Raw genomic sequence first — 112405 nt, 5'->3', positions numbered from 1 at the left:
CTGCTGCGTCTTTGTGGGTACGTCCGTCACCGGCCACCGGTGTTCGTCGGCGAGGGCAGCTCGTTCGCCGATCGGCTCGTCGTGGACCGGTGTGGTGGACGCCGCGGGTCAGCCGCCGCCGAGTCCATCACCCTGCGAAAAATGGGTCTCCGGCATTTGATTGTCGTGTTTCAACGGTTCCTTCGTCCCCAGACGCGCCCAGACCAAGAACACCCCCAGGCCCACAGCCAGCAGACCGACCGGAACGAGTATCGCGAGAGCCCACTCGGGCATGCCGCCTCCCCCTCAGCGTTTTCTGACCTGCCAAGCGCCGTACCACCACGGTAGGGCCCACCACTGACAACGAAGCCCGGAAGAGGCGAACGGCCCCTCACCTGAGGGGCCGTTCGGGGCCAACCGGTCTCAGCTCTGCCGCGGTGCGCCGAGCGGGTGCTCCTCGGCCCGGCCGGCCCGGCCGGCCCGGCCGGTACGGCCGGGCTCCGGATCGGTGCGCTGGTTCCGCCACCACGGCACGAGCTGGGCGACGCCGAACCCCACCTCGACGGCAAAGAACAGCCACAGCAACCGCATCGCACCGTGGGTCAGCGCGTACGCCTGCCAACTCGCGAACAGCGTGCGCGCGAAGCCGTCGAGCAGTCCGTGCACCGCCATCGGCCGGACGATCCGCAGGACGGCCCAGACGACCACGACCGAACCCATCAGATTCGCGTACAAGGTCTGTATCGGGTCGAGTTCGGGCAGGACGCCGAGCCCGAGGGCGTCGCCCAACGACGACAGCGCGTGGTGCACCAGTGCGTACGTCCACGGCGTCGCGAAACCCGCCGTCACGACGAGGTCGTACCAGGCGCTCGCGCGCACGACGCGGAGGTAGACGGGGCGTGCGGGGGCGATGAGGCGGATCAATGAGGCTCCTGCTGGTCTCGTGACAGCGACGCCTCACCGTAAGGAGTGGAGTACGGTCCAAGGTCAAGCCCATTGTTCGACGGAGAGCCATGCGTATCGGAGAGTTGGCCGCGCAGGCGGGCATGACCAGAGACACCATCCGGTTCTACGAGAAGGTCGGCCTCGTCGCGGGTCGGCGACTGCCCAACGGATATCGCGACTTCCCGCCCGAGACCGTGGCCTGGCTGCACTACGTCCGCACCGCGCAGACGCTCGGGTTCTCACTGGCCGAGATCGCACGGCACGGCGAGGAGTTGCGCGAGGCGCCGGACACCGCGGAGGCGCTGTCCGCGCTGTTCGTGGAGAAGATCCAGGTCATCGAGGTACGCATGGCCGAACTCGCCGCCCTGCGGGCCGAACTCACCGCGCGCGTCGGCACCGGATGCCCGTTGCGCGCAGCCGACCGATCCGGCTGAGCGCGAAGTGGGGAACGCCGAGGGGCGTTTGCGTCAGCGTGCGGGCCAGGGGCGGATGTCTGCGATGCGGAGTCCGGCGAGGCGGGGGTCGTGGCGGGCGCTCGGCATCCGGCTGGAAGGGGCGGGAAGGCCGCAGCCGCTCCGGCCTGGGGATCGTTCGAGGGGAGAGTCCTCAGCGTCGGAATCGACGCGCCGCACCGATCGCCACCCCCAGCGCGACACCCACGCCGATGCCGATGCCGATGTTGTCGAAGACCAGCACGCCGAGTGCGACTCCGCCCAGCAGGCCGAAGGAGATGCCGAGAGCGAGAACCGTGTCAGGAGACGGGGTGCTCTGTTCCTCGTTGTTCGTCATCCGACCATTGTGCTGCACGCGGGCAGACGATGATCACCCGACGGTCGGCCCCAACCGGTGAGGCGGCCGCCCTGCCGTGGAGTGGGTTGATCGAACCTCCGCCGGGGGCGATGGTTCGATGTCCGGTGCGGCACGTCCGGTGGGCGCCGCCCCGCCCGGGCACCGTGCTGCGGCGACGGACGGGGCCTGCCCTCAGCCTTGCCCCACCTCCCGTACGCACCGCCACTCCCCGCCGAACGGCCGGTAGCCGAAGGCCCGGTTGATGGCGAGCATCGGGGCGTTGGTGGCGTCGTTGCCGGTGAACGCCTCGGTGCAGCCGGCGTCGCGGGCGCGGTGCAGGGAGTGGTTCTTGGCGAGGCGGGCCAGGCCGCGGCCGCGGAAGGCGCGGCGGGTGCCGGTCATGGCCGAGGAGTAGCGGCCCAGGCCGTCGGTGAGGGCCAGGCTGAAGGCGGCGACCCGGCCGTCGACGGTGACGACGGAGGTGAGGTCCAGATCGATGCAGGGATGTTCCCAGGTGGTGCGCAACCAGTCGTCGTAGTCGAGGGCGTCGGCGGCGACATCGCCCGGTTCGTCCGCGGCGGCCTCGGCGTCGGCCGCGAAGAGCGGGCGTGGGTCGGCGCCGAAGTCCGCCCCGGTGCACACCCTGACGCCGGGCGGCAGCTCCCCGGGGAGCGGGGGCAGTGCGGCGGCCGTGAGATCGAGCCGTAGGCAGTGGGCCGGGCGGGAGGGGCGGTAGCCGCGGAGCCGGGCGAAGGCCAGCGGGCCGGGTTCGTCGACGGCCCAGGCGAACAGGCGGGTGGCGCCGGCCGCGGACAGATGCTGCTCGGCCGCGGTCAGCAGGGCGCCGCCGACGCCCCGGCGCCGGTGGTCCGGATGCACCTGCGGGGAGGCCGCGCCCTGACCCGGCACGCTGCTCTCGTGCAGCAGTCCGCTGTGGACCGAGCCGACGACCCGGCCGTCCGACTCGGCGACGAACAGCCGCAGTCGCTGCGCCGGGGGAGCACCGGCCACCTGCCAGGCGACACCCTGCGGCGTGGAGACGAGGCAGGGAAGCGAGGCCCTTCGCAGGTCTGCCACGGCCTTGGCGTCGGAGCGGCGGAAGTCGCGCACGGTGAGTGTCATGGCCGCGGACGGTACGCCGCCACGGAGGGCTTTGCCTCTCCTTTTCCGGCGGATGGCTGCCGATTTGCCATCCCTTTTCCGGAAAGCGGTGAACGGGTGGCTCATTCCGGATTGCCGCACCGACTATCGGTGGCCCTTGCAACTACCTGGGCGTACGGTGACCGCCGCGAGCTGCCGACGGGACCGGGCGGGCCGGCGCCCCCAAGGGAGAAGGAGCCGCGAGCATGTGCGGAATCACCGGATGGATCTCCTACGACCACGACCTGACCACCCGGCGCCCCACGCTCGAGGCGATGACCGGGACGATGGCCTGCCGCGGCCCGGACGCCGCCGGCATCCTGCTCGACACCCACGCCGCGTTGGGCCACCGCCGCCTGGCCGTCATCGACGTCGACGGCGGCAGACAGCCCATGACCGTCGAGCGCGACGGCCGCACCGTGCTCGCCACCACCTACAGCGGCGAGGTCTACAACCACCGCGAGCTGCGCGCCGAGCTGACCCGACTGGGCCATGCCTTCCGCACCCGCAGCGACACCGAGGTCGTCCTGCACGCCTACCTTCAGTGGGGCGAGTCCTTCGCCGAACGCCTCAACGGCATGTACGCCTTCGCGCTCTGGGACCCGCGCACCGAACAACTCCTCCTGGTCCGCGACCGGATGGGCATCAAACCGCTCTACTACCACCCCACTCCCGACGGCGTCCTCTTCGGCTCCGAACCCAAGGCGATCCTCGCCCACCCCTCCGTACGGCCCACCGTCGACGCCGAGGGCCTCGCCGAGCTCATCACCTTCACCAAGACCCCCGGCCACGCCGTCTACAAGGGCATGCACGAGGTCCGCCCCGGCCATCTCGTCCGGGTGGGCCGCGGCGGCATCACCGTGAAGCGCTACTGGGCCCTCGAAGCCCGCGAGCACACCGACGACCTCGCCGCCACCGTCACGCACATCCGCGAGCTGCTCGACGACATCGTCGCCCGCCAGCTGATCGCCGACGTACCGCTGTGCACGCTGCTCTCCGGCGGCCTGGACTCGTCCGCGATCACCGCGCTCGCCGCCAAGGAGCTGGCGGCCCAGGGCGGCGGTCCGGTCCGCTCCTTCGCCGTCGACTTCACCGGCCACACGGAGAACTTCACACCGGACGACCTGCGCGGCACCCCCGACGGGCCGTACGCCCACGCCCTGGCCGAGCACGTCAGCGCCGACCACCACGACATCGTCCTGGACACCACCGACCTGATGGACCCCGGCCACCGCGCCGCAGTCCTGGCCGCCCGCGACCTGCCCAGCGGATTCGGCGACGGCGACACCTCCCTCTACCTCCTCTTCAAGGCCGTCCGCGAACAGTCCACGGTCGCCCTCTCCGGCGAGTCGGCGGACGAGGTCTTCGGCGGCTACCGCTGGTTCCACGACCCCGAGTCCGTGCACGCCGACACCTTCCCCTGGATCGCGGCCGGCCTCCCGGGGCGGTTCGCCGGCGGCAACGCCACCCGCGAGGGGCTGCTCGACCGCGCGCTGCTCGCCAAACTCGACCTGCGCGGATACCAGGACCACCGCTACCGCGAGGCGCTCACCGAAGTGCCCCATCTGGACGGCGACACCGGACTCCAGCGCCGGATGCGCGAGATCAGCCATCTCCACCTGACCCGCTTGGTACAGGTGCTCCTCGACCGCAAGGACCGGGCCGGCATGGCCGTCGGCCTGGAGGTCCGCGTCCCCTTCTGCGACCACCGCCTCGTCGACTACGTCTTCAACACCCCCTGGTCCATGAAGACCTTCGACGGCCGCGAGAAGTCGTTGCTGCGCGCCGCCACCCGCGACGTGCTGCCCGACCTGGTCGCCGACCGGATCAAGAGCCCCTACCCCAGCACCCAGGACCCGCGGTACAACGAGGCGCTGCGCGTCGGACTCAAGGACCTGGTCGCCGACCGCAACGCCCCCGTGCGGCCGTTGCTGGCCGCCGGCGTCATCGCGGAGGTCACCGCCGACGGCGCCGCCCACGACATCCGCCCGGGCGCCGAACTGGTCCTCGGCATGGACGCCTGGCTGCGGACGACGGGCACCACCCTGGAGCTGTAACCACTCCAAAGGGCTACCGTCCCGATTCCGGTCCCGTGGCCGCTCCTGGCGCACAATGGTGGCCCCGCCCGCCCTACCACCCGCACCAGGAGCGCCACCGTGTCCCCGCAGAACCTCACGATCACCATCGATCCGGACGCGGCCGACGCGCCATTCGAGCAGGTACGCACCCAGATCGCCGACCGCGCCCGGGACGGCGGTCTGCCCGTCGGCTACAAACTCCCCACCGTCCGCGGCCTCGCCGAAGATCTCGGCCTCGCCGCCAACACCGTCGCCAAGGCCTACCGCGCCCTGGAGTCCGACGGTGTGATCGAGACCCGGGGCCGCAACGGCAGCTTCATCGCCGCGGCCGGCGAAGCGGCCGACAAGGAGGCCGCCGCGGCCGCCGAGACCTACGCGCGGCGCGCCAAGCGCCTCGGCCTGGACCGCACCGCGGCCCTCGCCGCGGTCGACACCGCACTGCGCGCTGCCTACGGAGTGGACGCCTGAGCCGGACCGCCCCCTCACCCCGCACCCCGAAGGAACGACGCATGCCCAGCAAGCAGGCCCTCGTCCGCCGCCCCGGCCCCCGTGTGTCCGAGGGACTGGTCACCCATATCGACCGGCGCCCGGTGGACGCCGCGCTCGCCCTGCGGCAGTGGGAGCGGTACGTCCGAAGGCTGCACGACCACGGCTGGTCCACCACCGAGGTGGCGCCCGCCGACGACTGCCCGGACGCGGTGTTCATCGAGGACACCATGGTCGTCTTCCGCAACGTCGCGCTGATCGCCCGCCCCGGCGCCGACTCCCGTCGGCCCGAGATCCGCGCCGCCCGCGCCGCGGCCGAGGCGCTCGGCTGCTCGGTCAACGAGGTCCGGGCGCCCGGCACCCTCGACGGCGGCGACATCCTCAAGACCGGCGACACCGTCCACGTCGGCCGCGGCGGCCGGACCAACGCCGAAGGGGTACGCCAACTCCGTGCCGCCTTCGAGCCCTTGGGCGCCCGCGTCGTCGCCGTACCGATCAGCCGCGTACTGCATCTGAAGTCCGCGGTCACCGCCCTCCCGGACGGCACCGTCATCGGCTACCCGCCACTGGTCGACGACCCCGCCGTGTTCCCCGCCTTCCGCACCGTCCCCGAGGAGTCCGGCGCACATGTCGTCCTCCTGGGCGGCGACAGCCTCCTGATGGCCGCCTCCGCACCCCGGACCGCCGAACTCCTCGCCGGCCTCGGATACCGGCCGGTCCTGGTGGACATCGGCGAATTCGAGAAGCTGGAAGGCTGTGTGACCTGCCTGTCGGTACGCCTGCGCGAGCTCGCCGGCTGACGCGACCGAGGCCCGCCCACCCGCCCGCACACCGCGCCGGGCCGTGTTGTGCGCCTGCCCGGGCCGCCCACCCGCCCCCGCATATCGTGACGCCATGAGCAATCTCGACCTCAAGCCCGCGCCCAGCCTGTGCGGGGCCACCGGCCGTACGGGTCCGGTCCGCGACGTCCAGCCGGGCAAGCAGGTACCCCTCGGCGAGAGCACCCTCGTGCGGCGGCTGCTCCCCAACCTCGGTCGGCGGATGGTCGGCGCCTGGTGCTTCGTCGACCACTACGGCCCCGACGACATCGCCGACCAGTCGGGCATGCAGGTGCCGCCGCACCCGCACATGGGCCTGCAGACCGTCAGTTGGCTGCACGAGGGCGAGGTACTGCACCGCGACAGCCTGGGCAGCCTGCAGACCGTACGGCCGCGGGAGCTGGGCCTGATGACATCCGGACGCGCCGTCGCGCACTCCGAGGAGTCACCGCGCGGCCATGCGCCGATACTCCACGGCGCCCAACTGTGGGTGGCGCTCCCCGACGAACACCGCGACACGGCCGCGGCGTTCGAGCACCACACCGACCTCCCGGTCCTCACCGGCGGCGGTGGCGGCCTCTCCGTCACCGTCCTCCTCGGCGAGCTGGCCGGCGCCGCCTCCCCGGGCACCGTCTACTCCCCGCTGGTCGGCGCCGACCTCACCCTCGCCGCCGGCACGGACGCCCGCCTCCCGGTCGACCCGGACTTCGAGTACGCGGCCCTGACCATCTCCGGCGAGAGCGTGATCGACGGCGTCCCGCTGACCCCCGGCTCGCTGCTCTACCTCGGCTGCGGACGCGCCGAACTCCCGCTGCGCACCGACTCCGACAGCAGCCTGATGCTGCTGGGCGGCGTGCCGTTCGAGGAACAGATCGTGATGTGGTGGAACTTCGTCGGCCGCTCCCAGGCGGACATCGAAGAGGCCCGCGCGGACTGGATGTCGGGCTCCCGCTTCGGCACCGTCCACGGCTACGACGGCGCCCGGCTGCGGGCACCCGAGCTTCCGCCGGTGGCGCTGAAGCCGCGGGGGCGGGCGCGGTGAGGTGGCTCAGCCATTCCCCCCGAACCGCGCTCCGGCGGCTCGCGCCAGGGCCCGCGCCTCGGGGCTGACGCCCCGCTTGCCGAGGCTCACGGACTTCTCCGGCCGCCGGCACCTGATCGTCGAAGTCACCGCTTGGGCACGGCCGGTGGGAGCGGCCGTCCGGTGAGCGGAACGAGCGCCGGGGGAACCGTCCCTCGCCCGGCGGCCGGAAGGGGGCGGCCGTCACCGGCCGGGGCCCGGCCCGTCACAGATACAGCCCGGCATCCGTCCCCGTGTCCTGGGCCGGGACCGACGCGGGGCGGGTGCCCCGGCGGAGCGCGTACAGCTCGGCGAGGGAGGCGCCGTCGCGGCCCACGCCTTCGTCGGTGCCGAGCCAGTTGACCGCTTCCGGGCGGGTCAGCGGGCCGATCTCGATACGCGCCAGACAGCGGCCCGGGCGGACCACCGCGGGGTGCATCCGCTCCAGGTCCTCGTTGGTGGTGACGCCGACCAGGACGTTGCGCCCCTGGCCGAGGAGGCCGTCGGTGAGGTTGAGCAGCCGGGACAGCGCCTGGCCGGCGGTGTGCTTGGCCTCGCCGCGGATCAGTTCGTCGCAGTCCTCCAGGAGCAGCAGGCGCCAGCGGCTCTTGCCGGCGCCGTCGTCCTCGCCGATGGCGATGTCCATGAGGTAGCCGACGTCGTTGAAGAGCCGCTCGGGATCGAGAACGCAGTCCACCTGGCACCAGTCGCGCCAGGAGCGGGCCAGCGTGCGCAGCGCGGAGGTCTTGCCGGTGCCGGGCGGGCCGTGCAGCAGCAGCAGTCGGCCGGCGATCTCCTCGGGCGCCACCTTCATCAGGGAATCCATCGCGCCGGCCACCGGCGCGGTGTAGTTCGGGCGGATCTCCTCCCACGTGCCGGCCGAGATCTGCCGGGTCGTGCGGTAGGGCCCGCGGCGTGGTGAGAAGTACCAGAAGCCCATCGCGACGTTGTCCGGCTGCGGCTCCGGCGCGTCCTGTGCCTCGTCCGTCGACTGCCCCAGCACCTTCTCGGCCAGTTCGTCGCTGACGGCGGTGACCGTCACGTCGGCGCCGCGACTCCAGCGGGAGACCAGCAGGGTGTAGCCGTCGCCCTCGGCGAGGGTCGCACTGCGGTCGTCCTCCCGTGCGGAACGCAGCACCCGCGACCCGGGCGGCAGCAGCGTCTGCCCGCTCTTGACCCGTTCCATCGAGCGGCTGCGGGCGAACGGCTGCTCGCCCTTGGCGAAGCGCCCCAGGAAGAGCGCGTCGACGACATCGGACGGGGAGTCGGAGTCGTCCATGTGCAGACGGATCGGAAGGCACTCCTCGGCGGCGGACGGCTGGACGTGATCGGCACACATGCCGCCATGATCCGCCAGACCGGGCCGCGGCGTACACCGAATACCGCGGTCGGCCCCGTCCGTGGTGCGCGGCCCCGGCCCGGGCGCCGGCGTGCACCCGTCGGGCCGCCCACAGACGGCGCAATGACGGCCCGGCGGGCGGCCCGTCCGCAGACTTGTGACGGCCTGATGCCCGAGGTGGAAGGGGGCCGCTCCGTGGAGCCGCCGAGCGGAACCGCCCTGACGGCGGTGATGGTGTGCCTGACCGTGGCCACCGGCGTTCTCGATGCCGTCAGCTTCCTGGCCCTCGGCCATGTCTTCACCGCCACCCAGACCGGCAACCTGCTCTTCCTGGGCTTCGGCATCGCGCGGCAGGGCGGGCTTCCCATCGTCGCCACCGTGGTCTCCCTCGGCTCCTTCGCGCTCGGGGCGGCGCTCGGCGGGCGGGTGGAGTCGGCGCTGTCCGTCCGGCGGCAGCAGTGGTTCCCGATCGCGCTCATGACCGAGGCGGCGCTGTTGGCCGCCGCGGCGTTCACCGCCTGGCAGTCCGGTCCGGCGCGGGAGTCGACGGACGTCCAGCGGTATGCCGTCATCGGCCTGATGGCGGTCGCGATGGGCATGCGCAACGTCACCGCCATGCGGGTGGGCGCCCCGGACCTCACCACCACCGTGACGACCCGGGCGATGACGGCCCTGATCAGCGGGTCCCCGATCGGCCACGACACAAGACTGGGATACGGGAAGCACGCCGGCCCCCGGCGGCTGTCGTCCGTCGGGGCGATGTTCCTGGGCGGCCTGCTCGGGGCCTGGCTGCTGGGCCTGGGGACCCGTCCGCACCTGGTGCTGCTGCTCGTGGCGGTGTCGGTGGCGGCCACCGCACTGATGGTGCCGGGGCTCACGCACCGTCAGAACGGCGAGGAGTGACCGGTCCCGGGGCGCCCCCGGACCGGTCGGACCAGCCGGATCACGGCACGAGCCTGAGCAGCTTGTTGGGCGAGCCGGTACCGGGGTCGGTCACGACCCCCGCGGTGGCGCCGTTCGTCAGGGCCGCGGCGACCTGCGCCGGGGTGGCCGTCGGGTGCCCGGCCAGGTGGACGGCGGCCGCACCGGTCACGTGCGGGGTGGCCATGGACGTGCCCGAGAGGGTGTTGGTGGCGCTGTCACCGGTGTTCCAGGCGCTGGTGATGCTGCTGCCGGGCGCGAAGATGTCCACCCGGGAGCCGTAGTTGGAGTAGGAGGCACGGGCGTCGGTGGAGGTGGTCGCACCGACCGCGATGGCCTCCGGAACCCGCGCGGGGGAGTAGTTCTGGGCGTCGGCCCCGGAATTGCCCGCGGCGATGGCGTACGTGACGCCGCTCGCGACGGAGTTCTGTACGGCCTTGTCCAGGGCCGCGTCCGCGCCGCCGCCCAGCGACACGTTCGCCACCGACGGCCCCTTGTGGTTCTTGGTGACCCAGTCGATGCCCGCGACGACCTGGGCCGTGGTACCGGAGCCGGAGTTGTTCAGCACCCGCACCGCGACGACCTTCGCCTTCTTGGCGACGCCGTACGACGTGCCGGCCGCATTCGCCGCGACATGGGTGCCGTGGCCGTTGCCGTCCTGCGCGACGTTGTCGTTGTCGACGGCGTCGTAGCCGTTCGCCGCGCGCCCGCCGAAGTCCTGGTGGGAGATGCGGACGCCGGTGTCGATGACGTAGACGGTGGCGCCGGAGCCCGCTCTGTCGGGATAGCCGTACTTCTTGTCGAGCGGCAGCTCGGCCTGGTCGATCCGGTCCAGGCCCCAGGACGGCGGGTCGGTCTGCGTGCCCAGGGCGTGCAGGGTGCGGTCCTGGAAGACCTGGTCGACGGCCGGGTCGGCGGCCAGCCGTCTCGCCTGGTCCGCGGTGAGGTGTGCCGCATAGCCGTTGAGCGCGGCGGTGTAGGTCCGGCGCACGGTGCCGCCGTACCCGGATATCAGGCTTCTGCCGTCCGCCGAGGCCGCCTTGAGCCCCGAGGCGTGCTTGAGGGTGACGAGGTAGCTGCCCGCTACCGCGTCCGTGGCGCCGGCTCCCACGACGGGGCCCTGGACGGGCGCCGCGTGGGCGGGGAAGGAGAGGGCGCCGAGGGCCGCGGCCGCCGCCGTCGCGGTGAGCGCCGCGGCGAGCCGCGACGCGGCCGAACGCCTCGGGCCGGTAGGGGGTGTGGTGGCACGCATCACTGCCATCGCGAGGGAGCCTCCTCATCGGTGGCGCGCCGTGGTGCGCGCGCGGGGGTGTGGCGCACGGGGAGTACGCCTTGGGTGGTCCGAGGGAATTCCTTGACCCGTTATTGACCACCCGTCAAAGAGGTTCGCGTGTACGGCAGGTGCACCTCAAGGCTTCCGTCGGGATGTCATGGGCGCGACATGACGATGCAACGACATCGCAGTGAAGATGGGGACACTTCATCCGATTAGCCATGAACTCTGTAACGAATATTGACATGGACACTTCCTGTTACCGGCGAGTCCTGCTACCACGAACAAGGCAGAGATCCTGCTAAGGGAGGTTCTATGAGACTGTCCCGACTGGCGGCCCTCGGGTCCGCCTTTCTTGTCAGCACGGCGCTCGCGCTCACCGGCGCGAGCGCCGCAGCATCCGCCCAACTCCCCCTCGCCACCGGCTATGTGGCCCTCGGCGACTCCTACTCCGCAGGCGTCGGAGCCGGCAGCTACGACAGTGGCAGCGGCTCCTGCAAGCGCAGCACCAAGGCCTACCCGGCCCTCTGGGCCGCCGCACACGCCCCCTCGTCCTTCTCGTTTGCCGCCTGTTCCGGCGCCCGAACGGGTGATGTTCTCAACGGTCAGCTGGGCACCCTCAGCAGCTCCACCGGCCTGGTGAGCATCACCATCGGCGGCAACGACGCCGGCTTCGCCGACACCATGACGACCTGTGCGCTCCAGGGTGAGAGTGCCTGCCTGGCCCGGGTCGCCACGGCCAGGTCGTACATCGACAACACCCTGCCCGGCCAGCTCGACTCGGTGTACAACGCCATCGACCAGAGGGCCCCCGCCGCGCGGGTGGTGGTCCTGGGCTACCCGCACTTCTACAAGCTGAACGGCGGCTGCTTCGCCGGGCTCTCGGAGAAGTCCCGGGCCGCCATAAACGGCGCCGCCGACGACATCAACGGCGTCACCGCCAAGCGCGCCGCCGACCACGGCTTCGCCTTCTCCGACGTCAACTCCACCTTCACCGGCCATGAACTGTGCTCCGGCAGCCCCTGGCTGCACAGCGTGACCTACCCCGTCGACGAGTCCTACCACCCCACAGCCGCCGGCCAGTCCAGCGGCTACCTCCCGGTGTTCGCCTCCGCTGTGTAACCGTCCGTACACGGCGACGTCGAGGGGGAACCGCTCGTCCGGGTCCCTCTCGATCGTCCCGTCGGCCCGTCAGATGGCCTCAGTCGGGCCGACGGGCAGTCAACTTGCCCTGATGGGCGCGGTGTAGGCGCCATTACGTATGGTGTTCGTCAACGTCAAGGCGAGGCAGGTGAATCCGTTGACCGGTCTGCACGCGTGTCCTCCAAGGGAGATAGGGTTACCCTGCCCGTGCCGGGTGCCCTCGTCAGGGTGGGGAGAGTTATGGAACAGATAACAGTGCGGAGCAGGGCGCGTGTCCCTGCCATCAGTTGCGGTAGCGGCGCGTCCAGTGCGCGTCTGGACCGCCATCTCGCGGTGCTCGGTGGTCCTGCCATACCGCAGCGCGAGACGGAGGGTGCTACGTCACTGATGCGGGAGCTCACCGCCCGTGATCGCTCCCACACGAGGAAGAGCCGCGGTGCCAGGGTGTCGTTGTTCGCGCCGCTGCGAAGGCTGCGGCGTTCGCTGTTCGGCGGCCACGGCTGATGCGTTCCTGAAGCGGGACCTCGGGCGACCACACCGTCCCGGCACTGCGCTGCGACTCACCGCCCCGCGGTAACCGGTCCGCCGGTTTCCGGGCGCCGCAGCGTGTCGGTGTGCTCGCCGAGGCACGCACCACCCGGCTCTTCCTTCACCACCCGTTCTTGTGACGGGTGGTTTTTTCGTGTTCCCCGGCCCGGGGGCGCCCCGGGCCGGGCGGGCACCCCCGGGCCCGGCCTGTCTCACAACAGCGCGAACTGACCCTCCGGGCCCTCCTCGTGATGGTCGAGGACGGAGGCCGGGCGGCGGGCGGAGACGGGCGCCGGGAGGATGCCCGCGTCCCGCAGTGCGTCGGCCGTGATCCGTGGCCCGGCGGCGGTGCGGTCGACCAACTCCGCCTGCTGCGGCTGCAGTTCGTCCAGTAGCGCCAGTACGGTGATCAGCTCCAGGAGCTCCGAGGTCCACTCCTGCGGCCAGGCCGTGGCGCCCAGCGCCGCCAGCGAGCCCGCCTCGGCCGGATCCGCGGGGTCCGTCCGCTGGGCGAACCACGCCTCCAGCACCCGTACCCCGCCGGCACGGAAGTCCCAGGCGCCCTGCGGTACCGGCGAGATCCGGCCGTCGCCGAGCAGCAGGGCCTCCTGCCCGGCGTCGTAGCCGATGCTCTCCGGCAGCCCGCGGGCCGGCAGCGCGGAGCGCACATACGGGCGGCGCCCGCCCGGCAGCCGGGGCCGTTCACCGATGTGCGCGCCGTGGCGGCCGCGGGTGTGCAGCCACAGCAGCCGCGCGCCGAGCTCGACGCCGATGTCCCAGACGGCCGGGTCGGCGGTCAGCGGCACGACGGTGCCGTCGGGGGAGTGCCGGGCGCTCGCGGTGAGCCAGGCGAGCAGATCGGTGGGGCCGGCAGGCCGGTCCAGGCGGCGGGTGAGCAGCTCGGGCAGGCCCGGTGCGAGATTGGGTTCGGTGCCGCCGGGACGCCGGTAGAGGGGATGGATCCGGCCCGGCCGGCCCGCCGAGGCGCGTCCGTCCGGCAGCACCGCCGAGCACACCACCGCGGGCCCCGGCACCTGCGGAACCTCCTCCAGGCCGACCGCGAACAGCTGTCGCGCGTCCGCCACCCGCCACAGCTCCGGACGTGCCACGTCGATCAGCCGGTGGTCGGGCAGCAGCCACTGCAGGTCGAAGGGGCCGTGCAGGATCCGCACCGGCTCGGGGCACGGGCCGTCCGCCCGGGCCAGCCGCCCGGTGGGTGTGGTCTGGCCCGGCAGCTGGCCGACGGCGGAGTGCAGGGTGCGCGAGCGCGACGGCCGGAACAGTCGCTCCCGGACGGCCGCGTCCTCGGCGGCCACCAGGGCGTGCCACCGGGCGCGCAGCACCGCCGGGTCCGGCCCCCGCACCCAGGACCGGCCCAGCCGCAGCGGCGGTACGGACCACGGCATCAGGTCGGACAGCCGTGGCGCGTCCTGCTTCGCCGTCACGCGGAGCCCCTCCCGGACCGTTCGGTTGACCCCGGCATGGTATCCACGGCCGCGGCCGCCCCGGGGCGCCCGCCCGGGTCCGCGCGCGGTCTTCCGCTTACTGATCTTGGAGGGGTACGGTCCCGCCGTACGCCCGACGGCACGGTGCGGACCTGGCTCCGTCCTGCGCGCCGGGACCTGCTCAGGGGAGGACCGTATGACGGACATCGCGTCCCCCACGCCTGAACGGCGTGGGGGGACCCCGATCGGTCACCGGGCCGCGGCACGGCTGGACCGGCTGCCGCCGTCCCGGTGGCACCGCCGGATCACCCTCGTCGTCGGCATCGGCGCCTTCTTCGACCTCTACGAAATCTTCCTCGGCGGGGTGCTGGCCGCGGTCCTCGCCGAGCAGTGGCACCTCGGTACGACCGCCAGATCCTGGGTGATCGCCGCGGGCTTCCTCGGCATGTTCGTCGGCGCGAACGTGCTGTCCGTGCTGGCCGACCGGCTCGGCCGGCGCCGGATGTTCATGGTCAACCTGGCCGCGTACTCCGCCTTCTCCCTGCTGTCCGCCTTCGCCCCGAACATCCAGTGGCTGCTCGTGCTGCGCTTTCTGTCGGGGCTGGGGCTGGGGGCCGAACTCGTCCTCGTGGACACCTATCTCGCGGAGTTCCTGCCCCGGGCGGTGCGCGGCCGCTATATCGCCCACGCGTACACCTTCGGGTTCGTCGGGGTGCCGGTCGCGGCCCTGCTGGGGGCCCGGCTGGTGGCCGGGCACCAGGTGCTGGGCGTCGAGGGCTGGCGCTGGCTGTTGGTCGCGGGGGCGCTCGGCGCCGGGTTCCTCCAGCTCATGCGGCGCCAACTGCCGGAATCGCCGCGGTGGCTGACCGTGCACGGACGGGAGGAGGAGGCCGACAGGATCGTGCGGGGTATCGAGGAACGGGTGGCGCGCGAGAGCGGTACGACGCTGCCGTCCGTCCCCGAGGCGGAGACCGTCCCGGAGCGGAAGGTGCCGCTGGGGGAGATGTTCCGGGGGGACTTCCGGCGGCGCACGTTGATGTGGTGGACGTTCCAGGTGCTGCAGACCGTCGGCTACTACGGCTTCGGCTCGCTGGCTCCCGTGGTGCTGACGGCGAAGGGCCACACGGTCACCGCCTCGCTGCTGTACGCGGCGCTGAGCTTCTGCGGCTATCCGATCGGCTCGGCGCTGTCCGTCCCGCTCATCGACCGCATCGAGCGCCGGACGCTGATCGTCGCCTCCGCACTCGGCATGGCCGCCTGCGGTCTCGCCTTCGGCTTCGCCGTCGCCACCTGGGCGATCGTCACCTTCGGCTTTCTGCTGACGGTGTGCAGCAACGTCTTCTCCAACGCCTTCCACGTCTACCAGACCGAGATCTTCCCCACCGGACTGCGCAGCAGCGCCATCGGGATCGCCTACTCACTGTCCCGGCTGACCTCCGTGGTGCTGCCGTTCGTCGCGCTGAGCGTGCTGGCGGATCTCGGGGCGGCCGCGGTCTTCAGCGGTTCGGCGGTGCTGATGGTGCTGCTGTGCCTGGATGTGGCGTTGCTGGGGCCGCGGAGCACGGGGCGGAGCCTGGAGCGGATCTGAGGCCGGGCGGGGGAGGCCGTACGGTCAGTGCGCGTCCAGCGTGACGGTGAAGGAGAACCGGTCCCCGCGGTAGTGGATCCGGGCGACGTCGACCACCCGTCCGGCCTCGTCGTAGGTGATCCCGGTGTAGTGCAGGATCGGGCTGAGCAGTGGTACGTGCAGCAGGCGGGCGGTCTCCGGGTCCGCCAGGCGGGCCTCGACGGTGTCGGTGATGCGGCTGATGCGCACGCCCACGGTGTCCCGCAGCACCTTGGTCATCGGGCGGCGTTCCAGGTCCGCCGGGTCGATCAGGGCGGCGACGTCGGGGCGGACGTAGTTGCGCGCGTGGTTGGTCGGCTCGTCCGCCTCCTCGTCGCTGCGCAGCCGCCGGAATCCGGCCACCTCCGTCAGACCGGGGAAGTACTCGGAGAGTTCGGCGGGGACGGGCACCGGTCCGTGCTCCAGCAGTTCGGTGCGCATCCCGGACTGCTGGGCCACGATCGCGTCCACGGAGCCGAGCAGCCGCACCGGCGCACCCCGCTGCGCGCTCGGCTCGATGAAGGTGCCGCGGCGGCGGTGCCGGCTGATCAGGCCCTCCGCCTCCAGTTCCTTGAGGGCCTGGCGCATGGTCAGCACGCTGACGCCGTAGTGCTCGGCGAGCGCGTCCTCGGTGGGCAGCCGCAGCGGGGCCTCGGGGGAGCGGCCGAGTATGGAGGCGCGCAGCGACTGCGAGACCTGGTACCACAACGGCAGCTTGCGGTTCAGGGCGAGCGAGTCGGGAGCGAAGGTGGTCACAGAGCGTTCCCCGGTCTCACGAGCGGAAGTGGCGCTGGAGACCCTGCCACACGTCGTCATAGCCACGCTGGAGATGTCCGGCGTCCCGCGCCTGCGCGGTGAGGGTCAGCGGCCAGCGGGTCTCGAACATGAAGGCCAGACCGTCGTCGATCTTCTGCGGCCGCAGCTCGGCGGCGCTGGCGCGGTCGAAGGTCTCCCGGTCCGGGCCGTGCGCGGACATCATGTTGTGCAGCGAGCCGCCGCCCGGCACGAACCCCTCCGCTTTGGCGTCGTAGGCGCCCTCGATCAGCCCCATGTACTCGGTCATCACGTTGCGGTGGAAGTACGGCGGCCGGAAGGTGTCCTCGCCCACCAGCCAGCGCGGCGCGAAGACCACGAAGTCCACGCCCGCCAGGCCCGCGGTGTCGGAGGGGGAGGTGAGGACGGTGAAGATCGACGGGTCGGGGTGGTCGTAGCTGACGGACCCGATGACATTGAAGCGGTGCAGGTCGTAGACGTAGGGGACGTGGGTGCCGTGCCAGGCGACGACGTCCAGCGGGGAGTGGTCGTAGGTCGCCGTCCAGAGGTTGCCGCAGAACTTGTTGACGACCTCGCAGGGGCCCTCGACGTCCTCGTACGCGGCGACCGGGGCGAGGAAGTCCCGTGGGTTGGCCAGGCCGTTGGCGCCGATCGGGCCCAGGTCGGGGAGCTCGAAGGGCTGCCCGTAGTTCTCGCAGACATAGCCGCGGGCGGTCGCGTCCAGGAGCTCGACGCGGAAGCGCACACCGCGGGGGACCAGGGCCACCTGGCCCGGTTCGGCGCGCAGCAGGCCGAGTTCGGTGCGCAGCAGCAGTCCGCCGCGCTCCGGCACGATCAGCAGCTCGCCGTCCGCGTCGCTGAACACCCTGTTCGTCATGGAGGAGTTGGCGTAGTACAGATGCACGGCCATGCCGCTGCGCCGGCCGGCGTCGCCGTTGCCGCCCAGCGTCCACAGCCCGGAGAGGAAGTCGACGGGGCCGGCGGGCTCGGGGAGCGGGTTCCAGCGCAGCCGGTTGGGGTCGGGCGCGCAGTCGGTGAACGGCGCGGAGCGGATCGTGCCCTGCTCGGCGCGGACGAACGGCGGATGGGCGGCCGAGGGGCGGATGCGGTAGAGCCAGGAGCGGCGGTTGTGATGGCGCGGCTCGGTGAACGCCGAGCCGCTGAGCTGTTCGGCATACAGGCCGAGCGGGGCGAGCTGCGGGGAATTGCGGCCCACCGGCAGCGCGCCGGTGACGGCCTCCGAGCTGTGCTCGTTGCCGAAGCCGGAGAGGTACGCCAGCCCCTCGGCCGTCTTCCTCGCCCGCTCGTTGCCCGTACCCGTCATCGCACGCTCCCGCCGGTCGAGGAATCCACTGCAGGACCGGATCCGGTGCCGGATCGAATCCTATGCAAGACATTAGGATTGCTGGTGGGGAGGCATCCGTCAACGGAAACTCCCGGCCGAGTTGGCCGGATCCCGGTCCTCCCGCTCCCGCTGCGCGCGGGGCGGGCAGGATGTTCGGGTGCAGCAGCCGACCCCGCTCCGACGCGTCCCCGTCCAGCGGCGCAGCGCCCAGCGCCTCGCCCGCATCCTCGACGCCTGCGCCGAACTCCTGGAGGAGACCGGCTACGAGGACCTCAGCACCCGCGCCGTGGCCGGCCGCGCCGATGTCCCGATCGGCTCGGTCTACCGCTTCTTCCCCAACAAGCGCGCCATGGCCGAGGCACTGGCCCGGCGCAATCTCGATGCCTACGCGGACCGCATCACCGCCCGGCTGGCGGCCCCCGCCGACGGGCGGCTGGAGTGGCGCCACGCGATGGACGTGGTCGTCGACGAGTACCTCGCCATGAAGTGCACGGTGCCGGGCTTCGCCCTGGTGGAGTTCACCGTCCCCGCCCCGCAGGCGGCCCGCCGCGCCAACTACGACGTCGCCGACCGGCTGCTCGCCCTGCTCGCCGGCCCGCTCGGCCTGGACCCCGCCGAGGGACGCCTGCGCACCGCCTTCCTCGTCGGGGTCGAGGCGGCCGACGCACTGCTCCAGCTCGCCTTCCGAACCGACCCGGCCGGCGATCCGGAGATCGTGGCGGAGACCAAGCGGCTGCTGCGGGCGTACCTGGCCCACCATCTGGACACGGACGCGACGTGAACTCGGCCCCGGTGCGACCGGAGCGTCGGTTTTGCTCCGGCCCGTCGGCGGTGTCCCGGGTTGACCTGGAGTTTTGCTCGTATTGCTCGCGCGTCAAGACCTTGTTAACAAAAGTTTGCGGGACCTAACGTCGCCTGAACCGCCACCCGGCAGATGTTCAAGGGCGAACGTGAGGTACCCCGAATGATGACAATCCTCGGATTTGTCATGATCGCCACCTTCTTGGTGCTGATCATGATGAAGAAGATGTCGCCGATGGCGGCGCTCGTGCTCATCCCCGCGCTGTTCTGTGTCCTGGTGGGCCAGGGCGCGAACCTGGGCGACTACGTCCTCAAGGGCATCGGCGACCTGGCCCCCACGGCCGCGATGCTGATGTTCGCCATCATCTACTTCGGGGTGATGATCGACGTCGGGCTCTTCGACCCGATCGTCCGCGGCATCCTCCGGTTCTGCAAAGCGGACCCGCTGCGGGTGGTCGTCGGAACGGCGCTGCTCGCCGCGATCGTCTCGCTCGACGGCGACGGCTCCACCACCTTCATGATCACGGTCTCGGCGCTCTACCCGCTCTACAAGCGGCTGAAGATGAGCCTCGTGGTCATGACCGGCGTCGCCGCCACCGCCAACGGCGTGATGAACACCCTGCCCTGGGGCGGCCCGACCGCCCGCGCCGCCACCGCGCTCAAGCTGGACGCCGGCGACATCTTCGTCCCGATGATCCCCGCGCTGGCCGTCGGCCTGGTCGCGGTCTTCGTCCTCGCCTACGTCCTCGGTCGGCGCGAGCGCAAGCGGCTGGGCGTGCTGACTCTCGGCGACACCCACGTGGTGACCGAGCAGGCCGAGGCGCACGAGACCGAGCAGGTGCTGGTCGGCGCGGGCGGCGGCGGTGCGGCCGGAACCCGGCGCCCCCTCCCGACCGGCGGTACGGGCACCGGCGCGGACGCCCCCGCGGCCGGCGACTCCGCGGCGGACGACGGCCTCCAGGGCCTCGACCCCCGGCGCGCCACCCTCCGCCCCAAGCTCTACTGGTTCAACGCCGCGCTCACCATCGCGCTGCTCACCCTGCTGATCCTCCAGACGCTGCCGATCCCGGTGCTCTTCCTGCTCGGCGCCGCCATCGCCCTCACCGTCAACTTCCCGCACATGAAGGACCAGAAGGCCCGCATCGCCGCGCACGCCGAGAACGTCCTGAACGTCTCCGGCATGGTCTTCGCCGCTGCCGTCTTCACCGGCGTGCTCACCGGCACCGGCATGGTCGAGCACATGGCCCGCTGGCTGGTCTCCGCCATCCCCGACGCGCTCGGCCCGCACATGGGCATCGTCACGGGCGTCCTCAGCATCCCGCTGACCTACTTCATGTCCAACGACGGCTTCTACTTCGGCATCGTCCCGATCCTCGCCGAGGCCGGCGCCGCCCACGGCGTGACCCCGGTCGAGATCGCCCGCGCCTCGCTCGTCGGCCAGGCCCTGCACATGTCCAGCCCGCTGGTCCCGGCCGTCTACGTCCTCGTCGGCATGGCCAAGGTCGAATTCGGTGACCACACCAAGTTCACCGTGAAATGGGCGGTGTTGACCTCGCTGGTGGTCCTGTGCGCCGGGCTGCTCTTCGGCATCATCTAGATGTCACGGACCTTCGGGGCGGGGCCCGGCAGGAGCTGGCTGCTGCGGCTGGTCATCACCTTCTCCTTCGCCCAGGGAGCGGTGAGCATGGCCAGGCCGGCCGTCTCCTACCGGGCCCTCGCCCTGGGCGCCGACGAACGCGCCGTCGGCGTCATCACCGCCGTCTACGCACTGCTCCCGCTGCTGGTCGCCGTCCCGCTGGGCCGCCGCACCGACCACGGCCGCTGCGCACCGCTGCTGGTCGTCGGCGTCGCCCTGATCGGCGGCGGCTGCGCGCTCAGCGGCCTGACCGGCACGTTGCCCGCGATGGCCGCCTGGAGCGGGGTGATGGGGCTGGGCCACCTCTGCTTCGTCATCGGCGCCCAGTCGATCGTTGCCCGCCGCAGTTCCCCGCAGGACCGCGACCGCAACTTCGGCCACTTCACCATCGGCGCCTCCCTCGGGCAGCTCGTCGGCCCGGTCGCCGCCGGATTCGTCGTCTCCGGGCAGGGCGGCGCGATGGCCCGCACCAGCGCCACCGCCCTGATCGTCTCGGGCGGCGTGGCCGCCGTCTCCTACTGCTCCCTGTGGCGCCTGGAACAGCGCGCCCCGGCCGCCCCGGACGCACCCGTCCATGCGGCCACGCCGCGCGTTCCGGTGCGCGGCATCCTGCGCACCCGCGGCGTCCCGGCCGGGATCTTCATGAGCCTGGCCGTGCTCTCCGCGACCGACATCCTCACCGCCTACCTGCCGGTCGTCGGCGAGGACCGCGGCATCGCCGCCACCACCATCGGCCTGCTGCTGAGCCTGCGGGCCGCGGCCACCATCGCCTGCCGGGTGGTGATGACCCCGATGCTCGTCCTCCTGGGCCGCAGGGTCCTGCTGGCCACCACCTGCGGCGTGGCCGCCGTGCTCTGCGCCGCGATCGCGGCCCCGCTGCCGGTCTGGGCGCTCGCCCTGGTGCTCGGCGCGCTGGGCTTCTGCCTCGGCGTCGGCCAGCCGCTCTCCATGACCACCGTCGTCCAGGCCGCCCCGGGCAACGCCCGCAGCACCGCCCTCGCCCTCCGCCTCACCGGCAACCGTCTCGGCCAGGTCGCCGCCCCGGCCGGTGCGGGGCTGGCCGCCGGCCTGGCCGGTGCCGCCGCGCCGTTCGTCCTGCTCGGCGCCCTGTTGCTGGTCTCCGCGGCGATCGCCGTACGGTCGCCGCGCGCCGCGGTCCGCCCGCCCCGGGACCCGCTCCCCGCACCGGATCCGCCGTCCACGGACGGACCGGACCGGGCCGGCCGGGCGAGCGGTCCGGGCCCGTCGGCCCGCTGAGCCCCGCGCCGGGGCCCCGCGGACCGGCCCCGCCCGGGTCAGCCGGGGGCCGCCAACGCCGCCCGTGCGGCGCGTACTTCGTCGATGGCCTGGAGATGCCCGCCCGCCTCCGCGCAGCGGCCCGCCCGGTCCAGGAGGCGGGCGCTGCCGGCCGGGTCGGGGGCGTGCCGGACGCGTGCCAGGGCGACCAGGGCGAAGGCGAGCGCCGTGCCGCCGAAGGGTTCCGCCAGTTCGACGGCGGCGCTCGCCAGGCGCTCGGCGTCGTCCCGCTCGCCGAGCAGGAGGTGCAGTTCGGCGAGGTTGGCGCGCTCGAAGGCGGTGGCCGTGGGGCGGCCGGCCTGTTCGGCCAGCGCCAGGGCGCGGCGGCCGTACGCCAGCGCCTGCCGGTGCCGCCCCGCCCGCCGCGCGCTCTCGCGCAGCACGGACAGCACGGTGGCCAGCAGCGCCGGGTCCCCGGACTCCTCGGCCGGCGTCAGCGCGCGCTCGGCCGGGTCCGCCGCCTCGTCGGAGCGCCCGGACAGGCCGAGGCAGACGGTCTGCTGGGCGAGCGAGCGGGCCAGCAGCACCAGCCGGTCGGGCCCCCGCGCGGCCTGCGCCGCGCGCTCCGCCGCACGCGCGCAGGCGAGCGCCTCCTCGTACCGTCCGGTGTACGACAGCACCGCGGAGTGCGCCATGCGGTGTGCCGCCCGCACCTCCTCCGGGGTGTCCGGCCCCGGTGGGTGGGAGCCCAGCACGGCGAGCGCCTCCTCGCCCGTACCGCTGCGGCAGAGCACCTCCGCCAGCCGGGCGGCGGCCAGCGCACAGGCGTCGCCCCGGCCCTGGCGCCGGTACGAGGCCAGCGCCTCGCGCAGTACGCCGAGCGCCTCCTCGGAGCGCCCCGAACGGTCCAGGGCCAGCGCCCAGTCCAGCCGCACCCGCGCCGCGTCCGCCTCCGGCCGGGCCGCTCCCGCTGCCCCGCCCGGGGCCGCCTGCGTCGCGGACCACGCCCGCCGCACCCGGGTGTGCAGCAGCGCCAGCCGCTCGCGGGGCGCGGCGGCCCAGACCGCGTACCGGTCCTCGGGGAGCAGTTCGCCGTCCAGTGCCTCCAGGGCTGCCGTCAGGTGGTGCGTGCCGCCGTCGGCCAGCGCCCGCCGGGCCAGCGTCTCGGCGTGTTCGGTGTCGATCCACACCGCGTCGGGGGCCAGCCGCAGCAGTGCCCCGTCGCCGGTCAGGTACGAGGAGCGGGCGCGGGGCGGCAGTTCGGGTTCCAGGGCGTGCCGGGCGGCGTGCAGGGCGACCCGCAGACTGCTCAGTGCGGCCGGGAGTTCGGCGTGCGGCCAGCACACCGCCATCAGCTGCTCGCGGTGCAGCTGACGGCCCGGCGCGAGGGCGAGGAGCTTGACCAGGGTCCGGGCGCCGGGCCGGGACCAGCGCTCGGCGAGCGGCGCGTCGCCGTCGCGTTCCAGCCGGAACCCGCCGAGCAGGCGGATGCGCAGCAGTGGGGGATTCATCAGGCCGGACACTCTAACCGCCCGCGCTCCAGGGGCTGTTACGGGTGTATTACTGGCCGGATCCGCTCGCTCGTCGGGGCACGTCACGGGCGGTCCGCTCCGGCGATCGCGTCAATGTCGCCGGGGCGCGGCGGAAGGGCGGGGCGGGCGTTGACGGTGGCCGGAGCGCTGCCCAGGATGTGCCCGTGCGCACCGGTTCGCCCAGCGGAACCACCTGGCCCGGTCACCTTTCGGGCCGTCTGCCGACCACCCCCCAGGAGGAAGCGTGAAGCGCTCCCACGTCCTTGCCGTGTCCGTTCTCGTTCTCGTCTCCGGTTCGACCGTGGCGGCCCGTGCGGCCGACGGTGGCGCAACCGCCGGACGGCATCCGTCCGCGGCCGCGCAGTGGTGCCAGGAGAAGGGCGGGGTGGCCCAGACCCGTGTCCCGTACTTCACCGGCTCCGGCAACGTCATCACCCGGCTGGGCGGCGAGCGGGAGATGTGTGTCTTCACCGCCCGGGACGGCAGCCGGATCATGATCGCGGCGGACACCCTGGCCGCCGCCGAACCGACGCTGGCCGCGCTCGCCTACGTCCGCAAGCCCGGCGGTCCCAGCAGCCCCGGCAACCCCTCCATCGCCTACTGCCAGGGCATCAACGGCACCGCCATGTTCGGCAACCGGCCCACGGACGGCGGGGGCTGGGGGTCGAAGGGCGAGACGAAACCGGATCAGGTGACGTCGGCCTGCATGTTCGGCGACGGTTCGGTGATCGACGCCTGGGGGCTGAAGTACCACCAGGGCGGCGTGATCCGCGGTGCCGATCTGACACACAAGTTCCGGGCCACGATCCCCGGCGCCTGACCGCCCGGGGCCGGCCGGGCGCCGGTCACCGGACGGGCCGCCGGGCCGGATGGCGCCCGGGTGACGCGCTCCACTCCCGTGCGGAGTGGCGCCTCTCAAACTAGCGCCGTTAGTTTGAGGGGCGCGGCACACCGCCGCACGCTGGACCGCTCGGGAGGACGGCTAGATGAAGGCACATGACGGCATGTACATCGGCGGTGCGTGGCGGCCCGCGGCCGGGGGCGACACCATCGAGGTGCGCAACCCCGCCGACGAGCAGGTGATCGCGACCGTCCCGGCCGGCACCGCCGAGGACGTGGACGCCGCCGTGCGCGCGGCCCGCGCCGCACTGCCCGCCTGGCGGGCCACCGCCCCCGCCGAACGCGCCGCCCGCCTGACCGCGCTGCGCGACCGACTGGCCGCCCGCGCCGAGGAGATCGCGGAGACCATCACCGCCGAGCTCGGCTCGCCGCGCTCCTTCAGCGCCCGGGTGCAGGCCGCTCTGCCGATCGCGGTGGTGGGCTCGTACGCCGAACTGGCCGCGGCCCACCCGTTCGAGGAGAAGCTCGGCAACTCCACCGTGCTGCACGAGCCGGTCGGCGTGGTCGGCGCGATCACCCCCTGGAACTACCCGCTGCACCAGATCACCAACAAGGTCGCCCCGGCGCTCGCCGCGGGCTGCACCGTCGTGCTCAAGCCCGCCGAGGACACTCCGCTCACCGCCCAACTCTTCGCCGAGTGCGTCGATGCGGCGGGCATCCCGGCGGGCGTCTTCAACCTCGTCACCGGCCTCGGCACGGTCGCGGGCCGGGCGGTGGCCGAGCACGAGGACGTGGACCTGGTCTCCTTCACCGGATCGACGGCCGTCGGCAGGCAGATCGGTGCGATCGCGGGCGGCGCGGTCAAGCGGGTGGCGCTGGAGCTCGGCGGCAAGTCCGCCAACGTCATCCTGCCGGGCGCGGACCTGGCCAAGGCGGTCAAGGTGAACGTCGCCGACGTCATCCGCAACTCCGGCCAGTCCTGCAACGCGCTGACCCGGATGCTCGTACCCGCCGACCGGTACGACGAGGCGGTGGCGCTCACCGCCGAGGCCGTGGCGCGGTACGTACCCGGTGACCCGCAGGACGAGGCCAGCGGGCTCGGCCCGGTCGTCAACGCCAAGCAGCGCGACCGCGTCCGCGCCTTCATCGACAAGGGGGTGGCGGAGGGCGCGCGTCTGGTGACGGGCGGCGCGGAGGCCCCCGAAGGCCTGGCGAGCGGCTACTACGTCCGCCCGACGGTGTTCGCCGACGTGACGCCGGACATGACCATCGCGCAGGAGGAGATCTTCGGCCCCGTCCTCTCCCTCCTCCGCTACGAGGACGAGGAGGAGGCCCTGCGCATCGCCAACGGCACGGTCTACGGACTCGCCGGAGCCGTGTGGGCCGCCGACGAGGAGACCGCGGTCGCCTTCGCCCGCCGGCTGGACACCGGGCAGGTCGACATCAACGGCGGCCGCTTCAACCTGCTGGCCCCGTTCGGCGGTTACAAGCAGTCCGGTGTCGGCCGCGAGCTGGGCCCGCACGGCCTGAGCGAGTACCTCCAGACCAAGTCGCTGCAGCTGTGACGGCGTTGCCGCGCTGAGCCGTCCGCGTCGCGGCCCGGGCCCCGCGGCCCGGGCCCCGCCCGGAACCCCGTCACCCGTCACCCGTCCCGCAGTCCCGCCGCCCCCGCCCCCGCCCCGCCCCGAGGAGAACGCACCGTGGTCCGCGCCGCCGTACTGTCAGCCGTCAACGCCCCTCTGAAGGTCACCGGGATCGACCTGCCCGCCCCCGGTCCGGGCCAGGTCCGGGTCCGGCTCGCCGCCGCCGGGGTCTGCCACTCCGACCTGTCGCTGTCGAACGGGACGCTCAAGCAGCCCGTCCCCGCCGTCCTGGGGCACGAGGGCGCGGGCACCGTCACCGTCGTCGGGGAAGGCGTCACCGGTGTCGCGGCCGGCGACCGCGTCGTCCTGAACTGGGCGCCGTCCTGCGGCACCTGCCACTTCTGCGGCCTGGCGGAGCCCTGGCTGTGCGCCGACGCGGGTGCCGCCGCCGCGAAGCCGTACGCGCGGCGGGCGGACGGCACCGAGCTCTATCCGGGCCTGGGCACCGCCGCGTTCGCCGAGGAGACGGTGGTGCCCGCCCACGCCGCGCTGCCGCTGCCGGACGGCGTGCCGCTGGCCGACGCGGCGCTGCTCGGCTGTGCGGTACTCACCGGCTGGGGCGCCGTGCACCACAGCGCACAGGTGCGGGCGGGGGAGTCGGTGGCGGTCTTCGGCGTCGGCGGGGTGGGCCTGGCCACCCTCCAGGCGGCGCGGATCGCGGGCGCGGACGCGATCGTGGCCGTGGATGTCTCCCCGGAGAAGGAGGAGCTGGCGCGGGCGGCCGGGGCCACCGAGTTCGTGGTGGCCGGCGAGGACACCGCCAAGCGGATCCGCAAGCTCACCGGCGGTGTGGGCACCGACGTCGCCGTGGAGTGCGTGGGCCGCGCCGACACCATCCGCACGGCCTGGTCGGCCACCCGCCGCGGCGGCCGCACCACCGTCGTCGGCATCGGCGGCCAGGACCAGCAGGTCACCTTCTCCGCCCTGGAGATCTTCTACTTCGGCCGCACCCTCTCCGGCTGTGTCTACGGCAACAGCGACCCGGCCCGCGACCTCCCGGTCATCGCCGGGCACGTCCGCTCCGGCGCGCTCGACCTCTCCGCGATGGTCAGCGACCGGATCGGCCTGGACGACATCCCGGCCGCGTTCGACGCGATGCTGGCGGGCAAGGGCGGCCGGGCGCTGGTGGTCTTCTAGGGCGGTCCGCGAAGTCCCGTCGTCCGCCCGCGGGGGCGGGCGGAAGGCGGTGGGCGGCGGAGCGGGGCCGGGAGCGCGGGAGGCGTCTCCGGCCCGGCGGCGGAGGCGTCGAAAAGTCGTGGTGTGCGGTCCGTTGACGCCGTACCGGCCGGTCGGTACGGTCGCCCGACATCTACGGCGCCGCCCCCCATCCCGCCCCGCACCCCCGGAGTGTGCACGCATGGACACGGCCCCCTCCGCGCCCCACGACAGCACCGGGAGAACTCCCTCCGCCGGCAGCCGCCGCAAGGTGGCCACCGCCGCGGCTCTCGCCTCCGCCGTCGAGTGGTACGACTACTTCGTCTTCGGCATCGCCGCCGCTCTCGTCCTCGGCGACGCCTTCTTTCCCTCCGGCAGCAGGGCGGCGGGCGTCCTCGCCGCCTTCGCCACCTTCGCCGTCGGCTTTCTGGCCCGCCCCATCGGCGGCGTGATCGCCGGACACCTCGGCGACCGGCGCGGCCGCAAGCCGATGCTGGTGCTCGCGCTGACCGTGATGGGGCTGGCCACCACCGGAATCGGCCTGCTGCCCTCCTACGACACGATCGGGATCGCCGCCCCGGTCCTGCTGGTCGTGCTGCGCGTCCTGCAGGGCGCCGCGGTCGGCGCCCAGTGGGGCGGCGCCATGCTGATGGCCACCGAATACGCCCCCGAGGGCAAGCGCGGGCTCTACGGCTCGCTCGTCCAACTGGGCGTCCCCCTCGGGGTGATGACCGCCAACGCCGTCTTTCTGGTGGCCGGTGCGGTCGGCGGCGAGCGGTCCTTCGCCGCCTGGGGCTGGCGGGTCCCGTTCCTGGTCGGGGTGCTGGTCCTCGTCCTGGCCCGCTACATCCACACCCGCGTCGAGGAGACGCCCGAGTTCCGGCGGGCGGAGGCGGAGCTGGCGGCGCAGGAGAAGGCGACCGCCGCCCGCAGATCGCCGCTGCGGACCATCCTCCGGCACCACCTGGGCACGGTCCTGCTGGCCGGCGGGTCCTTCGCCGTCAACACCGCCACGTTCTATGTGCTGATCACCGGCGTCCTGGACTACTCCACCCGCTCGCTGCACATGGAGCGCACCGCGGTCCTCACCCTCACCCTCCTGGTCAGCCTCACCCAACTCGCCCTGATACCCGCCGCCGCGGCGCTCTCCGACCGCGTCGGACGGCTGCGCGTCTACGCCGCGGGCGCCGTCGGGCTGCTCCTGTGGGCGGTGCCGATGTTCCTCCTGATCGACACCGCCTCGCTGGCGTGGATGGCGGTCGGCACGTTCGTCGGCAGCTGCTTCCTGAGCATCATGTACGGGCCGCAGGCCGCGCTGTTCGCCGAGCTGTTCACGCCCGAGATGCGCTATACGGGGGCCTCGCTCGGATATCAGATCAGCGCGATCCTGGGCGGCGGGCTGGCCCCGTTCCTCATGGTCCTGCTGCTGGAGGCGACGGGCACCTCGATGTCGGTGTCCGCGTACCTCATGGTGCTGTCCGCCGTCGCCCTGGTCTCCATCCGGCTGCTGGCCCGCCGCACCGCCCGCCGCGGGCCGGTCAGCCGGTGACCCGGCGCAGCCGGGGGAAGGCCGGCGCCGCGGCCAGGAAGACCAGGGAGACCAGGACGAACGGCCAGGTGAAGGTGTGGCCGCCGGACGGCGCGAAGACGGCGGCCAGGGCCGGGCTCAGCGCCGTCGCGGCCGCCGCGCCGACGATCGCGTACCCCAGGCTCCAGGCGTCCGCGACGAGGAAGACCCCGCACAGCGCCATGGCGACCAGCGCCGCGTTGTAGCTCATCGTGCCCTCGGCCACCTGCTCGGCGGGTGCGCCGAGGGCCCACGCGGTGAGGATCCCGACGGCGCTGCCGACGCAGGCCAGGGCGCCCGCCCGGCGGCTGGCGAGGGAGATGCCGGCCAGGAAGATCAGCCCGACGTACCACTGCGGCATGAAGAAGATCTGGCCGATGCCGGCGAAGAAGGCGTGCCAGAGGTCGGTGACGGTGAGCGCCGTGGCGCCGGTGGCCGGCTGGGCGAGCGCGGCCGGCCCGGCGTCCTGGTGCCAGACCCGCTGGAAGCCGGGCGCGGCGATGGTCATGGCGCTGGCCGTGACACAGAACGGCAGGGTGGAGGTGGGCAGTTCCCAGGTGGCCAGGATCCGGGCGGCGGCACCGGTGAGGACGGTGACCACCGTGCTGCCGGCCAGCGCGAGCAGCGCCGTGGACAGCTGGGCGGCGCCCAGGAAGACGGCGCAGCCGACCGCCACCAGACAGGCGTTGAACCCTTCGAGGCCGGCGGTGATCCGGCTCCGGTCCGCGCCGAGGAGGCGGGCGGTGGCGGTGCCGACGGCCGTGCCTATCAGCCCGTAGAGCCCGAACTGCCAGCCCGCCGCGAAGAGCGCGACCGAGAACACCGCTCCGGTCAGCGCGTTCGGCAGGAAGTCGACCTGCGCCTGGCCGCGCAGCACCTCGATGACGAACCGTCCGTAACGCGTCTGGAAAGGGCCGTTGATGGCCGTGCCCGACTCGTGCACGCCGCCTCCCGGGTCAACACAATCGGCCTCTGCCCGCCAGAGGCCGACGCACTGTACAGCGATTGTCCGGGGTGCGGCGGAAGTGTCCGTGACGGGAGATCCGGGCGGGTTCGTCAGGCGTCGCCGGGCGGTGAGAGTTCCGGGTGGTGCAGCGCCAGGCCGTCCACCAGGGCCCGCAGGCCGGTCTCGAAGGCGCCCTCGTCCACCTGGCGTTGGTGCTCGGCCAGCAGGTGGGCCTGGCCCAGGTGCGGGTAGTCGGCGGGGTCGTAGGCGCTCGGGTCGTCCACGAAGCCGCGGGCGAACGAGCCCAGGGCGGAGCCGGCCACGAAGTAGCGGACCATGGCGCAGATCCGGGTGGCCTGGGCCGGCGGCCAGCCCGCCTCGACCATGCCGCCGAACGCCGCGTCGGCCATCTTCAGCCCGGCCGGGCGCCGACCGGGGCCCTGGGCGAGGAACGGAACGATGTGCGGATGCGCGGCGAGGGCGGCACGGTAGGAGCGGGCCCAGGCCAGCAGCCCGGCCCGCCAGTCGCCGGTCGCCCGGAACCCCGACACGTCGACCTCGGCGACGACCGTGTCGGCGACCGCGTCGAGGATCTCGGCCTTGGTCGTGAAGTGGTTGTAGAGGGACGGCCCGCTCACGCCCAGCTCCGTCGCGAGACGCCGGGTGGAGAGCGCCGGCAGCCCTTCCGCGTCGATGAGCGCGAGCGCCGTGGTGACGATGCGCTCGCGGCTCAGGAGGGGCTTGCGGGGTCGGGCCATGACGCACATAGTAGGGGCAGCCCCAAGAAAACTAGCACTGCTAATTAACTGTTCTCGTCGACAGGAGCCCCCGATGAACCTGGAGCTCAGCGCGGAGCAGACCGCGGTACGGCAGCTCGCCAAGGACTTCGCCGACCGCGAGATCGCCCCGCACGCCACCGCCTGGGACCGCGCCGAGCAGGTCGACCGCGGCATCGTGAAGAAGCTCGGCGAGGTGGGATTCCTCGGACTCACCGTTCCAGAGGAGTACGGCGGCTCCGGCGGCGACCACCTCTCCTACGCCCTGGTCACCGAGGAGCTGGGACGCGGCGACTCCTCCGTGCGCGGCATCGTCTCGGTCTCCCTCGGCCTGGTGGGCAAGACCGTCGCCGCCTGGGGCGACGAGCGGCAGAAGCGCGAGTGGCTGCCGCGGCTGACGTCCGGCGAGGCGATCGGCTGCTTCGGGCTGACCGAGCCGGGCACCGGCTCGGACGCCGGCAACCTCACCACCCGGGCGGTCCGCGACGGCGCCGACTACGTCATCGACGGCACCAAGATGTTCATCACCAACGGCACCTGGGCCGACGTCGTGCTGCTCTTCGCCCGCACCGGCGGCGCCCCCGGCCACAAGGGCATCAGCGCCTTCCTCGTACCGACGGACACCCCCGGGCTGGAGCGCCGCGAGATCCACGGCAAGCTGGGACTGCGCGGTCAGGCGACCGCCGAGCTGGTCCTGGACGGCGTGCGGGTCCCCGGCACGGCCATGCTCGGACCGGAGGGCAAGGGCTTCTCGGTGGCGATGTCCGCGCTGGCCAAGGGCCGGATGTCGGTGGCCGCCGGCTGTGTGGGCATCGCCCGGGCCGCCCTGGAGGCCGCCCTGGGCCACGCGGGCGAGCGCGAGCAGTTCGGCAAGCCCATCGCCCGGCACCAGCTGGTGCAGGAGCTGATCAGCGACATCGCCGTGGACGTGGACGCGGCGCGCCTGCTGACCTGGCGGGTGGCCGACCTGATCGACCGCGGCGAACCGTTCGTCACCGAGGCGTCCAAGGCCAAGCTCTTCGCCTCCGAGGCCGCGGTGCGCGCCGCCAACAACGCCCTTCAGGTCTTCGGGGGGTACGGCTACATCGACGAGTACCCGGTCGGCAAGCTGCTGCGCGACGCCCGGGTGATGACCCTCTACGAGGGCACCAGCCAGATACAGAAGCTGGTCATCGGACGGGCGCTGACGGGGGTCTCCGCCTTCTGACGTGCCCGGCCGCACGATCCGGCCCGCGCCGCACCGGGTTGCTAAGCGCTTGCTCAGTATCGCGGTATGGTGTTCGATCCGTCAGGGGAACGTCCCTGGCGGATCGAGGAGCGGGGTACGCGATGGGTGCGGCGGCGGAGCGCGCGAAAGAGGAGAACGAGGAGTGGGCCGGGGTGACCCCGGACGCCGCGCGACGGCTGGTCAGCGCCGCCGTCGAGGCGTTCGCCGAGCGCGGCTACCACGCCACCACCACTCGGGACATCGCCGGCCGGGCCGGGATGAGCCCCGCCGCGCTCTACATCCACTACAAGACCAAGGAAGAGCTGCTCTACCGCATCAGCGGCATCGGCCACGAAAAGGCGCTGCGCATCATGAACGCCGCCGCCGAGGCCGGGGGCGGCGCCGCCGAGCGGCTCTCCGACGCGGTGCGCACCTTCGCCCGCTGGCATGCCGAGCACCACACCACCGCCCGCGTCATCCAGTACGAGCTCCAGGCGCTGAGCGCGGAGCACTACGCCGAGATCACCGATCTGCGCCGCCGCACCGACCGGCTGCTGCGGGGGATCATCCAGGACGGCGCGGACAGCGGGGAGTTCCGGGCCGACGACGTGCCGGGCACCACGCTCGCCGTGCTGTCGCTGTGCGTGGACGTGGCCCGCTGGTTCTCCGTGGACGGCCCGCGCACGCCCGACGAGGTCGGCGCCCTCTACGCCGACCTCGTGCTGCGCATGGTGGGGGCCCGGACGGGCGGACCCGCTACAGATAGAAGCGGCTGACCGACTCCGCGACGCAGACCGGCTTGTCGCCGCCCTCGCGCTCGACGGTCACCACCGTGGCCAGCTGGACCCCGCCCGGCACCTCGGTCACCTCGGCGATCCGCGCCGTCGCGCGCAGCCGTGAGCCGACCGGGACGGTGGCGGGGAAGCGCACCTTGTTGGTGCCGTAGTTGATGCCCATCTTCACGTTGTTGACCCGCATCAGCCGCGGTACGAGGGTGGGCAGCAGGGAGAGTGTCAGATAGCCGTGCGCGATGGTCGTGCCGAACGGACCGTCCGCGGCCTTCTCCGGGTCGACATGGATCCACTGGTGATCGCCGGTGGCGTCCGCGAAGAGGTCGATCCGCTTCTGGTCGACCTCCAGCCACTCGCTGGGGCCCAGTTCCTCGCCGACCGCCCCCCGCAGCTCGTCGACCGATGCAAACACTCGGGGCTCTGCCATCTCCGTCTGCCTCCTCAGGCTCCGTACCGCACGCCGCACCGCAGGGCGGCGGGCCGCTTACTAAGCGCTTGCTCAGCATGCGGAGTGCGGGCACCCACTGTCAACGCCCGGGAAGATCCTTCCAGCCACGGGACAGCCTTTAGGGTTGAACGGTGCCCCAGCTTCCGTACAAGGTCCATGAGCTCTCCGTCGGTCAGCTCTCCGCGCGCAGTGGCGCCGCGGTCTCGGCGCTGCACTTCTACGAGTCCAAGGGCCTGATCAGCAGCACCAGGACGGCCGGCAACCAGCGCCGTTACACCCGGGACGCGCTGCGCCGGGTCGCCTTCGTCCGGGCGGCGCAGCGGGTGGGGATCCCGCTGGCGGTGATCCGGGACGCGCTGGCCGAGCTGCCGGACGAGCGCACCCCCAACCGCGACGACTGGGCCCGGCTCTCCGAGGTCTGGCGCACCGAGCTGGACGAGCGGATCAGTCAACTCGTCGAACTGCGCGACCGGCTCACCGACTGCATCGGCTGCGGCTGTCTCTCGCTGGAGAAGTGCGCGCTGTCCAACCCCTACGACAACCTCGGCGAGCAGGGGCCGGGTGCGCGGCGGCTGCGGGTCGACCGGAGGGCCAAGGACCCCGCGGGCCGGCGCACCGACACCGCCGCCCCCGACGACGGCTGCGCGCCCGGCGGGCCGGACGGCGGCTGCGCCCCGCCGGAGGGCTGAGCGCCGGGCCCGCCCCGCGACGGGCGCGGCGCCGCCGTCACCAGACGGACGGTTTGCGCGCGGCCCACGGGCGGGCCTGCTCCAGCTGCGCGGAGAGCGAGATCAGCGTGGCCTCCGCGCCGTAGCGGCCGCCGAGCATCACCCCGATCGGCAGGCCCGCGGCGTTCCAGTGCAGCGGGAGGCTGACCGCGGGCTGGCCGGTCGCGTTGTAGAGCGCGGCGAACGGCGTGTACGCCCCGATGGCGGCGAACTCCGCCTGCGGATCGGCGTCGTCGCGCAGCGCCCCGATCGGCAGCGGCGGCCCGGCCAGCGTCGGGGAGAGGATCACGTCGTAGCCGCCGGGCGGCATCAGGCCGTCGGCAATGGTCTGGGCCAGCGCCCGGAACGCGTACAGCGCCCCCGCGAAGTCCGTACCGGAGACCTCGGCGCCGCGGCGACGCAGATAGCGGGTGAGCGGCATCAGCAGCTCCTCGCCCGCCGGCGGCACCGGGCGGTTCGCGGCCATCACCGACCAGACCCGGGTGAAGGCGAGGAGGATGCCGTCGTCGACGGGAAGCGTCAACTCCTCGACCTCGTGGCCCAGTTCGGTCAGCAGGGCGGCGGTCTCGGTGGTGGCGGTGCGGCAGTCGGGGGCGATCGCCGTGCCCGGTATCGGGGCTTCGGTGAGGCAGGCGATCCGCAGCCGTCCGGGGGCCCGGCCGGCGTGCGCGGCGAAAGTCTCGCCGGGCGCCGGAGGCGGCGCCGTGTACGGATCGCCGGGCATCGGGCCCGCCAGCACGTCCAGCAGCGTCGCCGCGTCGGCGACCGTACGCGCCAGTGGCCCCGAGGTGCTCAGGCCCGACACGTCGTGCAGCAGCGGGCCGCTGCTGACCCGGCCGCGACTGGGCTTGATGCCGTACAGCCCGCAGACCGAGGCCGGTATCCGGATCGATCCGCCGCCGTCGCTGGCGTGTGCGACGGGCGCCAGGCCGCCGGCCACCGCGGCGCCCGCGCCGCCGCTGGATCCACCCGCCGAGCGTTCCAGGTCCCAGGGGGTGCGGGCAGGCGGGGCGAGACCGTTCTCGGTGTAGCAGGGCAGCCCGAACTCGGGGGTGTTGGTCTTGCCGAGCAGGATCGTGCCGCCCGCCCGCAGCTTGTCGGTCACATGGTCGTCGGCGGTGGGGACGTACTCCGCCAGCGCCCGCGAACCCATCGTGCAGCGCACGCCCGCGACCTGGTTGAGGTCCTTCACCGGCACCGGAACGCCGTGCAGCGCCGGTAGTTCGCGGCCCTCCCGGCGGGCCGCGACGGCCTCGCTCTCGGCGTCCGCGGCCTGCTTGCGGGCGATCTCGGGCGTCCGGGTGAGGAAGGCGCCGAGGGTGTCGTCCAGCCGGTCGATCCGTGCCAGGTAGTGCTCGGTGAGCTCGACCGGGGAGATCTCGCCGGCGCGGATTCCTCCGGCCTGCTCGAGCGCGGTCAGATCGTGGAGTTCGGCCATGGACGTCCACCCTCTCCTGCGGTGTCCGCGCCGCCCTGTTGCCGCACGGACCGTACGGGCCACGGCTGTTACCGACCAGTCGGCCCGGACCCAGTTGTGTCAGCCCCCGGGCCGGTTCGTAAAGGCCGTCGCCGGCGCTCCCGTGCCGGGCCGTCGTGGGGGAGCGCCCGGGGTAGCGGTCGGAGCGCGGGCCGGTGGCGGCTTCCGCGCCCTGGTCATCCGCCGTCCGACCCGTCCAGCAAAACCCGGGCGGCGGCGACGAGTTGGCCGTTGGACGCGGCCGGGGAGCCGTCCGGGAGCAGCAGGGTGTCCGCCACGCCGATGCGGGTGGCCAGGCGCAGCGCACCCGCGAGGCGCAGTACCGGCCAGGCGCCGCCGTCCTCGCCGTGCAGCAGGACGGGGCGGCCGTGTGCGGTCAGGGAGACCAGCAGCGCACGGGCGACGGCCGGCGCGGAGCCGGGGTCGGTGTCGGTCACCTCCGCCAGGATCCGCAGCACCCGCGGACCGAGCGGCGAGCGGGCGAAGAGCTCCGGTCCGTCGGTGCCCGACCGGAGGCCGGCCTCGACGCCGATGCCGCGCGCCAGCAGGGCTTCGGCGACCGTCTCGGCGCCCGGCTCGTGCCAGTTGACCGAGGCGTGGTCGGGCAGCACCGTCCATGTGGCGATCCGCTCCGCCCGGCGCACCGGGTCCGGTTCGGCCCGGGCGCCGGTCGTCACGCCCACCGGGACGCCGACCGCCGCCCGAATGGCCTCCAGGGCCGGGCCCACCACGCGCGGCGAGAGGGAATCTTGTCCGCACGGGGTCTTGGGATGGACGTGGACGTCGTCGGCACCGGCCGCCACCGCCTGCCGGGCGGCATCGGCCAGCGCGGCCGGCGACAGGGGCACCGCGGACGAATCGGCGGCGGTCCGTGTGCCGTTGAGGCAGACCTGGAGCATCTCCCGATGATGGCAGGGGGACCGGCGGCGCGCCCGAACATCGGCCACCGCCCCCGTCCGCGCGGTCGGCGGCGGCCGCCTCCCAGCCCCCCGTCCGGGCCGCCGCCGGCTTCCGTGCTTCAGGCCGCCGCGAAGGCCCCCGCCCCGCCGAGCCGGCGGCCCGCGGCCGTCAGCGCCTCGGAGGTCAGGACGGACACCGGGGGCACCACGCCGCACTCGCGGCAGGCGGGCCCGGAGACCGGGCAGTCCGCGGTCTCCGGGAGCCAGGCGAAGCGCGTCCCGCCGCACACCGGGCAGTCCCGGCGCGGTCGTCCCGACTCCATCGCCGCGATCATGCTGTGCAGCACCACGGCGAGCCGGGCCGCGGGGTGCCGCTGCGGTGACTCGCACGGCACGATGTCACAGCCGCCCCAGGTGCGCCGGTGCCAGTCGTCGATCGCGCTCGGCTGCCGGATGCCGTCGTGCTTCTCCCTCCGGCGCCGGGCGGCGAACTCCTTCTCGTACGCCAGCCAGAGGGCGCGGGCCTCCTCCAGTTCGGCCAGCGCGGCCACCAGCCGCTCGGGGTCGGGGTCGCGGTCCTGGGCCGCGATGCCGACGCGGGTGCACAGATGGTGCCAGGTCGCCCGATGCCCGTACGGGGCGAAGCGTTCCAGGCATTTGCGCAGCGCCGTTCGGCGCTGAGCGGCCACGAGCCGTGGATTGCGGACCTGTTCTGCGAGAGCTCTGAAACCGGCCAATTTCATCCCACCTCCGTGGGGAGGACCCGACTGGACAGAGGAGGGACGTAACCGATCTCCACCTGGATCCATCGAATCTTCGTGCGAGTCGATCCGCTCTCGATACCCGTCGACGGCCGATCTTCTGTGGGGAATTCGAAAAGGTGACTGTTGTTCATCTTCCGGTGGCGAGTAACCGCCGGTAACGTCCCGCCCACCCTCCCCCGAGCTCTTGGAGAGCAGCGGGCCCCCCTTCGAGGAGCAGGAATGCTACGACGTACCGGAAGGCTCAGGGCCGCCGCAGCGGCGGCCCTGTTCGCCTTGGGCGCCACGCTCTTGGCCCCACCCCCCGGCGCGGCCGCGGCCGCGCCGAACGACGCCAACGACTACTGCCAGGGGCAGTGCGCCGACATCCTGCCGCCCGGCGCCACCGGCAACGCGACCCTGATGGAGATCCTCGGCAACAAGCTGTTCGGCACCCATCCCGCCCACTCCACGGACCAGTTGGGCCCGTACGGCGCACTGGCGAGCGGCTACCAGTCGCTCACCGACGACACGCTCACCGACTTCTTCAACGACGCCTCCTTCGGCGTCGGCAAGGACCAGGTCGGCAAGGTCTCCACCCCGCGCGACGACGTGACCATCACCCGCGACAAGGCGACCGGCGTCCCGCACATCAAGGGAACCACCCGCTACGGCACCGAATACGGCGCCGGATACGCCGCGGGGCAGGACAGGCTCTGGCTGATGGACCTCTTCCGCCACATCGGGCGCGGCGAGCTCACCTCCTTCGCGGGCGGCGCACCCGCCAACCAGGGCCTGGAGCAGCAGTTCTTCCCGACCGCGCCGTACACCGAGAAGGACCTCCAGGAACAGGTCGACGCCATCCGGGAGAACAACGGGGCGCGCGGCAAGCAGGCGATGGAGGACGCACAGGCGTACGTCGACGGCATCAACGCCTACCGCGAACAGTCCAAGAGCGGCCGTTACTTCCCCGGTGAGTATGTCCTGACCGGGCACGTCGACGCGATCACCAACGCCGGTGAGATCAAGCCGTTCAAGCTCACCGACCTGATAGCGCTGGCCTCCGTGGTCGGCGGACTCTTCGGCAACGGCGGCGGCGGCGAGGTCAACTCGGCCCTCGCGCTGCTCTCCGCCCAGCAGAAGTACGGTGTCGAGAAGGGCACCAAGGTCTGGGAGTCCTTCCGCGAGCGCAACGATCCCGAGGCCGCCAAGACCCTGCACGACGGCCAGAGCTTCCCGTACGCCGTCAAGCCGGACAAGGCCGAGGGCACCGCGCTGCCAGACCGCGGCTCGGTCACCCCCGAGCCGCTGGTCGTCGAGCGCGACGGCGCGGCCACCGCCAAGGGCGGCAAGGCCCCGCAGGACCCGGTCAAGGCCCCGAAGAAGTACCGGAAGCTGGAGGGCCTCTTCAAGGACGGGGTGCTGCCCAAGGGGAGCTTCGACCCGACCCAGCACCGGGGCATGTCGAATGCCCTGCTGGTCTCCGGAAAGCACACCGCCGGCGGCAACCCGGTCGCCGTCTTCGGCCCGCAGACCGGCTACTTCGCGCCTCAGCTGCTGATGCTCCAGGAGATCCAGGGGCCGGGCATCAGTGCCCGCGGCGCCTCCTTCGCGGGCGTCGGCATGTACGTCCAGCTCGGCCGCGGCCAGGACTACGCCTGGAGCGCCACCTCGGCGGGCCAGGACATCACCGACACCTACGCCGTCGACCTGTGCAACGCGGACGGCTCCGAGCCCACCAAGGACTCCACCTCCTACCGCTACAAGGGCGCCTGCGTCCCCATGGAGAAGCTGGAGCGGACCAACTCCTGGAAGCCCACCATCGCCGACCCGACGGCGGCCGGCTCGTACCGGATGCAGGTCTTCCGCACCAAGTGGGGGATCGTCACCCATCGCGCCACCGTCAAGGGCAGGCCCGTCGCCTATACGGCCCTGCGCACCACCTACCGGCACGAGGCCGACTCCATCATCGGCTTCCAGATGCTCAACGACCCGTCGTACGTACGCGACGCCGCGACCTTCAAGAAGGCCGCCGCGCACATCGGCTACGCCTTCAACTGGTTCTACGCCGACTCCCGTGACATCGCGTACTACAACAGCGGCCTCAACCCGGTGCGCAACCCGGACGTCGATCCGGCGCTGCCCATCAAGGCGGACCCGGCCTACGCCTGGAAGGGCTACGACCCCGCCACCAACGCCACCGACTACACCCCGCCCGCCCAGCACCCGCAGTCCGTCAACCAGGACTACTACGTCTCCTGGAACAACAAGCAGGCCGAGGACTACGACTCGGCCGGCTTCGGCAACGGCTCGGTGCACCGCGCGAATCTGCTGGACGACCGGGTCCGCGCGCTCGCCGAGGAAGGCGGCGTGACCCGGGCCTCGCTCACCCGGGCGATGTCCGAGGCCGCCGTCACCGATCTGCGCGGCGAGGACGTACTGCCCGAGCTGCTGCGGGTCCTGAACAGCAAGCCCGTCACCGACCCCGCGCTGAAGAAGGCCGTGCAGCAGCTGGAGGCGTGGCGCAAGGACGGCGCACAGCGCCGCGAGACCTCCGCCGGCTCCCACACCTACGCCCACTCCGACGCCGTACGGCTGATGGACGCCTGGTGGCCGCAGATGATCGACGCGACCTTCAAGCCGGGCCTGGGCGGCGATCTCTACAACGCCCTGACCGCCAACCTGGCCACCGACGAGTCCCCGTCGGCCGGCCACGGCCCCACCGGGGCGCACGCCGGATCGGCCTTCCAGTACGGCTGGTGGAGCTACGCCGACAAGGACCTGCGCACGGTGCTCGGCGACAAGGTCGAGGGCCCGCTCGCCCAGCAGTACTGCGGCAACGGCGATCTGTCGGCCTGCCGTGACACCCTGCTGGACACCCTGCGGCAGGCCGACGCGAAGACGGCCGAGCAGGTCTACCCGGGCGACGACAGCTGCAAGGCCGGCGACCAGTGGTGCGCGGACGCCATCATCCACCGCGCGGTGGGCGGCCTGACCCACGACACCATCAGCTGGCAGAACCGTCCGACCTACCAGCAGGTCGTGGAGTTCCCCGCCCACCGGTAACGCCGGCGGCGGGCTCTCCACCAGGAGACGACGCGGCGCAGCAGGCCCCGGGCAACCGCCCGGGGCCTGCTGCGCCGTACCGGCTAGAGGGCGGGCGCGCCCGCCTTGCCCTGCCGCAGCTGCTTGGCATAGCGGCCGTTGGGCGGCAACCAGCCGACCACGATCGCCGCGAGCGCGGTGGCCATCGCCAGCAGGCTCGTCAGCATGACGGAAGTCGGTTCGTAGTCACCGGCGATGAGGACATGGGGCAACAACGCCACCACGGCGGAAATGGTGAGGAGAACGCGGGCCCAGGTGGCCCCGCTCCGGGCGCACAGGCCGAAGACGAGCACACAGACGCCGAGGACGAGGGCGAATACCGCACGGGCCACCAGGGAGTCGTACCGCGCGTCGACGAGCGACTCCCACAGCGGTCCCGGCAGTCCCTTGATATCCGCCGAACCACCCGCGGGCAGTCCCGCCAGGTCCGGATGCTCCGCGAGAGCGTCCTTGAGATTCTGGACGGCGAGGTCCTTTCCTCCGGCGAATACGAGGATCGCGCCGACAAAGGCCGACACCGCGGAAAGCACCGAAATGGCCGGCATGGCGGTGAGGGTGCCGGGCCGTTCGACCGCCTGGCCCGTCGGTACGGAACCGCTCTGCGGCGGCGCGACCTGGTGATGGCTCACGAGCTCAACTCTCCTTGCAGAGATGAAGGGTTGACCTGGATTGGCTTGACCTTTGCATGGGTACCGGGAACGCATCCAGCATTTTCCGGAAATAATCCCCAGATAATCCCGGCCGACCTCGGGATCAGCTTTGAACAAGGGCTATGCTGCACAGCCGTGAATTAAAGGGGAGCGGGAAAGCGAGAAGGGGCGCATGGCCTTAGAAGGTCCGCAGCGGTATCCGCCGGAGCTGCTCGATATGACCATGGACCAGCTGCGCACGTTGATCACGGTCCGGGAGGAAGGCACCGCGCTGGGCGCCGCCCGCCGACTGGGCCGCGAACAGTCCAGCGTGCAAAAGCAGCTGGACACGATGAACCGCACCTTCGCCGCCCTGTGCGGCGAGGAACTGGTGCTCAAACAGGGGCGGGGCCGCAACGCCCTGTTCACCGCCACCGGCGAGACGCTCGTCTCGCTGGCGCGACGCACCCTCGGCGACTGGTCGGACGGTGTGCACGACGCCCGCCGCCGCCTGGGCCGGACGCTGTCCGTCGGCACCACCCGCTACACCCTCGGCTTCCTGCTGGACGCCGTGGAACACGTCAGCGAGGAGTACGAGCGCGACAACGTCGAACTCAAGGTCACCCACGTACGCACCGGAGACGTGCTCACCAAACTGCGTGCCAAGGAACTGGACGTGGTCTGCGGCAGCGTCGTGGTGACGGAGGGCCAGGAGGCGGAACAGCTCGCGCCGTACGAGGTCATGGAGTGGCGGCGCAGCGGCCTGTCCCTGCTGACCAATCTGCCGCCCGAACGCCTCCCCGGGCCCTCCTTCGGTGCCCGGGACCTGCCCGCGCTGCCGCTGGTGATCTCCGCACGCGGCCTGATAGGCCGCTTCCTGACGTCCTGGTACGGCCCCGACTTCCGTCAGAAGCTGACCGTCGCCGCGGAGATAGAGGCCGCGCACTACGGCTTCGAGCTGCTGCGCTCGGGGGTGGTCAGCGGCGCGATGCTGGTCACCCGCGGCATCGGCGAGGCCGCCGCCGACGGCCGGCTCCCCGAGGCCGGCGGGCTGCGCACGCTGGACATCGTCGGGGAGGTGGGGCCCAGGACCGAGGTGCTGGTCGGCGTCTTCACCCGGCGGGGCGAGCGGGGCTCCTACGGTCCCACCCACCCGCTCAACCGCCTTTGGGAGGCGCTGTCCTGGGAGAGCGAACGCTGGTGGCTCAGGCCCTGAGCACGCGGGCCGGCGCCCACCCGCCCCCACCGCGTGCGGTGACGGCACCGGCGGGATCCCCACCGGCGTCCCAGCAGTGACGGCCAGCGCGGAAGGGCAACAACGCGCTGGCCGTCGACGTTCTCTCGCCAGAAAGAACCCCACCATGCTAAGCCAACGTGGCGCCGTCGGCCGGGAGGCCCGGCCCGGCCGACGACGGGCAACGGCGTCGCCACCGACCGGGCGACGCCTTCGTCGTCGCGACGATGTCCGGCCCGGCGAAGGGCGCCGCGTCATCACCCCCGTCAACGGCCAACCCTCAAAAGGCTGACCGGATCGCCACCCCGGCCCCCATGGCATCCCGGTGCGCGCGGCAGAGCGGCGAGCGCCGCCGAAGCCCTGCGAAAGACCCCTTTGCAGCCCTTGCGCGAGGCCGCTCCACGGCCCAACACGGGGGCACAGTGGTGCAGAACCCCCTTGGCGACTACTGCTAGTGTTTTCTCCATCACAGTAGGCAATCAGGCCTCTATGTACAGGTAATGAAGGACCGAGGGTTCCATGCGCAAGCTTCAGCAGGTTGTGATCGTCGCCGCCGCAGCGGCCGGCGGCCTGTCCGCCATCGGTGCCGGCGCAGGCACCGCCTACGCCCACGACGGTTCCGGCCCGCGACACAACGGCCTCTTCCGTCCGTATCAGGAGTGCAGTCCCCAGACGGTGGCCGACACCAACCTCCCTATCGGCGTGCTCGCCGTCCCCGAGACCTGGGGCACCACCTGCGGCCAGTTCAACCACGCCTTCACCAGGTAGGGCCGCCCGGGATCGCTGTTCGGGAAGCTCGTCGCGGGCCTTCGAGGGCCACCCCCTCGAAGGCCCGCGAGCATGCGGTAGGACGAATGGGCCGTGTGCGGCGCGACCGAACGGGCGGTTCGTCGTGGGCCGCGCTCTCCTTCGGCCTGTCACCGGCCTGAATTGGCCGGGGGTGCGGCAGCTTTCGGGTGGCGCCCGCGCGCCGGTCATGAATTCCGGCGCGTCGCTGAGCGGTTGCAGGAATTTCGCATTACTTTTCTGTAACTGTACGAATCACGTCAATCGTACGCAAACCCGCTCAAACTACCGGAGATGAAATGCGCAAGCTTTGTAAGGCTGCCGTCGTGGCAGTCGCCCTTGGCAGCGTCGGCTTCCTCGGCGCCGGTACCGCCATCGCCGACGGCGGTCACGGAGGTGGCCACTTCGGCATCGCTCAGGGCTCCGAGTGCCGGTCGCACGACCTGAACGTCGACGTCCTCGGCGAGGTCGGTGTCCTCAACGGTCTGCTGGGCAACGCGATCAACGGCGAGGGCAACCCCGGTGCGCAGGCCACCCCGATCGGCTCGGGCATGGGCTGCAGTAACAGCGCCTTCAGCAGGTAAGGGAGATGGGCCCCGGTGTCCCGGCCGCTGTGGCCGGGCGCCGGGGCCCGTTTTCGACTCTCTTCAGAGCCCGGGCGCGGACCGCTTCGCGGTGTGCGGCGCCCGGGCGTCGATCACAAAGGAATGCGGCACATGTTCAGTCGGAAGAAGATCGCAGCCGTCTCGGGGCTCCTGGGCGGACTCGCCATGATGACCTGCGCCGGCGCCACCCAGGCGTTCGCCGTAGGCTCCACGGGCACCTGCGCCCCCGACAGCCAGGGCAACATCTCCTGCATGCAGGGGAACACCGGCTACAGCAGCGATGACGGCAGGTACGTCGTCAACCAGACGCAGAACTGCCTGGGCACGAAGCCTGTCTCGTTGCCCGCAGGCGGCCTGTTGAACCCGGGAACCACCCAGATCGGCCCCGCCCTGAACTGCTCCAACACGGCACCGACGCCCCAGGGCTTCCGGTCGCCCGGCATGGGATAACGAGCCCCAGCAGTTGTTCCACGAGTCTGCGACGGATCTTGCCCGGGCCGGGTGGCCTGCGCGGCGTGCCGAGCAATCTCGGACACACCTCGTCGGCCGCGGCCGGCCGAGGTTCGGCCCCACCCCGGCCGGCGTGATGCGGCCGGCGCCGAGCGGGCTCAACCGCCAGCCGATTCCCCTCCCCTTCCACTTGCGGACGAAGGCCCTCAGAGCCGCTCCCAAGTGGCGAACGGCCGACGCGCGTTGAGCCCAGCTCGGCATTTCCGGAGCCCCGCAGGCGCCGCTCCAGCCATCCCGCACAACGGGAACTTCTCCAGGCTGCCGTGCTGCCGTGCTCCGTCCCGGCCGTCAACTGCGCGCCATGTCCCTGGACATGAGAGCCCCGAAGCACTCCCCGAGGGTTGCCGGCCGGGTGCCGCCTGCGCGGCGCCGCGGGAAGCCGGCCCGACCCCGTCGACGGAGCCGTCCCTTCGTGCTCTCCATGCAGCCTCCGAGGCCGCAGCGTCACTTCCGAGGACGAGGACGAAACCTCACCAACGCCCCCAACGATGCGCGCTGGTTGGCAAATGGGTGACCGCGCCTCGGCTCCCGTGACCCGCCTGGGGGGAGGGTTCGTTGCTCTCATGGAGAGGGCGGTGCAGGAGCGCCGGGCAGGCATCGGAGTCAACGGCCATCCCTGGCGCCGGGTCGGCCCGCGGCCCAGCCGCGCTCTCCACGACTCCGGGGAGAGTGATGCATGAGTCATCTGCGGGTGCCGGCCGGGGAATTCGGCCCGCGTGGCGCGCCCGGCAGTCGCATGAGCCCTCCTCGCCCACGCCCGGTCAAGCGCCGGTCCTGCTCCGCACCACGTGATGCGGCTCGCGCCGCGCAGGTTGTCCGGCCGGCCGCCGCGTCCGTCCGCCCAACACGGGATGGCGGCCCGGAAGTCGCCTTCTGGGGTGCGGTTATAGGAAAAGCGAAAAGGGTCGCCGTCGGTTCCGATGAGTGTCGGAGAGCGACGGAATGAGTGCCGCCGCGAGCCCGTAGGGGTTTTCGCCGTGGGCCGACACGGGGCTTAGCAGAGCGAAATCCCAAGGTGGCTACTTTTGGTGTGTATAAGCTCACAATGAGTAGTCACTTCAGGCTCCACGCACAGGTAATGAAGGGTCGAAAGTTCCATGCGCAAACTGCAACAGGTCACGATCGTCGTCGCAGCAGTCGCCGGTTTGGCCAGCTTTGGTGCCGGCACCAGCTTCGCCGACGCCCCCGGGCTCCAGGGCGGCTCGTACGGTCCGCAGGCCACCGCCTGGGCCACCTCGCAGTCGGCCGCTGGTGCCACTGCACAGGGCGGCCAGTACGGCGGCGCCCACGAGCACGCGGCTCCGCAGGCCGTGGCTCCGCAGCCCGCCCCGCAGGCTGCCGCCCCGCAGCCCGCTCCGCAGGCCATGGCTCCGCAGCCGGCTCCGCAGGCCATGGCTCCGCAGCCCGCCCCGCAGGCTGTCGCCCCCCAGCCCGCTCCCCAGCCCGCTCCGCAGGCTGTCGCTCCGCAGCCGGCGCCGCAGGCTGTCGCCGCCCCCCAGCCCGCTCCGCAGGCCGTGGCTCCGCAGCCGGCTCCGCAGGCGGTCGCTGCGCAGCCCGCTCCGCAGTCCTACTCGGGTCACCACAAGCACAAGAAGATCGACATCCGCCAGCACACCCAGTGCAAGTCGCACGACATGAACGTCAACATCCTCGGCCAGGTCGGGCTCGTGAACGGCCTGCTGGGCAACGCGCTCAACGGTGAAGGCAAGCCGGGCGCGCAGGGCACCAGCCAGGGCTCGCGCATGGGCTGCAACAACGTCGCGGCCAAGCACTAACTGAAACGAGCCCCTGCGCCCTTGGCCGCTGTGGCCGGGCGCCGGGGCCCGTTTTCGACTCTCTTCAGAGCCCGGGCGCGGACCGCTTCGCGGTGTGCGGCGCCCGGGCATCGATCACAAAGGAATGCGGCACATGTTCAGTCGGAAGAAGATCGCAGCCGTCTCGGGGCTCCTGGGCGGACTCGCCATGATGACCTGCGTCGGCGCCACCGAGGCGAACGCCGGAGGACACGCGGGTGGCTGCCGCCAATCCCACCTGGGCAACACCGTCTGCATTCATAAGAGCGATACCGTCTACAAGAGCAAGAACGGCATGTATGTGATCAAGCAGAAGAGGGACTGCTCGGCGGCCACCCGGCAGCGCGTGGTGTGGCCCGAAGCAGGTCTGCTGAACAACGGGTCCACGAGGATCGGGCCCGTCGTGAACTGCTCCAACAGGGCGCACCTGCCCAAGGGCTTCAAGCCGCCCCGTATCAAGTTCTGATACGCGAACGGCGGATGACCGGGCCGGCCCGACCCCGAGCCGTACTTCGGCTCCACGGGGATGCGGACCGGCCCGCGCATCGGTGAGCGAGCACCGCGCCGATCATTCGTGACGGTTCCGCCCGTGACGACGCGTCCGCGCACTCCGGAAGTGCTATGGGGGACAGATCTCCCGCGATCGACCGTTCCCAGTCGACGCGCACACCTCCGTCGAGGAGCTCGCACAGCAGGACACGGGGGCAGGGCACATCGACGCCGCGCTGCCCCTGCGGCAGAGGCAGGGGCACCTCCTGGCGGACGGCCGCCTGTTCCACGAAAGCCGGGACGAGAGGGAGTCGGGCGTGCCCGCTCCGCCCAAAACTCCGCCGAGCAGGTCCCGACGTGCGTGAACGCCGGCCCCAGGCCGTCACCGTCCCTGCGGCCGGCGTTCACGACAGCCGAAGGGCGGACCCGCCTGGGACCCTGGGGACCGCAGGCCCGGCCCGCACCACGAGCGCCGACTCCGCGACCAACTGGCCTTCTCGACCTCGTGGCAACCTCTGCTGCGATGGACGGACCCTCGGCGCAGGGCCTGTTCATCGCCCGGTGGACGACCCTCTCAGGAGATCCGGTGCGGCCACGGCCGCGAGCACCACGTGGACACGTGGGCCAGCTCCGCGACGGGTCGCCCACCTGCGGCATCGCGGTGGTTCATGCCGAGCCTGCTCATGGCCATGGACAGGACCGAGCACGCCGCTGCGCCGGCCCGGGCGGCGTGGGCCGTGATCGGCACTACGCATGCTCGGGGTGCGGTGGAAACCGCGGAGCCGTTCCCCCGGACCCGTGTCCGGGAGAAGATCACCGGACGTCTTGCGGACCTGTGAGCGAAGCCCCCAGCATCCAGTGGGACGCAGGTCCCGTTCTGAGAAGACGCGTTGGGCCGTCCTGATGTTGCCGGTACCTAATCGGCTCCGCTGCTCCCCGTCAGCGGTCGACCGCGGCAGCATCGACCGGCTGTGTCCAGGAGCAACCAGCGGCCCCCGTACGGCTGCCTCCTCGGCCCTGGTGAGGGGCCACGACACCCCCACCGGCGACGCGGCAGGTGCTCGGAGGGCTCCGGGAGGGGAAGGCCCACCGTCGGGCCGGAGATGGCGGATTCTTCCGCCTGAGGATCGGGAGGAGGTCGGCGCCCGATCCCGAAGAAGGCAAAAAGCGAGCCCCGGTGCCTGGCTCCCCGTAGCCAGGACACCGGGGCTCAGTTTCTTTTACTTGCCCAGGGCGCTGTTGTTGCAGCCCATGGTCGAGCCCAGGTGGGTGGACTGCGCACCCGGGGAGCCCTCACCGTTGAGCAGGTTGCCGCCGAGGCCGTTGGCGATGCCGACCTCGCCGAGGACGTCGAGGTTCGTGTCGTGCGAGGTGCAGGAGGTGCTCTGCTTGATGGTGAACTCGGCGCCGCCTGACTCGCCGCCAAAGGGGCCACCGGCGTAGGCCGTGCCGACACCGAGGAGGCCGACGCTGCCGAGGGCGGCAGCCACGACGGCAGCCTTGCAAAGCTTGCGCATTTCATCTCCGGTCGATTGAACGGTCGCGATCTGTGATGGATCGACTTCGTACAGTTACGGGACAGTAATACGAAGTTCCCCCAACCACCTTGCGACGCGCCGAAATCCGTGACCATCGTGAACCGATGCGCCCGAAAATCCCTCGCGCGCCGAGCGGGGTACGGCGTTGAGCGGCCGCAACGGGCGCAAGCGCTCGGCCTCAACGGCCCTACCTGGAACCGGATGAAGAGTCGCCCCGGGTACAACTCGCGCTCCGAGCCTGCGAAGGCAGCGAGGCGGCCGCCCAGAAGGTTGACGTCGCGCGGCATCTGCGGGAACGGAGATTCCCCGAGAGGTCGATCGACGGCCTTTTGTCCGACAACCGGGCTTTTCCTGAAGGGATCCCGCGTCCACACCGCAGACATTGCGTACGGCCTCGCCGTACGGACCGGTGACGACGCTTGGGCCGCGGTGCTCGTCGCAACACCGCTGACCTCGTGTGGTCTTGCCGGCGAAAGGCGGCCCAAGCCAAGCACCGGGCCGGAAATCGGTTACCGGCACCCGTTGTTGGCGGATGCGGGCATGCCTTGAGGCTTGAGGCTTGAGGCTTGAGGCAACGGCATACGCAGGCTGATCACGCCCGCTGGTCGAAGGCGAAGAATGAACTCGTGGAAGTCCGTTCCCTGGCGCACCTTCCCTGGTCCACCTTCTCCGGGCCGCCGAACTGGGCCTGCTCGAACCGGAAACACTCGGACGAGAGGCCACTCCGCGCAATGCAGCATGGCGCCGGCAGCGTTGCGGCGACCCTGCGAATGCAGGGGTGCCGCGGCCTCTGCTCGGAACTCGCGTCCTGGCAATGTATGGGTCGACGCCAGGCGCCATCTCCACGACCTACGCGGCCTCGGCGCCTACTCTGGTCGTGCGGACTCGTCCCTCAACGCCCCGCGCCGGAGCGTCCTGCCCGGCAAGAGCGCGGCATCGTCATCGAGGTGGTGAGGAGGCTCGCGCTGCGTGGATGCGCTGTTGGCCTCTCGTTCGGTGACCTTGGGCCGTGCCGAGCCGGTGGTCGTGACCGATGACGGCGGCAGCTGCGCGGTGGGCGGGGAGGGGGCCGGCCGGGGGCGACGGTTGACTGTCGCCGACGAGGGCGCTTGACCGCGACGCGAGAGCGCCGATGGTGTGCGGCCGCCAGGCGGGATGGCTCAACGGGGCTGCGTTCACTTTGAAGTCGGCGAATGTTCGGGCCGCCACGTCCTTGACGCTGTCGGCTCACATCGTCCTCGGCCCGTGCCTCGTACGCCTTTCGGCTGCTGCGAGGCCCCCACCCCATCCGCGGACGCTCAGCAGACCGTTCTCGCCGTACGCTCCGCCGGCCGGAGGCGTTTCACCGGCTGCTCGACAAGCCGGCGGCGGGCATATGCCAACCCGCGGAACAACCGCGCGTCACATCGGCTGGACGCCGCATTCGGCAGAGACAACGTGGCTGGAGAGCAAGGCACTTGAGACGGAGGGTGGTCCCTGCCCCATGTATCCGTCAGTCGATTCGCCATCGGAATCGGAGCCCTGAAGAAGACAGAGAAATGGGCCCCGGCGCCGAGCGTGTAGCTCGGTGCCGGGACCCATTTCAGCTGTTCGTTTGACTGCTCAGCGCATCAGAAGGCGCTGTTGTTGCAGCCCATCGTCGAGCCCAGGTGGGTGGACTGGGCGCCCGGGCTGCCTTCGCCGTTGAGGGCGTTGCCCAGCAGGCCGTTGAGGATCCCGACCTCGCCGAGGACGTCGAGGTTCAGGTCGTGCGACTTGCACTGGCTGCTCTGGACGATTTTGAAGTCGCCGCCGCCGTGCCCGCCGTCGGCGTAGGCGGTGCCGGCGCCGAGGAACCCGATGCTGCCGAGGGCGACTGCCGCGACGGCAGCCTTGTGAAGCTTGCGCATTTCGTCTCCGGTGGATTGAACCGTTGCGATCTGTAAGTGATCGACTCCTTACAGTTATGGCAGGCTAATGCGAAATTTCCGAAAACCACTCCGCGACGCGCCGAGCCTCCACGTGTCGCGGACGGGGGCGGTCCGGGAATTGCCGTGCGCGCTGGGCGGATCGGTGCATCGAGAGGCCGGATCGGCGCGGCCGTTGCGCAGGGTCCACTTGTTGTGTCGGCCCGGGCATGGCCGGGCCCTTCGAGGGATGCCCCTCGAAGGGCCCATGGCGCACCCGAGGGCGGCTACCTCGGTGGCCTCACCTGGCGGTGGCGAAAGCGTTGGCCTGGGTGTTGGCCTGGGTGCAGCTGAAGCCCCTGGTCTCGGAGTTGGCGAGCAGCGCGACCGGGAGCTTGGCGTCGAGCAGCGTCTGCGGGCTGCACTCCTGGTACGGGCGGAAGAGGTTGTTCTGGCCCTGCGGAGCGCCCTGCGGAGCGGTCGACGGGGAGATCTGCGGAGAGAGCTGCGGGTTCAGCTGAGGGTTGAGCTGGGGGTTGATCTGCGGGGCGGTCTGCTGCGGGGCGGCGGCCTGCGGGGCAGGAGCCTGCTGCGGGGCGGCATGTGAGCCGGAAGCGTGCGCCGTGGCCTGCGAAGCGGTCCAAGCGGTGGTCTGGGGAGAGCCCTGCTGCGGGCTCGCCTGGTCCGGAGCAGAAACCGGAGTGGCGCCGTTGTACCCGACGGGAGCGTCGGCGAAGCTGGCGCCGGCACCGGCGGTGGACAGCCCGCCGGCAGCTGCGATGACGAGCATGGCTTGGTGAAGCTTGCGCATGAAACCCTCGGCCCTTCATTACCTTTACTGGAAATTTGATTGCTTATTACGGTCGTGCGTGCGCTAAAAGTGGTAATTCCGGGGTTTCACTTCCTGCGTACCCCCGTGCCGAACCACAGTGGAAGCCACCCGCAGGCATGCGACGGCATCCGCTGCGCTGCCCCGTCCCATCGCCTCTCCTTCGATCCGCGCCGGCAGCATTGCTGACGCGTGTTCACCGCAGACCGCCCCCCGGCGTCAGGGAGAAGCACTTCCGGCGGTGGTCCACGGGCGCCTTTACTGTTCTCTCCCAGCGGGCAACGAGATTTCTCCTGGTCCGGTCACGGGAGTCGGGGCGGGGTCACCCATTTGCCACGGCGTGGGGCATGGCCGGGCGTACGGATATGCGACGTCGCCGGGCCGGTGCAACCAGTCAGCGGACGTCCCCCGCACGCCTCTCGGCTGACCGGGAGTCAGGTGCTCGGGCGCCGGCGCCCGGTGAGGGCAACCCTGCCCGTGTGGTGCCTTCCGGCTGTCGGCATGCCCCGTGGCGTGCGCGTTTCTCGCAGTCACGCGATCAGGTGACCGCTTGGCGTGGGCGCCGGAGCGGGTCCGGCGCCGGTGGGAGTGTGGCCCGCGCAAGCAGCATGCCAACGACACGAAGTGAAGCAGGAGCCGCTATGCGCCGTGCACTCGCCACCCTTCTGGGAGCCCTTGCTCTCGCGGGGGCCCTCTCCGCCCCGGCCTACGCCGACGACCCCAGCGCGGGCCTCGCCGGCGTCCTGGGCGTACCCGTGAAGGCGGCCTCCGACGTTGGCCCGGTGCACATCGGCCGGCTGCCGCTGATCGGTCCTTGACGCTCACCCGGTCGTGACCGGAACGCCAACTGCGGCGTGCCCGCGAGGTCGGGGAGTTTCGTAGCGCGAGCCAGGGGCGCCGGGCGTGTGGCGCGAGGGGTGTCGCGAAGCGGCCTGCGCCAGAGCCCGGGGCACTGGGCCCTGGAAAGCCGAAATGGGCTCCGGCGCCGAGCCTGTGGCTCGGGCACCGAGGCCCATTTCGGTCAACCGTGACTGACCGGCTGTCAGAACCCTCCGCCGCCGCCACAGCCCACGATCGAGCCCACGTGGGTGGCCTGCCCGCCCGGACTGCCCTCGCCGTTGATCGCGTTGCCCAGCAGGCCGTTGAGGATTCCGACCTCACCAAGGATGTCGACGTTGAGGTCGTGCGACCTGCACGTACCGAAGCCCCCGTGGGCGTTGGCGGTGCCGGCGCCGAGGAAGCCGACGCTACCGAGAACGGCGGCCACGACAGCAGCGTTGCGAAGCTTGCGCATCTCTACTCCATCTGTTGAGCCAGTGCGATCCGTAACAGATCAACTTCTTACTGTGACGCGAAGCTAATACGAAAAATCTCGGAGCGCTCATCGGCGACAGCCATCTGGGGGTCGACGGCTCATGGTCCGCGACGCACCGGATCCTGTGTGCGGCTCGATCGCGGCGACCGGGCGTTCGCGGTCGCACCCTGTCGCCCCTGGTCGGAATCGGCCTGCCGGCCTCCGGCGCAGGGGGTGGGTGGAAAGGGAGGACGCGCGACCGCGGCAGACGGGTCGGAAGGGCTTGCCTGGAAGCAGTCATGACGGTGCGTCGGGTGCGGCGGGTGAGTCGATGGGTCGTCGGGTGTCCTGAGGCCACTCGACGGAAGGACGGGGCGTCAGGTGATGCACCGTCAAGATGACCTCCGTCCTGGCCCCGTCCGGAAGTGATAATCGCCGAGAAGATCTCTCCGTAAAATCGGAATTACCTTCTTTCGTCAGCCGGATACGAATACGCGCCCGGCTGAAAGAGTGATCGAAATGCAGAATTCGTGGCCTGTGCGCTTCGGTCTCGTTGAGTCATGTGCGGTCCGCGGCTGTGACCGCACTGCCAAGAAGGAGTAACGTGATCAAGAAGGTCATTGCCGCTTCGGCTGCCGCCAGCGGCCTGCTGCTCGTGAGTACGGGCGCCGCCCTCGCCGATGCCGGTGCCGAAGGGGCCGCCGTTGGCTCGCCCGGCGTCCTTTCCGGGAATCAGGTGCAGGTTCCGGTGCATGTGCCGGTCAATGTGTGTGGCAACACGGTGGATGTGGCCGGGGCGCTCAACCCCGCCTTCGGCAACCGCTGCGCCAACGTCGACAAGCCGAAGCACGTGCGGCACCACCGCCACCACGCGCAGCAGGCACACAAGCCGCAGCAGCGCCACCACGTGACGCCGCAGCAGCACCGTCCGGCGGCGCCTCCGGTGGTCACGCACCGTGCCGCGCCTCCCGTTCAGCACCAGCCCCAGCTGGCGCGAACAGGTTCGGAATGGCTGGGTGTCGCGATTCCGGCCAGTGCCGGGCTCATGTTCGGTGGGTTCATGCTCTACCGCCGGGGCCGTCGCGCCGCTGTCGCCAACTGAGACGTAGGTGACGACAGCCGTCCGCGGCTGCCGCTCCGTCCTGCATGAGTGTGGAGCCCGATGTCCATCGGGCTCCACACTCATGTGTTCTCCAGGGAGCTGTGCCGCCGTCGGAAACGGACTCACCGCGAGGTGTGGGAGTCCGTGGGAGGCGGTGAGGCCCCGAACTTTCCTTCCGGAAAGGTCAGTTCGTTCCGTGCCCTCGGCACGCTCGGCCGGGGTCGAGGCGGGTGATTCGGCGTGCCCTTGTGGCCACCTAGCGGCCGACGGGTTGCGTCCCGTGCCGTGGCAAACGGGTGACCCCGCCGCGTCTCCCGTGACCGGACCAGCGGAAATCTCGTTGCGCGCTGGGAGGGAACAGTGAATGTGCCCGTGGACCGCCGCCGGGGCCGACGCGGATCAGAGGAGAGGCGATGGGGCCGGGCAGCGCAGTGAATTCCGCAGGGGGCCTGTGGGCGGCTTCCACTGTGGTTCGACACGGGGGTGCGCAGGGTGTGAGACCCAGGAATTGCCAATTTCAGCGCACGCAAGACCGTAATAAGCAATCAGATTTCCAGTACAGGTAATGAAGGGCCGAGGGTTTCATGCGCAAGCTTCACCAGGCCATGCTCGTCGTCGCAGCGGCCGGCGGGCTGTCCGCTATCGGTGCCGGTGTCAGCCATGCTGACGCTCCCGTCGGGTACAACGGTGCCGCTCCGGCTTCTGTTCCGGATCAGGCGGCTCCACAGGCCGCTCCGCAGCAGATGACCCAGCCGGCCCCGGCCCCGGCTCCGCAGCAGATGGCTCCCGCTCCGGCGCCGCAGCAGGTGGCCCAGCCGGCGCCGGCGCCGCAGCAGATGGCTCCCGCCCCGGCTCCTGCTCCGCAGCAGGTGGCTCCGGCTCCGGCGCCGCAGCAGGTGGCCCAGCCGGCTCCGGCCCCGGCTCCGCAGCAGATGGCTCCGCAGGCTCCCGCCCCCGCCCCGGCTCCGCAGCAGGCCGCTCCGCAGCAGTCGGCTCCGCAGGTCACGGCGTGGGCCTCTTCGCAGGGTGCGGCGCAGGCCTCCAGCTCGCCGGCCGGTTCCCAGCAGGCCGCCCCGCAGCAGGCCGCCCCGCCGCAGCCGGCTCCGCAGCCGGCTCCGCAGCAGGCGGCCCCGCCGCAGCCGGCTCCGCAGGTCGTTCCGCAGGTGGCTCCGCAGGCCGCCCCGCAGGTCGTTCCGCAGGTGGCCCCGCAGGTGGCTCCGCAGGTCGACGTCCCGCGGGTCTTCGCTCCGCAGCCCGCCCCGCAGATGGCCCCGCAGGTCAACCCGCAGGTGAACCCGCAGGTGAACCCGTTGGTCAACCCGCAGGTCGCCCCGGGCGTCCCGCAGGTCTCGCCGGTGGGGCTCGGCCGGCTCGCGGCGACTCCGGTGGGGCAGCTGGACCTGCCCCGACTTTCCTGACCGTTCGAGGAGGGTCTGGGACGGCCCCGCCTCCGCACCGGAACAACGGTGCAGGTGGGGCCGGTTCCGGCCGCCGACGAACGCTCGGTGGAGAGGGCGGGCCGTCCCGACGGGCCCGTTGTCGCCGTGCGGTGACAGCGGGGATTCCGCGGGGGCAGGACAACCGGGCGCCCGTCCTCCGGGCGGCCGGCGGGACTTTGCGACATTCCCAGGGCGCCACTCCGCCCACACGGGCCCGTCGATGCCGTGCCGAGTGGTGTGGGGCACCGAACAATCCGCCTCCCCACACATGTAAGAAGTCGATCTGCTGCAGATCGCATCCGCTCAATTCAACGGAGAAGTAATGCGTAAACTCCAGAAGGTTGCCGTCGTGGGCGCCGTCCTCGGCAGCTTCGCCTCCCTCGGTGCCGGTACCGCCTTCGCCCACGGTGAGGCGGGTGCCCATGACGTCGACGTCACGCAGGGCACGTCGTGCAGGTCGCACGACATGAACATCGACGTTCTCGGTGCGGTCGGGGCGCTCAACGGCACGCTGGGCAATGCGCTCAACGGTGAGGGCGCCCCCGGTGCGCAGCCCACCCAGCTGGGCTCGAAGATGGGCTGCAACAACAGCGCCCTCTGATACATCGTCAGCGAGACGGCCCCGGTGCCCGAGCCGCGCGCTCGGGCACCGGGGCCGTTCGACGTTCCGCAGGGCCCGCCTGACGCGGCACGGTGACTGCGTGGCGGCCGGCTCTCGCGGTCGCGGTGGGGGTCAGGGTGGGGAAAACCCGACCGCCAAGCCTCGACCCACCCGTCATGACCTGCGGCCGCCGCGCGACTGCAATGGCAGGGTGAGTACTTCTCGTTCCGTCCAGTGCCTGGGGTGGTCCGCCGCCGCAGTGTGGGCCGCGGTATTTCCGCTCGCCTCCTCCCTCGAAACCCACCGGCTGTGGGGGCTGAGCGCCGCAGCCGGCTTTCTGTGCGCGGCGGTTGCCGCCCGCTGCCTGCCGCGCACCGGTCCCGCTGCGGCGCCCGCGCTGCTCGCGCTCGTCGGTTCCGTCGTCGTACCCCTCCTGTGGCTGGTGCTGACCGGGCAGGCGCAGAGTGAGGTCGGGGTGATCGAGCGGTCCGGGGTGCTGTTGCTGGAGCACGGCACCCCGTATCTGACGCACCCGCAGGACGTCGAGGACTACACGCCGTATCTGCCCGGCATGGCACTGTTCGGGATACCCCGGGCGGTCCTGGGATCGAACCCCCTGGGTGACGCCCGCATCTGGTGTGCGGCGGCGTTCTTCGGCTGCCTGTGGGCGGGCCGGCGGATACTGCGCGGCGGCGGCGACGACGGACGGCGGTACGCCGGGGCCGCGCTGGTGCTGGCTGCCTCGCCCGTCGTGGCGCTGCCGCTGTGTGTGAGCGGTGTGGACCTGCCGCTCACCGGACTGTGCTGCCTGGCCCTGGCCGCCGCGGCGCGCGGCCGCACGGCGGTGGCGGGCATGGCGCTCGCGGTGGCGTGCGCTCTCAAATGGACGGCGTGGCCCGCGATTCCGGTGGCGGTGGCGCTGCTGGCCCATGGCCACGGCAGGCGCGCGGCCCTCAGGTGCGCGGGCGCCGCGGTGGCCGGTGCGGTGGTGCTGATCCTGCCGGCTGCGCTGCGCTCGCCCGGCGCCATGGTCCAGCAGGTCCTGGCCTTTCCCACCGGGCGGGGCGAGGTGGCGACGCCGGCCCGCAGCCCGTTTCCGGGCCATGTGCTGGCCGAACTGGTGCCGGGCGGCTGGTATCTGGCGGTGGGACTGATGGTGTGCGCGGCGCTGGGCGTCGGGTGGTCGCTCCTGCGGTGTCCGCCGGCGGACGTGGTGGCGGCCGCCGACCGGCTCGCCCTCGGCCTGTGCCTCGCCTTCCTGCTGGCCCCCGCCGGACGGTTCGGCTATCTCGCACTGCCCGTCGTGCTGGTCGTGTGGACGCGGTCGGCGGTCGGCTCCCGGCGACCACGGGTGGCCCTGCCGGGCGGTGGACGCGGTGGCAAGACCCTCGTCGTCACCAACGACTTCCCGCCCCGCCAGGGCGGCATCGAGACCTTCGTGCACGCCATGGCCACCCGCCTGCCGGGCAACGACGTGGTGGTCTACACGGCGTGCGAGGAGGGCGCGGCGGAGTACGACGCCACCTTGCCGTTCCCGGTGGTCCGTGACCCCCGTCGGACACTGCTGCCGACCCGCCGGGTCACCGAGCAGGTGATCGCGACGGCCCGTGCGCACGGTTGCGACCGGGTCTGGTTCGGGGCAGCGGCGCCGCTCGCCGCCATGGCGCCCGCGCTGCGGCGCAGCGGGATACGGCGGATCGTCGCCACCACGCACGGCCACGAGATCTGGTGGGCGCGTGTCCCCGGGACCCGACAGGTCCTGCGGCGGATCGGTGACAGCGTGGATGTCGTCACCTATCTGGGCCGGTACACCCGCGACCGCATCGCCCCGGCGCTGGGCCCGAGCGCGACGCTGCGGCGGCTGGTGCCGGGAGTCGACCCCCGGGAGTTCCGCCCCGCGGGAACGGACGCGGGAGGGACAGCCCCCGGCGGCGAGCGGGTCGTTCTCTGCGTCTCGCGGCTGGTCGCCCGCAAGGGGCAGGACACTCTCGTCCGGGCCCTTCCGCTGATCCGGCAGGCGGTACCCGAGGCGGTGCTGGTGGTGGTCGGTCAGGGGCCCCACGAGCGGCGGCTGCGCCGGCTCGCCCGGAGGCACGCGGCCGGCCCGGTGGTCTTCGCCGGCGGGCAGAGCCATGCACGCACCGCGGACTTCTACGCCGCCGCCGACGTCTTCGCCATGCCGTGCCGGACGCGCAGGTGGGGGCTGGAGGCGGAGGGGCTGGGCATCGTCTTCCTGGAAGCGGCGGCGAGCGGGCTGCCGGTGGTCGCGGGGGACTCCGGCGGGGCCCCCGATGCGGTGCGCGACGGCGAGACGGGGCATGTGGTCGACGGCCGGGACGTGCGGCAGGTGGCCGATGCCGTGGTGCGGCTGCTGCGTTCGCCGGAGCGGGCCGCGGAGATGGGGGCGGCCGGCCGGCGGTGGGTGGAGGAGCAGTGGACCTGGGACGCCTCCGCCCGCCGCCTGGCGTCGCTGCTCGTCCCGCGGGACGACGGCGCGCTCACGGGGACGCGGACTCTGCGCGCAAGTGGGCCAGGACCGCAAGAACCCGCCGGTTGCCCTCCGTCGGATCGATGTCCAGCTTCATGAAGATGTTGCCGGCGTGCTTGACGACGGAGGACTCCGTGACGGTCAGCCGCTGCGCGATGGTCTGGTTGTTGAGGCCCTCCGCCATCAGCGTCAGCACCTCCCGCTCGCGCGGCGTGAGGCGGTCCAGGGAGCGGTTCGCGGTCTGCTGGGAGAGCAGGACCCGGACCACCTCCGGGTCGATCACGGTCCGGCCCGCCGCCACCCGTCGCAGTGCGTCCAGGAATTCGGATATCTCGCCGACCCGGTCCTTGAGCAGGTACCCGAGCCCGCCGGTGCCCGCCTTGCCGCCGCTGAGCAGCTGGGTGGCGTACGCGGTGGCCACGTACTGGGAGAGGACGAGCACCGGCAGCCGGCCGTGCCGGGCGCGCAGGGCGAGTGCCGCCCGGAGTCCCTCGTCGCGGTGGTCCGGCGGCATCCGTACGTCGGTGATCACGATGTCGGGGAGGTCGGCGTCCACCGCGCGGGCCAGCTCCTCGGCGTCGCCGACCGCGGCGGTGACGGTGTGGCCGCTGCGGGTCAGCAGTTCGGTGAGGCCGGCCCGCAGGAGGACGGAGTCCTCGGCCAGGACTATGCGGAGCACGGGACCTCCGCGCGGAGCTGGGTGGGACCGCCCACCGGACTGGACACCACGAGTCTGCCTCCCAAGATCGCCAACCGGTCGCCGAGGCCCTGCAGGCCGGTGCCCGCGGCGGGGACCGCGCCGCCCCGGCCATTGTCGGTGATCAGCAGGCGCAGTGCGCCGCGTTCGTGACGCGCGGCGACGGTGATGGCGGTGGCGCCGCTGTGCTTGACGGCGTTCGCCAGCGCCTCGGTCACGGTGAAGTACGCGACGGTCTCCACCGCTTCGGGTGGCCGGCGCGGCAGATCGATGTCGACGGTGACCGGTATGGGGTTGCGCAGTGTGACCTCGGCGACGGCGTCGGGCAGGCCGTGGTCGGTCAGCACCTGGGGGTGGATGCCGCGGACGAGGTCGCGCAGCTGGGTCAGGGCGGCCCTGACCTCGCCTCGGGCGCGGGTCACCAGCTCCGCGGCGGGGGAGTCGCGCTCGCGCAGCTCCATCTCGGCCATGCCCAGCGTCATGTTGAGGGCGACCAGTTGCTGCTGGGCCCCGTCGTGCAGATCGCGTTCGATACGGCGGCGTTCCGCCTCGAAGGCGTGCGCGAGCCGGGCGCGGGAGCGGGTGAGTTCGATGACCCGGGCGCTGGAGCCGTCCTCCCGCGGTGCCAGGAGGAACTCTGCGGCCCTGACCTGCAGTCCGGCCAGCAGACCGGCCGCGTAGGCGGACAGCGCGAAGGCGATGAGCCCCAGGGCGGGGCCCAGCAGCGCGTCCAGCGGCCCGCGGATCGGCTCACCAGGAATGATCATGACGGTCTCGGGGGCGAGGGCCCAGGCGAGGACCGGCACCGCCATCAGGAGGGCGGCCAGACACAGCACCAGCACGACGGCGAACCCCGCGGCGGCGAAGACGGTCCCGAACAGCACGGTGTAGCCCAGCTCGCGCCAGGTGGCCCGCTCCCGCAGCCGGCCAGCCGCCCAGGACAGCGGGCCGCCGGCCGGCAGCGCACCGTGCGGGCGGTCGAGCGGCACCGGCTCGACCAGGCGCAGCCGACGTCGCTCCAGGGCGCCGACCGGGATGCCGTACAGGGCGGCGGCCGTCAGGACCACGAGCCCCACGCCGACGACGGACAGCGCCATCCCGCCGAGGACCAGCAGCACCAGGGCGATCAGCACCACGTAGCCGAGCAGTGCCCCGCTGGCGAGATAGACCCAGCAGCGCCACGGCCACGCCGAGACGAGGAAGCGCAGCGGGCGCTGCCGAAGCGCCCGCCACACCGTGACCGCACGCTGGTCCGTCATGCCCGTTCCTCCCCCTGGCCCGGGCCGCTTTCCCGTCCCCGGCCCACCCTCACCCGTAGCGCAGATACCGCCGTCGCATCGTACGGAAGCGGCGCAGCTCCTCCTGCCAGGAGGCCACCACCTCGTCGGTCCCCGCGCCCGCGTCGATCATCCGGCGCACCACCGGTGAGCCGGTGAGCCGGTCGATGCCGTTGTCCGGGCGCCAGGCGAAGCCGCGCCAGACCTGTTTGGCCGTCACCAGCAGGCCGATGCCGGTCCGTACGGGGTCGAAGGCGGCGCGGTCGTGGACGTGCAGCTGGACGCCGCCGATCGTCCTGCCCTGGAACTTGGAGAAGGTGGGGGCGAAGTAGGACTCCCGGAAGTGCACGCCGGGCAGGCCGAGCGCGGTGGCGGCCGCTGCCCAGCGGGCGTCGACGCCGTCGGCGCCGAGCAGTTCGAAGGGCCGGGTGGTGCCCCGGCCCTCGGAGAGGTTGGTGCCCTCGAAGAGGCAGGTGCCCGAGTAGACCAACGCGGTGTCGGGGGTGGGCATGTTGGGGCTCGGCGGCACCCAGGGCAGTCCGGAGGCGTCGAAGAAGTCGGCGCGCCGCCACCCCGACATCCGTACCGTCTCCAGCTCCACCGGCCGCCCGGCGGCCTGCGGGACGAACTCGCCGTTGAAGAGCAGCGCCAGCTCCGTGACGGTCATCCCGTGGGCCTGGGAGATGGGCTCGCGGCCCACGAACGAGGCGTACTTCTTGTCCAGCACGGGGCCCGTCGCGGCCCGGCCGGTGACCGGGTTGGGCCGGTCCAGCACCACGAACCGCTTGCCCGCCAGTACCGCTGCCACCATGCAGTCGTAGAGGGTCCAGATGTAGGTGTAGAAGCGGGCGCCGACGTCCTGGATGTCGAAGACGATGGTGTCGGCGCCGGACTCGGTGAAGATGCCGGCGAGTTCCCGGCCGCTCTTGTTGTACGTGTCGTAGACCGGCAGTCCGGTGGCCGGGTCGTCGTAGCGGCCCTCCGAGCCGCCCGCCTGGGCGGTGCCCCGGAAGCCGTGCTCGGGGCCGAAGACGGCGGTCAGGCGGACCCCTCGGTCGCTGTGCATGACGTCCACGATGTGCCGCAGCGAGGTGCCGTCGAGCGCGACCCCGGTGGGGTTGGTGACGATGCCGACCTTCTGGCCGTCCAGGAGGCGGTAGCCGTCGGCGGCGAGCCGGTCGAAGCCGGTGCGGACCGGGTGGCCGCCGGGGGGCCGGGCCGCGTGGGCGGGGGCCCCGGTCGCGGGGACGGCCGCCGCGGGGACGGCCGCGGCGGCCGCTCCGGTAGCCGCCAGCCGACCGAGCAGAACGCGTCTCGACAGAGCCATGCGCACACCTCCGTGATCGGGAGAGGACCCGAGGTACGTGTCGTGGGCACGCTAACGCAGGGTGGGCGGTGATGGGGGTACCCCCGCTCGAGCACGGTCGGGAGCGGGGGCTCGCCCGGCCGTGCCGGGATGCGCCTCCCCGGTCATGGCAGGAGCCGGGAGTGGGGGGAGGGCTCTTCTGGCGGAGGGCTCTTCCGCTGGGACATACCGACTGGTTAGTCTGCCAGCGGAATCCGATACGACCGAGGGAGACACCGCGTGGCAGCCGTACGGGACAAGTCCGTTGTCGTGACCGGAGCGGGCGGGGGAATCGGCGCCGCGCTGGCCCGCCGGTTCGTCGCCGAGGGCGCCCGTGTCGTGGTGAACGACCTGGACGGGGCCAAGGCGAAGGCCACCGCCGAGGAGATCGGAGCGATCGCGGTCCCCGGTGACGCCTCCGGCATCGTCCCGGCCGCCCGCGAGGCGCTCGGCGGTGCCGTCGACATCTTCTGCGCCAACGCCGGGGTCGGCACCGGTGGCGGCCCCGAGGCGCTCGACGACGCCTGGGAACTGGCGTGGGACGTCAATGTCATGGCCCATGTCCGCGCCGCGCGCGAGCTGGTGCCCGAGTGGCTGGAGCGGGGCGGCGGGCGCTTCGTCTCCACGGTGTCCGCGGCGGGCCTGCTGACCATGGTCGGGGCGGCGCCCTACAGCGTCACCAAGCACGGCGCGTACGCCTTCGCGGAGTGGCTGTCGTTGACCTACCGCCATCGCGGCATCGAGGTGCACGCGATCTGCCCGCAGGGCGTGCGCACCGACATGCTGGCGGGCACCGGGGCCGCCGGCGAGCTCGTCCTGACGCCCACCGCCGTCGAACCCGAAGCCGTCGCCGACGCGCTGTTCGCGGCCATGGCCGAGGACCGGTTCCTGGTGCTGCCGCACCCGGAGGTCGCCGACTACTACCTCGCACGCGCCAGCGACCCCGACCGCTGGCTGGGCGGCATGAACCACCTCCAGCGCAAGCTCGACGAGCGGGCCGAGGGCTGACCACCGCACACCGGGACGCACGGACATCCGGACGATCAGGAAGGCAGGGCCGCACCCCGATGATCTCCTACCAGGACAAGCCGTGGCTGACGCAGCTCGACGCAGCGCAGCGCGCCCCCATCCAGCCGCCGCCCTCGACGCTGCACGCCTTCCGGGCGGCGGTGCACGCCGAGCCCGGCCGCACGGCGCTCGCGTATTTCGACGGCCGGCTGTCCTACGCCGAGACCGACGCCCTCTCCGACGGCATCGCCGCCCACCTGGCCGACCGCGGCTTCCGGCGCGGCGAACGGGCCGTGGTGATGCTGCAGAACACCCCGCACTTCGTGCTGGCGCTGCTCGGCGTCTGGAAGGCGGGCGGCGTGGTGGTGCCCGTCAACCCCATGTACAAGTCGGCCGAGATGCGGCACATTCTGGACGACGCCGAGGTCACCGCCGTGATCTGCGCCGACCGGGCCTGGGACGGCTTCCTGCGTGCCACCGCCGCCGAGGTGCCCTCCGTCCGCCTCGCGCTCACCGCCGACGAGGCCGGTCTGCAGACCCGCGACGACGCCCGGGTGCTGCAGGGTGAGCTCCACCGGCCGTGTGAGGGCGCCGACGATCTGCTGTCCGTCGCGCGCACGCCCCATCACCTCCGCGTGGCACCCGCCGACCCCGAGCTCACCGCCGACGACACCGCGCTGATCAGCTACACCTCCGGCACCAGTGGCACACCCAAGGGCGCCACCAACACCCACGGCAACATCAGTTACAACGCCGAGCGCCAGCGCACCGGCCTGGGCCTGCCCGAGGACGCCACCTACTTCGCGCTCGCCCCGCTGTTCCACATCACCGGCATGGTCTGCGAACTGGCCGCCTGCATAGCCAACACCGGCACCCTCGCCCTCGCCTACCGCTTCGAGGCGGGCGTCGTGCTGGACGCCTTCCTGGAGCACCGCCCCGCCTACACGGTCGGCCCCGCCACGGCGTACATGGCGCTGATGGCCCACCCGGAAGTCGACCGCGGCCACTTCGCGTCCTTCCACACGATGTCCTCGGGCGGCGCGCCGCTGCCGCCCGCCCTGGTGGAGAAGTTCCGTAGCGACTTCGGCCCGTACATCCACAACGGCTACGGACTGACCGAGTGCACCGCGCCCTGCGCCAGCGTCCCGCCCGGCAGGCAAGCGCCGGTCGACAAGGTCTCCGGCACGCTCGCGGTCGGTGTCCCCGGGCCCGACACCGTCGTCCGGATCATCGACGAGAACGGCGCCGACCTGCCCTTCGGCGAGCAGGGCGAGATCGCGGTGCGCGGCCCGCAGGTCGTCCCGGGCTACTGGCGGTGCCCGGACGCCACCGCGGCCGGCATGCCGGACGGTGAACTGCGCACCGGCGACATCGGCTTCATGGACACCGACGGCTGGCTCTATGTCGTCGACCGCAAGAAGGACATGATCAACGCCTCGGGCTTCAAGGTGTGGCCGCGCGAGGTCGAGGACGTCCTCTACACGCACCCGGCGGTGCGCGAGGCGGCCGTCGTCGGCGTGCCGGACGCCTACCGCGGCGAGTCGGTGAAGGCCTATGTCAGCCTGCGCCCGGGGAGCGCCCCCGAGCCCGCCGAACTGGCCGCCTACTGCAAGGAGCGGCTGGCGGCGTACAAATATCCCCGTGTGGTGGAGATCCTGCCCGAGCTTCCGAAGACCGCGAGTGGCAAGATCCTCCGACGGGAGCTGCGCCACCGCCCATGACGGCGGGGGAGCACGATGTACGAGCACGAAGGACGGGTGAGGGCGATGGCGGGCACGAAGGACGGCAACGGCAACGGCGGCGCGAAGCCGGTGGCGCAACGCCTGCTGGCCACCGCCACCAGACTCTTCGCGGAGCGGGGCTACGACCGCACGTCGGTCCAGGAGATCGTCGATGCGGCGGGCGTCACCAAGGGCGCCCTCTACCACTACTTCGGCTCCAAGGACGATCTGCTGCACGAGGTCTACGGGCGGGTGCTGCGTCTCCAGCAGGAGCGGCTGGACCACTTCGCCGGCGCCGACGCGCCGGTGGAGCAGCGGCTGCGGGACGCCGCCGCCGACGTCGTCGTCACCACCATCGAGAACCTCGACGACACGAAGATCTTCTTCCGGTCGATGCACCATCTCGGGCCGGAGAAGGACAAGCAGGTACGGGCCGAACGGCGCCGCTACCACGAGCGCTTCCGGGCCCTGGTCGAGGAGGGCCAGCGCACCGGCGTGTTCGCCGCCGACATCCCCGCCGACCTGGTCGTGGACTATCACTTCGGGTCGGTGCACCACCTGGGCACGTGGTACCGCGAGGACGGTCCGCTCACCCCGCAGCAGGTCGCCGATCACCTCGCCGACCTGCTGCTGCGCGCCCTGCGCCCGTAGCGGCGAGGGTGGCGGCGCAGAGCCCCGCGGCCGGCCGGCCACGGGGCTCTGCGCCGCCACCTCCCGCGCGCGAGCCGGCTAGAGGTACTTCTTCAGCTCGCGGCGCGCCAGCGAGCGCTGGTGGACCTCGTCCGGTCCGTCGGCCAGGCGCAGCGTCCGGGCCCCGGCCCACAGTTCGGCCAGCGGGAAGTCCTGGCTGACGCCGCCCGCGCCGTGCAGCTGGACCGCCTGGTCGAGGATGTTCACGACGGTGCGCGGTGTGGCGATCTTGATGGACTGGATCTCGGTGTGCGCGCCCTTGTTGCCGACGGTGTCCATCAGCCAGGCGGTCTTCAGCACCAGCAGCCGCAGCTGCTCCACCGCGACCCGGGCGTCGGCGATCCACTCCTGCACCACGCCCTGCTGGGCCAGCGGCTTGCCGAAGGCCGTACGGGAGACGGCACGGCGACACATCAGCTCGATGGCCCGCTCGGCCATCCCGATCAGCCGCATGCAGTGGTGGATCCGGCCGGGGCCGAGCCGCGCCTGGGCGATTCCGAAGCCGCCGCCCTCTTCGCCGATCAGATTGCTCGCCGGTACCCGGACGTCGTGGAAGACGACCTCGGCATGCCCGCCGTGCCAGTGGTCCTGGAAGCCGTAGACCTGCATGGCGCGCCTGACCTCCAGGCCCGGGGTGTCGCGCGGCACCAGGATCATCGACTGCTGACGGCGGATGTCCGCGCCGTCCGGGTCCGTCTTGCCCATCACGATGAAGATCTGGCAGAGCGGGTTCATCGCCCCGGAGATGTACCACTTGCGGCCGTTGATGACGTAGTCGTCGCCGTCGCGGACGATCTGCGTCTCGATGTTGGTGGCGTCCGACGAGGCCACCTCCGGCTCGGTCATCGCGAACGCCGACCGGATCTCGCCCGCCAGCAGCGGCTGCAGCCACTGCTTCTGCTGTGCCTCGTCGCCGAACTGGGCCAGCACCTCCATGTTGCCGGTGTCCGGTGCCGCGCAGTTCAGCGCGGTGGGCGCCAACTGGGGGCTGCGGCCGGTGATTTCGGCCAGGGGGGCGTACTGGAGGTTGGTCAGGCCGGCGCCGTGCTCCGCGTCCGGCAGGAAGAGGTTCCACAGGCCCTGCCGGCGGGCCTCGGCCTTCAGCTCCTCCACGACGGCCGGGGTGTCCCACGGCGAGGCGAGCGCGGCCCGCTGTTCGTGAGCGGTCTGCTCGGCCGGGTGGACGTGTTCGTCCATGAACGTCAGGAGCTTGTCGCGGAGCTCTTCCGTGCGGGCGTCGAATGCGAAGTCCATGGTGCCTCAGCCTTCCTTGAGGGTGGTGAGTCCGTGGTCGATGAAGACGGGCACGAGTTCGCCGATGCGGTCGAAGCCCGCGCCGACCGTCTGGCCGAGCGTGAAGCGGTAGTGGATGCCCTCCAGGATCACGGCGAGCTTGAACCAGGCGAAGGCCGTGTACCAGGCGATGGCGGAGGTGTCCCGGCCGGAGCGGGCGGCGTAGCGCTCGATGAGTTCGCCGGGGGAGGGGTGGCCCGCGGCGCCGCTGGTCGTGCTGACCGGCGACTCGGGCAGATCCAGGTTCTGGCTGTACATCGCGAGCAGGCCGAGGTCGGTCAGCGGATCGCCGAGCGTGGACATCTCCCAGTCCAGTACGGCGTTGATGGTGTCGTCGGCGCCGACCAGGACGTTGTCGAGGCGGTAGTCGCCGTGCACCACGGTCGGCGCGGGCGAGGCGGGCAGCGCCCGGCCGAGCGTGTCGTGCAGCGCGTCGATCCCGGCCAGTTCGCGGTTCTTCGAGGCGGCCAACTGCTTTCCCCAGCGCCGCAGTTGGCGCTCCAAAAAGCCCTCCGGGCGACCGAAGTCGCCGAGCCCGGCCGCGTCCGGGTCCACGGCGTGCAGGTCCACCAGGGTGTCCACGAGCGAGAACACCACGTCGCGGGTGCGCTCGGCGCCGAGCGGGGCGAGCTGCGCCGCCGTCCGGTACGGCGTGCCCTCGACCAGCTCCATCACGTAGAACGGCGCGCCGATGACCGACTCGTCCGCGCACAGCAGCAGCGTCTCGGGCACCGGCACCGGGGTCTCGTGCAGCGCGCTGATGACCCGGTGCTCGCGCCGCATGTCGTGCGCGGTGGCCAGCACATGGCCCAGCGGGGGCCGGCGGACGACCCACGAGGCGGCGCCGTCGGTGACGCGGTAGGTGAGATTGGACCGCCCGCCCTCGATCAGCCGCGCGCTCAGCGGCCCGCCGGCCAGGCCAGGTCGCTCCCGGTCCAGATGCTCACGCAATCGGGCGAGGTCGAGGCCGGGGGGTTCCTCCCGGTCCGCGGCCTGCGGGGGAGGGGTGCCCTTGCTCATCGTTCTCCTCCGTACGGAATGGACGTCGACACGGCCGATCGGTCGCTGCCCCGATCATGCCGACTAGTCGGTATGGAGTCCAGTGCCGGTGTGTAGGACGTCCGTCACGCGAGGTATGTGCGCCGTTCTCCCCGCCCGTTACGCGTGGCAGGCCATCGGGATCCCGCCGTTCATCGCCGTCATGTCACCGAACCCGGCCGCCACGTCCAGCGGCGCCCCCGGCTCGCCACCGGCCAGCTCCGCGTACGCCCGGTGCAGATTCGCCACCAGTCGCTCGCTCTCGGCCAGCTCCGCGAACGGGCCGAGGTCCGCCTCCCGTGCCACCTCCAGCGGCGTACGCCCGGCAGCCCGGCCCTCGCGCGCCAGCCGGTCGACGTAGCGCAGATACCGCTCCACGTCGTCGTACACCTCCGGCCCGGTCACCGGGCCGTGCCCGGGGACGACGGTCTCCGCGTCCAGCGAGCGCAGCAGGTCCAGCGAGCGCAGCGAGCCGGCCAGCGAGCCCATGAAGAGGAACGGCGTGCCGCCGTTGAAGATCAGGTCCCCGGTGAAGACGATGCGCTGCTCGGGCAGCCAGACGACGGTGTCGCCGGGGGTGTGCGCGACCCCCGGGTGCAGCAGCCGTACCTCGATGTCGCCCACGTGCAGGGTCAGTTCGTCGGTGAAGGTGACCGTGGGCGCGGTCAGGAGGATGTCGCCGTACTCCACGCCGGGCCACACCGCGTGCAGCTGGTGCCCGGCGGCGAGCAGTTCGCGGCGGCAGGCGGCGTGGCCGACGACGGTCGCCTCGGGGGTGAAGACGCTGTTGCCGTAGGTGTGGTCGCCGTGGTGATGGGTGTTGACCACCAGGCGCGGGGTGGGAGCGCCGCTCTCGGCGATCCGCCGGCGCAGCAGGCGCGCCCGGCGTTCGGTGGCCGCGGTGTCCACGACGAGGGTGGTGTCCCCGTCGGTGACGAAGCCGGCGTTGTTCAGACACCAGCCGCCGTCCGGCTGGACGAACGCGTGGACGCCGGTGGCCAGTTCGGTGAGATAGGGCTCCGTGCGGGCCGCGTCGGGCATGAGGTCCCCTTCGGGTCGAAGTGTCGATGTCCTGCTACGGCACCACTATCGCCGCACCGCACACCGCGAGTGCCACCGTGCACCCGGTCACCAGCAGTGCGGTCCGCGACAGCAGGCCCGGCGGGCGGCCGGTGGTCATCTCGCGCACCCGGTGGTGGGCCACCGCCACGAAGGCGAGCCACACCAGCGCGACCAGCACCGCCAGAGCGGCCGTCACCGCATCCGGGGCCCGGCTCTGCACCAGCCGGCGGGCGGCCAGAACGACGACGACCGTGCAGGACAGTGTCGTCCGGCGCCAGGCCATCCGGGTGCGCTCCGGCTGGAGGCCGGGGTCCCGGTCGGGCGCCGGCGGCCGTGCCCCTGCGCCGCGCTGTGCGTCCCCCACCGCTACCCGGTCCGGCCCAGCACGACGAACACGACCAGGGCGACCGCCAGCACACCGACCCCCAGGGCCAGCAGGGACGGGAATCGGGAGAGCGGCAGATCCTCGCCGCGGCGCATCGCGCGTTCGCAGCGCACCCAGTGGTTGACCGCCCGCAGGGCACACACCGCACCGGCCACCAGTAGCACGACGGTGCAGGTCACCCGCAGCCCTTCGTGCAGCCGGGGCAGGAACTGGTCCACCGCGAAGCCGCCGCCGACCAGTGCCAGCCCGGTACGCAGCCAGGCCAGGAACGTGCGCTCGTTGGCCAGCGAGAAGCGGTAGTCGGGGGTGGTGCCCTCCGCGCGGACCCGTGCGGGCGCGCACCACAGCCGCACGGCCGCGCCGATCGACCGGAGCCCGTCGCTGAGGATCATGAGGGAAACCATAGAGGAGGGGCCCCGCGGCGCAGGCGCGACCTCGGGCTCACCCCCTCAGCGGCCGGCGGTGCGGCCACGGCCGGGGGCTCCGGGCTCCCGGCGGGCCAGCAGCTCCTGATACGCGGCGAGGCCGTCCGGTGTCCACGGCCACTCGGTCAGCCGTCGCGCCAGCTCTTCCTCCGGCAGGAAGGTGTGCCAGTCGATCTCCGACTCCTGCGGGTCCACCGGTCCCGCCCAGCGCACCTGGTAGACGGCCGACCACCAGGTGTGCTCGGCCGTCTCGTACAGGAACTTGAACAGCGGCTCGGGCTGCGGCAGCCCCCGCACGCCCAGCTCCTCCTCCGCCTCGCGCAGCGCCGCCCGGTCGTAGCTCTCGCCGGCGCCGACCACACCGCCCACGAACATGTCGTAGTGGGAGGGGAAGACGAGCTTCCGCGGGGTGCGGCGGTGTACGAAGATCCGGTCCTCGGCGTCCCGGACCAGGATGAACGTGCAGCGGGTGCGCATCCGGCGGGCGTAGCTCTCCCCGCGGGGCGCCTGCCCCACCACCTGATCGTTCTCGTCGACGACGTCGAGGATCTCGTCGGCGTTGAGCGGCTGCTGATCGTGATCGGTCATGGGACCCATGCAATCACCAGGGGCCGGGCCCGCTCCTGCCGGGGAGCCCGGCCGGCCCGCTACTGCCCCATGACGTAGCGGACCGTCGGGCCGGTGGTCCAGCCGCCGTCCACCGCCAGTTCGGCGCCGGTGACGTAGGACGCGGCGTCGGAGAGCAGGAAAACGACGGCGCCGGCGATCTCGTGCGGCTCGCCGACCCGGCCCATCGGGGTGTTGGGGTAGTTCCCCTCGCCCTGCCGGATGCCGACCTGGGCCGTCATCGGGGTGTACGTCATGCCGGGGTGCACGGAGTTCACCCGGATCCGCTCGGTCCCCAGCTCCACCGCGCCGACCTTGGTCAGGCCGCGGACACCCCACTTGGAGGCGCCGTAGCCGCCGGTCATCGCCAGGCCCATCAGCCCGGCGGCCGAGGAGATGTTCACGATGGAGCCCGCGCCGCGCTCCTTCATGGCGGGGATGACGGTCTTCATGCCGATGAAGACGCCGGTCAGGTTCACGTCGACGACCTTGCGGAAGAAGTCGACGGAGACCGTCTCCAGCGGCTGTCCGGTGGATATTCCGGCGTTGTTGACCAGGCCGTCGATACCGCCGAACTCGGCCACGGCGTAGTCGGCGACCCGCTGCCAGTCCTCCTCGGAGGTGACGTCGTGGGTCAGGAAGCGGGCCCGCTCGCCGAGCCGGGCCGCGGTCGCCGCACCCTCCTCGGCCAGGACGTCGGTGAGGACGACACGGGCACCGGCCTCGACGGCCTGTTCGGCGGCCGCCGCGCCGAGCCCGCGGGCGCCGCCGGTGATGACGACGGTCTTGCCGGTCAGGTGGGCCGCGGGGGCGGTGGTGGCATCGGTCATGCGGGACTCCTAGGAATCGGAGGTGGGTCCGGGGGCGGCCGCGAGCAGGAATGCCGCGGTGGTCCCGGTGAGATCGGCGAGAAACAGCTCCTCGCCGATGAGGGGGGTGACGTCGTCCAGGTGGTGCCGTGCGCGGTCGGCCATCGCCGCGCCGATGAGCGTCAGCGCGAGATCCAGTCGTTCCAGGCGGAGCGCCTCGGGCAGTCCGGCCGCCGCGAGCGCGTCCTCCATCCGGCCGATCAGCCGCCAGTAGGTGGTGCCGTCCAGCGTCGGGTGCGGGGTCCGGGTGCGTACCCCGCTCTCGTGCGTGAGCTGGGCGGAGATCCGCAGGCAGCGGCGCCCGCGGTCGTCGCGCAGCTCGCTGGCCTCCGCGGTGATCAGTGCGCCGACCAACTGGGCGAGCGTTGCGTCGGGGGCGTCCACCGTCGCCGGCAGCGACGTCAGGGCCGCCTCCGTACGGGCCAGCCGGCCGGCCATCACGGCGTCCAGCAGCCCGGCGCGCGAACCGAAGTGGTACTGCACGGCCGAGGGGTTGCCCTGGCCGGCCAGCCGGACGATGTCCCGCATCTGGGCGCCGTCCACACCGTGCGCCGCGAAGATCTCTTCGGCGGCGCGCATCAGTCTGTCCCGGGTTCCGGGTCCTGAGGTTCTGGCCATGATCCGTACTATAATGCTGGCCATTATTAAAAGGCGAGGTGCGCGGCACCGCTGTGACCGAGGAGACGTGGTCGGGAGCCGGCCGGGGTGCGGCAGGCGTCCGGACGGCGGCTCCTCGGGGCGGCGCCCCGGCCGTTGAGTGGGCCGGGGCGCCTCAGTGCGGCTGCAACTCCCGCAGGGTGTGCGTCTTGCCTGCCCCTGGCGGCATCGCCGGATGGCTGCCGATCAGTACGATCCCCGCGATGACGGCGGCTATCCCGGCCGCCTCCCAGGCCAGCGCCCCCGGGGTCACCCGCAGCTGGTCCCCGAGGAAGCCCACCCCGCAGGCGATCCCGGCCAGCGGCTGGGCGGCGGTCAGCGCCGGCAGCGACATCCGCAGCGGAGCCGTCTCGAAGGCGCTCTGCACCATCACCAGCGCCAGCACTCCCAGCACGACGATGGCGTACGGATGCCAGCTCGTCAGGAGGGCACTCCAGCCGCCCTGTCCGAAGCGATCCCCGCTGATCCGGGTCAGCGCGTCCTGCAGCCCGTACAGCAGCCCCGCCGCGACGCCCAGCAGCGCGGCCTCCAGGCTCACATGGACCCGCTCGCGTTTGGCGACGGTCGCCAGTACCAGGGCGACGGCGAGCACGATGCCCATGATCAGCCACTGGGCGGGCCGGCCGGCCTCGCTGGTGCCGCCGTGTGGCTGTCCGGCCACGATGAACGCCGTCACCCCGCCCGCCAGCAGCCACAGGCCGCCCCACCCGCGGCGGCCGAGCCGCTGTCCGCTCAGCCGCCGGGCCAGGGCCATCGCGAACAGCAGATTCGTCGCCAGCAGTGGCTCCACCAGAGTGATGTCACCCATCCCCAGCGCCAGTGCGCCCAGCGCCATCCCGATGACCATCAACGCGATGCCGGCCACCCAGCGCGGCATCCGCACCAGGTCGAGCAGCAGTCGCAGGGAGAGGAAGTCCTTGGGCGGCGCGTGCTGCGCCGCCTCCTGCTGGAAGACGAAGCCGAGTCCCAGACAGCAGGCCGCCCCAAGGGCGAGCAGAATCACCGTCACGTCGCACACCTCGTATCGCGCGGGGCGGGGTATTGCGCCTGAGGACAGGCATCCGGCGGTGGCCCGGGGGTGGCCCTCAACACCCCCCATTCTTGCGCGCACCCGCCCGTACCGCCGGGTAACAATGAGGTGACGGCATGGTCCGGCGCACTGAGGGTCGGGACACCACGGTGCCCGGGGCGTGCGGCGGCCCGGTGAGGAGAGCCGACGATGGCGTACGACGCCGATGTGATCGTGATCGGGGCGGGGCTGGCGGGGCCGGCGGCCACGGCTGAGCTGGTGGACGCCGGGCGCCGGGTGATCCTGCTGGACCAGGAGCCCGAACAGTCCCTCGGCGGCCAGGCGCACTGGTCCTTCGGCGGGCTCTTCCTCGTCGACTCGCCGGAACAACGCAGGCTGCGCATCCGCGACAGCCGGGAGCCGGCCTGGCAGGACTGGCTGGGCGCGGCGGGCTTCGACCGGCCCGAGGACCACTGGCCGCGCAGCTGGGCCGCGGCGTACGTCGACTTCGCGGCGGGCGAGCAGCGCTCGTGGCTGCACCGGCAGGGCGTGCACTTCTTCCCGGTGGTCGGCTGGGCCGAACGGGGCGGCTACGACGCGACCGGCCACGGCAACTCGGTACCCCGCTTCCACGTCACCTGGGGCACCGGGCCCGGCCTCGTCGCGCCGTTCGAGCGCCGGGTGCGGGCCGGCGTCGCACGCGGCCTGGTGCAGCTGCGCTTCCGCCACCGGGTCACCGCGCTCTCGCGCACCGCGGGAAGCGTGGACACGGTCAGCGGGGAGATCCTGGCGCCCTCGGACGCCGAGCGGGGCAGGCCCAGCAGCCGCGACGTCGCCGGTGCCTTCGAGCTCTCGGCGCAGGCCGTGATCGTCACGTCGGGCGGTATCGGCGGCAACCACGACCTCGTCCGGGCCAACTGGCCCGAACGGCTCGGCACGCCGCCCGCGCGGATGCTGTCCGGCGTGCCGGCGCACGTGGACGGCAGGATGCTGGGGATCGCCGAGGCGGCCGGCGGCCGGATCATCAACCGCGACCGGATGTGGCACTACACCGAGGGCATCGAGAACTGGAACCCCATCTGGCCGATGCACGGCATCCGGATCCTGTCCGGACCGTCCCCGCTGTGGCTGGACGCCCGCGGCAAACGGCTGCCGGTGCCGCTGTTCCCCGGCTTCGACACCCTCGGCACCCTCGAACACATCATGCGCACCGGGCACGACCACACCTGGTTCGTGCTCACCCGGAAGATCATCGAGAGGGAGTTCACGCTCTCCGGCTCGGAACAGAACCCGGATCTGACCGGCAAGAGCGTGCGCGAGGTGCTGGGGCGCGCCCGCGCGGGTGTGCCGGGGCCGGTACGGGCGTTCATGGATCACGGCGCGGACTTCGTCGTCGAGCGGTCGCTGGCCCCTCTCGTGCGGCGGATGAACGAGCTCACCGGGGACGGGCTGATCGACGAGGCCGAGTTGCGCCACGAGATCGTCGCGCGCGACCGCGAGATCGCCCACCCCTTCACCAAGGACCTCCAGGTGACGGCGGTGCGCGGGGCCCGCCAATACCTCGGCGACCGGCTGATCCGCACCGCCGCCCCGCACCGGCTGCTGGATCCCGAGGCGGGACCGCTGATCGCCGTACGGCTGAACATCCTCACCCGCAAGACGCTCGGCGGCCTGGAGACCGACCTGTCCTCGCGGGTGCTGACCGAGGGCGGCGAGCCCCTGCCGGGCGTGTACGCGGCGGGTGAGGTGGCCGGGTTCGGCGGCGGCGGCGTGCACGGCTACCGCTCGCTGGAGGGCACCTTCCTCGGCGGCTGTCTCTTCTCGGGGCGTACGGCGGGTCGGGCGGCGGCCCGCGCCGTTTCCTGAGGGCCGTTCCGGCGCCGCGGATTCCGTTTGGCGGTCGATCAATACCGGTGAGCGGAAGGTGAGTTGGGTGGATTCGGCCATTCCCCGGCCGGCCTTGACGCGGCGCCGCGCCGACCGCTTTGCTGTGCGGGAAGTTTTCGCAGTGGACCAGACCATTTCGCCCGGCCGTCACCAACGCGCGCAGCTCGGTCCACTCCCCAGTCGGACGACACAGCGAGGTGGAAGATCGGTGCAGTGCGTCATGGAGCCTCCTGGTCCATGAGTCCGCCCCCGCCCCCACCGCTGGGACGCCCCCGCCGCAAGGACGCTCCGGTGCTCTCCCCGAGCCTGGACGACGCCCCGCTGGCGTCGGCGACCGCCGCGTTGACCCACGGCAGATGGGCCGAGGCGCGGACCCTGCTCGCCGAAACCGGCGCGGACTGGGACCTGCGCGGCCACCGATTAACCGTGCTGGGAGCCGCCCCCGGCTGCGCCGCCTGGGCCCGCGACTGGCAGCTCGCCGATCCGGACAGCGGCGACGCCGCCACCCTGCTGGCCTGCGCCCTGGTCCACCTCGCCCTGTCCGGCAAAGGCGGCTTCCACGCCGCGGACGAGGCGTGCCGGACCGCCGCCGGGATGCTGCCCCACGATCCGACGCCGTGGCTGGGCACCCTTCTCCTCGCCCGCCGCACCGGCACCGCCGACGAACGCGAGCAGGCCTTCGACCGGATCCGGGCCCGCCACCCCGACCACCACCACGCCCACCACCTCATGGCGGCCTGCCTCGCCGAACACCAACAGGGCGAGCAGGACGACCCGCTGCACCAGGTCTACGACTTCGCCGCCTGGGCCGCCGAACAGGCCCCCGCGGACTCCCCGTTGGCCGTCCTCCCCGTCATCGCGCACGCCGAGCGCTACCGCGTCCTCGCCGCGCACGGCCTGGAGCCCGCCGACCCCGCCGCCTCCGGCCACTGGTGCACCCGGCGCGCCCGCCAGGCCATGAAGGCCGCCTTCGACTGGTGGCTGGAATGGGAGGGCGAGGGGCATCCACGCTCCAAGGTCGACCTCAACTTCCTCGCACACGCAAAGTTCCACGAGGGGCGGATGGCCGAGGCGGCGGCGCTCTTCCACCGCATCGACACCCACGTCACCCCCGCGCCGTGGGCCTACGCCGGCCGCGACGCCGTCAAGGCGTTCCGGGCCGCTCGCAGCACCGCGCTCCGCGCCACCTGACCGGCACCCCGCATCCCTGGAAAGGACCACCCCGCCATGCCGATGGGCAGTTCGGGAAAGACGAGCGGCGTCGCCGCCCCCGCGCGAACGGGCCGGGCGACCGCCGCCGGCGGCGGGATCAGCACCTTCAAGGGCCAGGAGCGGGCCCTGCGGGCCGGCCGGATCGGCACCCCCGGGCTGCTGCTGTCCGTACTCGCCGCCAGCGCGCCCCTGATGGTCGTCGCCGGCGTCATGGTCACCACGTACCAGGTCATGGGCATCGTGGGGCAGCCGCTGCTGTTCGTCGTGCTGGGCGTGGTGATGGCGCTGTTCAGCGTGGGCTACGCCGAGATGAGCCGGCACGTCCACAACGCCGGTGCGTTCTACGCCTATATCGCCCGCGGCCTGGGCGGCACCGTCGGCGCAGGCGCCTCCTTCGTCGCGCTCGCCGCCTACAGCACCCTGCAGGTCGGCATCTACGGCATCCTCGGCTTCGAGATCTCCGGCCTGCTGGCCGCCCACTTCTCGCTCACCGTCCCCTGGTGGGCTCTCGGACTGCTCGGCGTCGCGGTCACCGGGACCCTCGGCGCCCTCAAGATCGACCTCAACGCCAAGGTGCTCGGCGTCCTCCTGGTCATCGAGGTCGCCATGATCGTCGTCTTCGACCTCGCCTTCGCCGCCCAGCCCGGGCCGCAGGGGCTGTCCCTGCACGCCTTCGACCCCGCCACCCTCGGTGGCGCGGGGCTGGGCACCACGCTGTGCTTCGCCGTCACCGGCTTCGTCGGCTTCGAACAGGCCCCCGTCTACGCGGAGGAGACCAGCCGCCCGGGAACCGTCGTGGCCCGCGTGATGTTCCTCGCCGTCGGCTTCGTCGCGGTCTTCTTCGCCCTCAGCTCCTGGCTCATCGGCGTCGCCACCGGCCCGGACCACGTCGTGGCGACGGCCGGCGAACACGGCCCGGGACTGATCTTCGCGCTGACCGAACCGCGGCTGGGCGGCGTCTTCACCGACGTCCTGCACCTGTTCTTCGTGACCGGGATCTTCGCGTCGATGCTCAGCTTCCACAACGTCGTCGCGCGCTACGCCTTCGCGATGGGCCGCGAGGGCCTGCTGCCCGCCCCGCTCGGCCGCACCACCAGGACCAGTGGCGCGCCCGCGCTCGGCTCCCTGCTGCAGACCGTCATCGCCCTGATCGTGGTGACCGCCTTCGCCGTCACCGACCACCACCCCGCGGGCGATCCCACCGCCCCGGTCCTCCAACTGTTCACCTGGGCCGGCAACGTCGGCGCCATCGGCGTGATCCTGCTGATGGCCACCTCCTCCGTCGCCGTCATCGTCTTCTTCGTCCGCCGCGGCGCGGGCCGTGCCCAGGCCGGCCGGCTGATCGCCGCGGGGCTGGCCACCCTCGCCCTGCTCACCGTGCTCGTCTACGGCGTCAAGGACTTCGATGTCCTGGTCTCCGCCGAGCAGGGCTCCGTCCTCGGATGGCTGCTGCCCGCCCTGATCGGGGTCGCCGCCCTCGTCGGCCTCGTCCACGGCCGGGTGCTGCGCGCCCGGCGGCCCGAGGTGCACGCCCGGATCGGGCTGGGCAACGAGGCCTTCCAGCTGGAGAAGGCGGCCGCCGCGGCGGCCCCGGCAGCGGGCGGCGGGCCCGTCCCCACCTCGCACAAGGAGAGCTGACGATGACCACCCACCCGCGGACCGCGCACCCCCTCGACCCGCTGACCGCCGACGAGATCGCCACCGCCCGCGCCGTCCTGGAGGAGGCCGGCAAGGCGGGGGAGACCACCCGCTTCCCGCTCGTCCTCCTCGACGAACCGGACCGGCACACCGTCCTCGCCCACCACTCCGGGGCCCCCGTCGCCCGCAGGCTCCGCGTGACCCTCCTCGAACCGGCCACCGGCGCCGGCCACGAAGCCCTCGTCGACGTCACCGCCCGCACCCTGCTCGCCCACCGCGACCTGGATCCGGAGACGGACGGTCAGCCGCCGATCCTCGTCGAGGAGTACGAGCGCTGCGACGCGGTCGTCAAGGCCGACCCGGGCTGGCGCAAGGCGATGGCCGAACGCGGTATCACCGACACCGCCCTGGTCCTCTGCGCCCCGCTCGCGGCCGGCAACTTCGCCGTCGAGGAGGAACGCGGCCGCCGGATGCTGCGCTCCCTGACGTTTCTGCGCTGCGACAGCACCGACAACCCCTTCGCGCACCCGGTCGGCGGCCTGGTCGCCGACGTCGACATCACCGAGGGCCGGGTCCTGCGACTGATCGACACCGGCCCGGTCCCGGTGCCCGCCGAATGCGGCCGCTACGAGGCCGCGTTCAACGGCCCGGCCCGCACCGACCTCAAGCCGCTGGAGATCAGCCAGCCGGACGGCCCCTCCTTCCATCTCGACGGCTCCCTGCTGACCTGGCAGAACTGGCAGCTGCGGGTGGACTTCAACGCCCGCGAGGGCCTGGTCCTGCACCAGCTCGCGCACCGTGACGGTGACCGGTTGCGCCCCGTGCTGCACCGCGCCTCGCTCGCCGAGATGGCCGTCCCGTACGCCGATCCCGACCCCGCCCGCAACTGGGTCTGCTATCTCGACGTCGGCGAGTACACCCTCGGCCGGAACGCCAACGCGCTCCGCCTGGGCTGCGACTGCCTCGGTGAGATCCGCTATCTCGACGCTGTCGTCGCCGACGACCACTGCGCCCCGCAGACGCTGCGCAATGCCGTCTGCATCCACGAGGAGGACCACGGTCTCCTGTGGAAGCACACCAACATGTTCGACGGCTTCGCCGCCGAGAGCCGTCGCTCCCGCCGTCTGGTGATCTCCTTCATCGCCACCCTCGGCAACTACGACTACGGCTTCTACTGGTACCTCTACCAGGACGGCACGATCGAGTTCGAAGCCAAGTCCACCGGCCTCGTCCAGACCACCGCCACCGTGCCCGGCGCGCGCACCGGCTACGCCACCGAGATCGCCCCCGGCCTCCAGGCCCCCTTCCACCAGCACCTCTTCTGCGCCCGGCTGGACCCGGCGGTGGACGGCCCCGCCAACACCGTCGAGGAGATCGACGTCGTACCGCTGCCGATGGGCCCCGACAACCCCAACGGCAACGCCTTCACCACCCGTGCCACCCCGGTCACCGACTCGGCCGACGCGGGGCGCCTCGCCGACGCCGCCACCGGCCGCCGCTGGCAGATCACCAACCCCGCCTCCTACAACCGCATGGGGCGCCCCGTCGCCTACACCCTCACCCCGCAGCCCGGCCCCACCCTCCTGGCCCGCCCCGGCTCCGCCGTCGCCCGCCGCGTCGGCTACGCGACCCGCCACCTCTGGGTCACCCGCTCCCGCCCCGAACGCCGCTTCCCCGACGGCGACTACCCCAACCAGCACCCGGGGGGCGCCGGCGTCCTGGAGTGGTCGCAGCCCGGCGAATCCCTCCTCAAGAGCGAACTCACCCTCTGGCACACCTTCGGCCCCACCCACCTCCCCCGCCTGGAGGACTCGCCGGTCATGCCCGTGGACCGCTGCGGCTTCACCCTCCGCCCCACCGGTTTCTTCGACCGCAACCCCGCCCTGGACCTGCCGTCCGAGAGCGGCGGCCACTGCCACACCGCACCCTGAGGAACGCCGGGGGATGACGAAAGTCTGACGCCGGGGCCCGGACACTGGCCTCGGCCGCCGCGCGGTGCTCGAATCGAAGGGTGACCAAGGACCCGACCCCGCCGCGAGCGCGGGACGACGACGACGGCGGCGGTGCGGACGGGCGCGGCACGCCCGTCGGCCGCCGTGTGGTGCTCGGCATGCTGGCCGCGGGCGCCGCCGGCATCGCCGCGGCCCCCGTCCTCCAGCGCGCCTACGACAGCACGCTCGGCGCCGCAGCCCAGGGCGACCCCACCGGCATCTCCGGCCTGCTGCCGGCCGGCGGCGGTTTCCGCTACTACTCCGTCACCGGCTCCGTACCGCACAAGGGCGAGCGCACCTACCGCCTCACCGTCGACGGCCTGGTCCGCCACCGGGCCGACTACCGCCTGGCCGACCTGCGTGCCCTCCCGCAGACCAGGATCGTCCACGACGTCCAGTGCGTCACCGGCTGGCGGGTGCCCGGCACCCCCTTCGAGGGCGTCCGCCTGGCCACCCTCCTCGACGCCGCCGGCGTGAGCCCGCGGGCCAAGGCCGTCCGGTTCACCTCCTTCGACGGCGCCTACAGCGAATCGCTCACCCTCGCCCAGGCCCGCCGCCGCGACGTGCTGGTGGCCCTGCGCATGCAGGACAAGCCCCTCGGCCACGAACACGGCGGCCCGGTGCGGCTCTATGTCGCGCCCATGTACTTCTACAAGTCGGCGAAGTGGCTCTCCGGGATCACCGTCACCGACCGGGTCGAGCCCGGGTACTGGGAGGAGCTCGGCTATGACGTCGACGCCTGGGTCGGCCGGTCGAACGGACGCGACGATGCCCCCACCGGCTGAGCCCGGCGCGGCCCGTACCCGCGTCCCCCGCTTCACCCCCGCCGAACACTGGGTGCACCGTGCCACCGCCACCCTGCTGACCGTCTGCGTCCTCACCGCGGGCTGTCTCTACCTCCCCTTCCTCGCCGAACTCGTCGGCCGCCGCGCCCTGATGGTCACCGTCCACGAGTGGTCCGGCATCCTGCTGCCCGTCCCCCTCCTCGTCGGGCTCGCCTCCCGCGCCCTGCGCGCCGACCTCACCCGGCTCAACCGCTACGGCCCCCACGACCGCCGCTGGCTGCACGCCACCCTGCGCCGTCGGCGCTCCGGCCGCCCCGCCGGGAAGTTCAACGCGGGCCAGAAGCTCTACGCCGCGTGGATCGCCGGCGCCGTCCTGGTGATGCTGTGCACCGGCCTGCTGATGTGGTCCACCCTTCCCCAGGCTCTCGGCCTCGTCCGGCCAGGGGCGGCCCCCGTGCCGCTGACCTGGCGCACCGGCGCCACCTTCGTCCACGACTGGCTCGCCCTTGCCGTGATCATCGTGGTCGCTGGCCACGTCTGGATGGCGTTCGGCGATCCCGAGTCGCGGCGGGGGATGCGTACCGGGTCGGTGGACGCGCGGTGGGCGCGGCGCGAGCATCCGCTGTGGAAGCACGACGAGCGGGGGAGGGAGCGGTAGCGGTAGCGGGCGAGGCCGCGGCCCCGGACAGCGCACAGCGCACAGTGCCCAGTGCCCAGCGCAGAGGACTCTCTGCAGAGAAAGCTGTGCAGAGAGTCCTCTGCATCTTTATGCTGCTGCGCATGGCCACTGACGACCCCGACGACGGCGCCCCCGCCTCCGCGCCGCCCACCCGCCGTATGGATGCCCGCAGCCTGCGCGGCATCGCCCACCCGCTGCGGATGCGCATCCTCGAACTGCTCCGGCTCGACGGCCCGGACACCGCCACCGGCCTCGGCCGCCGGCTCGGCGAGAACACCGGCACGGTCAGCTGGCATCTGCGCCACCTCGCCGACCACGGCTTCATCGAGGAAGAGGCCGGCCGGGGCACCAGGCGCGAGCGCTGGTGGCGGGCGGCCCGGGTGTCCCACCGCCTCGACACCACCGACTTCCGCGACGATCCCGACTCCCGCGGCGCCCTGTCCGTCTACGTCCACGAGATCGTCCAGCAGCACTTCCACCGGGTCGCCGGCTACCTCGCCGAGGACTGGGACGCCCGCTGGCGCGACGCCGGGACCATCACCCAGGTACACGACCTCCGGCTGACGCCGGACCAACTCGCCGACCTGAACGCCGAGTTGCTGTCCGTCGTCGACCGGCACCGGGAAGCGGCACAGGACCGGGGACCGGCCCCGCAGTCGGCCCCCGCCGCGCAGCCCGTCATCGTCCAGCTCCAGTCCTTCCCCCGCAAGGAGCGGCCGGAACGGCCCGAGGAATGAGCGGCCTGCTGCGCCGCCACCGTGACTTCCGGCTCCTGTGGTCCGGCGAGACCTCCGGCAAGTTCGGTGCGGCGGTCACCCGGGTGGTCATGCCGCTCATCGCCGTCACCACCCTGCAGGCCGACACCTTCGAGGTCGGCCTGCTCAACGCCAGCGGCTGGCTGCCCTGGCTGCTGATCGGCCTGCCGGTCGGGGTCTGGGTGGACCGGGTGCGCCGCCGCCCCCTGATGCTGACCGCCGCCGCCGCGTCCCTCGGGCTGTTCGCCGTCGTTCCGGTCCTCGCCCACTCCGGCGGGCTCACCCTCGGCCTGCTGATCGCCGTCGCCCTGCTGACCGGCGCCGCCGCCGTCGTCTTCCAGACCGCGTACACCGCCTACCTCCCCAGCCTCCTCGCCCCGCAGGACCAGCCCGAGGGCAACGCCAAGCTGCACGGCAGCGCCTCCGCGGCGCAGATCGCCGGACAGGGCGCCGGGGGTTTCCTCGTCCAACTGGTCGGTGCTGCCCCCGCGTTGCTCGCCAATGCCGCCACGTTCGCGCTCTCCCTCCTGTGCCTCAGGGGCATCCGGCACCGCGAGCCGCGCCCGGCGGCCGGCGAGAGTCCCCGCCCCCTGACCGCCGAGGTCGCCGAGGGGCTGCGCTGGGTCGCCCGCGATCCCTGGTTCCGCAGCCTGACGCTCTTCGGCGCCGCCTCGAACCTCGCGCTCATGGGCTACCAGTCCCTCCTGACCGTGTTCCTGGTCCGCGAGGTGGGCCTGGCGCCGGGCGCCGTCGGCGCACTGATGGCGCTGGCCGGCCTGGGCGGGGTGGCCGGCGCGCTCGCCGTGCGGCGCACCGCCGACCGCCTCGGCACCGCCCGGGCCACCCTCGTCTTCGAACTCGGCCTGTCCACCGCGGCGCTGCTCATCCCGCTCGCCACCCGCGGCGCCGGCACCCTGCTCTACGTGGCGGGCGCCGGCGCCGTCTCGGCGGGGGTGGTCGGCGGCAACATCCTCAAGGCCGGCTTCCAGCAGCGTTACTGCCCGCCCCAGCTGCTCGGCCGGCTGACCGCGAGCACCTCGTTCCTCAACTACGGCACGCTGCCGCTGGGCGCGTTGCTCGGCGGTGCGCTGGGGGCCGCGCTCGGCGTCCGCACCGCGATGTGGATCACGACGGCGGGGGTGCCGCTGGCCGCACTGATCCTGGTCTTCTCGCCCGTCCGGACGGTGCGGGACCTGCCGCTCGGGGCCACCGGCCCGCACGCCCTCGACACGGACGGACGGCGGGACGCCGCTCCGGACGGGCGTGACGGCGCGGGGGCGAGCCCGGCGCGCTGACGGGCGGCCCGCCCGGCCCCCTCAGGCCGCCGTGCCCGGCCGCCCCGTCTCCTGCTCCGCGGACGGCAGTTCCACCTCGAAACGGCAGCCCGCCCCTGTGTTGCGCACCGTTGCCCGGCCCTCGTGCGCCTCCACGATGCCGCGCACGATCGCCAACCCCAGCCCCGCCCCGCTCTCGCCGTCGGCACGCGGTGTGCGGGCCGGGGCGCCGCGCCAGCCGGTGTCGAAGACCCGGGCCAGATCTTCGGGCGGAATGCCGCCGCAGCCGTCCTCGACGGCGAGGACCACCCGGCCCGCCTCGGGCCGCGCGCTGACCGCGACCGTGCCGTCCGCCGGTGTCGCCCGGATCGCGTTGACCAGCAGATTGCCCAGGACCCGGGTGATCTGCTGGGCGTCCACCCGGACCGGCAGGGACACCACACCCCCGTCCACCAGGCGCACGCCGCTCGCCCGCGCCAGCGGCCGGGCCCCGGCCAGCGCCTCGTCCACCAGGTCGTAGACCGACACCCGCGAGAGGGTCAGTGCCAGCGCCCCGGCCTGGATGCGGGAGAGCTCGAAGAGGTCGTCGACCATCGCTGCCAGCCGGTCCACCTCGATGCGGATCCGCGCGTGGTAGCGCCCGGTGTCCTCGGCGACGCCGTCCTCCAGCGCCTCGGCCATCGCCCGCAGCCCGGCGAGCGGGGTGCGCAGATCGTGTGAGATCCCGGCGATCAGCTCCCGCCGCGAGGCGTCCAGCACCCGCTCCCGCTCCCGGGCCGCCGCCAGCCGCCCGCTGGTCTCCTCCAACGCCTGTGACAACGCGGCGAGTTCGGCTGTCGGCGGCCCGGCCGGTGCCACGAAGCCGCCCGCGCTGCCGACGGTACGGGCCGACCGCGCCAGCTCCCGGCTGCCCGCCGCGATCCGCCGCCCGAAGAGCAGCGCGGCGGCCAGCGAGACCACCCCGGAGACGCCGACCACGGCCATCACCACCCCCAGGTCGTGCCCGGACAGGAACATCGCCTGCGCGACGGCCACCGTTCCGGCCGCCATCGCGGCCACCGCCAGCGCCGCCACCGCGAACAGCGACAGCGCCACCGAACGCCGCCGCAGCACCCGCACGGCGGGCGCGGCGAGCAGTCCCACGAGGGTCGCGCCGAGCGCCGCCAGCGCCACGATGACCAGGAAGTCCGTCATGACTGCGGCTCGCCTCCGGCCGGGTCGAAGCGGTATCCGGCGCCCCAGACCGTGGTCACCAGCTGCGGTGCCGCCGGGTCGTCCTCGATCTTCTCGCGCAGCCGCCGTACGTGCACGGTCACCGTCGACAGATCGCCGAACTGCCACCCCCACACCCGGTGCAGCAGCTCCTCGCGGGAGAAGACCTGGCCGGGGTTCCGCAGCAGGAAGAGCAGCAGGTCGAACTCGCGCGCTGTCAGGGCGAGTTCGCGTCCGGCACGGTCGGCGCGGCGGCCGCCCGGGTCGGCGCTCAGATCCCCGGCCCGCAGCACGGGGGAGTGGGCGGCGGCCGGCGGCGCGGACTCGGCGCGGCGCAGCACCGAGCCGATCCGCAGCACCAGTTCGCGCGGGCTGAACGGCTTGGTGACGTAGTCGTCCGCGCCGAGTTCCAGTCCGAGGATCCGGTCCGCCTCCTCGCCCCGGGCCGTCAGCATCACTACCGGGACCGCGCCGCCGTCGCCGGCCCGGCGCAGCCGCCGGCACACCTCCAGGCCGTCGATGCCCGGCAGCATCAGATCGAGGACGACCAGGTGCGGGCGGAAGGCCGCGGCCCGGTCGAGCGCGGCGAAACCGTCGGCGGCGTGCTCGGTGGCGTACCCCGCGCGGGCGAGATAGCCGGTGACGACCTCGGCCACGGTCGGATCGTCCTCGACGACCAGGACACGCCGCGGCGGCCCGTGCGAGGGGGCCCGGGCGGGCGGCGGGGGCGCGGAAGGCGTCATGCTCCCAGCCAACACCACCCGCGGCCGTGCGGGACGGACGCCGCCGCCCCCGTAAGACTCCGGTAACCGGCCGGCCCCGCCGCCGGCCCCGTCACCCGCTCTCCAGCCCCTCCCGCACCCGCCGCGACACCGTGATCGCGTACAGGTCGAGCACCCCCGGCGGCTCGGCGATCCCGGGGCCGCCGGCCCGTATCCAGGCGGCGATGTCGGCCAGCGCGTCGTCGTCGTTGACCAGCCCCAGCCACACCGGCCGCCCGCCCGCGGCCCGCCCCGCCGACGACGGCTGGACCACGACCACATTGGCCTGATCGCAGACGTCCAGACACTCCGAGGCGCGCACCGGCGCCGCCCCCGCGAGCGCCTCGCGCAGCCGCGGTATCTGGCCGCCGTGGTCGACGCCGGGGACCTTGGCGGGGTCGCCGCAGCAACAGCCGCGGCAGACGGTGACACGGCAGGGGGACCCGGCCGCTGCCCGGCCGGAACGCTTGGTGATCATCCGCCCCATGCTACGTGCCATGACGACGGTCCTTCCTGGACAGGAATACGCCATGACTCTCCTCACCGGCCCACCGACGGGAATCCCCGGCCCGGCCGGCCTCCCGGTTCTCGGCTCGATGCTCGACCTGCGCCGCGACTCCCTCGGCACCTTCCTGGCAGCCCAGCGCGCACACGGCGACGTGGTCCGCCTGGCGGCCGGGCCGCCCGGTCTGCGCAGCGTGTTCTACGCGGCGTTCGCGCCCGAGGGCGTCCAGCAGGTCCTCGCCTCCGAGGCCGCCAACTTCCGCAAGGACCACCCGCTGTACGAAGAGGTCCGGCAGTCCTTCGGCAACGGCCTGCTGACCAGCCAGGACGCCGACTACCTCCGGCAGCGGCGGCTGGTGCAGCCGCTGTTCACCAAGCGCCGGGTCGACGGCTACGCCGCGGCCGTGACGACCGAGGCCACCGCCACCGCCGAGCGCTGGCGGACCGCGCACGACGGCCGTGTCGACCTGGTGCGCGAGATGAACCGGCTGGCCCTGTGCACGGTCTCCCGGATCCTCTTCGGCACGGACGCGGACGCGGCGGTGGAGGCCGTCGACCGCTGCTCGCCGGTCATCAACGACTACGTCGTACGGCGTGCCTACGTACCCGTGAAGATCCCGCGGCGCTGGCCCACCCGCGACAACGCGCGGGCACGGGCGGCCACCGACGAGCTGAACGCGTTGTGCGACCGCATCATCGCCCGGCGGCGCACGGAGGCCGGGGCGGCCGCGGACGGTGCCGTGCCGGGCGACGACCTGCTCTCCCTCCTCGCCGGGGCCGGCAACGACGAGGACGGCTCGCTCGACCCGACCGAGATCCGCGAGCAGGTCCTGATCTTCCTGCTGGCCGGCCACGAGACCACGGCGACCTCGCTGGCCTTCACCCTCCACCTGCTCGCCCGGCATCCGAAGGAGCAGGAGCGGGTCCGGGAGGAGATCGACCGCGTCCTGGCGGACCGCACTCCCACCGCCGCCGACCTGGACCGGCTGCCGTATCTGACGCAGGCGCTCAAGGAGGCGATGCGGCTCTACCCGGCGGCGCCGGTGATCAGCCGCCGGGCCGTCGAGGGCACCGAGATCGGCGGCTTCCGCATCCCCGCCGGCGCCGATGTGGTCGTCGCCCCCTGGGTCACGCACCGCAACCCGGAGCTGTGGGCGGACCCGGAACGCTTCGACCCCGGCCGCTTCGCCCCCGAGCAGGAGGCGGCCCGCCACCGCTACGCCTGGTTCCCGTTCGGCGGCGGCCCCCGGGCCTGCATCGGGCAGCACTTCTCGATGCTGGAATCGGTGCTGGCGCTGGCGACGCTGCTGCGGGCGTACGAACTGGAGGCGGTGGACCGGGAGGTGCCGGTCGCCGCCGGGATCACCCTGCAGGCGACGGGACCGGCGCGGGTGCGCCTGCGTCCGCGGGCCGCGTGAGCGCGGCGAACAAATACGGGTGCACTTCCGTGGCGGTGCGCGTACGGTCGATACCGGTCCAGCGCGCCGCCACGGCGCCACCCACGACAGGAGAAGGCCGTTGCTCGTCTGAGGTCCTGAGGCACCGCGCCCGCGACATGCCCCGCGCTCGACGCTCCGCACTGTGATCCACACTGCGGCCCGCACAGCGCTCCGGCAGCACGCGGCCGCACCGTCCGCGACCTCGGCGTACGCACGACGTACTCCGGCGCACCCGGCGTTCTGACGCGGTGTCTCCCAGCGCATTCCCCCCCCCATCGCCCCGCGCGCCCAGGAGACCCTGTGTCGAAGTCGTCCACCCCCGCGGCCGCCGCCGCCTCCATCGCCTGCACCGGCCTCGGCTTCGCCTGGCCCGACGGCACCCCCGTCCTCGAGGACTTCCAGCTCACCGTGGGGCCGGGCCGTACCGGCCTGATCGGCCTCAACGGTTCGGGCAAATCGACCCTGCTGAAGCTGATCGCGGGCGAACTGACCCCGACTGCGGGCCGCGTCAAGGTTGCCGGAGACGTCGGCCATCTCCCGCAGCACGCCCCGCTCGACACCCATCTGCGGGTCGACCAGGCGCTCGGCATCGCCGAGGCCCGCGCCGCCCTGCACGCCATCGAGCGGGGCGAGACGGACGAGGAGCACTTCACCGCCGTCGGCGACGACTGGGACGTGGAGGAACGCGCCCGCGCCACCCTCGACCAGCTCGGCCTGCCCGGCGTCGACCTCGACCGCACCATCGGCGAGGTCTCCGGCGGGGAGTCCGTCCTGCTCCGGCTGGCCGCGCTCCTCCTGCGCCGCCCGGCCGTCCTCCTGCTGGACGAGCCCACCAACAACCTCGACCGCGCCGCCCGGGAGCGGCTGTACGACGCGGTCGCCGGCTGGACCGGCGTCCTCCTGGTCGTCAGCCACGACCGCGAACTCCTGGAAGCCGTCGACCGGATCGCCGACCTCCGGGGCGGCGAGGTCCATTGGTACGGCGGCAACTTCACCGCGTACGAACAGGCCCTGGCCGTCGAACAGGAAGCGGCCGAGCGGATGGTGCGGGCCGCCGGGGCCGACGTCCAACGCCAGCGGCGCGAACTGGCCGATGCCCACGTCAAGCTGGCCCGCCGGGTCCGCTACGGCAACAAAATGAGCGCCAACAAGCGCGAGCCGAAGATCGTCATGAACGAGCGCAAGAGGGAGGCCCAGGTCTCCGCGGGCAAGCACCGCCTCCTGCACACCGAACGCCTCAAGGAGGCCAGGGACCGCCTCGACGAGGCCACCGAGGCCGTCCGGGACGACGACGAGATCCGTATCGACCTGCCGCACACGGCCGTACCCCCGGGCCGGACCGTCCTCACCGTGGAGGACCTCACGGCCCGCCACGGCGCGCACGCCCACCTGGAGGTCCGCGGCCCCGAACGCATCGCCCTCACCGGACCCAACGGCTCCGGCAAGACCACCCTGCTGCGCACCCTCGCGGGCGAGATCCCGCCCGTGTCCGGCGTGGCAGCGACCCACGTCCCGTTCCGCTTTCTGCCCCAGCGCCTGGAGGTACTCGACAACGCCCTGACCGTCGTCGAGAACGTCGCCCGCTTCGCCCCGGACGCCACCAACAACCGCATCCGGGCCCGGCTCGCCCGCTTCCTGTTCAAGGGCGCCCGCGCCGACCAGCAGGCCGGCACCCTGTCCGGCGGCGAACGCTTCCGGGCCTCCCTCGCCGCCCTGATGCTGGCCGAACCGGCCCCGCAGCTCCTGATGCTGGACGAGCCGACGAACAACCTCGACATGGCCTCGGTCCGCCGCCTCGTGACGGCTCTGGAGTCCTACGAGGGGGCGCTCCTGGTCGTCAGCCACGACCTGACGTTCCTGCGCGAGCTCGGCATCACCCGCTGGCTCGCCCTGACGGACGGCGAACTGGCCTCCACCGAGCCGCTGTAGCGGCTACGCCACCGGGCGGGACACCTCGACATACCACTCCCGCCCGAGCAGCAGCCCGAAGACGGGGGTCGGCAGGCGGATCAGCGTCCGCAGGACGGGGGCGAGCCGGCCGGTCCCCGCGACCACGGACCGGTGCGCGGCGAGCGCCGCCTGCTTCCGCCCGGCGAACCGCCGGACGTCGATGGCGTGGGTGATGTCCGCCCGCGGGCTGTAGGCGGCGCCGAGCGCGTCGGCGTCGTACCGGAGCGGAATCCTCAACAGCCGTGCCAGCCGCACCAGTCCAGTGATCATCTCCCGCGGCATCGTGGCCTCCAGCAGGCGCGGCACCCCGGCCAGCTCCGCGGCCCGCCGGCCCACCTGGTGCACCTTGACGTGATCACGATGGCCGTACCCGCCGCGGGCGTCGTAGCTCAGCAGGATGTCCGCGTCCTCCGCGCGCAGGACGGCGGCCAGCCGCTCGGCCGCCTCCTGGGCCCGCGCCCGCGCAAAGCGGGCACGGTCCGGCGGGTCCGGGTACAGCACGGGGCCGTGGCCGCTGTCCGCATAGCCCAGATGCACCACCCGGGCCACGCCCAGTGCGTCCGCGCTCGCCCGCAGTTCCGTCATGCGCGGAGGTTCGCCCGCCGGGCGCGCCTCCATGAGGCCGTCGGTGGCGACGACGATCACCACGCGATGGCCTTCGGCGGCGGCGCGGGCGAGCGTGCCGCCGGTCATCAGCACTTCGTCGTCGGGATGTGCGTGAAACGCCAGAAGGGTCGCCATGGGCCCATCCTTCAGCACCCGGCAGCCGGACGTGCGCCCGCACCCCTCAGAAGTGCCGCAGCAGCTCCCCGAACGCCGACAGGTGCAGCACTCCGTCGTCGGCCGGGTCCAGCTCGCCGTGCTCCAGCACCCAGGTGTGGTCGTTCGGGATGAAGACGGCGTTCAGCCCCGCCGAACGCGCCGGCAGGATGTCCGACTTGGGGGAGTTCCCGATCATCCATGTCGTGTCCGGCACCAGCGCATGGGCCCGTATCAGCTCCTCGTACGTGGCCACGTTCTTCTCCGCCACGACACGAACGTCCGTGAAGTGCCGCGCCAGCCCGGACGCCGCCACCTTGCGCTCCTGCTCCTCGGTGTCGCCCTTGGTCAGCAGCAGCAGTTCGTGCCGCCGGGCCAGCTCCGCCAGCGTCTCGGCCACCTGCGGGATCAGCTCCACCCGGTCCCCCTCGAACGCCGCCGCCCAGCCCGCGATCCGCGCCGACTCCGCAGCCGTCGCCGCCCGCCCCCGCACCTGTGCGACACACTCCCCGAGGCTGCGCAGGAACACCTTGCTCCCGTACCCGTGGGTCAGCGCGTTCGCCGCCTCGATCCCGTCGAGCACGCCTCGTACCCCGTCCCGCCCGAGCTCCGGATGCGCCATCCACTCCAAGAACTCGTCGATGACCCGCTCGAAGATCACGTTGTTCTCCCACAACGTGTCATCGGCATCGAAGATCAGCACCGGCAGTTCTCCTCGTTCCGTCCCACGACCGCTTCCACGACCCGCGCACCCTATGCGCGACCCGCCCCGGCCCGCACCGGGGATTCGGCGGCGGGCGGGCCCTCGTGGCCACCGCCCCGCCGTCAGCCCGCTGCGGTGGCCTCCCACGCGGCCAGCCGCAGCCCGCTCTCGAACCGGCGCACCCGCCCGTCCACCGGATCCGTGAACTCCAGCCGCCTGGCCAGCAGTTGCAGTGGCGCGGCGAAGTCCTCCGGGTCCGGCTCCAGTACGGCGGGATAGAGCGGATCGTTGAGGATCGGCACCCCGAGACCGTTCATGTGCACCCGCAGCTGGTGCGTGCGCCCGGTGGCGGGCAGCAGCCGGTAGCGCCCGAGCCCGCCCCGCCGCTCGACCAACTCGATCCGGCTCTCCGCGTTCGCCTCGCCCGCCTCCTCGCGAGCGGCCATCACCCCGCGCTCCTTCACGATCCGGCTGCGCACGGTGATCGGCAGCGCCAGCCCGGCGTCGTACGGCGCCACCGCCTCGTACTCCTTGTGCATCCGGCGCTCGGCGAACAGCCCCTGGTACGCGCCCCGGTCCTCGGGCCGCACGACGAACAGGGCCAGCCCGGCCGTCAGCCGGTCGAGCCGGTGCGCGGGCTGCAGCGCGGGCAGCCCCAGATCGCGCCGCAGCCGGGCCAGCGCGCTCTCGGTGACATGCCGCCCCCGCGGCGTCGTGGCGAGAAAGTGCGGTTTGTCGGCGATCACGATCCGCTCGTCCCGATGGACGATCCGCACCGGGAACGGCACCGCCACCTCCGGCGCGAAGTCACGGTGGAACCACACGTACCTCCCGGCCGCGTACGGCTCGCTTCCGCTGAGCGCCCCGTCCACCCCGACGAACCGTCCCGCCCGCAGCATCGTCGCCACCTGCCCGGCCCCGATCCCGCCCTGGAACCGCTCGACCAGATGGTCGCCGACGGTGCCCCAGGCCCCGTCGGGGTCCGCGGGCAGCCGCACCCGCACGGGGTCGATGCCGTGGCGCTGGGGGAGCGGGGCGGGGGGTATGGGGGATCTGCGGCGCACGGGGCCAGAGAACCCCAGCTCGGCCGATGTCTCAAGTCCCGCACCGGAGCGGTCCCGGCCGGTACCCGCCTCCGGTACCTGCCGCGCGCGTGCCCGGAGCCGCCGCACAGGAGCCGCGACACAGGAACCGCCGCACAGGAACCGCGGACAGGCGGACAGTGGACATACGCGAAATGCCGGCCGGGATCGCTCCCGACCGGCATTTCGCTGGTGGTGTCCGAGGGGGGACTTGAACCCCCACGCCCGATAAAGGGCACTAGCACCTCAAGCTAGCGCGTCTGCCATTCCGCCACCCGGACAAGGTGTCTGCCGTTGCGGCCTGTGCCGTTCCGACGTGGAAAACAATAGCAAACGATCCGGGGTGGTCGATCACCTGCACGTCCGGCCGGCGGCGGGGCCGTGACCAGTGGATGTCGGGAGTATTGCGGCCTTGGGCGCGGGGGTCGGGAGAGGGAGGATGGCGGTGGACCCCGCCGCGGACCGTGCCCCTCGGGTGCGACGCGGCCGTGAACCAACAGGAGGCAGTGTGAGCGAGTCGCAGTCGGGCCGGACGGTCACCGGCGAGGACGAGGTCGTCGATCTGTGCCGGGACCTGATCCGGATCGACACCAGCAACTACGGAGACCACTCGGGGCCGTGTGAACGGGCCGCCGCCGAGTACGTCGCGGAGAAGCTCGCCGAGGTCGGGCTGGAGCCGCGGATCTTCGAGTCCCACCGGGGCCGCGCCTCCACCGTCGCCCGGATCGAGGGCGAGGACCGCTCCCGGCCCGCGCTCCTCATCCACGGCCACACGGACGTGGTGCCCGCCAACGCCGACGACTGGACCCACCACCCGTTCTCCGGGGAGATCGCGGACGGCTGTGTGTGGGGCCGCGGCGCGGTCGACATGAAGGACATGGACGCGATGACGCTGGCCGTCGTCCGCGACCGGCTGCGCACCGGGCGCAAGCCGCCGCGCGACATCGTGCTGGCCTTCCTCGCGGACGAGGAGGCGGGCGGCACCTATGGCGCGCGGTTCCTGGTGGACAAGCACCCCGAGCTGTTCGAAGGGGTGACGGAGGCGATCAGCGAGGTCGGCGGCTTCTCCTTCACCGTCAACGACCAGATCCGGCTCTATCTCATCGAGACCGCCCAGAAGGGCATGCACTGGATGAAGCTGACCGTGGACGGCAGCGCCGGACACGGTTCGATGATCCACAAGGACAACGCGATCACCGAACTGTCCGAGGCCGTCGGACGGTTGGGGCGGCACGAGTTCCCGGTCCGGGTGACCAAGACGCTGCGGTCCTTCCTGGACCAGCTCGGGGACGCGCTGGGCACCGAGCTCGACCCGGAGGACATGGACGCCACGCTCGCCAAGCTCGGCGGCATCGCCAAGCTGATCGGCGCCTCGCTCAAGAACACCGCCAACCCGACACAACTGGGCGCCGGCTACAAGGTCAACGTCATCCCGGGGCAGGCCACGGCGCACGTCGACGGCCGCTTCCTGCCGGGGTACGAAGAGGAGTTCCTGGCCGACCTCGACCGGATCCTCGGCCCCCGCGTCAAGCGGGAGGACGTGCACGCGGACAAGGCGCTGGAGACCACCTTCGACGGGGCACTGGTCGACGCGATGCAGTCGGCGCTGCAGGCCGAGGACCCGATCGCGCGCGCCGTGCCGTACATGCTCTCCGCCGGAACGGACGCCAAGTCCTTCGACGTCCTCGGGATCCGCGGGTTCGGCTTCGCCCCGCTGAAGCTGCCGCCGGAGCTGGACTTCGCGGGGATGTTCCACGGTGTGGACGAGCGAGTTCCGGTGGACGGACTGAAGTTCGGGGTGCGGGTGCTCGACCGGTTCATCGACCAGAGCTGAAACCGTCGAAGTCGAGCGGAATCCGGCACGAAATCCCTGCCGTTCGTGCCGGATTCGCTGAAATGGGTGAATGCTGCGATGTGTTCGTAGCTTCAACGGCTCGGCCCTCGTTGCAGTAAGTGCGGTCCGCGGCTGGGACCGCATTTGTCTACAAGGAGGAACCATGATCAAGAAGGTCGTCGCGGCTGCGGCAGTCACCAGTGGTCTCGTGCTCGCCGGCGCGGGTCTGGCCGTTGCGGACTCGGGCGCTCAGGGCGCGTCCGTGCACTCCCCGGGTGTGGTGTCCGGTAACACCGTTCAGGTTCCGGTGCATGTCCCGGTGAACGCCTGCGGGAACACGATCTCCGTGATCGGTCTGCTGAACCCGGCCTTCGGCAACACCTGCGTCAACAAGTGACGTTCCGACGCAGCTAGGCGTTGTACGCGAGCCCGTGAGGGCCCGATCCAGTTGGGCTCCGGAATGCACGCCATGCATTCCGGAGCTTCTGGGTATCTCTGCGCCCGGGGATCTCCCAGGAGATCCGGCGGCGCGCATTCCCGTAAAGCACTAGGCAGGGGAACAACCTATGAGACAGGTCGCAGCAAAGGGCCTGATCACGTTGGCGGCCGCGGGCGGCGTACTCGCCGCCGTCAGCGGTTACGCATACGCGGACTCGACCGCCGCCGGAAGCGCGGCGAAGTCGCCCGGCGTGGGATCGGGCAACCTGATCCAGGTGCCGGTCGACGTCCCGGTCAACGTGTGCGGCAACACCGTCAACGTCGTCGGCCTGCTCAATCCCGCATTCGGGAACCACTGCGCCAACGGCGGCAAGCACCACAGCAGCCACCACGGGGGCGGCTCGGGCAACCGCGGCGGAGCCACCGCCGTGGGCGGTGCCGCCCACTCGCCCGGTGTCGCTTCCGGCAACACCGTGCAGGTGCCGGTCGACGTCCCGGTCAACGTCTGCGGCAACAGCGTCTCGGTCGGCGGGCTGCTGAACCCCGCGTTCGGGAACGACTGCGGCAACGACGCTCATCCGCAGCCGCCGCGTGGCCCGCACCACCCGCACCACCCGGGCAAGCCGCACCACCCGGGCAAGCCCCACCACCCGGGCAAGCCGCAGCAGCCGGGACCGGAGAAGCCGCATCATCCGAGGCCGCAGCAGCCGGCCCCGGAGACGCCGCACCACCCGTCCGAGCCGCACACTCCCGAGACCCCTCCGGTGCACCACAATCCGGAGACCCCGGGAGCGCGGCCGCAGACCGAGGTGCCCGGGAAGTCGGGGATCGTCGCGACGCCGAAGCCGGGTGCCCAGCTCGCCCACACCGGTGCGGGAGCGATCGGCTACGCCGTGCCCGCGAGCGCCGGACTGCTGATCGGCGGAGCGGTGCTGTACCGCCGGACGCGCACCGCGCGCAGGTGATCTGCGCCACATAACACGGAGCGCACACAACGGAGCGGGCCCTGTGGATACGGGGCCCGCTCTGTGCTGGACTCATACCGAGCCGGTGCTCACCACGTGGCGCGGAGCTGGCGGATGATCCGACGACGCAGCCGCACCCGGCGGCTGCCGTCGGGGTAGAGGCGAAGGCGGTCCAACTCCCAGTGTCCGTACTCGGCGTGGTCGGTCAGCAGGCGTGTGGCGGCGGACCGGGAGACCCCCCGGGGCACATACACATCGCAGAATTCGTATTCCGGCATCGCATCTATTGTGCGGGACCGCCCCCGGTACGGATAGCGTCTGCACTATGTCTGATGCTGCGCAGCCTTCCGCTGCCGAGGTACGTGCCGCCGCCGAGGCGGTAAAAGCCGCGCTGGACCGTCACCTCGACGCGGTCGAACGCCGCTCGGGGCCGGACGATCCGGCTGTCTACGCCGCGTTCGACGAGCTCGCCGCGGCGGCCGAGGTGTACGACGAGCTGCTGTACGACACCCACGACGAGGTCACCCCCTTCGAGATCCCCGGGAACGAGTCGTTGCCCGCCTATGCGGGCCCCGAGGATCCGAGCGCGCTCAGCGTGCTGATCCGGCGCGACTACACCGTCGCCGAACCTCAGCGGCTGCTGCATCAGGCGCAGCGCATCGCCGATCTCGACCCGGACGCCGTCGACGAGGCCGCGGCGACCGGTTCGGCCGAGACGGCCGGCATCGTCGGCACCAGCGTGCATGCGGCGCTCGGGGTGCTCTTCGGCGAATTCGAGCCGGACGAAATCGCCTCCCGGCACAAGGAGTTCGGCCTGGAGGAGGGCGACTCCACGCTCTGGGTGGCGGCCGCCGACGAGCCGGCCGAGCCGGGGGAGTGGCTGTCCGCGCCGTTCGACCAGGCCGACCCGCAGCGGGTGGTCTGCCGCTTCGACGTCAGCTCGGTCTTCGACGAAGAGCTGGACGACGACGAGGACGACGGCCTCCCGGTGACGCCCGGCCGGGGCCGGTAGGTCCGGCACGGCCGGGGCGGGCTCCGCCCCGGCCGTGCTCCCGCCGGGCGGGGGTCAGCCGGCCGCTTCCGCCTCCGCCGCGGCCTCCATGGCCTGCGTCTGCAGCAGGGTGCGCAGCCGGGTGGTGCGTTCCTTGACGGGGACCTCGGCGACCGCACGGGGCAGGGCCTGGTCGGCGCCCTGGACGACCGAAAGGTGCCGCTCGCCGCGTCCGAAGGCGGTGTAGACCCAGGCGCGGGTCAGACCAGCGGCCGCGTCGCCGGGCAGTACGACCACCGCAGCGGGCCAGCGCCGGCCGGCCGCTTGGTGGGCGGTGAGCGCCCAGCCGTGGCGCACCGCACCGGCCTCGACCTGCTCGCGCGGCACCACGACGGCGGCGCCGTCGCAGTCCAGGCCGAGCCCCGCGGCGTCCGCGCCGGTGACCGTGCCGGTGACCGTACGGCCGGGTGCCAGGGCGTAGGCGACGTGGTCTCCGGCGTCGAAACCGCCGAACCGGCCGGGGCCGGGGTTGAGGCGCTCCTTCAGCGCGGCGTTCAGGGCGCGGGTGCCGGCCGCGCCGCCGTGGCCGACGGTGATGACCTGGGTCTGGTCCGTGGGGACGCCGAGCGCCCGGGGCACGGAGTCGGCGACCAGCTGGACGGTGCGGTGCATCGCCTCCCCGGCGTCGCGTGCCGGGACGATCACCACCTCCTTGCCCGGTGCCTCGACCTCGTTCAGCTCGCCGATGCCGATGCCCGACACGAGCTCGCCGATCGGGCCGAAGTCCGGGGTGCGGGAGACGACCTGGGGGCAGAAGCGAGCCGCGAGGAGGTCGGCGAACAGGCGGCCGGGACCGGCGGACCACAGGACGTGGGGGTCCCCGCTGAGGACCAGCCGGGTGCCGTCGGTGAGTGACTCGACGAGCACGGCGGCGGTTTCCAGCTCCAGTTGCGGCGCGTCCAGCACGACGAGCAGGTCGAGGGCGAGCGCACCGTCGGCGTCCCGGCCGGGGCCCGCCGGCCCGGAGAGCAGGTCGGCCACGGTCACCGCCGCTGCGCCGAGCTCATCGGTGTCGCCGGGCGCGGCCTCGGCCAGGTGCGCCGCCAGGCGTCGGCGGCCGTCTTCGGTGTGGGCGGCGCCGTAGGCACGCAGCCCCAGGGCGCGGGCGGCGGCGATCAGTGCGGCGGGTTCGCTACGGGCCGCCTCGGCGCCGGTGTGTGCCACCAGGCCGCTGCCCGCCGCGGCGCGGATCAGCTCGGCGGCGGACGGCGAGGGGGCTGCGGTCGCCGCGGCCTCCCACCGGGCGGCGGAGGGACGGACGGGCCGCGACGCGGGCTCCTCGCCGACCTCGCCGACCTCGTCGGGCTCCGCGGCCTCGTGGGTGTCGTCGGTCGCGTCCGCCTCGCCGTCGTCCCCGATCCTCTCCGGGCCCTCCGTGCCGGCCGCGGCCTCGAAGGTGTTGAGCAGGCGCGCCAGACCGTCGGCCACGCTCTCCTCGGCCATGGCGTACCGGTCCAGGCCGAACAGGAGCCGTACCGGACGCTCCTCCTCGTCCTCCTCGCCCGCGGCGGGGCGGGCCTGGCCGGGGGTGTCCAGCGCGTCCTGGAAGACCAGCACCGCGCCCTCGGCGATCGCCGTTTGAAGGGCGTCATCGGGGTCCGGGACGGCCCGCTGGGCGAGCGCGGCGCGCAGCGCGGGCGCCTCCAGCGCGGAGTGGCCGGCCACGGCGGCCTGCTCCAGCAGCCACCCGACCAGGGCCTGGGCGCGTCGCTCGTCGTCCGGGCGGCAGTCGGGACCGAGCAGCGCCCGCGCGAACCCGTCGGCCTGCTCGGGGCGCACGCCGGGCACACCGAGCAGCTGCCAGGGGTCGGCGGCCAGCGCCTGGGCGGCCCGCTCACCCAGCGCCTCGGCGGTCTTCTCGGCCAGCGACACGGGGGCAGCGCCCGCCGTCAGGACCTGCCGTACGCCCTCGACGCCGGGGGCGGTCGGTGCGGCGGCCGGGGAAGCGGGGGCAGCGGCCGACCGGGGCACGGCCGCGGTGTCGGCAGCCTGGGGCACGGGCGGTGCGGCGGCGGGCTGAGGTGCGGACGGGGTGGCCGCGCGCTGCGGTGCCACCTCCGGGGCCGGGCGGGGCGCGGCCGCCGGTTGGGCGGCGCGCGACTTCTCGGCGAAGAACGAGGCGGCCGACCGCTCGCCGCTCTCCACCGCCCGGACCGCCGCCGCGAGCTGCGCCGCCGTCGCGGCGGCCGGGTCGCACGGCGCCGCACTCGCCCCACCCGCCCCGGCGGGAGTACCGGCGGGCCCCTGCGCGGTGTCGTCGCCCGCCGCCGGCGCCGCGTCCCCGGCCGGTGCCTGCGCCGCGTCCTCGACGGGTGCCGGCGTGGCCTCCTCGACGGGGGCCGACGCGGTGTCCTCGGCGGGCTGGGCATCCGCAGCGCCGGGCGCGGCCTCCTGCTCGGGCGGGGTCTCGCCGGCGAGGCGGTCGGTACTCACAGCGTGCTCCAGTCGTGATCGGGATAGTGGTGCACCGGAGCCGATACATCGTCCAGCGCCCGGCGGATCTCGTCAGGAAGACTAAGGGTCTCCACTGACAATGCGGCTCTGAGCTGCTGCGCCGTGCGGGCACCGACGATCGGGGCGGTCACCGCGGGCCGGTCGCGGACCCAGGAGAGCGCGACCTGGAGCGGGGTGACGGCCAGTCCGTCGGCGGCGGTGCTGACCGCTTCGACGACCCGGCCCGCCGTCTCGTCCAGATAGGGCGCGACGAACGGTGCCAGATGCTCCGAGGCGCCACGCGAGTCGGCCGGTGTGGCGTTGCGGTACTTGCCGGTGAGCACGCCGCGGCCCAGCGGCGAGGAGGGCAGCAGGCCGATGCCCAGGTCGGCGGCGGCGGGCAGCACCTCGCGCTCGACGCCGCGCTGGAGCAGGGAGTACTCCATCTGCGTGCTGGCCAGCCGGTTGCGCACGCCGGGCGCCGCCAGCTGCCAGGTGGCGGCCTTGGCGAGCTGCCAGCCGGAGAAGTTCGCCACTCCCGCATAGCGCGCCCGGCCGCTCGTGACGGCCAGGTCGAGGGCCTGGAGGGTCTCCTCCAGCGGGGTGTGCGGGTCGAAGCCGTGCAGCTGCCACAGGTCGACGTAGTCGGTGCCCAGCCGTGCCAGTGAGGCGTCGAGTGCGGCCAGGAGGTGGCGTCTGGAGCCGTCGACGCGACGGTCCGGCTCCAGGACGCTGCCGGCCTTGGTGGCGATCACCAGGTCCTCACGGGCGACGAGCCCTTCCGTGAGGCGGCCCAGGAGGTATTCGGCGCCGCCGTCGGCATAGATGTCGGCGGTGTCGACGAGGGTGCCGCCGGCCTCCCAGAATGTCTTGAGCTGGTCGGCGGCTTCCTGCTCGTCGGTGTCGCGCGCCCAGTTGAGCGTGCCGAGTCCGAGGCGGGACACGCGCAGACCCGTGCGGCCGAGGTGCCTTTGCTCCATGGGCCCTGAGATTACGCGCCGCGCGCCGCGTTCAGGGGACCTGTGGACAACCGGCCGATGACGGCCGGCGGGGTCCCGCGCTACAGTCCCTGGAACAGCGACGTTACTGATCAGTAAGGGGAGCGGCATGAGGCTTGGCATCAACCTCGGCTACTGGGGAGCCGGGATGGACTCGGACAATCTCGCGGTGGCACAGGAGGCCGACCGCCTCGGATATTCGGTCTGCTGGGCCGCCGAGGCCTACGGTTCCGATGCCCCCTCCGTCCTGTCCTGGGTGGCCGCCCAGACCGAGCGGATCGACATCGGCTCGGCCATCTTCCAGATCCCGGCCCGTACGCCCGCGATGACCGCGATGACGGCCGCCACCCTGGACTCGCTCTCCGGCGGCCGCTTCCGGCTGGGCCTGGGCGTCTCCGGTCCGCAGGTCTCCGAGGGCTGGTACGGCGTCAAGTTCGACAAGCCGCTGGCCCGCACCCGCGAGTACGTCGACATCGTCCGCAAGGCGATGTCGCGCGAGCGGCTGTCCTACGAGGGCGAGCACTGGACGCTGCCGCTGCCCGGCGGTCCCGGCAAGCCGCTGAAGCTCACCGTGCACCCGCAGCGCGAGCACATCCCGCTCTACATCGCGGCGATCGGCCCCAAGAACCTCCAGCAGACCGGCGAGATCGCCGACGGCGCCCTGCTGATCTTCCCCTCCGCCGACCACCTGGAGGAGACCGCGATCACGCACATCCGGGCCGGCCGTGAGAAGGCGGGCAGGACGCTGGAGGGCTTCGACGTCTGTCCGACGCTGCCGCTGGCGGTCGGCGAGGACGTCGGCGCGCTGGCCGACATGTTCCGCCCGTACACCGCCCTGTACGTCGGCGGCATGGGCAGCCGCAAGCAGAACTTCTACAACCAGCTGGCGCAGCGCATGGGGTACGAGAAGGAGGCCGCCGAGATCCAGGACAAGTACCTGTCCGGCGACAAGGACGGCGCCGCCGCGGCCATCCCGGAGCGGCTGATCGACCAGACCACGCTGCTCGGCCCCGTCGAGCGGATCGCGGAGCGGATGCAGGCCTACGCGGCGGCCGGGGTCACCACCCTGACGCTGGCCCCGGCCGGCTTCACGCTGGAGGACCGCGTCGCGTCGCTGCGCGCGGGCACCGAGGCGCTGGAGCGGGCGGGACTGGCCTGAGACAACCGAAGGCCCGGCGCCGGGGGCGCCGGGCCGGTGCGGCACCGCGGCCGTGGTGGGGGCTCGGGGGTCTTCCCCGCCACGGCCGTCACGCAGCACAACGCCCCCACCGCGGGCTGGTTACGCCCCCGCACCACCGGCGGGTAGTTCGAACGGACGCATCGACCGGGCAGTGCGGTTGCCCCTCCAGGCAGGGCACTCTTCACTTGGCTGAGGTGTGCTCCTCCGGAAGGTGGTGCCGATGCTCTCGGCCAGAAGTCTGTTCCAGGAGATCGTCGACAGCGACGATGCCTACCGCCTGTTCTGCTCCATCGCCGCCAGCGGGGAGACCCAGGGCGGATGGGAGAACGGGCGGATCGCCGCGCTGGTACCCGCCTCCCAGCGGGGGCTGGCACCCAAGATCACCCGGCACGGCGCGGACGAGGACAAACACGGCCGGATCTTCAACGCCCTGCTGCGCAGGCGCGGTCTGGCCCCCGCCGACGTCCCCGAGGAGACCGACTACACCATGCTGCTGGAGCGGCACGGCATCGGTCTGGCCCACGACAAACTGCGCCGCGACGAGCCGCTCACCGAGCGGGACATCATCACCTACCTCGCGCACAGCCGGGTCACCGAGCAGCGTGCCTCCGACCAGATGGACATGCTCAGGACCTACTTCGGCGACCACCCCGAGATCGGCAGGGCGGTCCGCATGATCTCCGACGACGAGGACAATCACCTCTCCTACTGCCACGAGGAGCTGCTGCGGCTTGCCCGCGCCGGGCACGGCCGGACCATCCAGCGGATCCTGCGCGAGTGCGCGCTCGTCGAGGTCGGGATCTACCGCGACGTCAGCCTGGCGGTGATGGGCCACATGGGCCGGCTCCTGGGCTGGCCCATGGCGAAGATCGCACTGCTCAAGGCCGCGATCTGGGGCATGTACGGCTACGAGCGGGCGCTCGGCTGGCGGCGCATGGTCGGGCTGCGGATGCCCGAGCGGCGCGATGCGCTGGGCGGCCCGGCCACCTCGGCGCCGGAATTCGCCTGAGGCCGGGCCGGCGGGCGCAGCGGCAGCGGGTCCCGCTCAGAGCCAGCCGCGCCGCTTGAACAGCCGGAAGAGGGACAGCTCGATGACGGCCGCCACCAGCACGACCGCCGGATAGCCGTACCGCCACCGCAGTTCCGGCATGTACGAGAAGTTCATGCCGTAGATCCCGGCGATCAGGGTCGGTACGGCCGCCAGCGCCGCCCAGGCCGAGATCTTGCGCATGTCGTCGTTCTGCCGCACGCCCATCTGCGCCAGATGCGCCGAGAGGATGTCCGACAGCAGCCGGTCCAGGCCCTCCACCGACTCGTTCGCACGGGTGAGGTGGTCGTCCACATCGCGGAAGAACGGCCGTGCGTGGTCGTGCACGAACGGCACCCCGGGGTTCTGCAGCCGGGCCATCGGCTCCGTCAGGGGGACGGTGGCGCGCCGGAACTCCATCACCTCGCGTTTGAACGCGTAGATCTCGGCGGCGGTGTTCTTGGTGTCGGTGCGCATCGGGGCGAACACCTCGGCCTCCAACTCCTCCAGATCCACCTGGAGTTCGGCGGCGACCTCGATGTAGTGGTCGACCACCGCGTCGCTGACCGCGTAGAGCACCGCGGTCGGGCCGTGCCGCAGGATCTCCGGCTGGAGCTCCAGCCGCTTGCGCACCGCGGCCAGCGGGCTGGCCTCGCCGTGCCGCACCGTCACCACGAACGCGTCGCCGACGAAGAGCATCAGCTCCGACGCCGTCACGGTGTCCGCCTGCTCGTGGTACGTGATCGGCTTCAGCACCATGAACAGCGAGTCGTCGTACACCTCCAGCTTCGGCCGCTGGTGGGCGTTGAGGGCGTCCTCGACGGCCAGCGGGTGCAGCGCGAATTCGGAGGCGACCATGTCGAACTCCTCCTTCGTCGGCTCGTGGATGCCCAGCCAGAGGAAGGAGTGGCCCTCCGCCCGGGCCTTCGCGAGGGCACGCGAGTAGTCGGTCGCGCAGTCGATACGGCGGCCCTCGCGGTAGATGGCACAGTCCACGATCACACCTGGCATTCTCGCCCCTCATCCGGAGCCCTGCCAGGAATGGCCGTCGGGAACGTAGGCTGGCGGCCATGCCCACGCTGATCCTGGTGCGGCACGGCCGCTCCACCGCCAACACCTCCGGAGTGCTCGCCGGGCGGCTGCCCGGCGTCGCCCTCGACGACCGGGGCGTCGCCCAGGCCGCGGCGCTGCCCGCCCGGCTGGAGCGGGTTCCGCTGACCGCCGTCGTCTCCAGCCCGCTCCAGCGCTGCCGGGAAACCCTGCGGCCGCTGCTGGCCGCCCGCCCCGGCCTGCCGCTGCACACCGAGGACCGCATCAGCGAATGCGACTACGGGGACTGGGCCGGCCGCAAACTCACCGAGCTGACCGACGAGCCCCTGATGGAGGTCGTCCAGCGGCACCCGTCGGCGGCCGCCTTCCCCGGCGGCGAGTCGATGCGGGCCATGCAGGCCCGCGCGGTGGACGCGGTGCGGGACTGGAACACCCGCATCGAGGAGCTGCACGGCCCTGAGGCGGCCTACGTGATGTGCTCGCACGGCGACATCATCAAATCGCTCGTCGCGGACGCCCTCGGCATGCATCTCGACCTTTTCCAGCGGGTCTCCGTCGAGCCCTGCTCGGTGACCGTGATCCGCTACACCCGACTGCGGCCCTCGCTCGTACGGCTCGGCGACACCGGTGACTTCGGCTCGCTGGTGCCCGCCGAGGACGGCTCCGCCCCCGAGGGCGCACGGGACGCGGCCCTCGGAGGTGGTGCGGGAGCACCGTGATCAGTCGGCGCAGTAGGGTGGTGCGACGGCGCTGCTCTGCCGTATCCCTGCGAACCGCGCAGTGACCGCAGGACCGCGCAGCGACCGCAGTGCCCCCGAAGTCGAGCAATCGGAGCAGGACGTTGTCCCGTCAGGTGTTCTTCTACGACGCGCCGGACCGCTTCGTGGCCGGTACGGTCGGGCTGCCGGGGCGCCGTAGCTTCTTCCTCCAGGCCACCGCGGCCGGCCGCACGACCAGCGTCGCCCTGGAGAAGACCCAGGTCGCCGCCCTCGCGGAGCGGATCGACGAGCTGCTGGACGAAGTGGTGCGGCGCAGCGGCGGCAACGCCCCGGTGCCCGCCGTCTCACCCGCCGAACTCTCCGACGCCGCGCCCCTGGAATCGCCGGTCGAGGAGGAGTTCCGGGTCGGCACCATGGCGCTGGCCTGGGACGGCGATGACCAGCGCATGATCGTCGAGGCGCAGGCGCTGGTCGAGCTGGAGGCCGAAAGCGACGAGGACCTCGCCGACGCCGAGGAGCGGCTCCTCCAGGACGACGAGAACGGCCCGCCGATGCTGCGGGTGCGCCTGACCGGCACGATGGCCCGGGCGTTCGCCAAGCGAGCCCTGGAAGTCGTCAACGCGGGCCGCCCGCCGTGCCCGCTGTGCAGCCTGCCGCTCGACCCGGAGGGACACGTATGCCCGCGCCAGAACGGATACCGACGGGACGCCTGAGCGCCGTGGAGTCCGCTGCCGAACCCACCACGGCGGCGCCCGCGGATCCGCCGGCGGCCGTGCGGGAGCCCTCGCCGGGCCCTGCGGACGCGTTTCTCGCCGACGGCGAGCTGACCGTGCGCGGCCGGATCCGCGAGGCGTCCAACGCCGTGCTCTACTGCACGGTCGAGCGCGACGGCCGCAGCGCCCCCGCCGTGTACAAGCCGGTCACCGGCGAGCGCCCGCTGTGGGACTTCCCCGACGGCACGCTCGCCCAGCGCGAGGTCGCCGCCTATGAGGTCTCCCGGGCCACCGGATGGGATCTGATTCCCGCGACGGTGCTGCGGGAGGGTCCGTACGGCACCGGCATGGTCCAGGAGTGGATCGAGCCGCCGGAGGGGGACGGCACCGAGGTGCCCGAGCTGCTGGCCCTGGTGGAGGACGACGAGCCGGGCCCGGGCTGGAAGGCGGTCGGCTTCGCGGACGTCGGGGAGGGCCGTACCGCGCTGCTGGTGCACGCCGATCACCCGTGGCTGCGGCGGCTCGCCGTACTGGACGCAGTGATCAACAACGGTGACCGCAAGGGCGGCCATCTGCTCCCCGGCGCCGGTGGGCAGCTCTTCGCCATCGACCACGGGGTCACCTTCAACGCCGAGGACAAGCTGCGCACCCTGCTGTGGGGCTGGGCGGGGGAGCCGCTGACCGAGGAGGCGCTGGAGGTCCTGCGGGGTCTGCGCGCGGCGCTGGAGGACGGTGCGTCGCTCGCCGCCCGACTGGCCGAACTGCTCACGGACGCCGAGATCGAGGCGCTGCGGGAGCGGGTGACGGCGCTGCTGCGCACCGGCACGCACCCCGAGCCGGGCGGCGAGTGGCCCGCCATCCCCTGGCCGCCGGTCTGATCCGGCCCACTCTCGTCGGCCGCCCGGAAGCACGCTTCGCCGCGGAACACAAGACCGCGAATTCGGCCAAGACTCCTGGTCCGGTTCGTATGTGGAACATGCGTCCGGTTACGCTCAAGGCATGCATGCATGGCCCGCTTCTGAGGTCCCCGCCCTGCCTGGCCAGGGCCGCGACCTGAGGATCCACGACACGGCGACCGGCGGACGGCTGACCCTCGCCCCCGGTCCCGTCGCCCGTATCTACGTCTGCGGCATCACGCCGTACGACGCCACCCACATGGGGCACGCGGCGACCTACAACGCGTTCGACCTGGTTCAGCGCGTGTGGCTCGACACGAAGCGCCAGGTTCACTACGTGCAGAACGTCACCGATGTCGACGATCCGCTGCTGGAGCGGGCCGTGGCCACCGGTGTCGACTGGACGGCGCTCGCCGAGCGCGAGACCGCCCTCTTCCGCGAGGACATGACGGCCCTGCGGATGCTGCCGCCCCGCCAGTACATCGGCGCCGTCGAGGCGATACCGGGCATCGTGCCGCTGGTGGAGCGGCTGCGCGACGCCGGTGCCGCCTACGACCTGGACGGCGACGTCTACTTCTCCGTCGAGTCGGACCCGCACTTCGGCGAGGTGTCCGGTCTGGACGCCGAGGCGATGCGGCTGCTGTCCGCCGAGCGCGGCGGCGACCCCGAGCGGGTAGGCAAGAAGAACCCCCTCGACCCGATGCTGTGGATGGCCGCCCGCGACGGCGAGCCGAGCTGGGACGGCGCCTCGCTGGGCCACGGCCGGCCCGGCTGGCACATCGAGTGCGTCGCCATCGCGCTGGACCACCTCGGCATGGGCTTCGACGTCCAGGGCGGCGGCTCCGACCTCGCCTTCCCGCACCACGAGATGGGCGCCTCGCACGCCCAGGCCCTCACCGGCGAGCACCCGTTCGCCAAGGCCTATGTGCACGCCGGGATGGTGGCCCTGAACGGCGAGAAGATGTCCAAGTCCAAGGGCAATCTCGTCTTCGTCTCCGCGGTGCGGCGCAACGGCACGGACCCGGCCGCGATCCGGCTGGCGCTGCTCGCGCACCACTACCGCGCCGACTGGGAGTGGACGGACGAGGTGCTGGCCGAGGCGGTGGAGCGACTGGCGCGCTGGCGCGCCGCGGTCTCCCGCCCCGACGGCCCGTCCGCCGACGCGCTCCTGGAGGAGATGCGGACGGCGCTCGCCGACGACCTCGACTCCCCGGCGGCGCTGGCGGCCGTGGACCGCTGGGCCGCCTCCCAGTCGACCGACGGTGGCACCGAGGACGGCGCGCCCGGCCTGGTCTCGCGGTCCGTCGACGCGCTGCTCGGCGTGGCCCTGTGACCCCCGCACACTGACCCTGTCCTCAAAAGGGGCGCTTCCGCCGACCGGCGGAAGCGCCCCTTTTTCACTACAGTGGTCCGGGCCCGCCCGGCGGTCCGGCCCGCCGCCGTCAGCCGTCGCTGTCCTCCGCGCCGCCGTCCGTGCCGTCGGACGGGTCCGGAGCGTCCGGAGCGTCCTTGTCCGTGCCGGACGGGGGCTCGTGGGCCTCCTTGGGGTCCCGCTGCTCGCGGGGATCCTTCGGGTCCTTCTGCGCCGGGCGCGGCGGCCGGGTACGGCCGCTGGACGTGTCGCGCAGATAGGAGCCGTCCCGCCCGTCGGACGACCCGCCGTCGGTCGCCAGGCCCGGCCCCGCCTGGGGATCGCGGCGCCGCAGATAGCGTTCGAACTCGCGGGCGATGGCCTCGCCGGACGCCTCCGGGAGCTCGGCCGTGTCCCGGGCCTCCTCCAGCGACTGGACGTACTCGGCGACCTCGCTGTCCTCGGCCGCCAGCTGGTCCACGCCCAGCTGCCAGGCGCGCGCGTCCTCGCTCAGCTCGCCCAGTGGGATGCTGATGCCGAGGAGGTCCTCCAGGCGGTTGAGCAGCGCCAGGCTGGCCTTCGGATTGGGCGGCTGGGAGACGTAGTGCGGTACCGCCGCCCACAGGCTCACCGCCGGGACGCCCGCGTGGGTGCATGCCTCCTGGAGGATGCCGACGATGCCCGTGGGGCCTTCGTAGCGTGACTCCTCCAGGTCGAGCTGGGTCGCCAGATCCGCGTCGGAGGTGACGCCGCTGACCGGTACGGGGCGGGTGTGCGGGGTGTCGCCGAGCAGCGCGCCCAGCACCACCAGCATCTCCACGCCCAACTCATGGGCGACGCCCAGGATTTCGTTGCAGAACGAGCGCCAGCGCATGCTGGGCTCGATGCCCCGGACCAGGACGAGGTCGCGCCGCCGTCCCTTGCCGTCCGCGTCGCCGACGCGCACGACGGACAGCCGGGTCGTCGGCCACGTGATCTTGCGTACGCCGCCGTCCAGGAAGACGGTCGGACGGTTCACCTGAAAGTCGTAGTAGTCCTCCGCGTCCAGCGCGGCGAAGACCTCGCCCTTCCATTCCCGGTCCAGGTGCGCGACCGCGGCGGAGGCGGCGTCGCCGGCGTCGTTCCAGCCTTCGAACGCGGCCACCATGACCGGGTCGATCAGCTCGGGCACCCCCTCGAGCTCGATCACCCAGCGCCTCCTTCCGACCGGTCCGGCCGCCCTGTGGCGGCCCCCGGCAGCAGTTCCATTGCGTGCGCCCCCAACACTACGGCGTCCGGCCCGCCCGGCCGCAGCCCCTATACGCGAATGGGTACTGATTCATCCGACCTGTTGCGGGGATGTTCGCCGTTGCCCGCTCCACTTCCGTACGGGGTCTGGACGCGGTCTCGCGCCCCGGGCTATACATCGGATGACCGGGAAAGGTCCGATGTTCTTTCGCGGACCCCGTGTTCCGCGATGTCCCAGGGGGCGTGCGCATGGCCGTAACCGACACCGTCACCGAGCTGGAGGTCCACGACGTCCGCTTCCCCACCTCGGAACAGCTCGACGGCTCGGACGCCATGAACCCCGACCCCGACTACTCCGCCGCCTACGTCGTCCTCCACACCGACGGCGGCCCCCCGGGGCACGGACTCTGCTTCACCATCGGCCGCGGCAACGATGTCATGGCCGCCGCGATCCGTGCGCTGGCACCGTATGTCGTCGGCCGCCCGGTGCCCGCCACCGCCGCCGCTCTCGCCGCACTGCACCGCGATCTCACCCACGACTCCCAGCTGCGCTGGCTCGGCCCGGAGAAGGGGGTGATGCACATGGCGGCGGGCGCGGTGGTCAACGCCGCATGGGACCTGGCGGCCACCCGCGCCGGCCAACCCGTGTGGGAGTTCCTCGCCGCGATGACCCCCGAGGACCTGGTCTCGCTCGTCGACTTCCGCTATCTGACGGACGCCCTGACGCCCGACGAGGCGCTGGCGATCCTGCGCGCCGCCGAGCCCGGCCGCGCCGAACGCGCCGCCCGCCTCAGGGCCGAGGGCTACCCCGCCTACACCACCTCACCCGGCTGGCTCGGCTACGACGACGGCAAGCTCGTCCGGCTCGCCAAGGAGGCGGTGGCCGACGGCTTCGGGCAGATCAAGCTCAAAGTGGGCGCCGACCTCGCCGACGACACCCGGCGCATGCGGCTGGCCAGGGAGGCCGTCGGCCCCGGCATCCGGATCGCGGTGGATGCCAACCAGCGCTGGGACGTGGCCGAGGCGGTGCGCTGGATGACGGCGCTGGCGCCGTTCACCCCGCACTGGATCGAGGAGCCGACCAGCCCGGACGACGTCCTCGGGCACGCCGCCGTCCGCTCCGGGCAGCCGGTGAAGGTCGCCACCGGCGAACACGTCGCCAACCGGGTCGTCTTCAAGCAGCTGCTGCAGGCCGGCGCCGTGGACTTCGTGCAGATCGACGCGGCCCGGGTCGCCGGGGTCAACGAGAACCTCGCGATCCTGCTGCTGGCCGCGAAGTACGGCGTGCCGGTCTGTCCGCACGCGGGCGGGGTGGGGCTGTGCGAGCTGGTGCAGCACCTCGCGATGTTCGACTACGTGGCGGTGTCCGGGAGCCGGGACGACCGCGTCATCGAGTACGTCGACCATCTCCACGACCACTTCACCGATCCCGCCGTCGTCGAGCGGGGTCGCTACCGCGCCCCGGCCGCGCCCGGCTTCTCGGCCCGGATGAGGCCCGAGTCCGTCGCCGCGCACCGCTTCCCGGACGGGCCGGTGTGGCGTGTCCGTCAGCAACCGCACGAGCAGGAGGTCCCGATATGAGAGACGGACAGTGGCCCGCCGACTTCGCGGGGATGACCGCCCTCGTCACCGGCGGCGGCTCCGGCATCGGCGCGGCCACCGCCGCGCTGCTGCTGGCGCGCGGCGCCCGGGTCGCCGTGCTGGACCGCGACCCGTCCGGCGCGCCCGCCGGCTCGGTCCACGTCACGGTCGATGTCACCGACGGCGCCGCGGTCCGGGCCGCCGTCGACGACGCGGTACGGGAGCTGGGCGGCGCGCTCACCACCCTCGTCGGCAACGCCGGGATCGGCGCCGTGGGCACCGTCGAGGACAACGACGACGCGGAGTGGGGCCGGGTGCTGGACGTGAACGTCCTGGGGCTGGTGCGCACCGCCCGCGCCGCGCTCCCGGCGCTGCGCGCCGCCGCCGCCCGGGTCCCGGGCAGCGTCTCGATCACCCACACCTGCTCCATCGCCGCCACCGCCGGACTGCCGCAGCGCGCCCTCTACAGCGCCAGCAAGGGCGCCGTCCTCGCGCTGACCCGCGCGATGGCCGCCGACCACGTCCGGGAGGGCATCCGCGTCAACTGCGTCAACCCCGGCACCGCCGACACCCCGTGGGTCGGCCGGCTCCTGGAGCGGTCCGGGGACCCGGCCGCCGAACGCGCCGCCCTGAGCGCCCGCCAGCCCATGGGCCGATTGGTCACCCCCGACGAAGTGGCCGCCGCGATAGTCCACTTGGCGTCCCCGTCCGCCTCCGCCGTCACCGGCACCGCGCTCGCCGTCGACGGCGGCATGCACGGCCTGCGCCTGCGCCCCGCCACCTGACCGTAGCCCGCCGCACCCACCACCGAGGGACCACCATGAGACTGCGTACGACCGGCACGGCGGCCTGTGCCGTCCTGCTCGCCACCGCCGCGCTCACCGGCTGCAACCGCGGCAGCGACGCCGCGGGCGGCAAGGTCGGCATCGACATGCCCCGTACGGACACCGATTTCTGGAACTCCTACCAGCAGTACATCGAAAAGGGCCTGGACAAGGGCGAGGTCGCCGCGCTGCCGCTGTCCAACTCGCAGAACGACATCGCCAAGGTCGTCTCCGACGTGCAGGCGCTGACCGACCAGGGCGCCAAGGCGATCGTGATGGCCCCGCAGGACACCGGCGCCGTCTCCGCCGAACTGGACCGGCTGGCGGCGAAGAAGATCCCGGTGGTGAGCGTGGACACCCGCCCCGACGCGGGCAAGGTCTACATGGTCGTGCGGGCCGACAACCGCGCCTACGGCCGCAAGTCCTGCGAATACCTCGGCAAGCGGCTGGGCGGCAGGGGGCGGGTCGCCGAGCTCCAGGGCGACCTCAGCTCCATCAACGGACGCGACCGCTCGCAGGCGTTCGCGTCCTGTATGAAGCAGAGGTTCCCGAAGATCACGGTGCACGAGCTGGCCACCGACTGGAAGGGCGAGGTCGCCTCCGCCAAGCTGCAGAGCCTGCTCGCCCAGCACAAGGACATCGACGGGATCTACCTCCAGGCCGGCGGCGCCTTCCTGCAGCCCACGCTCGCCCTCCTGGAGCAGAAGAAGCGCCTCGTACCGGCCGGGACCGACGGCCACATCACCATCATCTCCAACGACGGCATACCCGACGAGCTGGCCGCGATCCGCGCCGGAAAGATCGACGCCACGCTCTCCCAGCCCGCCGACCTCTACGCCGAGTACGCGCTGTACTACGCCAGGGCGGCCCTGGACGGGAAGACCTTCCGGCCCGGCCCGACCGGCCACGGCTCCACCATCGTGCGGATCAAGAACGGGCTGGAGGACCAGCTGCCGGCGCCCCTGGTCACCAAGGCCACCGTCGACGACGCGAAGCTGTGGGCCAACCAGCTGGAGAGGAAGCGGTAGCCGTGGTGGCCGGGACGGACCGGGCCGCGGTCCACGCCGAAGGAATCGTCAAGCGCTACGGGCCGACGCTCGCCCTGGACGGTGCCGGGTTGACCGTACGGCCGGGGGAGTCGCACGCCCTCGTCGGCCGCAACGGCGCGGGGAAGTCCACGTTGGTGAACGTACTGACCGGGATGGAGCGGCCGGACGCCGGTACGGTCCGCTTCGGCGGCGAACCCGCGCCCCGCTGGGGCGACACCGCCGCCTGGCAGCGCAGGGTCGCCTGCGTCTACCAGAAGTCGATGACGGTGCCCGAACTGACCGTCGCGGAGAACCTCTACCTGGGCCGGTTCCCCGGCGCCCGCGTCATCCGCTGGCGGGCGCTGCGCGAGCGGGCCCGCGGGCTGCTCGCCGAATACGGCGTCGAGGTCGACCCGGCCGCCCGGATCAAGGAACTGGGCGTCGAACAGCGGCAGTTCGTGGAGATCGCCCGCGCGCTGTCCTTCGGCGCCCGGCTGATCGTCCTCGACGAGCCCACCGCCCGGTTGGACGCGGCCGGCATCGGCCGGCTCTTCACCAAGCTGCGCGCCCTGCGCGCACAGGGAGTGGCCTTCCTGTTCATCTCGCACCATCTCCAGGAGATCCACGAGCTGTGCGACACCGTCACCGTCTTCCGCGACGCCCGCCATGTGCTGACCGCCCCGGTCCCCGGGCTGGCCCGGGACGAGCTGGTCGCGGCGATGACCGGCGAGGAGTCGGGCGCGGTGCGACGCGGGCGGACGGCGCCGCGTCGGGCCGGCGAACCGGTGCTGCGCACCGAGAAGCTGACGCTGCAGGGCCGGTTCGCGCCCCTCGACCTGACCGTACGGGCCGGTGAGGTGGTGGGGCTGGCGGGCGCGACGGGGAGCGGGAACACCGCGGTCGCCGAGACGCTCGTCGGACTGCACGCACCCGGCGGCGGCCGGATCACGGTGCGCGGCCGGCCGGTCCGTACCGGCAGCGTGCCGCATGCCCTGGCCGCCGGCATCGGGTACGTCCCCGAGGACCGGCACCGTGAGGGGCTCGTCCCGGGCCGCAGCGTCGCCGAGAACGCCACCTTGAGCGTCGCCGACCAGTTGGGGCCGCTGGGGACCGTACTGCCCGCCAGGACCCGGGAGTTCGCCGCACGGATGATCGCTTCGCTGGACATCAGGACCACCGGGCCGGACCAGCCCGTGTCCGGGCTCTCCGGCGGCAACCAGCAGAAGGTCGTGATCGCCCGTGCGCTGGCCCGCGAGCCCAGTGTGCTGGTCGCCGTGCGGCCCACCAACGGTGTCGACGTCAGGTCCAAGGACGCGCTGCTGGGCGTCCTGCGCGGGGTCGCGGACGGCGGCAGCGGCGCGCTGATCGTCTCCGACGAGCTGGACGACCTGCGGATCTGCGACCGGGTGCTGGCCCTCTTCCACGGCCGGTTGACCGCCGAGTTCGCGGCCGGCTGGCGCGATCACGACCTGGTCGCGGCGATGGAGGGCATGCCGGGCAAGGGCGCCGCGGACGGCCGCCGGACGCCGGACACGGGCGGCACGCACGGGGTGCACGGCGTGCCGCGCCCCCCTGACACGCACCCCACCGAAGGCCCGCATCACACGGACCACACGGAGCACACGGAGCACACGGAAGGCACGGGAGGCGGCGCGCGATGACCGAGACCGCAGCGACCGAGAAGGGCCCGGCGCCCGGCAGCCGCCCGCCGGGGGAGGCCCCCGCCGCCCGCCGCAGCCGGGTGGACCTAGCCCGGTGGCGGGACTTCTCCCTGGTACCGGTGATCTTCGTCCTGGGCGTCATCGGCTTCATCGTCTCGCCCGCCTTCCTCACCCAGGACAACCTCGTCGGCGTCATCCAGCAGTCCACGGAACTGGGCCTGCTGGTGCTCGGCGAGGCGCTCATCCTGATCAGCGGCCGGATGGACCTGTCGCTGGAGTCGACCATCGGCCTGGCCCCGGTGGTCGCCCTGTGGCTGGTGATGCCCGCACACGGCAGCCGCTTCGCCGGTCTGGAGCTCCTCCCAGCCTGGACCGCGGTCCCGCTCTGCCTCGCCGTCGGCGCGGCGGTCGGCGCCGCCAACGGCTTCCTCATCCTCAAACTCCGGGTCAACGGCTTCATCGCCACCCTCGGCATGCTCACCATGCTGCGCGGCCTCCAGGTAGGCATCTCCGAGGGGCAGTCCATCGGCGACGTCCCCGGCTCCTTCGCCTACCTGGGCAAGGCCGACTGGCTCGGCGTCCCCGCTGCCGTCTGGATCTGCCTGGCACTGTTCGCACTCGGCGGCGCCGCCCTCGGCTACCTGCGGCACGGGCGGGCGCTGTACGCCATCGGCGGCAACCCGGAGGCGGCCCGCGCGGCCGGTGTGCGGGTGGACCGCATCACCTGGATCGTGCTGGCCGTCGGCGGGGTGCTCGCCGCCTTCGCCGGCATCCTCTACACCGGCCATTACGGCGCGGTCTCCGCGAGCCAGGGCAACGGTTGGATCTTCCAGGTCTTCGCCGCCGCGGTGATCGGCGGCATCAGCCTCAAGGGCGGCCGCGGCACCCTCTTCGGCGCGCTCACCGGTGTCCTCACGCTGCAACTCGTCATCAACGTCATGACACTGGGCGGAGTGCCGCCCCTGTGGACGCAGTTCCTCAACGGCACGATCATCATCGTCGCGCTGGTCATCTCCCGCTTCACCAGCGGCGAGAAGCAGGACTGAGAGGCTGCCATGTCGTATCCCCCGTACGGGCCCAGGGAGCTGGGGCGCACCGGCGTCACCGTCCCGCCGCTGGGGCTGGGCTGCGCACCGCTCGGCAACCTCTACCGCGCCGTGTCCGAGGAGCGTGCACGGGACGTCGTACGCACCGCCTTCGCCACCGGCGCCGCCTACTTCGACACCGCCCCGCACTACGGGCTCGGCCTGTCGGAGGAACGCCTCGGCCGGGCACTGCGCGGCCGGGACCGCGCCGCCTACACGCTCTCCACCAAGGTCGGCCGCCGGCTGCGCCCGCTCGCGCCCGGGGAAACCGTGGACGGCCAGGGCTTCGTGGACACCCCCGCCCGCGCCCGGGTACGCGACCTCACCCGCGACGGCATCCGCGCCACCCTCGACGCGTCCCTGGCACGGTTGGGCGTGGACGCCGTCGACATCGTCTACCTCCACGACGTCGAGCACCATCTCCCCGAGGTGTACGCCACCGGCTTCCCCGCCCTCGCCGAGCTGCGGGACCAGCAGCGGGTGCGCGCCATCGGCTTCGGCATGAACCGCAGCGACGTCCTGGCCCGCCTGGTCGCCGACCTCGACGTGGACGTGGTGCTCTGCGCGGGCCGCTGGACGCTGCTGGAGCGCACCGCCTTCGACGACCTCCTGCCGGTGTGCGCGCGCCGCGGCACCTCGGTGATCGTCGGCGGCGTCTACAACTCCGGCCTGCTGGCCGACCCGTCCCCGGGAGCGCCGTACGACTACGCGCCCGCGCCTCGTGCCCTGCTCCGCCGCGCCCGCCGACTGGCCGCCGTGTGCGCCGAGTTCGACGTCCCGCTCAAGGCCGCCGCGCTCCGCTTCCCCTTCGGACACCCGGCCGTCGCCGCCGTCGTCGTCGGCGCCGCCACGCCCGAGGAGGCCGGGCAGAACGCCGAGCTGTTCACCCGCGACATCCCGGATGCCCTCTGGCACACCCTGGTCGAACGCGGCCTGCTCGCACCGGACCTGCCGCTGCCCCTCACCGCCCCGGGAGCCTGATGCGTATCGACGCCCATCACCATCTGTGGGACCTGGCCCGCCGCGACCAGCCGTGGATGGACGGGCCGTGGGCCGACCCGATCCGCCGCAGCTACGCGCTCGGTGACCTCATCCCGCACCTGACCGCGCACCGCCTCGACGGCACGGTCCTCGTCCAGTCCTCCTCCTCGTACGACGAGACGACCGACCTGCTGGCGCTCGTCGCCGGTGACGGGCCGGTGCGCGGCGTCG

103 protein-coding genes, 1 tRNA gene and 3 pseudogenes (1 of these 107 running past the window's edge) are annotated in these 112405 nt (G+C 72.6%); 62 read left to right on the top strand and 45 right to left on the bottom strand.

What is annotated here, in order from left to right; translation table 11 throughout:
• Window positions 1–108: 108 nt before the first annotated feature.
• Entirely contained in the window at window positions 109–273 is a 165-nt protein-coding gene (locus ACGFML_RS08890) for a hypothetical protein (protein ID WP_393541506.1), read from the bottom strand.
• 129 nt (window positions 274–402) lie between these two features.
• Window positions 403–903, bottom strand: coding sequence for a hypothetical protein (locus tag ACGFML_RS08885; protein ID WP_393541504.1), 501 nt, complete (start codon window positions 901–903; stop codon window positions 403–405).
• An 89-nt stretch (window positions 904–992) separates the two neighbouring features.
• Here ACGFML_RS08885 and ACGFML_RS08880 point away from each other — a divergent pair, with 89 nt between their 5' ends.
• Complete coding sequence (locus ACGFML_RS08880) at window positions 993–1358, top strand: MerR family transcriptional regulator (protein ID WP_393541502.1); 366 nt, start codon at window positions 993–995, stop codon at window positions 1356–1358.
• A gap of 172 nt (window positions 1359–1530) precedes the next feature.
• Here ACGFML_RS08880 and ACGFML_RS08875 read toward each other — a convergent pair whose 3' ends face one another.
• Both ACGFML_RS08875 and ACGFML_RS08870 read right to left on the bottom strand, forming a co-directional pair.
• On the bottom strand, window positions 1531–1713 hold the full coding sequence (locus ACGFML_RS08875; protein WP_393541501.1) for a hypothetical protein: 183 nt from the start codon (window positions 1711–1713) through the stop codon (window positions 1531–1533).
• Between the two features lie 192 nt (window positions 1714–1905).
• Window positions 1906–2835 (bottom strand): GNAT family N-acetyltransferase, encoded by a 930-nt coding sequence (locus tag ACGFML_RS08870; protein ID WP_393541499.1) that lies wholly within the window; start codon window positions 2833–2835, stop codon window positions 1906–1908.
• A 224-nt stretch (window positions 2836–3059) separates the two neighbouring features.
• Between ACGFML_RS08870 and asnB the strand changes: the two genes are divergently transcribed.
• The 4 genes from asnB to ACGFML_RS08850 all read left to right on the top strand — a co-directional run bounded on the left by asnB (window position 3060) and on the right by ACGFML_RS08850 (window position 7277).
• Window positions 3060–4910, top strand: a complete 1851-nt coding sequence (gene asnB / locus ACGFML_RS08865) for an asparagine synthase (glutamine-hydrolyzing) (protein ID WP_393541497.1) — start codon at window positions 3060–3062, stop codon at window positions 4908–4910.
• A gap of 99 nt (window positions 4911–5009) precedes the next feature.
• Window positions 5010–5399 carry a GntR family transcriptional regulator gene (locus ACGFML_RS08860; RefSeq protein ID WP_393541495.1) on the top strand — a complete coding sequence of 130 codons (390 nt, stop codon included), beginning with the start codon at window positions 5010–5012 and terminating at the stop codon, window positions 5397–5399.
• 41 nt (window positions 5400–5440) lie between these two features.
• Complete coding sequence (gene ddaH / locus ACGFML_RS08855; RefSeq protein ID WP_393541493.1) at window positions 5441–6217, top strand: dimethylargininase; 777 nt, start codon at window positions 5441–5443, stop codon at window positions 6215–6217.
• Window positions 6218–6311: 94 nt separating this feature from the next.
• Window positions 6312–7277 carry a pirin family protein gene (locus ACGFML_RS08850; protein WP_393541491.1) on the top strand — a complete coding sequence of 322 codons (966 nt, stop codon included), beginning with the start codon at window positions 6312–6314 and terminating at the stop codon, window positions 7275–7277.
• Between the two features lie 244 nt (window positions 7278–7521).
• Here the strand turns inward: ACGFML_RS08850 and ACGFML_RS08845 are convergent, their stop codons facing one another.
• Entirely contained in the window at window positions 7522–8634 is a 1113-nt protein-coding gene (locus tag ACGFML_RS08845) for a DUF5925 domain-containing protein (protein WP_393541490.1), read from the bottom strand.
• 195 nt (window positions 8635–8829) lie between these two features.
• Here ACGFML_RS08845 and ACGFML_RS08840 point away from each other — a divergent pair, with 195 nt between their 5' ends.
• Window positions 8830–9537: a YoaK family protein gene (locus ACGFML_RS08840; protein WP_393541488.1), complete on the top strand. Its 708-nt coding sequence runs from the start codon at window positions 8830–8832 to the stop codon at window positions 9535–9537.
• 40 nt (window positions 9538–9577) lie between these two features.
• Here ACGFML_RS08840 and ACGFML_RS08835 read toward each other — a convergent pair whose 3' ends face one another.
• A complete protein-coding gene (locus ACGFML_RS08835; RefSeq protein WP_393541486.1) occupies window positions 9578–10816 on the bottom strand; it encodes a S8 family peptidase in 1239 nt (412 codons plus the stop codon).
• A 327-nt stretch (window positions 10817–11143) separates the two neighbouring features.
• Here ACGFML_RS08835 and ACGFML_RS08830 point away from each other — a divergent pair, with 327 nt between their 5' ends.
• Both ACGFML_RS08830 and ACGFML_RS08825 read left to right on the top strand, forming a co-directional pair.
• Window positions 11144–11950 (top strand): SGNH/GDSL hydrolase family protein, encoded by an 807-nt coding sequence (locus tag ACGFML_RS08830; RefSeq protein ID WP_393541484.1) that lies wholly within the window; start codon window positions 11144–11146, stop codon window positions 11948–11950.
• Window positions 11951–12211: 261 nt separating this feature from the next.
• Window positions 12212–12475 (top strand): hypothetical protein, encoded by a 264-nt coding sequence (locus ACGFML_RS08825; RefSeq protein WP_393541482.1) that lies wholly within the window; start codon window positions 12212–12214, stop codon window positions 12473–12475.
• Between the two features lie 236 nt (window positions 12476–12711).
• On the opposite strand, the gene ACGFML_RS08820 is transcribed toward ACGFML_RS08825, so the two are convergent.
• Window positions 12712–13944 carry a type ISP restriction/modification enzyme gene (locus ACGFML_RS08820; RefSeq protein WP_393541480.1) on the bottom strand — a complete coding sequence of 411 codons (1233 nt, stop codon included), beginning with the start codon at window positions 13942–13944 and terminating at the stop codon, window positions 12712–12714.
• A gap of 196 nt (window positions 13945–14140) precedes the next feature.
• Here ACGFML_RS08820 and ACGFML_RS08815 point away from each other — a divergent pair, with 196 nt between their 5' ends.
• Window positions 14141–15532, top strand: coding sequence for an MFS transporter (locus ACGFML_RS08815; RefSeq protein ID WP_393541478.1), 1392 nt, complete (start codon window positions 14141–14143; stop codon window positions 15530–15532).
• 24 nt (window positions 15533–15556) lie between these two features.
• Here the strand turns inward: ACGFML_RS08815 and ACGFML_RS08810 are convergent, their stop codons facing one another.
• Together ACGFML_RS08810 and hmgA are read right to left on the bottom strand one after the other, a co-directional pair.
• Entirely contained in the window at window positions 15557–16306 is a 750-nt protein-coding gene (locus ACGFML_RS08810) for a GntR family transcriptional regulator (protein ID WP_393541476.1), read from the bottom strand.
• Between the two features lie 16 nt (window positions 16307–16322).
• A complete protein-coding gene (gene hmgA / locus ACGFML_RS08805) occupies window positions 16323–17648 on the bottom strand; it encodes a homogentisate 1,2-dioxygenase (RefSeq protein ID WP_393541474.1) in 1326 nt (441 codons plus the stop codon).
• Window positions 17649–17826: 178 nt separating this feature from the next.
• On the opposite strand from hmgA, the gene ACGFML_RS08800 reads away from it, so the two are divergent.
• From ACGFML_RS08800 to ACGFML_RS08790, 3 genes are all read left to right on the top strand, one after another.
• Window positions 17827–18450, top strand: a complete 624-nt coding sequence (locus ACGFML_RS08800; protein ID WP_393541472.1) for a TetR/AcrR family transcriptional regulator — start codon at window positions 17827–17829, stop codon at window positions 18448–18450.
• 183 nt (window positions 18451–18633) lie between these two features.
• Window positions 18634–20067 (top strand): CitMHS family transporter, encoded by a 1434-nt coding sequence (locus tag ACGFML_RS08795; protein ID WP_393541470.1) that lies wholly within the window; start codon window positions 18634–18636, stop codon window positions 20065–20067.
• Window positions 20068–21363, top strand: coding sequence for an MFS transporter (locus tag ACGFML_RS08790; RefSeq protein WP_393541468.1), 1296 nt, complete (start codon window positions 20068–20070; stop codon window positions 21361–21363).
• Window positions 21364–21401: 38 nt separating this feature from the next.
• Here ACGFML_RS08790 and ACGFML_RS08785 read toward each other — a convergent pair whose 3' ends face one another.
• Complete coding sequence (locus tag ACGFML_RS08785) at window positions 21402–22853, bottom strand: hypothetical protein (RefSeq protein WP_393541466.1); 1452 nt, start codon at window positions 22851–22853, stop codon at window positions 21402–21404.
• 265 nt (window positions 22854–23118) lie between these two features.
• Here ACGFML_RS08785 and ACGFML_RS08780 point away from each other — a divergent pair, with 265 nt between their 5' ends.
• From ACGFML_RS08780 to ACGFML_RS08765, 4 genes are all read left to right on the top strand, one after another.
• Entirely contained in the window at window positions 23119–23694 is a 576-nt protein-coding gene (locus ACGFML_RS08780) for a hypothetical protein (protein WP_393541464.1), read from the top strand.
• Between the two features lie 166 nt (window positions 23695–23860).
• Window positions 23861–25279: an aldehyde dehydrogenase family protein gene (locus ACGFML_RS08775; protein ID WP_393541462.1), complete on the top strand. Its 1419-nt coding sequence runs from the start codon at window positions 23861–23863 to the stop codon at window positions 25277–25279.
• A gap of 135 nt (window positions 25280–25414) precedes the next feature.
• Window positions 25415–26494: a Zn-dependent alcohol dehydrogenase gene (locus ACGFML_RS08770; RefSeq protein ID WP_393541460.1), complete on the top strand. Its 1080-nt coding sequence runs from the start codon at window positions 25415–25417 to the stop codon at window positions 26492–26494.
• 220 nt (window positions 26495–26714) lie between these two features.
• Window positions 26715–28061 carry an MFS transporter gene (locus tag ACGFML_RS08765; RefSeq protein WP_393541458.1) on the top strand — a complete coding sequence of 449 codons (1347 nt, stop codon included), beginning with the start codon at window positions 26715–26717 and terminating at the stop codon, window positions 28059–28061.
• Here the strand turns inward: ACGFML_RS08765 and ACGFML_RS08760 are convergent.
• Window positions 28051–29022 (bottom strand): urea transporter, encoded by a 972-nt coding sequence (locus tag ACGFML_RS08760; RefSeq protein WP_393541456.1) that lies wholly within the window; start codon window positions 29020–29022, stop codon window positions 28051–28053. The two genes, ACGFML_RS08765 and ACGFML_RS08760, sit on opposite strands and share 11 nt — an antisense overlap.
• A 113-nt stretch (window positions 29023–29135) precedes the next feature.
• On the bottom strand, window positions 29136–29783 hold the full coding sequence (locus ACGFML_RS08755) for a TetR/AcrR family transcriptional regulator (RefSeq protein WP_393541454.1): 648 nt from the start codon (window positions 29781–29783) through the stop codon (window positions 29136–29138).
• A gap of 73 nt (window positions 29784–29856) precedes the next feature.
• Here ACGFML_RS08755 and ACGFML_RS08750 point away from each other — a divergent pair, with 73 nt between their 5' ends.
• On the top strand, window positions 29857–31008 hold the full coding sequence (locus ACGFML_RS08750) for an acyl-CoA dehydrogenase family protein (RefSeq protein WP_393541452.1): 1152 nt from the start codon (window positions 29857–29859) through the stop codon (window positions 31006–31008).
• 122 nt (window positions 31009–31130) lie between these two features.
• Entirely contained in the window at window positions 31131–31784 is a 654-nt protein-coding gene (locus ACGFML_RS08745) for a TetR/AcrR family transcriptional regulator (protein WP_393541450.1), read from the top strand.
• On the opposite strand, the gene ACGFML_RS08740 is transcribed toward ACGFML_RS08745, so the two are convergent.
• Window positions 31765–32226 carry a MaoC family dehydratase gene (locus ACGFML_RS08740; RefSeq protein WP_393541448.1) on the bottom strand — a complete coding sequence of 154 codons (462 nt, stop codon included), beginning with the start codon at window positions 32224–32226 and terminating at the stop codon, window positions 31765–31767. The two genes, ACGFML_RS08745 and ACGFML_RS08740, sit on opposite strands and share 20 nt — an antisense overlap.
• Window positions 32227–32378: 152 nt before the next feature.
• Between ACGFML_RS08740 and soxR the strand changes: the two genes are divergently transcribed.
• Window positions 32379–32936, top strand: a complete 558-nt coding sequence (gene soxR, locus ACGFML_RS08735) for a redox-sensitive transcriptional activator SoxR (protein WP_393541446.1) — start codon at window positions 32379–32381, stop codon at window positions 32934–32936.
• A 37-nt stretch (window positions 32937–32973) separates the two neighbouring features.
• Here the strand turns inward: soxR and ACGFML_RS08730 are convergent, their stop codons facing one another.
• The 3 genes from ACGFML_RS08730 to ACGFML_RS08720 all read right to left on the bottom strand — a co-directional run bounded on the left by ACGFML_RS08730 (window position 32974) and on the right by ACGFML_RS08720 (window position 36088).
• The gene (locus ACGFML_RS08730; RefSeq protein ID WP_393541445.1) at window positions 32974–34413 is read right to left on the bottom strand and encodes an amidase; all 1440 of its coding nucleotides are present in this window, start codon (window positions 34411–34413) and stop codon (window positions 32974–32976) included.
• 215 nt (window positions 34414–34628) lie between these two features.
• Window positions 34629–35351: a 3-keto-5-aminohexanoate cleavage protein gene (locus ACGFML_RS08725; protein WP_393541443.1), complete on the bottom strand. Its 723-nt coding sequence runs from the start codon at window positions 35349–35351 to the stop codon at window positions 34629–34631.
• Between the two features lie 119 nt (window positions 35352–35470).
• Window positions 35471–36088, bottom strand: coding sequence for a hypothetical protein (locus ACGFML_RS08720; protein ID WP_393541441.1), 618 nt, complete (start codon window positions 36086–36088; stop codon window positions 35471–35473).
• Window positions 36089–36334: 246 nt separating this feature from the next.
• On the opposite strand from ACGFML_RS08720, the gene ACGFML_RS08715 reads away from it, so the two are divergent.
• Window positions 36335–39157 (top strand): penicillin acylase family protein, encoded by a 2823-nt coding sequence (locus tag ACGFML_RS08715; RefSeq protein WP_393541439.1) that lies wholly within the window; start codon window positions 36335–36337, stop codon window positions 39155–39157.
• Window positions 39158–39240: 83 nt separating this feature from the next.
• Here ACGFML_RS08715 and ACGFML_RS08710 read toward each other — a convergent pair whose 3' ends face one another.
• Complete coding sequence (locus ACGFML_RS08710) at window positions 39241–39825, bottom strand: hypothetical protein (RefSeq protein WP_393541438.1); 585 nt, start codon at window positions 39823–39825, stop codon at window positions 39241–39243.
• Window positions 39826–40018: 193 nt separating this feature from the next.
• Between ACGFML_RS08710 and ACGFML_RS08705 the strand changes: the two genes are divergently transcribed.
• The 6 genes from ACGFML_RS08705 (at window position 40019) to ACGFML_RS08680 (ending at window position 45219) form a co-directional block, all read left to right on the top strand.
• Window positions 40019–41041: a LysR family transcriptional regulator gene (locus tag ACGFML_RS08705; protein ID WP_393541436.1), complete on the top strand. Its 1023-nt coding sequence runs from the start codon at window positions 40019–40021 to the stop codon at window positions 41039–41041.
• A gap of 537 nt (window positions 41042–41578) precedes the next feature.
• The gene (locus ACGFML_RS08700) at window positions 41579–41827 is read left to right on the top strand and encodes a hypothetical protein (protein ID WP_393541434.1); all 249 of its coding nucleotides are present in this window, start codon (window positions 41579–41581) and stop codon (window positions 41825–41827) included.
• A gap of 317 nt (window positions 41828–42144) precedes the next feature.
• Window positions 42145–42429, top strand: coding sequence for a hypothetical protein (locus ACGFML_RS08695; RefSeq protein WP_393541432.1), 285 nt, complete (start codon window positions 42145–42147; stop codon window positions 42427–42429).
• Between the two features lie 132 nt (window positions 42430–42561).
• Window positions 42562–42900 carry a hypothetical protein gene (locus tag ACGFML_RS08690; RefSeq protein WP_393541430.1) on the top strand — a complete coding sequence of 113 codons (339 nt, stop codon included), beginning with the start codon at window positions 42562–42564 and terminating at the stop codon, window positions 42898–42900.
• A 1157-nt stretch (window positions 42901–44057) separates the two neighbouring features.
• The gene (locus ACGFML_RS08685; protein WP_393541692.1) at window positions 44058–44735 is read left to right on the top strand and encodes a hypothetical protein; all 678 of its coding nucleotides are present in this window, start codon (window positions 44058–44060) and stop codon (window positions 44733–44735) included.
• A gap of 133 nt (window positions 44736–44868) precedes the next feature.
• Window positions 44869–45219: a hypothetical protein gene (locus ACGFML_RS08680; protein WP_393541428.1), complete on the top strand. Its 351-nt coding sequence runs from the start codon at window positions 44869–44871 to the stop codon at window positions 45217–45219.
• Between the two features lie 1243 nt (window positions 45220–46462).
• On the opposite strand, the gene ACGFML_RS08675 is transcribed toward ACGFML_RS08680, so the two are convergent.
• The 3 genes from ACGFML_RS08675 to ACGFML_RS08665 all read right to left on the bottom strand — a co-directional run bounded on the left by ACGFML_RS08675 (window position 46463) and on the right by ACGFML_RS08665 (window position 49477).
• The gene (locus tag ACGFML_RS08675) at window positions 46463–46759 is read right to left on the bottom strand and encodes a hypothetical protein (RefSeq protein WP_393541427.1); all 297 of its coding nucleotides are present in this window, start codon (window positions 46757–46759) and stop codon (window positions 46463–46465) included.
• A 1631-nt stretch (window positions 46760–48390) separates the two neighbouring features.
• A complete protein-coding gene (locus tag ACGFML_RS08670; protein ID WP_393541425.1) occupies window positions 48391–48669 on the bottom strand; it encodes a hypothetical protein in 279 nt (92 codons plus the stop codon).
• Between the two features lie 298 nt (window positions 48670–48967).
• The gene (locus ACGFML_RS08665) at window positions 48968–49477 is read right to left on the bottom strand and encodes a hypothetical protein (RefSeq protein WP_393541423.1); all 510 of its coding nucleotides are present in this window, start codon (window positions 49475–49477) and stop codon (window positions 48968–48970) included.
• A gap of 659 nt (window positions 49478–50136) precedes the next feature.
• Here ACGFML_RS08665 and ACGFML_RS08660 point away from each other — a divergent pair.
• Window positions 50137–50313: a hypothetical protein gene (locus ACGFML_RS08660; RefSeq protein ID WP_393541421.1), complete on the top strand. Its 177-nt coding sequence runs from the start codon at window positions 50137–50139 to the stop codon at window positions 50311–50313.
• Between the two features lie 224 nt (window positions 50314–50537).
• On the opposite strand, the gene ACGFML_RS08655 is transcribed toward ACGFML_RS08660, so the two are convergent.
• Window positions 50538–50789: a hypothetical protein gene (locus ACGFML_RS08655; protein WP_393541419.1), complete on the bottom strand. Its 252-nt coding sequence runs from the start codon at window positions 50787–50789 to the stop codon at window positions 50538–50540.
• A 604-nt stretch (window positions 50790–51393) separates the two neighbouring features.
• Between ACGFML_RS08655 and ACGFML_RS08650 the strand changes: the two are divergent.
• The 5 genes and pseudogenes from ACGFML_RS08650 to ACGFML_RS08630 form a co-directional block, all read left to right on the top strand.
• Window positions 51394–51621, top strand: a pseudogene (locus ACGFML_RS08650) (chaplin); the annotation flags it as partial.
• A 1013-nt stretch (window positions 51622–52634) separates the two neighbouring features.
• Window positions 52635–53309, top strand: coding sequence for a hypothetical protein (locus tag ACGFML_RS08645; RefSeq protein WP_393541417.1), 675 nt, complete (start codon window positions 52635–52637; stop codon window positions 53307–53309).
• 343 nt (window positions 53310–53652) lie between these two features.
• Complete coding sequence (locus ACGFML_RS08640; RefSeq protein ID WP_393541415.1) at window positions 53653–53931, top strand: hypothetical protein; 279 nt, start codon at window positions 53653–53655, stop codon at window positions 53929–53931.
• A pseudogene (locus ACGFML_RS08635) lies at window positions 53849–55189 on the top strand (glycosyltransferase family 87 protein); the annotation flags it as partial. The gene ACGFML_RS08640 and the pseudogene ACGFML_RS08635, both read left to right, overlap by 83 nt.
• A gap of 99 nt (window positions 55190–55288) precedes the next feature.
• A pseudogene (locus tag ACGFML_RS08630) lies at window positions 55289–56413 on the top strand (glycosyltransferase family 4 protein); the annotation flags it as partial.
• 16 nt (window positions 56414–56429) lie between these two features.
• On the opposite strand, the gene ACGFML_RS08625 reads toward ACGFML_RS08630, so the two are convergent.
• From ACGFML_RS08625 to ACGFML_RS08615, 3 genes are read right to left on the bottom strand one after another with little or no spacing between them, the layout of a single operon-like run.
• On the bottom strand, window positions 56430–57098 hold the full coding sequence (locus ACGFML_RS08625; protein WP_393541413.1) for a LuxR C-terminal-related transcriptional regulator: 669 nt from the start codon (window positions 57096–57098) through the stop codon (window positions 56430–56432).
• Window positions 57086–58375, bottom strand: a complete 1290-nt coding sequence (locus tag ACGFML_RS08620; RefSeq protein ID WP_393541411.1) for a sensor histidine kinase — start codon at window positions 58373–58375, stop codon at window positions 57086–57088. The genes ACGFML_RS08625 and ACGFML_RS08620 overlap by 13 nt, the downstream gene beginning before the upstream one ends.
• 49 nt (window positions 58376–58424) lie before the next feature.
• A complete protein-coding gene (locus ACGFML_RS08615; RefSeq protein WP_393541409.1) occupies window positions 58425–59720 on the bottom strand; it encodes an exo-beta-N-acetylmuramidase NamZ domain-containing protein in 1296 nt (431 codons plus the stop codon).
• 258 nt (window positions 59721–59978) lie between these two features.
• Between ACGFML_RS08615 and ACGFML_RS08610 the strand changes: the two genes are divergently transcribed.
• Genes ACGFML_RS08610 through ACGFML_RS08600 form a run of 3 tightly spaced genes read left to right on the top strand, consistent with a single transcriptional unit; the run spans window position 59979 to window position 63118 of the window.
• Complete coding sequence (locus ACGFML_RS08610; RefSeq protein WP_393541408.1) at window positions 59979–60746, top strand: SDR family oxidoreductase; 768 nt, start codon at window positions 59979–59981, stop codon at window positions 60744–60746.
• Window positions 60747–60805: 59 nt separating this feature from the next.
• Entirely contained in the window at window positions 60806–62467 is a 1662-nt protein-coding gene (locus ACGFML_RS08605) for an AMP-binding protein (protein ID WP_393541406.1), read from the top strand.
• Between the two features lie 45 nt (window positions 62468–62512).
• Entirely contained in the window at window positions 62513–63118 is a 606-nt protein-coding gene (locus ACGFML_RS08600; RefSeq protein WP_393541404.1) for a TetR/AcrR family transcriptional regulator, read from the top strand.
• A gap of 78 nt (window positions 63119–63196) precedes the next feature.
• Here ACGFML_RS08600 and ACGFML_RS08595 read toward each other — a convergent pair whose 3' ends face one another.
• From ACGFML_RS08595 to ACGFML_RS08555, 9 genes are all read right to left on the bottom strand, one after another.
• Window positions 63197–64411 carry an acyl-CoA dehydrogenase family protein gene (locus tag ACGFML_RS08595; RefSeq protein WP_393541402.1) on the bottom strand — a complete coding sequence of 405 codons (1215 nt, stop codon included), beginning with the start codon at window positions 64409–64411 and terminating at the stop codon, window positions 63197–63199.
• Window positions 64412–64417: 6 nt separating this feature from the next.
• Complete coding sequence (locus tag ACGFML_RS08590) at window positions 64418–65470, bottom strand: phosphotransferase family protein (RefSeq protein WP_393541401.1); 1053 nt, start codon at window positions 65468–65470, stop codon at window positions 64418–64420.
• Window positions 65471–65608: 138 nt separating this feature from the next.
• Entirely contained in the window at window positions 65609–66529 is a 921-nt protein-coding gene (locus tag ACGFML_RS08585) for an MBL fold metallo-hydrolase (RefSeq protein ID WP_393541399.1), read from the bottom strand.
• A gap of 34 nt (window positions 66530–66563) precedes the next feature.
• Window positions 66564–66914 (bottom strand): DUF202 domain-containing protein, encoded by a 351-nt coding sequence (locus ACGFML_RS08580; RefSeq protein WP_393541397.1) that lies wholly within the window; start codon window positions 66912–66914, stop codon window positions 66564–66566.
• A gap of 2 nt (window positions 66915–66916) precedes the next feature.
• The gene (locus ACGFML_RS08575; protein ID WP_393541395.1) at window positions 66917–67327 is read right to left on the bottom strand and encodes a YidH family protein; all 411 of its coding nucleotides are present in this window, start codon (window positions 67325–67327) and stop codon (window positions 66917–66919) included.
• A gap of 57 nt (window positions 67328–67384) precedes the next feature.
• Entirely contained in the window at window positions 67385–67948 is a 564-nt protein-coding gene (locus tag ACGFML_RS08570; RefSeq protein WP_393541393.1) for an NUDIX hydrolase, read from the bottom strand.
• Window positions 67949–68007: 59 nt separating this feature from the next.
• On the bottom strand, window positions 68008–68796 hold the full coding sequence (locus tag ACGFML_RS08565) for a glucose 1-dehydrogenase (RefSeq protein WP_393541392.1): 789 nt from the start codon (window positions 68794–68796) through the stop codon (window positions 68008–68010).
• A 9-nt stretch (window positions 68797–68805) separates the two neighbouring features.
• On the bottom strand, window positions 68806–69453 hold the full coding sequence (locus tag ACGFML_RS08560) for a TetR/AcrR family transcriptional regulator (RefSeq protein WP_393541390.1): 648 nt from the start codon (window positions 69451–69453) through the stop codon (window positions 68806–68808).
• A gap of 154 nt (window positions 69454–69607) precedes the next feature.
• A complete protein-coding gene (locus ACGFML_RS08555) occupies window positions 69608–70501 on the bottom strand; it encodes a DMT family transporter (protein WP_393541388.1) in 894 nt (297 codons plus the stop codon).
• A gap of 210 nt (window positions 70502–70711) precedes the next feature.
• On the opposite strand from ACGFML_RS08555, the gene ACGFML_RS08550 reads away from it, so the two are divergent.
• The 8 genes from ACGFML_RS08550 to ACGFML_RS08515 all read left to right on the top strand — a co-directional run bounded on the left by ACGFML_RS08550 (window position 70712) and on the right by ACGFML_RS08515 (window position 80743).
• Window positions 70712–72367, top strand: coding sequence for an FAD-binding dehydrogenase (locus tag ACGFML_RS08550; RefSeq protein WP_393541386.1), 1656 nt, complete (start codon window positions 70712–70714; stop codon window positions 72365–72367).
• A gap of 258 nt (window positions 72368–72625) precedes the next feature.
• The gene (locus ACGFML_RS08545) at window positions 72626–73579 is read left to right on the top strand and encodes a hypothetical protein (RefSeq protein WP_393541384.1); all 954 of its coding nucleotides are present in this window, start codon (window positions 72626–72628) and stop codon (window positions 73577–73579) included.
• Between the two features lie 36 nt (window positions 73580–73615).
• Window positions 73616–75238 carry an APC family permease gene (locus tag ACGFML_RS08540; RefSeq protein ID WP_393541383.1) on the top strand — a complete coding sequence of 541 codons (1623 nt, stop codon included), beginning with the start codon at window positions 73616–73618 and terminating at the stop codon, window positions 75236–75238.
• Window positions 75239–75240: 2 nt separating this feature from the next.
• The gene (locus tag ACGFML_RS08535; protein WP_393541381.1) at window positions 75241–77169 is read left to right on the top strand and encodes a primary-amine oxidase; all 1929 of its coding nucleotides are present in this window, start codon (window positions 75241–75243) and stop codon (window positions 77167–77169) included.
• Window positions 77170–77249: 80 nt separating this feature from the next.
• Complete coding sequence (locus ACGFML_RS08530) at window positions 77250–78014, top strand: molybdopterin-dependent oxidoreductase (protein WP_393541379.1); 765 nt, start codon at window positions 77250–77252, stop codon at window positions 78012–78014.
• A complete protein-coding gene (locus ACGFML_RS08525; protein ID WP_393541378.1) occupies window positions 77998–78672 on the top strand; it encodes a cytochrome b/b6 domain-containing protein in 675 nt (224 codons plus the stop codon). The genes ACGFML_RS08530 and ACGFML_RS08525 overlap by 17 nt, the downstream gene beginning before the upstream one ends.
• A gap of 122 nt (window positions 78673–78794) precedes the next feature.
• Window positions 78795–79430 (top strand): helix-turn-helix domain-containing protein, encoded by a 636-nt coding sequence (locus ACGFML_RS08520; RefSeq protein WP_393541376.1) that lies wholly within the window; start codon window positions 78795–78797, stop codon window positions 79428–79430.
• Entirely contained in the window at window positions 79427–80743 is a 1317-nt protein-coding gene (locus ACGFML_RS08515) for an MFS transporter (protein WP_393541375.1), read from the top strand. The genes ACGFML_RS08520 and ACGFML_RS08515 overlap by 4 nt, the downstream gene beginning before the upstream one ends.
• Window positions 80744–80764: 21 nt before the next feature.
• Here the strand turns inward: ACGFML_RS08515 and ACGFML_RS08510 are convergent, their stop codons facing one another.
• From ACGFML_RS08510 to ACGFML_RS08500, 3 genes are all read right to left on the bottom strand, one after another.
• Entirely contained in the window at window positions 80765–81916 is a 1152-nt protein-coding gene (locus ACGFML_RS08510) for a sensor histidine kinase (RefSeq protein WP_393541373.1), read from the bottom strand.
• Entirely contained in the window at window positions 81913–82677 is a 765-nt protein-coding gene (locus ACGFML_RS08505; protein ID WP_393541372.1) for a response regulator transcription factor, read from the bottom strand. The genes ACGFML_RS08510 and ACGFML_RS08505 overlap by 4 nt, the downstream gene beginning before the upstream one ends.
• A 91-nt stretch (window positions 82678–82768) precedes the next feature.
• Window positions 82769–83173: a (2Fe-2S) ferredoxin domain-containing protein gene (locus ACGFML_RS08500; protein ID WP_393541681.1), complete on the bottom strand. Its 405-nt coding sequence runs from the start codon at window positions 83171–83173 to the stop codon at window positions 82769–82771.
• Between the two features lie 52 nt (window positions 83174–83225).
• Between ACGFML_RS08500 and ACGFML_RS08495 the strand changes: the two genes are divergently transcribed.
• Both ACGFML_RS08495 and ACGFML_RS08490 read left to right on the top strand, forming a co-directional pair.
• A complete protein-coding gene (locus tag ACGFML_RS08495) occupies window positions 83226–84617 on the top strand; it encodes a cytochrome P450 (protein WP_393541370.1) in 1392 nt (463 codons plus the stop codon).
• A 321-nt stretch (window positions 84618–84938) separates the two neighbouring features.
• A complete protein-coding gene (locus ACGFML_RS08490; RefSeq protein WP_393541368.1) occupies window positions 84939–86567 on the top strand; it encodes an ABC-F family ATP-binding cassette domain-containing protein in 1629 nt (542 codons plus the stop codon).
• Window positions 86568–86570: 3 nt separating this feature from the next.
• Here the strand turns inward: ACGFML_RS08490 and ACGFML_RS08485 are convergent, their stop codons facing one another.
• The 4 genes from ACGFML_RS08485 to ACGFML_RS08470 all read right to left on the bottom strand — a co-directional run bounded on the left by ACGFML_RS08485 (window position 86571) and on the right by ACGFML_RS08470 (window position 89413).
• Window positions 86571–87329: a PIG-L deacetylase family protein gene (locus tag ACGFML_RS08485; protein ID WP_393541367.1), complete on the bottom strand. Its 759-nt coding sequence runs from the start codon at window positions 87327–87329 to the stop codon at window positions 86571–86573.
• Window positions 87330–87375: 46 nt separating this feature from the next.
• Entirely contained in the window at window positions 87376–88050 is a 675-nt protein-coding gene (locus ACGFML_RS08480) for an HAD family hydrolase (protein ID WP_393541366.1), read from the bottom strand.
• Between the two features lie 122 nt (window positions 88051–88172).
• On the bottom strand, window positions 88173–89114 hold the full coding sequence (locus tag ACGFML_RS08475) for a pseudouridine synthase (protein WP_393541364.1): 942 nt from the start codon (window positions 89112–89114) through the stop codon (window positions 88173–88175).
• A gap of 211 nt (window positions 89115–89325) precedes the next feature.
• Window positions 89326–89413 (bottom strand) — tRNA-Leu (locus ACGFML_RS08470).
• A gap of 227 nt (window positions 89414–89640) precedes the next feature.
• On the opposite strand from ACGFML_RS08470, the gene ACGFML_RS08465 reads away from it, so the two are divergent.
• The 3 genes from ACGFML_RS08465 to ACGFML_RS08455 all read left to right on the top strand — a co-directional run bounded on the left by ACGFML_RS08465 (window position 89641) and on the right by ACGFML_RS08455 (window position 92369).
• A complete protein-coding gene (locus ACGFML_RS08465; protein ID WP_393541362.1) occupies window positions 89641–90966 on the top strand; it encodes a M20/M25/M40 family metallo-hydrolase in 1326 nt (441 codons plus the stop codon).
• Between the two features lie 163 nt (window positions 90967–91129).
• Window positions 91130–91363 (top strand): chaplin ChpH, encoded by a 234-nt coding sequence (gene chpH, locus ACGFML_RS08460; protein WP_393541360.1) that lies wholly within the window; start codon window positions 91130–91132, stop codon window positions 91361–91363.
• Between the two features lie 169 nt (window positions 91364–91532).
• Entirely contained in the window at window positions 91533–92369 is an 837-nt protein-coding gene (locus ACGFML_RS08455; RefSeq protein ID WP_393541358.1) for a chaplin, read from the top strand.
• 89 nt (window positions 92370–92458) lie between these two features.
• Here ACGFML_RS08455 and ACGFML_RS08450 read toward each other — a convergent pair whose 3' ends face one another.
• Entirely contained in the window at window positions 92459–92647 is a 189-nt protein-coding gene (locus ACGFML_RS08450) for a DUF5703 family protein (protein WP_393541356.1), read from the bottom strand.
• 47 nt (window positions 92648–92694) lie between these two features.
• Between ACGFML_RS08450 and ACGFML_RS08445 the strand changes: the two genes are divergently transcribed.
• Window positions 92695–93381, top strand: coding sequence for a hypothetical protein (locus ACGFML_RS08445; RefSeq protein WP_393541354.1), 687 nt, complete (start codon window positions 92695–92697; stop codon window positions 93379–93381).
• Window positions 93382–93435: 54 nt separating this feature from the next.
• On the opposite strand, the gene ACGFML_RS08440 is transcribed toward ACGFML_RS08445, so the two are convergent.
• Together ACGFML_RS08440 and ACGFML_RS08435 are read right to left on the bottom strand one after the other, a co-directional pair.
• Window positions 93436–95853, bottom strand: a complete 2418-nt coding sequence (locus tag ACGFML_RS08440) for a helix-hairpin-helix domain-containing protein (RefSeq protein WP_393541353.1) — start codon at window positions 95851–95853, stop codon at window positions 93436–93438.
• Window positions 95850–96833, bottom strand: a complete 984-nt coding sequence (locus tag ACGFML_RS08435; protein ID WP_393541351.1) for an aldo/keto reductase — start codon at window positions 96831–96833, stop codon at window positions 95850–95852. The genes ACGFML_RS08440 and ACGFML_RS08435 overlap by 4 nt, the downstream gene beginning before the upstream one ends.
• Before the next feature lie 127 nt (window positions 96834–96960).
• On the opposite strand from ACGFML_RS08435, the gene ACGFML_RS08430 reads away from it, so the two are divergent.
• Both ACGFML_RS08430 and ACGFML_RS08425 read left to right on the top strand, forming a co-directional pair.
• Window positions 96961–98010, top strand: a complete 1050-nt coding sequence (locus tag ACGFML_RS08430) for an LLM class F420-dependent oxidoreductase (protein WP_393541349.1) — start codon at window positions 96961–96963, stop codon at window positions 98008–98010.
• Window positions 98011–98251: 241 nt separating this feature from the next.
• Complete coding sequence (locus tag ACGFML_RS08425; protein WP_393541347.1) at window positions 98252–99040, top strand: ferritin-like domain-containing protein; 789 nt, start codon at window positions 98252–98254, stop codon at window positions 99038–99040.
• Between the two features lie 36 nt (window positions 99041–99076).
• Here the strand turns inward: ACGFML_RS08425 and corA are convergent, their stop codons facing one another.
• Window positions 99077–100069 (bottom strand): magnesium/cobalt transporter CorA, encoded by a 993-nt coding sequence (gene corA, locus ACGFML_RS08420; RefSeq protein ID WP_393541346.1) that lies wholly within the window; start codon window positions 100067–100069, stop codon window positions 99077–99079.
• 59 nt (window positions 100070–100128) lie between these two features.
• Between corA and ACGFML_RS08415 the strand changes: the two genes are divergently transcribed.
• The 4 genes from ACGFML_RS08415 (at window position 100129) to mshC (ending at window position 103769) form a co-directional block, all read left to right on the top strand.
• Window positions 100129–100827 (top strand): histidine phosphatase family protein, encoded by a 699-nt coding sequence (locus ACGFML_RS08415; protein ID WP_393541344.1) that lies wholly within the window; start codon window positions 100129–100131, stop codon window positions 100825–100827.
• Between the two features lie 122 nt (window positions 100828–100949).
• Window positions 100950–101540, top strand: a complete 591-nt coding sequence (locus ACGFML_RS08410; RefSeq protein ID WP_393541342.1) for a DUF3090 domain-containing protein — start codon at window positions 100950–100952, stop codon at window positions 101538–101540.
• Window positions 101541–101545: 5 nt separating this feature from the next.
• A complete protein-coding gene (locus tag ACGFML_RS08405) occupies window positions 101546–102418 on the top strand; it encodes an SCO1664 family protein (RefSeq protein WP_393541679.1) in 873 nt (290 codons plus the stop codon).
• Window positions 102419–102539: 121 nt separating this feature from the next.
• A complete protein-coding gene (gene mshC, locus ACGFML_RS08400) occupies window positions 102540–103769 on the top strand; it encodes a cysteine--1-D-myo-inosityl 2-amino-2-deoxy-alpha-D-glucopyranoside ligase (RefSeq protein WP_393541340.1) in 1230 nt (409 codons plus the stop codon).
• 109 nt (window positions 103770–103878) lie between these two features.
• Here the strand turns inward: mshC and ACGFML_RS08395 are convergent, their stop codons facing one another.
• Complete coding sequence (locus tag ACGFML_RS08395) at window positions 103879–104976, bottom strand: PAC2 family protein (protein WP_393541338.1); 1098 nt, start codon at window positions 104974–104976, stop codon at window positions 103879–103881.
• 287 nt (window positions 104977–105263) lie between these two features.
• On the opposite strand from ACGFML_RS08395, the gene ACGFML_RS08390 reads away from it, so the two are divergent.
• The 7 genes in view from ACGFML_RS08390 to ACGFML_RS08360 are tightly spaced (at most 35 nt apart) and all read left to right on the top strand, a layout consistent with a single transcriptional unit that may run on beyond the window.
• The gene (locus tag ACGFML_RS08390) at window positions 105264–106595 is read left to right on the top strand and encodes an enolase C-terminal domain-like protein (RefSeq protein WP_393541336.1); all 1332 of its coding nucleotides are present in this window, start codon (window positions 105264–105266) and stop codon (window positions 106593–106595) included.
• Window positions 106592–107380: an SDR family oxidoreductase gene (locus ACGFML_RS08385; protein WP_393541335.1), complete on the top strand. Its 789-nt coding sequence runs from the start codon at window positions 106592–106594 to the stop codon at window positions 107378–107380. The genes ACGFML_RS08390 and ACGFML_RS08385 overlap by 4 nt, the downstream gene beginning before the upstream one ends.
• Before the next feature lie 35 nt (window positions 107381–107415).
• The gene (locus ACGFML_RS08380; RefSeq protein ID WP_393541333.1) at window positions 107416–108447 is read left to right on the top strand and encodes a sugar ABC transporter substrate-binding protein; all 1032 of its coding nucleotides are present in this window, start codon (window positions 107416–107418) and stop codon (window positions 108445–108447) included.
• 2 nt (window positions 108448–108449) lie between these two features.
• On the top strand, window positions 108450–110108 hold the full coding sequence (locus ACGFML_RS08375; protein WP_393541331.1) for a sugar ABC transporter ATP-binding protein: 1659 nt from the start codon (window positions 108450–108452) through the stop codon (window positions 110106–110108).
• On the top strand, window positions 110105–111154 hold the full coding sequence (locus ACGFML_RS08370) for an ABC transporter permease (RefSeq protein WP_393541330.1): 1050 nt from the start codon (window positions 110105–110107) through the stop codon (window positions 111152–111154). Before ACGFML_RS08375 ends, ACGFML_RS08370 begins: the two co-directional genes overlap by 4 nt.
• 9 nt (window positions 111155–111163) lie before the next feature.
• A complete protein-coding gene (locus ACGFML_RS08365) occupies window positions 111164–112174 on the top strand; it encodes an aldo/keto reductase (protein WP_393541328.1) in 1011 nt (336 codons plus the stop codon).
• Window positions 112174–112405 carry the start of an amidohydrolase family protein gene (locus tag ACGFML_RS08360; RefSeq protein ID WP_393541326.1) on the top strand. It continues 635 nt past the right edge of the window, so only the first 232 of its 867 coding nucleotides appear in the window; the start codon lies at window positions 112174–112176; the stop codon falls past the right edge of the window. Before ACGFML_RS08365 ends, ACGFML_RS08360 begins: the two co-directional genes overlap by 1 nt.

This window comes from Streptomyces sp. NPDC048650 (genome assembly GCF_043199095.1).
Taxonomy (GTDB): domain Bacteria; phylum Actinomycetota; class Actinomycetes; order Streptomycetales; family Streptomycetaceae; genus Streptomyces.
Note: the sequence above shows the minus strand (reverse complement) of the source record. Positions and strands in the feature narration are given on the sequence as shown.

Coding starts and splice junctions, on each gene's coding strand:
- ACGFML_RS08890 (WP_393541506.1), bottom strand. CDS start 273: ATGCCCGAGTGGGCTCTCGCGATACTCGTTCCGGTCGGTCTGCTGGCT.
- ACGFML_RS08880 (WP_393541502.1), top strand. CDS start 993: ATGCGTATCGGAGAGTTGGCCGCGCAGGCGGGCATGACCAGAGACACC.
- ACGFML_RS08875 (WP_393541501.1), bottom strand. CDS start 1,713: ATGACGAACAACGAGGAACAGAGCACCCCGTCTCCTGACACGGTTCTC.
- ACGFML_RS08870 (WP_393541499.1), bottom strand. CDS start 2,835: ATGACACTCACCGTGCGCGACTTCCGCCGCTCCGACGCCAAGGCCGTG.
- asnB (WP_393541497.1), top strand. CDS start 3,060: ATGTGCGGAATCACCGGATGGATCTCCTACGACCACGACCTGACCACC.
- ddaH (WP_393541493.1), top strand. CDS start 5,441: ATGCCCAGCAAGCAGGCCCTCGTCCGCCGCCCCGGCCCCCGTGTGTCC.
- ACGFML_RS08850 (WP_393541491.1), top strand. CDS start 6,312: ATGAGCAATCTCGACCTCAAGCCCGCGCCCAGCCTGTGCGGGGCCACC.
- ACGFML_RS08845 (WP_393541490.1), bottom strand. CDS start 8,634: ATGTGTGCCGATCACGTCCAGCCGTCCGCCGCCGAGGAGTGCCTTCCG.
- ACGFML_RS08835 (WP_393541486.1), bottom strand. CDS start 10,816: ATGGCAGTGATGCGTGCCACCACACCCCCTACCGGCCCGAGGCGTTCG.
- ACGFML_RS08830 (WP_393541484.1), top strand. CDS start 11,144: ATGAGACTGTCCCGACTGGCGGCCCTCGGGTCCGCCTTTCTTGTCAGC.
- ACGFML_RS08825 (WP_393541482.1), top strand. CDS start 12,212: ATGGAACAGATAACAGTGCGGAGCAGGGCGCGTGTCCCTGCCATCAGT.
- ACGFML_RS08815 (WP_393541478.1), top strand. CDS start 14,141: ATGACGGACATCGCGTCCCCCACGCCTGAACGGCGTGGGGGGACCCCG.
- hmgA (WP_393541474.1), bottom strand. CDS start 17,648: ATGACGGGTACGGGCAACGAGCGGGCGAGGAAGACGGCCGAGGGGCTG.
- ACGFML_RS08795 (WP_393541470.1), top strand. CDS start 18,634: ATGATGACAATCCTCGGATTTGTCATGATCGCCACCTTCTTGGTGCTG.
- ACGFML_RS08790 (WP_393541468.1), top strand. CDS start 20,068: ATGTCACGGACCTTCGGGGCGGGGCCCGGCAGGAGCTGGCTGCTGCGG.
- ACGFML_RS08785 (WP_393541466.1), bottom strand. CDS start 22,853: ATGAATCCCCCACTGCTGCGCATCCGCCTGCTCGGCGGGTTCCGGCTG.
- ACGFML_RS08775 (WP_393541462.1), top strand. CDS start 23,861: ATGAAGGCACATGACGGCATGTACATCGGCGGTGCGTGGCGGCCCGCG.
- ACGFML_RS08765 (WP_393541458.1), top strand. CDS start 26,715: ATGGACACGGCCCCCTCCGCGCCCCACGACAGCACCGGGAGAACTCCC.
- ACGFML_RS08755 (WP_393541454.1), bottom strand. CDS start 29,783: ATGGCCCGACCCCGCAAGCCCCTCCTGAGCCGCGAGCGCATCGTCACC.
- ACGFML_RS08750 (WP_393541452.1), top strand. CDS start 29,857: ATGAACCTGGAGCTCAGCGCGGAGCAGACCGCGGTACGGCAGCTCGCC.
- ACGFML_RS08745 (WP_393541450.1), top strand. CDS start 31,131: ATGGGTGCGGCGGCGGAGCGCGCGAAAGAGGAGAACGAGGAGTGGGCC.
- ACGFML_RS08740 (WP_393541448.1), bottom strand. CDS start 32,226: ATGGCAGAGCCCCGAGTGTTTGCATCGGTCGACGAGCTGCGGGGGGCG.
- ACGFML_RS08730 (WP_393541445.1), bottom strand. CDS start 34,413: ATGGCCGAACTCCACGATCTGACCGCGCTCGAGCAGGCCGGAGGAATC.
- ACGFML_RS08725 (WP_393541443.1), bottom strand. CDS start 35,351: ATGCTCCAGGTCTGCCTCAACGGCACACGGACCGCCGCCGATTCGTCC.
- ACGFML_RS08715 (WP_393541439.1), top strand. CDS start 36,335: ATGCTACGACGTACCGGAAGGCTCAGGGCCGCCGCAGCGGCGGCCCTG.
- ACGFML_RS08705 (WP_393541436.1), top strand. CDS start 40,019: ATGGCCTTAGAAGGTCCGCAGCGGTATCCGCCGGAGCTGCTCGATATG.
- ACGFML_RS08700 (WP_393541434.1), top strand. CDS start 41,579: ATGCGCAAGCTTCAGCAGGTTGTGATCGTCGCCGCCGCAGCGGCCGGC.
- ACGFML_RS08695 (WP_393541432.1), top strand. CDS start 42,145: ATGCGCAAGCTTTGTAAGGCTGCCGTCGTGGCAGTCGCCCTTGGCAGC.
- ACGFML_RS08690 (WP_393541430.1), top strand. CDS start 42,562: ATGTTCAGTCGGAAGAAGATCGCAGCCGTCTCGGGGCTCCTGGGCGGA.
- ACGFML_RS08685 (WP_393541692.1), top strand. CDS start 44,058: ATGCGCAAACTGCAACAGGTCACGATCGTCGTCGCAGCAGTCGCCGGT.
- ACGFML_RS08680 (WP_393541428.1), top strand. CDS start 44,869: ATGTTCAGTCGGAAGAAGATCGCAGCCGTCTCGGGGCTCCTGGGCGGA.
- ACGFML_RS08675 (WP_393541427.1), bottom strand. CDS start 46,759: ATGCGCAAGCTTTGCAAGGCTGCCGTCGTGGCTGCCGCCCTCGGCAGC.
- ACGFML_RS08670 (WP_393541425.1), bottom strand. CDS start 48,669: ATGCGCAAGCTTCACAAGGCTGCCGTCGCGGCAGTCGCCCTCGGCAGC.
- ACGFML_RS08665 (WP_393541423.1), bottom strand. CDS start 49,477: ATGCGCAAGCTTCACCAAGCCATGCTCGTCATCGCAGCTGCCGGCGGG.
- ACGFML_RS08660 (WP_393541421.1), top strand. CDS start 50,137: ATGCGCCGTGCACTCGCCACCCTTCTGGGAGCCCTTGCTCTCGCGGGG.
- ACGFML_RS08655 (WP_393541419.1), bottom strand. CDS start 50,789: ATGCGCAAGCTTCGCAACGCTGCTGTCGTGGCCGCCGTTCTCGGTAGC.
- ACGFML_RS08645 (WP_393541417.1), top strand. CDS start 52,635: ATGACCCAGCCGGCCCCGGCCCCGGCTCCGCAGCAGATGGCTCCCGCT.
- ACGFML_RS08640 (WP_393541415.1), top strand. CDS start 53,653: ATGCGTAAACTCCAGAAGGTTGCCGTCGTGGGCGCCGTCCTCGGCAGC.
- ACGFML_RS08620 (WP_393541411.1), bottom strand. CDS start 58,375: ATGACGGACCAGCGTGCGGTCACGGTGTGGCGGGCGCTTCGGCAGCGC.
- ACGFML_RS08615 (WP_393541409.1), bottom strand. CDS start 59,720: ATGGCTCTGTCGAGACGCGTTCTGCTCGGTCGGCTGGCGGCTACCGGA.
- ACGFML_RS08605 (WP_393541406.1), top strand. CDS start 60,806: ATGATCTCCTACCAGGACAAGCCGTGGCTGACGCAGCTCGACGCAGCG.
- ACGFML_RS08600 (WP_393541404.1), top strand. CDS start 62,513: ATGGCGGGCACGAAGGACGGCAACGGCAACGGCGGCGCGAAGCCGGTG.
- ACGFML_RS08595 (WP_393541402.1), bottom strand. CDS start 64,411: ATGGACTTCGCATTCGACGCCCGCACGGAAGAGCTCCGCGACAAGCTC.
- ACGFML_RS08590 (WP_393541401.1), bottom strand. CDS start 65,470: ATGAGCAAGGGCACCCCTCCCCCGCAGGCCGCGGACCGGGAGGAACCC.
- ACGFML_RS08585 (WP_393541399.1), bottom strand. CDS start 66,529: ATGCCCGACGCGGCCCGCACGGAGCCCTATCTCACCGAACTGGCCACC.
- ACGFML_RS08575 (WP_393541395.1), bottom strand. CDS start 67,327: ATGATCCTCAGCGACGGGCTCCGGTCGATCGGCGCGGCCGTGCGGCTG.
- ACGFML_RS08570 (WP_393541393.1), bottom strand. CDS start 67,948: ATGACCGATCACGATCAGCAGCCGCTCAACGCCGACGAGATCCTCGAC.
- ACGFML_RS08565 (WP_393541392.1), bottom strand. CDS start 68,796: ATGACCGATGCCACCACCGCCCCCGCGGCCCACCTGACCGGCAAGACC.
- ACGFML_RS08560 (WP_393541390.1), bottom strand. CDS start 69,453: ATGGCCAGAACCTCAGGACCCGGAACCCGGGACAGACTGATGCGCGCC.
- ACGFML_RS08550 (WP_393541386.1), top strand. CDS start 70,712: ATGGCGTACGACGCCGATGTGATCGTGATCGGGGCGGGGCTGGCGGGG.
- ACGFML_RS08545 (WP_393541384.1), top strand. CDS start 72,626: ATGAGTCCGCCCCCGCCCCCACCGCTGGGACGCCCCCGCCGCAAGGAC.
- ACGFML_RS08540 (WP_393541383.1), top strand. CDS start 73,616: ATGCCGATGGGCAGTTCGGGAAAGACGAGCGGCGTCGCCGCCCCCGCG.
- ACGFML_RS08535 (WP_393541381.1), top strand. CDS start 75,241: ATGACCACCCACCCGCGGACCGCGCACCCCCTCGACCCGCTGACCGCC.
- ACGFML_RS08525 (WP_393541378.1), top strand. CDS start 77,998: ATGCCCCCACCGGCTGAGCCCGGCGCGGCCCGTACCCGCGTCCCCCGC.
- ACGFML_RS08520 (WP_393541376.1), top strand. CDS start 78,795: ATGGCCACTGACGACCCCGACGACGGCGCCCCCGCCTCCGCGCCGCCC.
- ACGFML_RS08515 (WP_393541375.1), top strand. CDS start 79,427: ATGAGCGGCCTGCTGCGCCGCCACCGTGACTTCCGGCTCCTGTGGTCC.
- ACGFML_RS08510 (WP_393541373.1), bottom strand. CDS start 81,916: ATGACGGACTTCCTGGTCATCGTGGCGCTGGCGGCGCTCGGCGCGACC.
- ACGFML_RS08505 (WP_393541372.1), bottom strand. CDS start 82,677: ATGACGCCTTCCGCGCCCCCGCCGCCCGCCCGGGCCCCCTCGCACGGG.
- ACGFML_RS08500 (WP_393541681.1), bottom strand. CDS start 83,173: ATGATCACCAAGCGTTCCGGCCGGGCAGCGGCCGGGTCCCCCTGCCGT.
- ACGFML_RS08495 (WP_393541370.1), top strand. CDS start 83,226: ATGACTCTCCTCACCGGCCCACCGACGGGAATCCCCGGCCCGGCCGGC.
- ACGFML_RS08485 (WP_393541367.1), bottom strand. CDS start 87,329: ATGGCGACCCTTCTGGCGTTTCACGCACATCCCGACGACGAAGTGCTG.
- chpH (WP_393541360.1), top strand. CDS start 91,130: ATGATCAAGAAGGTCGTCGCGGCTGCGGCAGTCACCAGTGGTCTCGTG.
- ACGFML_RS08455 (WP_393541358.1), top strand. CDS start 91,533: ATGAGACAGGTCGCAGCAAAGGGCCTGATCACGTTGGCGGCCGCGGGC.
- ACGFML_RS08450 (WP_393541356.1), bottom strand. CDS start 92,647: ATGCCGGAATACGAATTCTGCGATGTGTATGTGCCCCGGGGGGTCTCC.
- ACGFML_RS08445 (WP_393541354.1), top strand. CDS start 92,695: ATGTCTGATGCTGCGCAGCCTTCCGCTGCCGAGGTACGTGCCGCCGCC.
- ACGFML_RS08435 (WP_393541351.1), bottom strand. CDS start 96,833: ATGGAGCAAAGGCACCTCGGCCGCACGGGTCTGCGCGTGTCCCGCCTC.
- ACGFML_RS08430 (WP_393541349.1), top strand. CDS start 96,961: ATGAGGCTTGGCATCAACCTCGGCTACTGGGGAGCCGGGATGGACTCG.
- ACGFML_RS08425 (WP_393541347.1), top strand. CDS start 98,252: ATGCTCTCGGCCAGAAGTCTGTTCCAGGAGATCGTCGACAGCGACGAT.
- corA (WP_393541346.1), bottom strand. CDS start 100,069: ATGCCAGGTGTGATCGTGGACTGTGCCATCTACCGCGAGGGCCGCCGT.
- ACGFML_RS08415 (WP_393541344.1), top strand. CDS start 100,129: ATGCCCACGCTGATCCTGGTGCGGCACGGCCGCTCCACCGCCAACACC.
- mshC (WP_393541340.1), top strand. CDS start 102,540: ATGCATGCATGGCCCGCTTCTGAGGTCCCCGCCCTGCCTGGCCAGGGC.
- ACGFML_RS08390 (WP_393541336.1), top strand. CDS start 105,264: ATGGCCGTAACCGACACCGTCACCGAGCTGGAGGTCCACGACGTCCGC.
- ACGFML_RS08385 (WP_393541335.1), top strand. CDS start 106,592: ATGAGAGACGGACAGTGGCCCGCCGACTTCGCGGGGATGACCGCCCTC.
- ACGFML_RS08380 (WP_393541333.1), top strand. CDS start 107,416: ATGAGACTGCGTACGACCGGCACGGCGGCCTGTGCCGTCCTGCTCGCC.
- ACGFML_RS08370 (WP_393541330.1), top strand. CDS start 110,105: ATGACCGAGACCGCAGCGACCGAGAAGGGCCCGGCGCCCGGCAGCCGC.
- ACGFML_RS08365 (WP_393541328.1), top strand. CDS start 111,164: ATGTCGTATCCCCCGTACGGGCCCAGGGAGCTGGGGCGCACCGGCGTC.